This is a genomic window from Sphingomonas trueperi, assembly GCF_040545965.1.
Classification (GTDB): Bacteria; Pseudomonadota; Alphaproteobacteria; order Sphingomonadales; family Sphingomonadaceae; genus Sphingomonas; species Sphingomonas trueperi_C.
The window spans coordinates 661974-772352 of record NZ_JBEPMV010000003.1 but is presented as its reverse complement, the minus strand read 5'-3'; the positions used below and the strand labels follow the sequence as shown (position 1 = coordinate 772352).

Annotated in this window: 110 protein-coding genes and 1 tRNA gene (2 of these 111 running past the window's edge); 67 read left to right on the top strand and 44 right to left on the bottom strand. The window is 67.9% G+C overall.

All coding sequences use genetic code 11. The annotated features are described in order from the left end of the window. Positions 1-572, top strand: partial view of a lectin OAA family protein gene (locus tag ABIC35_RS11535; RefSeq protein WP_121073793.1) — the 3' portion only. 250 nt of this gene lie to the left of the window's left edge; 572 of the gene's 822 nt are visible here — the last part of the coding sequence; its start codon lies beyond the left edge, outside the window; it ends in the stop codon at positions 570-572. 164 nt (positions 573-736) lie between these two features. Here ABIC35_RS11535 and lpdA read toward each other — a convergent pair whose 3' ends face one another. The 4 genes from lpdA to ABIC35_RS11515 all read right to left on the bottom strand — a co-directional run bounded on the left by lpdA (position 737) and on the right by ABIC35_RS11515 (position 4167). Beyond that, positions 737-2134, bottom strand: a complete 1398-nt coding sequence (gene lpdA / locus ABIC35_RS11530) for a dihydrolipoyl dehydrogenase (protein WP_121073796.1) — start codon at positions 2132-2134, stop codon at positions 737-739. A 102-nt stretch (positions 2135-2236) separates the two neighbouring features. Further along, a complete protein-coding gene (locus ABIC35_RS11525) occupies positions 2237-2632 on the bottom strand; it encodes an acyl-CoA thioesterase (protein ID WP_121073799.1) in 396 nt (131 codons plus the stop codon). Continuing rightward, on the bottom strand, positions 2625-2852 hold the full coding sequence (locus ABIC35_RS11520) for a hypothetical protein (RefSeq protein WP_121073802.1): 228 nt from the start codon (positions 2850-2852) through the stop codon (positions 2625-2627). Before ABIC35_RS11520 ends, ABIC35_RS11525 begins: the two co-directional genes overlap by 8 nt. A gap of 13 nt (positions 2853-2865) precedes the next feature. Continuing rightward, entirely contained in the window at positions 2866-4167 is a 1302-nt protein-coding gene (locus tag ABIC35_RS11515) for a pyruvate dehydrogenase complex dihydrolipoamide acetyltransferase (RefSeq protein WP_121073805.1), read from the bottom strand. A gap of 130 nt (positions 4168-4297) precedes the next feature. Between ABIC35_RS11515 and ABIC35_RS11510 the strand changes: the two genes are divergently transcribed. The 10 genes from ABIC35_RS11510 to ABIC35_RS11465 all read left to right on the top strand — a co-directional run bounded on the left by ABIC35_RS11510 (position 4298) and on the right by ABIC35_RS11465 (position 15570). Beyond that, complete coding sequence (locus ABIC35_RS11510) at positions 4298-4753, top strand: universal stress protein (protein WP_121073808.1); 456 nt, start codon at positions 4298-4300, stop codon at positions 4751-4753. Between the two features lie 40 nt (positions 4754-4793). Then, positions 4794-6095 carry a M28 family metallopeptidase gene (locus tag ABIC35_RS11505; protein ID WP_121073811.1) on the top strand — a complete coding sequence of 434 codons (1302 nt, stop codon included), beginning with the start codon at positions 4794-4796 and terminating at the stop codon, positions 6093-6095. Between the two features lie 68 nt (positions 6096-6163). Then, positions 6164-6886: a response regulator gene (locus ABIC35_RS11500; protein ID WP_121073814.1), complete on the top strand. Its 723-nt coding sequence runs from the start codon at positions 6164-6166 to the stop codon at positions 6884-6886. Next, positions 6883-8217, top strand: a complete 1335-nt coding sequence (locus ABIC35_RS11495; protein WP_121073817.1) for an ATP-binding protein — start codon at positions 6883-6885, stop codon at positions 8215-8217. Before ABIC35_RS11500 ends, ABIC35_RS11495 begins: the two co-directional genes overlap by 4 nt. 109 nt (positions 8218-8326) lie before the next feature. After that, positions 8327-9424: a Gfo/Idh/MocA family protein gene (locus tag ABIC35_RS11490; protein WP_121073820.1), complete on the top strand. Its 1098-nt coding sequence runs from the start codon at positions 8327-8329 to the stop codon at positions 9422-9424. Between the two features lie 11 nt (positions 9425-9435). Next, positions 9436-11670 (top strand): glycoside hydrolase family 3 N-terminal domain-containing protein, encoded by a 2235-nt coding sequence (locus ABIC35_RS11485; protein ID WP_121079127.1) that lies wholly within the window; start codon positions 9436-9438, stop codon positions 11668-11670. After that, positions 11670-13013 (top strand): GntT/GntP/DsdX family permease, encoded by a 1344-nt coding sequence (locus tag ABIC35_RS11480; RefSeq protein ID WP_121073823.1) that lies wholly within the window; start codon positions 11670-11672, stop codon positions 13011-13013. Before ABIC35_RS11485 ends, ABIC35_RS11480 begins: the two co-directional genes overlap by 1 nt. Before the next feature lie 11 nt (positions 13014-13024). Further along, positions 13025-14077, top strand: coding sequence for an SMP-30/gluconolactonase/LRE family protein (locus tag ABIC35_RS11475; RefSeq protein WP_121073826.1), 1053 nt, complete (start codon positions 13025-13027; stop codon positions 14075-14077). 30 nt (positions 14078-14107) lie between these two features. After that, positions 14108-14842, top strand: coding sequence for an NUDIX hydrolase (locus tag ABIC35_RS11470; RefSeq protein WP_121073829.1), 735 nt, complete (start codon positions 14108-14110; stop codon positions 14840-14842). Further along, positions 14839-15570, top strand: a complete 732-nt coding sequence (locus ABIC35_RS11465) for an extensin family protein (RefSeq protein ID WP_121073832.1) — start codon at positions 14839-14841, stop codon at positions 15568-15570. The genes ABIC35_RS11470 and ABIC35_RS11465 overlap by 4 nt, the downstream gene beginning before the upstream one ends. A gap of 6 nt (positions 15571-15576) precedes the next feature. Here ABIC35_RS11465 and ABIC35_RS11460 read toward each other — a convergent pair whose 3' ends face one another. After that, positions 15577-16128 carry a hypothetical protein gene (locus ABIC35_RS11460; RefSeq protein ID WP_121073835.1) on the bottom strand — a complete coding sequence of 184 codons (552 nt, stop codon included), beginning with the start codon at positions 16126-16128 and terminating at the stop codon, positions 15577-15579. Between the two features lie 465 nt (positions 16129-16593). Between ABIC35_RS11460 and ABIC35_RS11455 the strand changes: the two genes are divergently transcribed. Beyond that, on the top strand, positions 16594-17079 hold the full coding sequence (locus ABIC35_RS11455) for a CHAP domain-containing protein (RefSeq protein ID WP_354278441.1): 486 nt from the start codon (positions 16594-16596) through the stop codon (positions 17077-17079). Here ABIC35_RS11455 and msrB read toward each other — a convergent pair whose 3' ends face one another. Beyond that, entirely contained in the window at positions 17080-17571 is a 492-nt protein-coding gene (msrB, locus tag ABIC35_RS11450) for a peptide-methionine (R)-S-oxide reductase MsrB (protein WP_121073841.1), read from the bottom strand. Positions 17572-17798: 227 nt separating this feature from the next. Between msrB and ABIC35_RS11445 the strand changes: the two genes are divergently transcribed. Genes ABIC35_RS11445 through ABIC35_RS11435 form a run of 3 tightly spaced genes read left to right on the top strand, consistent with a single transcriptional unit; the run spans position 17799 to position 20312 of the window. Further along, positions 17799-19043, top strand: coding sequence for a DUF3419 family protein (locus ABIC35_RS11445; RefSeq protein ID WP_121073844.1), 1245 nt, complete (start codon positions 17799-17801; stop codon positions 19041-19043). Continuing rightward, positions 19040-19705, top strand: a complete 666-nt coding sequence (locus ABIC35_RS11440) for a class I SAM-dependent methyltransferase (RefSeq protein WP_121073847.1) — start codon at positions 19040-19042, stop codon at positions 19703-19705. Before ABIC35_RS11445 ends, ABIC35_RS11440 begins: the two co-directional genes overlap by 4 nt. A gap of 43 nt (positions 19706-19748) precedes the next feature. Next, on the top strand, positions 19749-20312 hold the full coding sequence (locus tag ABIC35_RS11435; protein WP_121073850.1) for a Uma2 family endonuclease: 564 nt from the start codon (positions 19749-19751) through the stop codon (positions 20310-20312). Positions 20313-20318: 6 nt separating this feature from the next. Here the strand turns inward: ABIC35_RS11435 and hemA are convergent, their stop codons facing one another. Continuing rightward, on the bottom strand, positions 20319-21563 hold the full coding sequence (hemA, locus tag ABIC35_RS11430; protein ID WP_121073853.1) for a 5-aminolevulinate synthase: 1245 nt from the start codon (positions 21561-21563) through the stop codon (positions 20319-20321). 294 nt (positions 21564-21857) lie between these two features. On the opposite strand from hemA, the gene ABIC35_RS11425 reads away from it, so the two are divergent. After that, positions 21858-22028, top strand: coding sequence for a hypothetical protein (locus ABIC35_RS11425; protein WP_183049304.1), 171 nt, complete (start codon positions 21858-21860; stop codon positions 22026-22028). A 3-nt stretch (positions 22029-22031) separates the two neighbouring features. On the opposite strand, the gene murI is transcribed toward ABIC35_RS11425, so the two are convergent. Further along, positions 22032-22829, bottom strand: coding sequence for a glutamate racemase (murI, locus tag ABIC35_RS11420; protein ID WP_121079129.1), 798 nt, complete (start codon positions 22827-22829; stop codon positions 22032-22034). Positions 22830-22969: 140 nt separating this feature from the next. Between murI and plsY the strand changes: the two genes are divergently transcribed. After that, the gene (plsY, locus tag ABIC35_RS11415) at positions 22970-23554 is read left to right on the top strand and encodes a glycerol-3-phosphate 1-O-acyltransferase PlsY (RefSeq protein ID WP_121073856.1); all 585 of its coding nucleotides are present in this window, start codon (positions 22970-22972) and stop codon (positions 23552-23554) included. Continuing rightward, complete coding sequence (dprA, locus tag ABIC35_RS11410) at positions 23547-24626, top strand: DNA-processing protein DprA (protein ID WP_121073859.1); 1080 nt, start codon at positions 23547-23549, stop codon at positions 24624-24626. Before plsY ends, dprA begins: the two co-directional genes overlap by 8 nt. 4 nt (positions 24627-24630) lie before the next feature. Here the strand turns inward: dprA and ABIC35_RS11405 are convergent, their stop codons facing one another. After that, a complete protein-coding gene (locus tag ABIC35_RS11405; protein WP_121073862.1) occupies positions 24631-26016 on the bottom strand; it encodes a hypothetical protein in 1386 nt (461 codons plus the stop codon). Between the two features lie 189 nt (positions 26017-26205). On the opposite strand from ABIC35_RS11405, the gene ABIC35_RS11400 reads away from it, so the two are divergent. The 13 genes from ABIC35_RS11400 (at position 26206) to ABIC35_RS11340 (ending at position 37804) form a co-directional block, all read left to right on the top strand. After that, positions 26206-26814: an outer membrane protein gene (locus ABIC35_RS11400; RefSeq protein ID WP_121073865.1), complete on the top strand. Its 609-nt coding sequence runs from the start codon at positions 26206-26208 to the stop codon at positions 26812-26814. Between the two features lie 132 nt (positions 26815-26946). Continuing rightward, a complete protein-coding gene (gene yghU / locus ABIC35_RS11395) occupies positions 26947-27846 on the top strand; it encodes a glutathione-dependent disulfide-bond oxidoreductase (protein WP_121079131.1) in 900 nt (299 codons plus the stop codon). Positions 27847-27967: 121 nt separating this feature from the next. Then, positions 27968-30565 (top strand): type I DNA topoisomerase, encoded by a 2598-nt coding sequence (topA, locus tag ABIC35_RS11390; protein ID WP_121073868.1) that lies wholly within the window; start codon positions 27968-27970, stop codon positions 30563-30565. A 165-nt stretch (positions 30566-30730) separates the two neighbouring features. Beyond that, on the top strand, positions 30731-31495 hold the full coding sequence (locus ABIC35_RS11385) for an exonuclease domain-containing protein (RefSeq protein WP_121073871.1): 765 nt from the start codon (positions 30731-30733) through the stop codon (positions 31493-31495). Between the two features lie 282 nt (positions 31496-31777). Beyond that, positions 31778-32230: a YbgC/FadM family acyl-CoA thioesterase gene (locus tag ABIC35_RS11380; RefSeq protein WP_121073874.1), complete on the top strand. Its 453-nt coding sequence runs from the start codon at positions 31778-31780 to the stop codon at positions 32228-32230. A 6-nt stretch (positions 32231-32236) separates the two neighbouring features. Beyond that, a complete protein-coding gene (tolQ, locus tag ABIC35_RS11375; protein ID WP_093298119.1) occupies positions 32237-32923 on the top strand; it encodes a protein TolQ in 687 nt (228 codons plus the stop codon). Positions 32924-32927: 4 nt separating this feature from the next. Beyond that, on the top strand, positions 32928-33368 hold the full coding sequence (gene tolR / locus ABIC35_RS11370) for a protein TolR (RefSeq protein WP_121073877.1): 441 nt from the start codon (positions 32928-32930) through the stop codon (positions 33366-33368). A 13-nt stretch (positions 33369-33381) separates the two neighbouring features. Then, positions 33382-34314, top strand: coding sequence for a cell envelope biogenesis protein TolA (locus ABIC35_RS11365; protein ID WP_121079133.1), 933 nt, complete (start codon positions 33382-33384; stop codon positions 34312-34314). A 10-nt stretch (positions 34315-34324) separates the two neighbouring features. Further along, positions 34325-35722: a Tol-Pal system beta propeller repeat protein TolB gene (tolB, locus tag ABIC35_RS11360; protein WP_354278440.1), complete on the top strand. Its 1398-nt coding sequence runs from the start codon at positions 34325-34327 to the stop codon at positions 35720-35722. 65 nt (positions 35723-35787) lie between these two features. After that, positions 35788-36300 (top strand): peptidoglycan-associated lipoprotein Pal, encoded by a 513-nt coding sequence (gene pal, locus ABIC35_RS11355; RefSeq protein WP_121073880.1) that lies wholly within the window; start codon positions 35788-35790, stop codon positions 36298-36300. 131 nt (positions 36301-36431) lie between these two features. Then, positions 36432-37337 carry an SPFH domain-containing protein gene (locus ABIC35_RS11350; protein WP_121073884.1) on the top strand — a complete coding sequence of 302 codons (906 nt, stop codon included), beginning with the start codon at positions 36432-36434 and terminating at the stop codon, positions 37335-37337. A gap of 9 nt (positions 37338-37346) precedes the next feature. Then, a complete protein-coding gene (locus ABIC35_RS11345) occupies positions 37347-37565 on the top strand; it encodes a toxin-antitoxin system HicB family antitoxin (protein ID WP_121073887.1) in 219 nt (72 codons plus the stop codon). Further along, positions 37562-37804, top strand: a complete 243-nt coding sequence (locus ABIC35_RS11340) for a hypothetical protein (RefSeq protein ID WP_121073890.1) — start codon at positions 37562-37564, stop codon at positions 37802-37804. The genes ABIC35_RS11345 and ABIC35_RS11340 overlap by 4 nt, the downstream gene beginning before the upstream one ends. Before the next feature lie 3 nt (positions 37805-37807). On the opposite strand, the gene ABIC35_RS11335 is transcribed toward ABIC35_RS11340, so the two are convergent. After that, positions 37808-38251 carry a hypothetical protein gene (locus ABIC35_RS11335; protein WP_121073893.1) on the bottom strand — a complete coding sequence of 148 codons (444 nt, stop codon included), beginning with the start codon at positions 38249-38251 and terminating at the stop codon, positions 37808-37810. A gap of 166 nt (positions 38252-38417) precedes the next feature. Between ABIC35_RS11335 and ruvA the strand changes: the two genes are divergently transcribed. Next, the gene (ruvA, locus tag ABIC35_RS11330) at positions 38418-39014 is read left to right on the top strand and encodes a Holliday junction branch migration protein RuvA (RefSeq protein ID WP_121073896.1); all 597 of its coding nucleotides are present in this window, start codon (positions 38418-38420) and stop codon (positions 39012-39014) included. 9 nt (positions 39015-39023) lie between these two features. Beyond that, positions 39024-39581: a DUF4337 domain-containing protein gene (locus tag ABIC35_RS11325; RefSeq protein WP_121073899.1), complete on the top strand. Its 558-nt coding sequence runs from the start codon at positions 39024-39026 to the stop codon at positions 39579-39581. 14 nt (positions 39582-39595) lie between these two features. Here the strand turns inward: ABIC35_RS11325 and ABIC35_RS11320 are convergent, their stop codons facing one another. Further along, positions 39596-40486 carry a 2-hydroxyacid dehydrogenase gene (locus tag ABIC35_RS11320; RefSeq protein ID WP_121073902.1) on the bottom strand — a complete coding sequence of 297 codons (891 nt, stop codon included), beginning with the start codon at positions 40484-40486 and terminating at the stop codon, positions 39596-39598. Positions 40487-40575: 89 nt separating this feature from the next. On the opposite strand from ABIC35_RS11320, the gene ruvB reads away from it, so the two are divergent. Beyond that, entirely contained in the window at positions 40576-41598 is a 1023-nt protein-coding gene (gene ruvB, locus ABIC35_RS11315) for a Holliday junction branch migration DNA helicase RuvB (RefSeq protein ID WP_121073905.1), read from the top strand. Here ruvB and thiL read toward each other — a convergent pair. Genes thiL through hisG form a run of 4 tightly spaced genes read right to left on the bottom strand, consistent with a single transcriptional unit; the run spans position 41595 to position 44930 of the window. Then, complete coding sequence (thiL, locus tag ABIC35_RS11310; protein ID WP_121073908.1) at positions 41595-42494, bottom strand: thiamine-phosphate kinase; 900 nt, start codon at positions 42492-42494, stop codon at positions 41595-41597. The two genes, ruvB and thiL, sit on opposite strands and share 4 nt — an antisense overlap. Before the next feature lie 28 nt (positions 42495-42522). Next, a complete protein-coding gene (gene nusB / locus ABIC35_RS11305) occupies positions 42523-42984 on the bottom strand; it encodes a transcription antitermination factor NusB (protein ID WP_121073911.1) in 462 nt (153 codons plus the stop codon). Between the two features lie 12 nt (positions 42985-42996). Next, positions 42997-44283: a histidinol dehydrogenase gene (gene hisD / locus ABIC35_RS11300; protein ID WP_121073914.1), complete on the bottom strand. Its 1287-nt coding sequence runs from the start codon at positions 44281-44283 to the stop codon at positions 42997-42999. Beyond that, positions 44280-44930, bottom strand: a complete 651-nt coding sequence (hisG, locus tag ABIC35_RS11295; RefSeq protein ID WP_064310984.1) for an ATP phosphoribosyltransferase — start codon at positions 44928-44930, stop codon at positions 44280-44282. The genes hisD and hisG overlap by 4 nt, the downstream gene beginning before the upstream one ends. Before the next feature lie 60 nt (positions 44931-44990). On the opposite strand from hisG, the gene ABIC35_RS11290 reads away from it, so the two are divergent. After that, on the top strand, positions 44991-46073 hold the full coding sequence (locus tag ABIC35_RS11290; protein ID WP_121073917.1) for a DUF2332 domain-containing protein: 1083 nt from the start codon (positions 44991-44993) through the stop codon (positions 46071-46073). 236 nt (positions 46074-46309) lie between these two features. Further along, entirely contained in the window at positions 46310-49114 is a 2805-nt protein-coding gene (locus ABIC35_RS11285; RefSeq protein WP_121073920.1) for a TonB-dependent receptor, read from the top strand. 55 nt (positions 49115-49169) lie between these two features. On the opposite strand, the gene ABIC35_RS11280 is transcribed toward ABIC35_RS11285, so the two are convergent. Beyond that, entirely contained in the window at positions 49170-50069 is a 900-nt protein-coding gene (locus tag ABIC35_RS11280; RefSeq protein ID WP_121073923.1) for an alpha/beta fold hydrolase, read from the bottom strand. A gap of 101 nt (positions 50070-50170) precedes the next feature. Then, positions 50171-51070: a pirin family protein gene (locus ABIC35_RS11275; RefSeq protein ID WP_121073926.1), complete on the bottom strand. Its 900-nt coding sequence runs from the start codon at positions 51068-51070 to the stop codon at positions 50171-50173. A gap of 192 nt (positions 51071-51262) precedes the next feature. On the opposite strand from ABIC35_RS11275, the gene ABIC35_RS11270 reads away from it, so the two are divergent. The 5 genes from ABIC35_RS11270 to ABIC35_RS11250 all read left to right on the top strand — a co-directional run bounded on the left by ABIC35_RS11270 (position 51263) and on the right by ABIC35_RS11250 (position 55588). Next, entirely contained in the window at positions 51263-51907 is a 645-nt protein-coding gene (locus ABIC35_RS11270; protein ID WP_121073929.1) for a PepSY-associated TM helix domain-containing protein, read from the top strand. A gap of 10 nt (positions 51908-51917) precedes the next feature. Further along, complete coding sequence (locus ABIC35_RS11265) at positions 51918-52442, top strand: DUF2271 domain-containing protein (protein ID WP_121073932.1); 525 nt, start codon at positions 51918-51920, stop codon at positions 52440-52442. Between the two features lie 18 nt (positions 52443-52460). Continuing rightward, on the top strand, positions 52461-53348 hold the full coding sequence (locus tag ABIC35_RS11260) for a DUF4198 domain-containing protein (RefSeq protein WP_121073935.1): 888 nt from the start codon (positions 52461-52463) through the stop codon (positions 53346-53348). A gap of 98 nt (positions 53349-53446) precedes the next feature. After that, the gene (locus ABIC35_RS11255; RefSeq protein WP_121073938.1) at positions 53447-54340 is read left to right on the top strand and encodes an FAD:protein FMN transferase; all 894 of its coding nucleotides are present in this window, start codon (positions 53447-53449) and stop codon (positions 54338-54340) included. A gap of 369 nt (positions 54341-54709) precedes the next feature. Beyond that, complete coding sequence (locus ABIC35_RS11250) at positions 54710-55588, top strand: SPFH domain-containing protein (protein WP_183049305.1); 879 nt, start codon at positions 54710-54712, stop codon at positions 55586-55588. Positions 55589-55713: 125 nt separating this feature from the next. On the opposite strand, the gene ABIC35_RS11245 is transcribed toward ABIC35_RS11250, so the two are convergent. The 4 genes from ABIC35_RS11245 to ABIC35_RS11230 form a co-directional block, all read right to left on the bottom strand. Further along, entirely contained in the window at positions 55714-56016 is a 303-nt protein-coding gene (locus ABIC35_RS11245; protein WP_354278439.1) for a hypothetical protein, read from the bottom strand. 81 nt (positions 56017-56097) lie between these two features. Continuing rightward, positions 56098-57528: an efflux transporter outer membrane subunit gene (locus tag ABIC35_RS11240; RefSeq protein WP_121073941.1), complete on the bottom strand. Its 1431-nt coding sequence runs from the start codon at positions 57526-57528 to the stop codon at positions 56098-56100. Positions 57529-57533: 5 nt separating this feature from the next. Further along, a complete protein-coding gene (locus ABIC35_RS11235; RefSeq protein ID WP_121073944.1) occupies positions 57534-60710 on the bottom strand; it encodes an efflux RND transporter permease subunit in 3177 nt (1058 codons plus the stop codon). Positions 60711-60716: 6 nt separating this feature from the next. Then, a complete protein-coding gene (locus ABIC35_RS11230; protein ID WP_121073947.1) occupies positions 60717-61916 on the bottom strand; it encodes an efflux RND transporter periplasmic adaptor subunit in 1200 nt (399 codons plus the stop codon). 63 nt (positions 61917-61979) lie between these two features. Between ABIC35_RS11230 and ABIC35_RS11225 the strand changes: the two genes are divergently transcribed. From ABIC35_RS11225 to ABIC35_RS11210, 4 genes are read left to right on the top strand one after another with little or no spacing between them, the layout of a single operon-like run. Then, positions 61980-62651, top strand: coding sequence for a TetR/AcrR family transcriptional regulator (locus tag ABIC35_RS11225; RefSeq protein WP_354278438.1), 672 nt, complete (start codon positions 61980-61982; stop codon positions 62649-62651). 46 nt (positions 62652-62697) lie between these two features. Then, entirely contained in the window at positions 62698-63462 is a 765-nt protein-coding gene (locus ABIC35_RS11220; RefSeq protein WP_121073950.1) for a (Fe-S)-binding protein, read from the top strand. After that, on the top strand, positions 63459-64850 hold the full coding sequence (locus ABIC35_RS11215; protein WP_121073954.1) for a lactate utilization protein B: 1392 nt from the start codon (positions 63459-63461) through the stop codon (positions 64848-64850). The genes ABIC35_RS11220 and ABIC35_RS11215 overlap by 4 nt, the downstream gene beginning before the upstream one ends. After that, positions 64847-65467, top strand: coding sequence for a LutC/YkgG family protein (locus ABIC35_RS11210; protein WP_121073957.1), 621 nt, complete (start codon positions 64847-64849; stop codon positions 65465-65467). The genes ABIC35_RS11215 and ABIC35_RS11210 overlap by 4 nt, the downstream gene beginning before the upstream one ends. Before the next feature lie 120 nt (positions 65468-65587). Here the strand turns inward: ABIC35_RS11210 and fucP are convergent, their stop codons facing one another. The 4 genes from fucP to ABIC35_RS11190 are packed head-to-tail and all read right to left on the bottom strand — an operon-like array spanning position 65588 to position 69693. Continuing rightward, the gene (fucP, locus tag ABIC35_RS11205; protein ID WP_121073960.1) at positions 65588-66868 is read right to left on the bottom strand and encodes an L-fucose:H+ symporter permease; all 1281 of its coding nucleotides are present in this window, start codon (positions 66866-66868) and stop codon (positions 65588-65590) included. A gap of 34 nt (positions 66869-66902) precedes the next feature. Further along, positions 66903-67670, bottom strand: coding sequence for an SDR family oxidoreductase (locus ABIC35_RS11200; protein ID WP_121073961.1), 768 nt, complete (start codon positions 67668-67670; stop codon positions 66903-66905). After that, positions 67667-68953, bottom strand: a complete 1287-nt coding sequence (locus tag ABIC35_RS11195; RefSeq protein WP_121073964.1) for an L-fuconate dehydratase — start codon at positions 68951-68953, stop codon at positions 67667-67669. The genes ABIC35_RS11200 and ABIC35_RS11195 overlap by 4 nt, the downstream gene beginning before the upstream one ends. Next, entirely contained in the window at positions 68953-69693 is a 741-nt protein-coding gene (locus tag ABIC35_RS11190; protein ID WP_121073967.1) for an SDR family oxidoreductase, read from the bottom strand. The genes ABIC35_RS11195 and ABIC35_RS11190 overlap by 1 nt, the downstream gene beginning before the upstream one ends. A 122-nt stretch (positions 69694-69815) precedes the next feature. On the opposite strand from ABIC35_RS11190, the gene ABIC35_RS11185 reads away from it, so the two are divergent. After that, on the top strand, positions 69816-70667 hold the full coding sequence (locus tag ABIC35_RS11185; protein ID WP_121073970.1) for an IclR family transcriptional regulator: 852 nt from the start codon (positions 69816-69818) through the stop codon (positions 70665-70667). An 11-nt stretch (positions 70668-70678) separates the two neighbouring features. Here ABIC35_RS11185 and ABIC35_RS11180 read toward each other — a convergent pair whose 3' ends face one another. Continuing rightward, positions 70679-70810 carry a hypothetical protein gene (locus tag ABIC35_RS11180; protein WP_354278437.1) on the bottom strand — a complete coding sequence of 44 codons (132 nt, stop codon included), beginning with the start codon at positions 70808-70810 and terminating at the stop codon, positions 70679-70681. Positions 70811-70868: 58 nt separating this feature from the next. Then, positions 70869-71798: an alpha/beta hydrolase gene (locus ABIC35_RS11175; RefSeq protein WP_183049476.1), complete on the bottom strand. Its 930-nt coding sequence runs from the start codon at positions 71796-71798 to the stop codon at positions 70869-70871. 217 nt (positions 71799-72015) lie between these two features. On the opposite strand from ABIC35_RS11175, the gene ABIC35_RS11170 reads away from it, so the two are divergent. Both ABIC35_RS11170 and ABIC35_RS11165 read left to right on the top strand, forming a co-directional pair. Then, positions 72016-74940, top strand: a complete 2925-nt coding sequence (locus ABIC35_RS11170) for a glycoside hydrolase family 31 protein (RefSeq protein WP_354278436.1) — start codon at positions 72016-72018, stop codon at positions 74938-74940. A gap of 2 nt (positions 74941-74942) precedes the next feature. Next, positions 74943-76553, top strand: coding sequence for an alpha-L-fucosidase (locus tag ABIC35_RS11165; protein WP_121073973.1), 1611 nt, complete (start codon positions 74943-74945; stop codon positions 76551-76553). Between the two features lie 95 nt (positions 76554-76648). On the opposite strand, the gene ABIC35_RS11160 is transcribed toward ABIC35_RS11165, so the two are convergent. Beyond that, positions 76649-81871, bottom strand: a complete 5223-nt coding sequence (locus ABIC35_RS11160; RefSeq protein WP_183049306.1) for an Ig-like domain-containing protein — start codon at positions 81869-81871, stop codon at positions 76649-76651. A gap of 859 nt (positions 81872-82730) precedes the next feature. Between ABIC35_RS11160 and ABIC35_RS11155 the strand changes: the two genes are divergently transcribed. Further along, positions 82731-83450, top strand: coding sequence for a phage tail protein (locus ABIC35_RS11155; protein ID WP_121073979.1), 720 nt, complete (start codon positions 82731-82733; stop codon positions 83448-83450). A gap of 62 nt (positions 83451-83512) precedes the next feature. Here the strand turns inward: ABIC35_RS11155 and ABIC35_RS11150 are convergent, their stop codons facing one another. Beyond that, positions 83513-83800, bottom strand: a complete 288-nt coding sequence (locus ABIC35_RS11150) for a DUF6916 family protein (RefSeq protein WP_121073982.1) — start codon at positions 83798-83800, stop codon at positions 83513-83515. A 110-nt stretch (positions 83801-83910) separates the two neighbouring features. Between ABIC35_RS11150 and ABIC35_RS11145 the strand changes: the two genes are divergently transcribed. Then, positions 83911-84480 carry a GNAT family N-acetyltransferase gene (locus tag ABIC35_RS11145; protein ID WP_121073985.1) on the top strand — a complete coding sequence of 190 codons (570 nt, stop codon included), beginning with the start codon at positions 83911-83913 and terminating at the stop codon, positions 84478-84480. Here the strand turns inward: ABIC35_RS11145 and ABIC35_RS11140 are convergent. Beyond that, complete coding sequence (locus tag ABIC35_RS11140) at positions 84463-85077, bottom strand: aspartyl/asparaginyl beta-hydroxylase domain-containing protein (RefSeq protein ID WP_220667331.1); 615 nt, start codon at positions 85075-85077, stop codon at positions 84463-84465. The genes ABIC35_RS11145 and ABIC35_RS11140 overlap by 18 nt on opposite strands. A 56-nt stretch (positions 85078-85133) precedes the next feature. Between ABIC35_RS11140 and ABIC35_RS11135 the strand changes: the two genes are divergently transcribed. Further along, positions 85134-86282, top strand: coding sequence for an aspartyl beta-hydroxylase (locus ABIC35_RS11135; protein ID WP_183049307.1), 1149 nt, complete (start codon positions 85134-85136; stop codon positions 86280-86282). A 120-nt stretch (positions 86283-86402) separates the two neighbouring features. Here ABIC35_RS11135 and ABIC35_RS11130 read toward each other — a convergent pair. Next, positions 86403-86477 (bottom strand) — tRNA-Thr (locus tag ABIC35_RS11130). Positions 86478-86578: 101 nt separating this feature from the next. On the opposite strand from ABIC35_RS11130, the gene ABIC35_RS11125 reads away from it, so the two are divergent. Next, positions 86579-86716 carry a hypothetical protein gene (locus tag ABIC35_RS11125; protein WP_183049308.1) on the top strand — a complete coding sequence of 46 codons (138 nt, stop codon included), beginning with the start codon at positions 86579-86581 and terminating at the stop codon, positions 86714-86716. 34 nt (positions 86717-86750) lie between these two features. Here the strand turns inward: ABIC35_RS11125 and ABIC35_RS11120 are convergent, their stop codons facing one another. Beyond that, positions 86751-88547, bottom strand: a complete 1797-nt coding sequence (locus ABIC35_RS11120) for an aminopeptidase P family protein (protein WP_121073994.1) — start codon at positions 88545-88547, stop codon at positions 86751-86753. Between the two features lie 116 nt (positions 88548-88663). Continuing rightward, on the bottom strand, positions 88664-88990 hold the full coding sequence (locus ABIC35_RS11115) for a hypothetical protein (RefSeq protein ID WP_121073997.1): 327 nt from the start codon (positions 88988-88990) through the stop codon (positions 88664-88666). Positions 88991-89084: 94 nt separating this feature from the next. Between ABIC35_RS11115 and ABIC35_RS11110 the strand changes: the two genes are divergently transcribed. Then, entirely contained in the window at positions 89085-89819 is a 735-nt protein-coding gene (locus tag ABIC35_RS11110; protein WP_354278435.1) for an energy transducer TonB, read from the top strand. A 61-nt stretch (positions 89820-89880) separates the two neighbouring features. On the opposite strand, the gene ABIC35_RS11105 is transcribed toward ABIC35_RS11110, so the two are convergent. Next, positions 89881-90174 carry a 4a-hydroxytetrahydrobiopterin dehydratase gene (locus ABIC35_RS11105; protein WP_121074003.1) on the bottom strand — a complete coding sequence of 98 codons (294 nt, stop codon included), beginning with the start codon at positions 90172-90174 and terminating at the stop codon, positions 89881-89883. 49 nt (positions 90175-90223) lie between these two features. Here ABIC35_RS11105 and ABIC35_RS11100 point away from each other — a divergent pair, with 49 nt between their 5' ends. From ABIC35_RS11100 to ABIC35_RS11090, 3 genes are read left to right on the top strand one after another with little or no spacing between them, the layout of a single operon-like run. After that, on the top strand, positions 90224-90628 hold the full coding sequence (locus tag ABIC35_RS11100; protein ID WP_183049309.1) for a metallopeptidase family protein: 405 nt from the start codon (positions 90224-90226) through the stop codon (positions 90626-90628). Continuing rightward, on the top strand, positions 90625-91194 hold the full coding sequence (ccmA, locus tag ABIC35_RS11095; protein ID WP_121074010.1) for a heme ABC exporter ATP-binding protein CcmA: 570 nt from the start codon (positions 90625-90627) through the stop codon (positions 91192-91194). The genes ABIC35_RS11100 and ccmA overlap by 4 nt, the downstream gene beginning before the upstream one ends. Continuing rightward, positions 91191-91826 carry a heme exporter protein CcmB gene (locus ABIC35_RS11090; RefSeq protein ID WP_121074013.1) on the top strand — a complete coding sequence of 212 codons (636 nt, stop codon included), beginning with the start codon at positions 91191-91193 and terminating at the stop codon, positions 91824-91826. Before ccmA ends, ABIC35_RS11090 begins: the two co-directional genes overlap by 4 nt. A 35-nt stretch (positions 91827-91861) precedes the next feature. Here the strand turns inward: ABIC35_RS11090 and pyk are convergent, their stop codons facing one another. Then, the gene (pyk, locus tag ABIC35_RS11085; RefSeq protein ID WP_121074016.1) at positions 91862-93331 is read right to left on the bottom strand and encodes a pyruvate kinase; all 1470 of its coding nucleotides are present in this window, start codon (positions 93329-93331) and stop codon (positions 91862-91864) included. 72 nt (positions 93332-93403) lie between these two features. On the opposite strand from pyk, the gene ABIC35_RS11080 reads away from it, so the two are divergent. The 6 genes from ABIC35_RS11080 (at position 93404) to ruvC (ending at position 97579) form a co-directional block, all read left to right on the top strand. After that, a complete protein-coding gene (locus ABIC35_RS11080) occupies positions 93404-93778 on the top strand; it encodes a DUF1244 domain-containing protein (RefSeq protein WP_121074018.1) in 375 nt (124 codons plus the stop codon). Positions 93779-93805: 27 nt separating this feature from the next. Then, positions 93806-95131 (top strand): metal-dependent hydrolase family protein, encoded by a 1326-nt coding sequence (locus ABIC35_RS11075; RefSeq protein WP_121074021.1) that lies wholly within the window; start codon positions 93806-93808, stop codon positions 95129-95131. A 394-nt stretch (positions 95132-95525) separates the two neighbouring features. After that, positions 95526-95762 (top strand): DUF2312 domain-containing protein, encoded by a 237-nt coding sequence (locus tag ABIC35_RS11070; protein WP_010543233.1) that lies wholly within the window; start codon positions 95526-95528, stop codon positions 95760-95762. Between the two features lie 83 nt (positions 95763-95845). Further along, on the top strand, positions 95846-96589 hold the full coding sequence (locus ABIC35_RS11065; protein ID WP_066720190.1) for a YebC/PmpR family DNA-binding transcriptional regulator: 744 nt from the start codon (positions 95846-95848) through the stop codon (positions 96587-96589). Positions 96590-96692: 103 nt separating this feature from the next. Next, the gene (locus tag ABIC35_RS11060) at positions 96693-97094 is read left to right on the top strand and encodes an endonuclease domain-containing protein (protein ID WP_121074024.1); all 402 of its coding nucleotides are present in this window, start codon (positions 96693-96695) and stop codon (positions 97092-97094) included. Then, positions 97091-97579: a crossover junction endodeoxyribonuclease RuvC gene (ruvC, locus tag ABIC35_RS11055; protein ID WP_121074027.1), complete on the top strand. Its 489-nt coding sequence runs from the start codon at positions 97091-97093 to the stop codon at positions 97577-97579. Before ABIC35_RS11060 ends, ruvC begins: the two co-directional genes overlap by 4 nt. Positions 97580-97779: 200 nt before the next feature. Here ruvC and sdhA read toward each other — a convergent pair whose 3' ends face one another. From sdhA to sdhC, 3 genes are read right to left on the bottom strand one after another with little or no spacing between them, the layout of a single operon-like run. After that, positions 97780-99582 carry a succinate dehydrogenase flavoprotein subunit gene (sdhA, locus tag ABIC35_RS11050; protein WP_121074030.1) on the bottom strand — a complete coding sequence of 601 codons (1803 nt, stop codon included), beginning with the start codon at positions 99580-99582 and terminating at the stop codon, positions 97780-97782. After that, positions 99582-99974, bottom strand: coding sequence for a succinate dehydrogenase, hydrophobic membrane anchor protein (gene sdhD, locus ABIC35_RS11045; protein WP_121074034.1), 393 nt, complete (start codon positions 99972-99974; stop codon positions 99582-99584). Before sdhD ends, sdhA begins: the two co-directional genes overlap by 1 nt. Then, entirely contained in the window at positions 99967-100389 is a 423-nt protein-coding gene (gene sdhC, locus ABIC35_RS11040; protein ID WP_121074037.1) for a succinate dehydrogenase, cytochrome b556 subunit, read from the bottom strand. Before sdhC ends, sdhD begins: the two co-directional genes overlap by 8 nt. A gap of 254 nt (positions 100390-100643) precedes the next feature. On the opposite strand from sdhC, the gene ABIC35_RS11035 reads away from it, so the two are divergent. From ABIC35_RS11035 to ABIC35_RS11015, 5 genes are read left to right on the top strand one after another with little or no spacing between them, the layout of a single operon-like run. After that, entirely contained in the window at positions 100644-101969 is a 1326-nt protein-coding gene (locus tag ABIC35_RS11035) for a methyl-accepting chemotaxis protein (protein ID WP_183049477.1), read from the top strand. Between the two features lie 10 nt (positions 101970-101979). Then, positions 101980-103335, top strand: coding sequence for a methyl-accepting chemotaxis protein (locus ABIC35_RS11030; RefSeq protein ID WP_121074040.1), 1356 nt, complete (start codon positions 101980-101982; stop codon positions 103333-103335). Positions 103336-103393: 58 nt separating this feature from the next. Continuing rightward, positions 103394-104083 (top strand): DUF2490 domain-containing protein, encoded by a 690-nt coding sequence (locus ABIC35_RS11025; protein WP_121074043.1) that lies wholly within the window; start codon positions 103394-103396, stop codon positions 104081-104083. A gap of 50 nt (positions 104084-104133) precedes the next feature. Next, entirely contained in the window at positions 104134-104838 is a 705-nt protein-coding gene (locus ABIC35_RS11020; protein ID WP_121074046.1) for an SDR family NAD(P)-dependent oxidoreductase, read from the top strand. After that, complete coding sequence (locus tag ABIC35_RS11015) at positions 104828-105769, top strand: 50S ribosomal protein L11 methyltransferase (RefSeq protein WP_121074049.1); 942 nt, start codon at positions 104828-104830, stop codon at positions 105767-105769. The genes ABIC35_RS11020 and ABIC35_RS11015 overlap by 11 nt, the downstream gene beginning before the upstream one ends. A gap of 139 nt (positions 105770-105908) precedes the next feature. Here ABIC35_RS11015 and ABIC35_RS11010 read toward each other — a convergent pair whose 3' ends face one another. The 6 genes from ABIC35_RS11010 to coaD all read right to left on the bottom strand — a co-directional run. After that, positions 105909-106574, bottom strand: coding sequence for an HAD hydrolase-like protein (locus ABIC35_RS11010; RefSeq protein ID WP_121074052.1), 666 nt, complete (start codon positions 106572-106574; stop codon positions 105909-105911). Next, positions 106567-107544 (bottom strand): cation diffusion facilitator family transporter, encoded by a 978-nt coding sequence (locus tag ABIC35_RS11005; RefSeq protein WP_121074055.1) that lies wholly within the window; start codon positions 107542-107544, stop codon positions 106567-106569. Before ABIC35_RS11005 ends, ABIC35_RS11010 begins: the two co-directional genes overlap by 8 nt. 152 nt (positions 107545-107696) lie before the next feature. Beyond that, complete coding sequence (locus tag ABIC35_RS11000; protein ID WP_121074058.1) at positions 107697-108191, bottom strand: EF-hand domain-containing protein; 495 nt, start codon at positions 108189-108191, stop codon at positions 107697-107699. A 10-nt stretch (positions 108192-108201) separates the two neighbouring features. Beyond that, positions 108202-109233, bottom strand: a complete 1032-nt coding sequence (gene queA, locus ABIC35_RS10995; RefSeq protein ID WP_121074061.1) for a tRNA preQ1(34) S-adenosylmethionine ribosyltransferase-isomerase QueA — start codon at positions 109231-109233, stop codon at positions 108202-108204. Positions 109234-109246: 13 nt separating this feature from the next. Next, the gene (locus ABIC35_RS10990) at positions 109247-110038 is read right to left on the bottom strand and encodes a peptidylprolyl isomerase (RefSeq protein ID WP_354278434.1); all 792 of its coding nucleotides are present in this window, start codon (positions 110036-110038) and stop codon (positions 109247-109249) included. An 85-nt stretch (positions 110039-110123) separates the two neighbouring features. Beyond that, on the bottom strand, positions 110124-110379 hold the 3' portion of the coding sequence (coaD, locus tag ABIC35_RS10985; protein WP_121074064.1) for a pantetheine-phosphate adenylyltransferase. The gene runs 254 nt beyond the window's last position; 256 of the gene's 510 nt are visible here — the last part of the coding sequence; its start codon lies off the right edge, out of view; it ends in the stop codon at positions 110124-110126.

The window sequence follows — 110379 nt, the reverse complement described above, 5'->3', positions numbered from 1 at the left end:
GGCACGATGCCGGCCTGTTCCTGCTCGGCGCGCGCAACGGCCAGAATGCGGTCGCCTTCGATCTCCATTCCAATGACCAGGGGCAGACGCTCACCGGCACGATGCGCTATCAGGGCGAAGGCGATATCGGGGTGAAAGCGGCCGTGTCCGACGGCGTCGCCTATGACGCGCAGAACCAGTGGGGCGGCGACCAGGCGCCGTTGCATCCCGGTGGTCTATGGGTGCTCGGCTGCCGGCCGGACCAGCCGGTCGTCGCGATCGACGTGTCGAGCGGCGACGCCGGCAAGACGCTGGCGGGCTCGATCACCTACAAGGGCGAGGGGCCGATCGGCTTCCGCGGCACGCTGATCATGGCCAACACGTACAGCGTGGTGAACCAATGGGGCGGCAACGACCAGCCCTGGCATCCGGGCGGCACCTGGGTGCTGGGCTGCCGCACCAACCAGGGCGTCGTGGCGATCAACGCCAAGGGCAGCGGCGCCGAGCTCGACGGCACGATGACCTATCAAGGCGAAGGCCCGATCGGGCTGGAACTCGAGCGCGCGTCCCAGCAGGCGCTCGCCGAGGCTTGAGGGCTCAGCCCGGCTACGATGTCGGGCTTGTCTCGATGTGTTCCCCCGCATCGAGGCCAGCAGGGCGGCGCGACGGCGCGGCCTGAAACGGCTCCGGCCCGGTGAGTGCCCGGGCCGGAGCTTGTTTTTTGAAGGCGGGCGGCGCGGGGTGCGCCGCCGCCGGATCAGATGTGGAGTGCCTTGCCGTAGGCGCCGAGCACGGCCTCGTGCATCGTCTCGCTGATCGTCGGGTGCGGGAACACCGTTTCCATCAGCTCGGCCTCGGTCAGCTCGCCGGTCTTGCCGATCGTGTAGCCCTGAATCATCTCGGTCACTTCCGCGCCGATCATGTGCGCACCGAGCAGTTCGCCGGTCTTGGCGTCGAACACGGTCTTCACGAAGCCTTCCGGCTCGCCCAGCGCGATCGCCTTGCCGTTGCCGATGAACGGGAAGTTGCCGACCTTGACCTCGTAGCCCGCTTCCTTGGCCTTGGCCTCGGTGAGGCCGACGCTGGCGATCTGCGGGTGGCAATAGGTGCAGCCCGGGATGTTGCGCGGGTCCATCGCGTGCGGGTGGCCGCCGTTGATCGCCTCCACCGCGATCACGCCCTCATGGCTGGCCTTGTGCGCGAGCCAGGGCGGCGCGGTGACGTCGCCGATCGCCCACAGCCCGTCGACATTGGTGCGGCAGGCACCGTCGGTGACGATATGGCCGCGCTCGGTCTTCACGCCCAGCGTCTCCAAGCCGATGTTCTCGGTGTTCGGCACGATGCCGATCGCGACGATGACGTGGCTGAATTCCTCGACGGTGACCTTACCGTCCTTGTCCTTGATCGACGCCTTCACGCCCGTTGCAGTCACGTCGAGCTTGTCGACGCCGGTCTGGGTGAGGATGGTCATCCCCTGCTTCTTGAACGCCTTTTCCAGGTGTGCGGAGACGTCCTTGTCTTCCACCGGCACGATCCGGTCGAGCATTTCGACGATCGTAACCTTGGCGCCCATGTCGTTGTAGAAGCTGGCGAACTCCACGCCGATCGCGCCCGAGCCGATGACCAGCAGCTTGGTCGGCATCTCGGTCGGCGTCATCGCGTGGCGATAGGTCCAGATGCGCTTGCCGTCGGCCTTGGCGAAGGGCAGGTCGCGGGCGCGGGCGCCGGTCGCGACGATGATGTTCTTCGCTTCCAGGTCGGTCTTCTTGCCGTCGGCCGCGGTGACGGTCAGCTTGCCCTTCGCGGTGAGCACGCCGGTGCCCATGTGCACGGCGATCTTGTTCTTCTTCATCAGGTGCGTGACGCCCTGATTGAGCTGCTTGGCGACGCCGCGCGAGCGCTTCACCACCGCGTCCAGATCGGCGCTGATCTGGTTGGCGATCAGGCCGTAATCCTTGGCGTGCTGCATATAGTGGAAGATTTCCGCCGAGCGCAGCAGCGCCTTGGTGGGGATGCAGCCCCAGTTGAGGCAGATGCCGCCGAGCAACTCGCGCTCGACAATGGCGGTCTTCAGGCCCAGCTGGGCCGCCCGGATCGCCGCGACATAGCCGCCGGGGCCCGAGCCGAGAACGATGACGTCGTAGGATTCAGCCAAGACTTGCTTCCTTCTGCTCCCTTCCCATCGGCAGGGGAGGGCTGGGGAGTACATAATGCGGAGCCGGCGAATTGCATGCGCCGCCCGGTCTCCGCGGGTGCGTTACGCGATCTGTTCCACCGGCCGCGGGCGCTTTTCGGAGTCGATCGCGACGAACACGAAATGTGCCTGGGTGACGAGGCAGCTTTCCTCGACATGCCGGCCGCGGCGCCAGGCCTGGACCTCGATGGTCATCGAGGTGCGGCCGACCTTGACCAGCTCGGCATAGACGGACACCTCGTCGCCCACCGCGACGGGGGAGTGGAACTTCATCCCCTCCACCGCCACCGTGACCGCACGACCGCGGGAATAGCGCGAGGCGAACAGCCCCGCCGCCATGTCCATCTGGCTCATCAGCCAGCCGCCGAAGATGTCGCCATAGGGATTGGTATCCGCCGGCATCGTCGTCACCCGGATCGCCGGCTGGCGGTCGGGCGGGCCGCCCTGTTGATCAATCATCGCGAGCAGCCTCCTTGTGTCCGTTCAGCCTGGCACGATCCTCGGCATAGGCGCGCCGCAACGGCCCGATGCCCATCGCCACCACCGCCACCATCGCGACATAGGCGACCAGCCAGATGTCGTGGGTGGCGCGGCGGTAGGACCAGGCGGCGAGCGACGCGATGATCCACGCCGCGATCAAGCCCGCGACGATGTGGAGCACCTCGATGAGAACGCGCACCGCCCGGCTCCGATCAGGCGATCATGCCCATCGGGGCTTCGACGAGTTCCTTGAAGACCTTCATCATCTCGGCCCCGTCGGCACCGTCGATGGCGCGGTGGTCGAAGCTGCCCGTGGCGCTCATCACCGTCGCCACGCCGAGCGCGTCGTCGACGATGTACGGGCGCTTCTCGCCCGCGCCGATCGCCATGATCATGCCCTGCGGCGGGTTGATCACCGCTTCGAACTGCTTGATGCCGTACATGCCCATGTTGGACAGGCTGGCGGTGCCGCCCTGATATTCCTGCGGCTGCAGCTTGCCCTCGCGGGCGCGGGCGGCGAGGTCCTTCATCTCGGTCGCGATCGCCGAGACGCTCTTGTTCGCCGCATCCTTGACGATCGGGGTGATCAGGCCGGTCGGGGTCGACACCGCCACCGACACGTCGGCGCGGCTGTACTTGATCAACTTGTCGCCGGTGAAGGTGACGTTGCACTTCGGGGTGCGCGCCAACGCGACGCCGAGCGCCTTGATCAGCAGATCGTTGACGGACAGCTTCACGCCGCGCGCTTCGAGCGCCTTGTTGAGCTCACCGCGCAGCTTGAGCAGCGCGTCGAGGCGGATGTCGACCGTGAGATAGATGTGCGGGACGGTCTGCTTCGACTCGGTGAGGCGACGCGCGATCGTCTTTCGGATGTTCGAGAGCTTCTCTTCCTCGTGCGGGATCGAGTCGTCGAACCAGACCGCCTTGGTCTCGGCGGGTGCGGCGGCCGGAGCAGCCGTCGGGGCGGGGGCCGCGGCAGCGGCGGCCGGTGCGGCAGCCGGGGCCGCGCCGGGCTTGGCGCCTTCGACGTCGGCCTTGACGATGCGGCCGTTCGGGCCCGAGCCGCTCACGCCGGCGAGGTCGACGCCCTTGTCGGCAGCGATGCGGCGCGCGAGCGGGCTCGCCTTGACGCGCGAACCCGAGGCGGCGGCCGGCTGGGCCGGTGCCGGGGTCGGCGTGGGAGCAGGTGCGCTGGCAGCCGGAGTCGGCGCCGGAGCAGGCGCAGGGGTCGGGCTCGGCGCGGGGGCGGCGGTGGCGGACGACACGTCCTCGCCTTCGCCGGCCATCACCGCGATCACGGTACCGACCTTCACATTATCGGTCCCTTCGGCGATCATGATCTTCCCGATCACGCCTTCGTCGACCGCTTCGAATTCCATCGTCGCCTTGTCGGTTTCGATCTCGGCAAGCAGGTCGCCGGATTTCACCGTGTCGCCTTCCTTGACGAGCCACTTGGCAAGCGTGCCTTCCTCCATGGTGGGAGAAAGTGCCGGCATCTTGATTTCGATTCCCATGAAGGTTCCCGTCGTTGGTCCTGGGGGTGGCTGGCCCCTCCTTTGCCGCCGCAGTCCCTAGGGTCAAGCCCCGCTCTTGCGCTGCGGCCCGCACCGGTCCACGTAACGCAGGATTGCAAGGAAGGCCCCCATGCGCACCTATCTGGTGGTGATCGACGATTCGCCCGAGGCCGAAATCGCGCTGCGCTTCGCCGCCCGGCGCGCCAGCAAGACCGACGGAAACGTAGAAATCCTGGCGCTGATCCCGCCTGCCGAGTTCGTCCAATGGGGCGGCGTGATGGCCACGATCGAGGAGGAAGCGCGCGAACGCGCCGAGGCGCTGGTGATGCGCGCGGCGGGTACGTTGTTCAGCGAATCCGGCCTGACGCCGTCGATCACGGTGCGAGAAGGCGATGGGCCGAAGGTGGTGCGCGAGATGCTCGCGGCCAATGGCGACATCGCCGCGCTGGTGCTCGGCGCCGCGCCGAGCGGGCCGCCGGGCAAGCTGGTCGCGCACTTCACCGGTGCGGATTCGGGCAAGCTCACCGTGCCGGTGATGATCATCCCCGGCTCGCTCGACATGGATGCGATCGACCGGCTGAGCTGAGTCGATTGACCGGCGCGGCCGGGCACGTCAGCATAAGCCCATGCGCATCCTTGCTCTTTTGCCGCTCGCCCTGCTCGCCACGCCCGCCTTCGCGCAGGATCGCCCCGATCCGCAGCGGCTGAAGGCCACCGTCGAAAAGCTGGTAAGCTTCGGGACGCGCCACACGCTTTCCGACCCCGACAATCCGACGCGCGGCATCGGCGCGGCGCGGCGCTGGTTCGGCGGCGAACTCACGAAGATCGGTGCGGCCTGCGGCGGGTGCATCGAGACCAGCGAGGTCGCGCGCGAGTTCAAGGGGCCGCGGGCGCCAAACGGGGTGCGCATCGTCGACGTGCTCGGCATCCAGCGCGGCAGCGAGCCGGGTCGCGTGGTCATCGTGATGGGCCATATCGACAGTCGCGTCACCGACGTGATGAACGCAACCGCCGACGCCCCCGGCGCCAATGACGATGCTTCGGGCGTGGCGCTGGTGCTGGAATCGGCGCGCCTGCTCTCCAAGCACAAGTTCAAGGCGACCATCGTCTATGCCGCGCTCTCGGGCGAGGAGCAGGGGCTCTACGGCGGGCAGCTGCTGGCGGAGACGGCCAAGGAACGCGGCTGGACCGTCTCGGCGGTGCTCAACAACGATATCGTCGGCAACACGATCGGCCAGGACGGGCGCCGCGCGGCGGACCGCGTCCGCGTCTTCTCTGAAGGCGCGCGCGACTCCGAAACCGTGGCGGAGGGAAAGGCGCGGCGTGCCGATGGCGGCGAGGATGATGGCCCCAGCCGCGCGCTCGCCAAGGCGATCCGCGGTGTCGCGGCGGCGGACGGGGCGGGGCTCAAGGTGCTGATGGTACGGCGTCCGGATCGGTTCGGCCGGGGCGGCGACCATTCGCCCTTCCTGACACTGGGCTATCCGGCGGTGCGCTTCTCGGTGGGCGTCGAGAATTACGACGCGCAGCACCAGGATCTGCGCTCGGAAGGCGGCAAGGTCTATGGCGACACGGTCGACCGGATGGACTTCCCCTATCTGGCGAAGGTGACCGCGCTCAACGTCGCGACGCTGCGCCGCCTGGCCAGCGCCCCCGCCGCGCCCGAGCCGGTGATCCTCAGCGGCGCTCTCGCCACCGACACCACGGTGAAATGGCCGGCCGTCGCCGGTGCAGCCAAGTATCGCGTCTATTGGCGCTCCGCGGACAGCGACGCCTGGACCAACCATGTCGATGTCGCGGGCGACAAGACCGAGACGGTGCTGAAGTCCATCATCGTCGACGACAGCTTCGTCGGCGTCGCGGCGGTGGCAGCCGACGGGGCGGAGAGCCTGGTCAGCTTCGGCGCGCGGCCGGTGCGCGAACGTTGAACCTTCGGTCGCAAGGGTTCATAGGGGCGGCCAGCGGGGGCCAATTTGTTGAAGAGTCGAGTTTGAGTATGGCAACCCATCCCGCTTCCGACGATCCCGCCACGCTGCTCGTGGTCGACGACGACCGTGACATCCGCCTTCTCCTCGCCAACAGCCTCGGCGCGCGCGGCTACCGCGTCGAGACGGCGTCAAGCGCGCGCGACATGGACGTGATCCTCGAGAAGATGCCGGTCGACGTCGTGATCCTCGACGTGATGATGCCGGGCGAGGACGGGCTTTCCGCCTGCCGCCGCATCGCCACCGCCGACGGCCCCGACGTGATCCTGCTGAGCGCGCTCGGCGAGGAGCAGGACCGCATCCTCGGGCTCGAGGTCGGCGCCGGCCATTATCTCCCCAAGCCGTGCAGCCCGCGTGAGATCCTCGCGACCGTGCGCGCGGCGCTCCGCAAGCGCGGCACCACCGCGGCGCCGCCGGCGGGCGACGTCTACACCTTCGAGGGCTGGCGGATCGACCTGGGCAGCCACGAGCTGTTCGATCCGGACGGCGTGCTGGTCGGCCTCACCGACGGCGAGTTCGCGGTGCTGCGGGTGTTCATCGAGCGTCCGCGCCGGGTACTGACCCGCGAGGCGCTGCTCGCCGCGGCGCGCGGTCCGGATTCGGATGCTTACGACCGCGCGATCGACGTGCAGGTCAGCCGCTTGCGCCGCAAGCTGCGCTCGGGGGCGGACGAGATCATCCGCACCGTGCGCAACGAAGGCTATCTGTTCGTCCCCCGCGTGACGCGCGCATGAGCAAGACGGCGGCGGCATCCCGTTCGCCGCTGTTCCTGCGCATCTTCGTGCGGATGCTGGCGTGCGTCGCGGTGGTGCAGCTGCTCAATTTCGGGCTGCTGTTCGCGATCCAGACACCCAATCCGAAGCTGCATACCGTCGGCCAGATCGCGCAGGCGATGCGCAATCCCGCCGCGGCGCCGGATGGCTTCGAAGTGCTTCGGTCGCCCGCGGTGGAGCGTCAGCCCTGGAACCCGCGCGCCGAGCGGACCGAAGTCGCGTTGGCGACCGCGCTTGGCGTGCCCAGCGAGAATGTGATCCTGCGCTTCCCCGTCGGCTTCTTGCAGCGGCCGCAGGTCTATAACCGCGCAGGTCTGCCGCCCGCACCGGCGCCAGCCAGCGCGGCGGCGGCGCAGGACGTGGTGGTCACAGGAAGATTCGAGGCGTCGATGAAGCTGCCAGACGGCGGCTGGCGGACGGTAACGCCGGGCGAAGGGCTGGAGCCCTGGCGGCTGTTCGTCATCGCCTGGCTGGTCTTGTCGGCACTCGCGGCGGCGGTATTCGCCTGGGCGATGGCGCAGCGCTTCGCCCGCCCGATCGGCGCCTTTGCCCGTGCGGCCGAGCGGCTCGGCCGCGATCCGCGCGCGCCGCCGATCGAGCTCGATGGCCCGGCCGAGATCGCCGAGGCGGCGCGCGCCTTCAACGACATGCAGGCGCGGCTCAACCGCTATGTCGACGATCGCGCGACGATGATCGCGGCGGTCGCGCACGATCTGCGCACCCCGTTGATGCGACTGGGGCTGCGCGTCGAGGATGCCGATCCGGGCATCCGCGCCGCGTGCGAAGGTGATATCCGCGAGATGCAGGCGATGATCTCGGCGGTGATGGCCTATGTCCGCGACAGCAGCCGCATCGGCGTGCGCCGCCCGCTCGACCTGCGCTCGCTGGCCGAGACGGTCGTCGACGACGCCGCCGATCGTGGCGCCGACGTCAGCCTGGAACTGGGCGATCCGGTGGTGATCGAGGCGGACCCGGTCGCGCTCAAGGCGATGCTGGCCAATCTCGTCGGCAATGCAGTCAAATATGCCGGCGGGGCCGAGCTGGTGCTGTCGGCGCGCGACCATGAAGCGGTGATCGCGGTGCGCGATCGAGGTCCGGGAATCCCGGACGAAGACATGGAGCGCGTGTTCGATCCCTTCTTCCGCGGCGAGCGCTCGCGCAACCGCGACACCGGCGGCATGGGGCTGGGGCTGGCCAGCGCGCGGGCGACGGCGCGAGCGCATGGCGGCGACATCACGCTGCATCGGCGCAGCGGCGGCGGGCTGTGCGCCACCGTCACGCTTCCGCTTTGATTTCAGCCGCTTCCATCTACGACCCCGAGACGCTGGTCCGTCCCTCCCATTGTTGATACCGCTGTCGGTCGCGCGGCACCAAACGCCGCCGGGGACGAGGAGGAGGATCATGGGAACGCGACGCGACGTGCTCGGCGGGATCGGCGCCGGGGTCTTGGCCAGTGCACTCGGCGGATCGGCGGCGCAGGCCGCACCCAAGCGCAAGCTCGGCTATGCGATCGTCGGTCTGGGCTATTACGCCACCAAGCAGATCATGCCCAACCTCAAGGACTGCGAGTTCGCCGAACTCAAGGCGCTGGTCAGCGGCACCCCGGCCAAGCTGGAGAAGTACGGCGCCGAATACGGCATCCCCAAGACCCATCAGTACAGCTACGAGACCTACGACCGGATCCGCGACAATCCGGACATCGACATCGTTTATGTCGTGCTGCCCAACTCTATGCACGCCGAATACACGATCCGCGCGCACCAGGCCGGCAAGCATGTGATGTGCGAGAAGCCGATGGCGGTCTCGGTCGCCGAATGCCAGGCGATGATCGCGGCCGCGAAGAAGGCCGGCAAGAAGCTGATGATCGGCTATCGCTGCCATTTCGAGCCGTACAACCTCAAGGCGATCGAGACGGTGAAGTCCGGCGCACTCGGCAAGCCGACGCTGATCTTCGCCGAGCACGGCTTCTACGCGGGCCCCAACCAGTGGCGGCTCGACAAGGCGCTGTCCGGCGGCGGATCGATGATGGACATCGGCATCTACAGCCTCAACGCTGCCCGCTATCTGTCCGGCGAAGAGCCGGTCGAGGTCACCGCGATGGAATATACCGATCGCAGCGATCCGCGCTTCAAGACGGTGGAAGACCGGATCGACTGGCAGTTCCGCTTCCCCAGCGGGCTGATCGCCGATTGCGTGTCGAGCTACAGCTCGAACCACAACCATTACCGCGTCACCGGCCGGAAGGGTTGGGTCGAGCTGGAGCCCGCCACCAATTACGAGGGGCAGGAGATGTGGACCCGGCTCGACGGCAAGCGCGAGCAGGTGGTGCTGCCCAAGCCGGCCAAGAACCAGTTCGTCCGCCAGCTCGACCATCTGCCCGAATGCATCATGAGCGGGCGCGAGCCTATCGTCTCGGGCGAGGAAGGGCTGCGCGACATGCGGCTGATCGAGGCGATCTATCGCGCCGCCCGCGAACATCGCGCCATCACCCTTGCATGAAGAACGGACGCATGAATCGACGTGACGTACTGGCGGCGGGCGCGATGCTCGCCGCTTCTGCATGGACCCCGCTCGCCCGGGCCGCCCGACCGCTGGCCGCCGACCACCGCGCCCGCATCCAGGCGCTGCTCGGCCAGATGACGCTCGCCGAGAAGGTCGGGCAGATGAACCAGATCGCGGGCGGGCGGCAGAAGTCGCTCAACTCCAAGCTCGATGCGGCGATGCTCGATCGGGTGCGCAAGGGCGAGATGGGCTCGTTCCTGCACGTCGCGGGTGCCGAGCCGCTGCGCGACCTGCAGCGCGTCGCGGTGGAGGAATCCCGGCTCAAGATCCCGCTCCTGTTCGCGATGGACGTGATCCATGGCTATCGCACCATCCTGCCGGTGCCGCTGGCGCTGGCGGCAAGCTGGGATCCCAAGGTAGCCGAGCAGGCCGCGCGGATCGCGGCGGAAGAGGCCTGGGCGGCGGGGCTGCACTGGACCTTCACCCCGATGGTCGACGTCGCGCGCGATCCGCGCTGGGGCCGCGTGGTCGAGGGCGCGGGCGAGGACGCCTATCTCGGCAGCCGCATCGCCGAGGCGCAGGTCGTCGGCTTCCAGGGTGCCGATCTCGGCAAGGGCATGCGGATGATGGCCTGCGCCAAGCATTTCGTCGGCTATGGCGCGGCCGAGGGCGGTCGCGATTACGACAGCGCCGAGGTCGGGCCGAGGACGCTCAACGAAGTCTATCTGCCGCCCTTTCATGCCGCGGCGCGCGCGGGGGCGGGCAGCTTCATGACCGCGTTCAACGCGCTCGACGGCGTGCCGATGACCGCCAATGCCGATCTGGTGCGCGGCTTCCTGCGCGCCCAGTGGCACTATCAGGGGCTGGTGGTGAGCGACTGGAATGCGATCCGCGAGCTGGTCAACCACGGCATCGCCGCCGATGCGCGTGAAGCCGCGGTGCTGGCGCTCAAGGCCGGCGTCGACATGGACATGGCGAGCGGCAGCTACGCGACGTACCTCGCCGAAGCCGCGACGGCGGACGCGTCGCTGTTGCCGTTCATCGACGAAGCGGTGGGCCGCATCCTCGCCGCCAAGGCGCGGCTGGGACTGTTCGACGATCCCTATGGCTTCGGCGATCCGGCGCGTGACAAGGCGCCGCTGCGGCGGACCGAGGCGCGCGATTTCGCCAAGCGCTCGGTGGTGCTGCTGCGCAACGAAGGCGCGGTGCTGCCGCTCAAGCCGGGCGCCAAGCTCGCGCTGATCGGCGCACTGGCGGACGATGCTTCCTCGGCGATCGGGTCTTGGCGCGCACGGGGCCAGGCGACCGACGCGGTGACGCTCAAGGCGGCGCTGGCGGGTGCCGACTATCAGCCGGGCACCGATGTGGCGGCGGCGGTCGAAGCGGCCGAACGGGCGGACATCGTGCTGGTCGCGCTCGGCGAGGATTTCAATCGCACCGGCGAAGCGCGCAGCTATGCCGAGATCGGCCTGCCCGATGGCCAGGCGGCGCTGCTGGAGGCGCTGAAGGCGACCGGCAAGCCGATCGTCGTGATCCTGATGGGCGGCCGCCCGCTGGCGCTCGGACGCGAACTAGCCGGGGTGCCTGCTGTGCTGCAGACTTGGCTGCTCGGCATCGAAAGCGGCCCGGCGATTGCCGAGATCCTCACCGGCAAGGCTGCCCCCGGCGGTCGCCTGCCGATCGGCATGCCGCGTCGGACCGGCCAGTCGCCGCAGAGCTATGCGCATCTGCCCACCGGCCGCCCGGCCAACCCGGACCTCGCGGTGGACAGCGCGCGCTATCACGACACGGACATCGGCCCGCTCTTCGCCTTCGGCCATGGCCTCACCTATGGCGAGATCGCCTATGGCCCGCTGTCGCTGAGTGCCGAGACGCTTACGCCCGGCGGTAAGATCACCGCCTCGGTGCAGGTCACCAATCGCGGCGCGATGGCGGTGGAGGAAGTGGTCCAGCTCTACGCCAACGATCCCGTCGCCTCGGTCTCGCGACCGGTGGCGGAACTGCGCGGCTTTGCCCGTGTACCGCTCAAACCGGGCCAGAGCCGCACCGTCCGCTTCACCCTGAGCCCTGAGCAGTTCGCCTTCTGGCGCGACGGCAAGTGGATCGTCGAGGCGGGCGACATCCGGCTGATGGCCGGCGCCTCCTCGGCCGACCTCAAGAGCGAAGCCAGGTTCCGCATCACCGCGGCTGCCGAAGGGCGGGTGCCTGCCGCGTCGCTTGCCACCAAGGTGGAGGTCGCGTGATGGGCGAGCCCTGGCATACTTTGCTCATCGTCGCGGGCAGCATCGCGACCGTCATCCTTCTCGTGCTGCGCCTCAAGCTCCAGCCCTTCGTCGCGCTGCTGCTGGTGGCGTTGGCGACGGGTCTGGTCTTCGGCAACGATCCGCAGGCGGTGATTGCGGCGATCAAGAAGGGCACGGGCGAGGCGCTAGGCTCGGTCGCGGTGGTGATCGGGCTCGGCGCAGTGCTGGGGGGCATGCTCGAAGCCTCGGGCGGCGTGCAGGCGATCGCGCGGCGGCTGCTCGATCTGTTCGGGGAGAAGCGCGTCCCCTGGGCGCTGACCGCGATCGGCATCATCATCGGCGTGCCGTTGTTCTTCGACGTCGCCTTCATCATCCTCGCGCCTTTGCTCACCACGCTGGCGGTGCGGGCGGAGCGGCGCGTCACCTATTTCGCGCTGCCGCTGCTCGCCGGCCTGATGACGATGCACGCGCTGCTGCCGCCGCATCCGGGACCCGTCGCGGTGGCCGAGCTGCTCCACACCGATTACGGACGAATGGCGCTGTACGGCCTGATCTGCGGCATCCCCTCGGCGATCCTCGCCGGGCCGGTGTTCGCCAAGCTGGCACATGGCGCGCCCGGCTATGGCGCGATCGGGGCACCGCCGATGCTCGACGAGGGTGCGCCGCAGACGGGTGCGGTCGGCTTCGGCCCGGCGCTTGCCGCGATGCTGCTGCCGCTGGCACTGATCCTGATCGGCACGGTGGCGAGCGAGGCGATGGCGCCGGGGCTGGCGCGCTCGACGCTCGTCTTCCTCGGCCACCCCTTTACCGCGCTGATCCTCGCGGTGCTGGGCGCGATGGCGTGGCTGCGTTTCAAGGCGGGGGCGGGGTTCGAAACCCTCTCCAGGATCAGCACCCGCGCACTGGAGCCGGCGGGGCTGATGGTGCTGATCATCGGCGCTGGTGCGGCGTACAAGGAAGTACTGATCGACTCGGGCGCGGGCAAGCAGATCACCATGGCGGTGCAGGCGGCGCAGGTCTCGATTCCTGTCTTCGCCTTCCTGCTCTCCGCCTTCGTCCGCGTGGCGCAGGGGTCGGCGACGGTGTCGATGGTTACCGCGGCGGGGCTCGCCGCGCCGTTGATCACCGCGGCCGGGCTGGGGCCCGACCGCATCGCGCTGGTCACCGTCGCGATCGGCGCGGGGGCGACCGTGGCGAGCCATGTCAACGACACCGGCTTCTGGCTGGTGAAGCAATATCTCGGCCTCACCGAAGCGCAGACCTTTCGCAGCTGGACCATCGGTGCCACCATCGCGGGGCTGACCAGTTTCGCCATGGCGCTGCTGCTATGGCCGTTCGTCTGAGGGGGATTTCGATGCTCGCCACCACCCGCCGCACCCTGCTGGGCGGCCTTGCCGCGCTGCCGCTGCTGCCGGGCATCGCCCGCGCGGCGGGGGCGGGGACGATCACCCGGCTCGACCCCGAACTCGACACGCTGCTCGATATCGAGTCGCCGCTCGAGGTGATTTCCAGCGGCATCCAATGGGCCGAGGGGCCGGTGTGGATCCGCGACGGCGCGGTGACCGGCGGCGCGGCGGGCGGCGCGAGCGCCTTCGATCGCAGCTATCTGCTCTTCTCCGATCCGCCGGCGAACATCGCCTATCGCTGGGACGGCAAGGAAACCCAGCCGTTCCTCGTGCCCTCGGGCCTCGCCGGGCCGATCCCCAAGGGTGTGCGCGAGGCGGGATCCAACGGCATGATCCAGGGCCGCAGGGGCGAGCTGCTGATGGCCGACAGCGGCACCCGCGCCATCGCGGCGGTCGATCTGGAGACCAAGGAAAAAACGATCCTGGCCGGCAAGTACCAGGGCAAGCGCTTCAACAGCTGCAACGACCTGGTGCAGGCGAAGAACGGCGCGATCTATTTTACCGACCCGCCCTATGGCTTCACCGAGGGCGACCAGTCGCCGCTCAAGGAACTGCCGTTCAACGGCGTGTATCGGCTCGACACCAACGGCACGGTGCATCTGATCGAGTCGAAGCTGACTCGGCCCAACGGCATCGGCCTCTCGCCCGATCAGCGGACGCTCTACGTCTCGGTCTCGGACGATGCGGCGCTGTTCACCTGGGCGTACAGCCTTGGCGAGGACGGTCTGGCGACCGGGCGCAAGCTGTTCCTCGACCACCGCGCCGGCGCGGCCCAGGGTCTGCAGGGGCATCCGGACGGGATGAAGGTTGCGGCAAGCGGGCATCTCTATGCCAGCGGGCCCGGCGGCATCCATGTCGTGGCGCCGGACGGGCGGCGGCTGGGGCTGATCTCGACCGGCAAGAAGGCGGCCAACTGCTGCTTCGGCGAGGATGGGAAGACGCTGTTCATCACCTCCAGCGACCAGGTGTTCCGCCTGCGCCTGCGCGCCTCCGGCTGGTAAGCCGCGGACACCCGACGTAGAGCCGGGGCGATGTCGACCTCCGAAGCCATCCCCGCCGCCACCGTGATCGTGATGCGCGAGGTGGCGGGCGGGCCGCCCGAACTGCTGATGGTCGAGCGTTCGCGGGCGATGGCGTTTGCCGGCGGCGCGCTGGTATTTCCCGGCGGCCGGATCGATCCGGGCGATCATCTCCTGACCGACAGCCATGAAGACGCCGCTGCCCGAGTCGCGGCGATCCGCGAGACGATTGAAGAGGCTGGGCTGGCGCTGGGGTTAACCTGCGACTCCGCCACGCTCGCCACGCTGCGCGCGGCGCTGCATCGGGGCGAGCCCTTCGCGCAGCTGCTGTCCGAGGCGGGTCTGACGCTGGATCTCGACGCGCTGGTGCCGTTCGCGCGCTGGCTCCCCTACGGCCTGCCGCATCGCGTGTTCGATACCCACTTCTACCTCGCCCGCGCGCCCGAGGGGGCCGCGCCGCAGGTCGATGGCAGCGAGAATGTCCGCTTGTGCTGGATCACCGCGCAGGGCGCGCTGGATCTGGCCGATCGTGGCGAGGCGATGGTGATCTATCCTACCCGGCGTAACCTGGAACGGCTGGCGCTGTTCGACGGTTTCGACTCGGCGATGGCCCATGCCCGGAGCTTCCCGATCGAGCCGATCACCCCCTTCGTCGAGTCGCGGGACGGCGTCGACTGGCTGTGCATCCCCGAGGGGCTCGGCTATCCCGTCACCGCCGAACGCATGGACCGCGCGGTGCGGGCGTGAAGGCCCTGAAGCAGACGATATGGCTGCTGATCGTCATCGCGCTGATCGCGGGGGGCGCGCTGCTGTTGCTGATGTGGACGCGCAGCCGCCCGCAGGACGTGCCTTGGACCCCGCTCGACCTGTCGCAGCCGATCGGTGCCTTCACCGGGCGCAAGCTGGCGGGTCTGGGGAGCGATGATGGGCAGTGTCGCGCGCTGCTCACCCAGGCGGGCGTCCGCTACGAGAAATTGGCGCCGGTCCAGCGGCAGGGCGAATGCGGCTATGCCAATGGCGTGCGCTTCACGCAGGGCGGGTCGCGCTCGATTTCCTTCAGCCCGGCATCGCTCGGCACGGCCTGCCCGGTCGCGGCGGGGCTGGCGCTGTGGGAGTGGGATATCGTCCAGCCCGAGGCGCAGAAGCATTTCGGCACGCGCGTCGTGCGGATCGAGCATTTCGGCAGCTATTCGTGTCGCCGCATGTATGGTCGCACCACCGGGGACTGGAGCGAGCACGCCAAGGCCAATGCGGTCGACATCGCCGCGTTCATCCTCGCCGATGGGCGGCGGGTGAGCGTGCTGAATGACTGGAAGGGGGAAGGGGACAAGCCGGCCTTCCTGCGCGCGGTGCGCGACGGCGCCTGTCGGCTGTTCGCGACGGTGCTGTCGCCCGACTACAACACGGCCCACCGCGACCACCTCCATCTCGACCAGGCTGCACGCGGCGAGATGGGGTGGCGGGCCTGCCGCTGAGTGAACTCAGTTCGGCAGGGCGTTGGTGTCGATCTTCTCGACCCATTGCGGGAAGAAGCTCGGCTGCCGGTTCGACCAGCCCGAGGCGGTCGCCGCGGCTTCGCTGATCGACTGGAGCAGCTTGCGGCGCAGGTCCGGGTGGAGATGCGGCAGCGCCGAGGCCGAGCAGAAGGCCGCAGGCAGCCACGGCCGCACTTCCGCGCCGAGCAGCCGCTCGTAGAGGAAGCGATAGGAGGAGAAGCTGGTCAGCCGGCCCTGGCCGAGGTCGAATGCCGAGAGCGTCACCAGCGGCGCCATGAACGGCTCGATCCCATTGAGATCGCTGTCGTTCGGCATCATTGCGCGAATGTCCTTGAGGCGCTCGTAGATGCGCGCCTGGGCGCGGATGCTGGCGGCTTCGACCACGTCGCGCGACCAGCGCGAAAGGGCGTCGTCGCGCTCCAGGCCCACGTCGAGCGACCGACGCACATAGCGCTGGGTGCCGGCGGCGAAGCCCGCGAATTCCTTCATCTCTGCCAGCGTCATCGCGCCTTCGGCCGGTTTTGCTCGTGCAGCCATTGTACGTCTCCCGCTCGGTTCCTTTTGGCCCGTGGGATGGATCATGCTCCGCACTGGTTAACGCAGAGCTTAATGACCCCCTCCGTATCCCCACGAGCATTGGACGCTAAAATGCGCTGCGATGCAACATTGGTTTGCGACGAAGCGATGACACTAAGGGAACATCCTTAGGTCTATGAAATCGGGCCGTATTTTCCCTTATGGCCTTGTCCGTATCTCATATCGGGCAATCGGTTGCGCGCCGCGCGGCAAGACGGTTTTGGCGTTGGTTCCCGCCGTTCAGAAACGGTTCAGCGCACCTCGTCGGCGCATTCCAACGGTTCGTCGGATCGGCGAACCGCAGGGGTGTACTGCCGTCCTATAGTTTGGGTACCAACCCTCAACCACTTCCTTTCCTGACCGGGGGGTCCAAAGATGTTCACTCGTTTCGCAGCGCGTTTTGCGCTGATGGCGGCGTGCGCCCTGATGACTGTCGTTCCCGCTCAGGCGAAGGGCACTTTCTGGCAGTGCGTCACGTTCGCCCGCCAGGCTTCGGGCGTCGAGCTTCGCGGCAACGCTTGGACCTGGTGGGACCAGGCCGCCGGCCATTACCAGCGCGGCGAGACCCCCAAGGTCGGCGCGGTCATGTCGTTCCAGCGCACCGCCCGCATGCCGATGGGCCATGTCGCAATGGTGTCGCAGATTGTCGGCCCGCGCGAAGTGCTGCTCACCCACGCCAACTGGTCGACCCCCGGCGCCGTCGAGCACGACGTTCGCGCGGTGGACGTCTCGGCCGCCGGCGACTGGAGCGAAGTGCGCGTGTGGTATGGTCGCACCGGCAGCCTCGGCCTCTCGGCCTACCCGGTCAACGGCTTCATCTATCCGGACGCGGCACCGGCGAGCGACTGGGCGAATGTCCAGGTCGCCGCGCTCAGCCTGCCGACCCTGACCCAGATCGCCTCGATCAACTGATCAGGCGCGCGGCGTGAAGCGCAGCGCCACCCCGTTCATGCAATAGCGTTTGCCGGTCGGCTTCGGCCCGTCATCGAAGACATGGCCGAGATGGCTGCCGCAGCGGCGGCACAGCACTTCGGTGCGCTCCATCCCCAGGCTGCGATCGCTCCGCGTCACCACCGCATTGGCGAGCGGCTGATAGAAGCTGGGCCAGCCGGTGCCGCTGTCGAACTTGGTCGCGGAATCGAACAGGGGCAGCGCGCAGCCGGCACAGCCGAACACGCCCTTGCGATGTTCCTTGTTGAGCGGGCTGGTGAAGGGATATTCGGTCCCGCCGTTTCGCAGCACGTTATAGGCCGCCGGGCTCAGCTTCTTCTTCCATTCGGCATCGCTCAGCTTGAACGGGAAGTTCGGCAGCGGCGCGGCGGGGGCGCTGCTGCACGCGAACAGCGGCAGGGCAATGGCGCTTGCGCCGGCGGCGGCGAGCAACTGGCGGCGATCGATCGGCATGGCGAACCTCTTGGGATGATGATCTCGATATAGGTTCGGTCCGCGCGGCCGAAAGGTTGCAGCCCCTTCGGCACTTTCTTTCCGCCGCCTCGCTGCGGCAACTCGCATGGTGAAGGATTGATTTCCCGGGGCCGCTGTCACAAGGCTGCAAAGCTTTTGTCACAGGGGGTGTGGGGAGCTTGTTCGGCGGGGCGCCGGGCGGGCTGGTTCGCCGGGAGTTGTTTCGAATGTCATCTATCGCCAAGGCGCCGAAGAACGATGCGGTTCGCGGTGCGGTGCATCGCCACGAACATCTCTCGAAGGAAGGCATCCTCGAGCGCGCCTTCACCTTCGCGTTTCGGGGCCTGGTCTATGCCCAGATCTGGGAAGACCCGGTGATCGACATGGAAGCGCTGCAGATCACGCCCGAAAGCCATATCGTCACGATCGCCTCGGGCGGCTGCAACGTCTTTTCCTACCTGACGGCGAACCCGGCGAAGATCACCGCGGTGGACCTCAACCCGGCGCATATCGCGCTCAACAAGCTCAAGCAGCAGGCGGCGCTGCGGCTGCCGGACTATGAGGCGTTCCACCGCTTCTTCGGTCTGGCCAACCGGCCGGAGAATATCGGCGCGTACAAGACGTACCTCCGCGGTGCGCTCGACGACACCTCGCGGGCCTATTGGGAAGGTCGTGCGCCGAACGGCGTGCGCCGGATCAACGGGTTCAAGACCGGCTTCTACCGCCAGGGCCTGCTCGGCCGATTGATCGGCTTCGTCCACTGGCTGGCACACCGCTACGGCATCGATCCCAAGGAAATCCTCGCCGCGAAGAATATCGAGGAGCAGCGCCACATCTTCGAGACGCGCTTCGCGCCGTTCTTCGACAAGAAGCTGCTGCGCTGGATGGTCGACCAGCCCGCCGCGCTGTTCGGCTTCGGTATCCCGCCGGCGCAGTATGACCTGCTCAAGGTCGACGACCAGGAAGGCATCACCGGCGCGCTGCGCAGCCGCCTGCGCAAGCTCGCCTGCGACTTCGACCTGAAGGACAATTTTTACGCCTGGCAGGCGTTCGGTCGCGGATACGGCGAGCATGAAGGCGCGCCGCTGCCGCCCTATCTCGAGCGCAAGAACTACGAGCTGGTGCGCGACCGTGCCGACCGCGTCGAGATCCGCCACACCAACTATGCCGATTATCTGGAATCGATGCCGGCCCAGTCGCTCGATCGCTACATCCTGCTCGACGCGCAGGACTGGATGACCGACGAGCAGCTGACCCGGATCTGGACCGAGATTACCCGTACCGCCAAGCCCGGCGCGCGCGTGCTCTATCGCACGGCCGCCGTGCCGGACGTGGTCCGTGGCCACATCCCCGACGAGCTGATGAACCAGTGGCAATATGAGGACCAGGCCAAGCTCGACGACTGGACGCGCCGCGACCGCTCGTCGGTCTATGGCGCGACCCATGTCTGGACGCTGAAGCCGCACGCATGAGCGGGCAGGCAGGGGCGGCCGATCAAAAGGGGCTGATGGATGCGACCTATGCACTCCATCGCCACTTCTACGATCTCACGCGCAAATTCTATCTGCTCGGCCGCGACCGGCTGATCCGCGAACTGGCGCCGCCGCCGGGCGGCACGGTGCTGGAAGTCGGCTGCGGCACCGCGCGCAACCTGATCGTCGCGGCCAAGCGCTGGCCCAATGCGCGCTTCCACGGCTTCGACATCAGCGAGGCGATGCTGGATACCGCGCGCAAGTCGGTGGCGAAGCACGGGCTCTCGGACAAGATTACCCTGGCGCAGGGCGATGCCGGGTCGTTCGACGTTCAGGCGCTGTTCGGGCTTACCCAAGTTGACCGCGTGTTCATGAGCTACACGCTCTCGATGATGCCGCCGTGGAAGGAAGCGATCGCGCTTGGCGCCAAGGCGCTGGCGCCGGGCGGCAGCCTGCACATCGTCGACTTCGGCCAGTATGAGCGCCTGCCCGGCTTCGCCAAGCGCTTCCACTTCAAGGAGCTCAACGCCTTCCACGTTTACCCTCGTGCCGACCTGCGCGCGGTGGTGGAGGCCATCGCGGCCGAGCAGGAGCTGACGGCATCGTTCCGGTCGTCGTTGCGCGGCTACACGTGGAGCGCGGGGCTCAAGCGGCCCGCCTGAGCGCTATCGCCTCGGAAGTACCTGCCGTGCTACACTGCACGACATGAACCAGCAGGTCCGCCTCGCATCCAACAAGGAGTGGGCGTCGCCGTTCACGGCGGACGATTTCCTGCACATGCTCGAACTGGGGGCGTTCGAGGATATGCGGGCGGAACTGGTCCGGGGGGAAATCGAAAAGATGATGCCGGCCGACTGGTCGCATGGCGAGCTGAACGCGCGCCTGATCGGCTTGCTTTTCCCCCTCGTGCAGGCTGCGGGGACGAAAGCAGGCGCGGATGTTGTCATTCGCATCGATGCGCATACGGTCCGTGCTTTCGATATCGCTGTTCTGCGCCCTGGCGCGCTGCCGCAAAAGGCGCTGCGCGGCGAGGAAGTGCTGTTTGCGATCGAAGTGGCGGAGACGACGCAGAAGCGCGACCTCGGCGAAAAGCGCGAGGAATATGGCGCGGCTGGCATTCCGGCGTATTGGGTTGTCGACAGCGTCGCGCGGGTGACCCACTGCTTCGTGCTGGACGCTAGCGGCACCGCCTATGGCGAGGCCAGGATCGTGCCGTTCGGTGAACCGATGGACGTGCCTGGCCTCGGCGGCCAGATCACCCTCGACTGACGGCGCTCAAGCCGCCAGCCGAAGCTCCAGCCGGCCCCAGATCTCGACCAGCGCATCCACCAGCTCGCGCATCATCGCCTCGTCGTGCGACGGGCCGGGGGTGAAGCGCAAGCGCTCGGTACCGCGCGGCACCGTCGGGTAGTTGATCGGCTGCACATACACGCCGTACTCGGCGAGCAGCACGTCGCTGATCTTCTTGGCCTTGACCGGATCGCCCACCATCAGCGGCACGATGTGGGTGGTGGAGGGCAGCACCGGCAGCCCGGCGTCGTTCATCAGTTGCTTGAGCATCGCCGCGGCGGCCTGCTGGCCCTCGCGCTCGACGCTGGAGCTCTTCAGGTGCCGCACGCTCGCCAGCGCGCCGGCGACCAGTACCGGCGACAGCGAGGTGGTGAAGATGAAGCCCGGCGCATAGCTGCGGATGACGTCGATGATCACCTGGTCGGCAGCGATATAGCCGCCCATCACGCCGAACGCCTTGCCCAGCGTGCCTTCGATGATCGTCAGCCGGTCCGCGAGGCCCTCACGATCCGCGATGCCGCCGCCGCGCGGTCCGTACATGCCGACGGCATGGACCTCGTCGAGATAGGTCAGCGCATTGTACTTGTCGGCCAGGTCGCAGATCTCGGCGATAGGCGCGATGTCCGCGTCCATCGAATAGACGCTCTCGAACGCGATCAGCTTCGGCACCGAGGGATCGTCGGCGGCGAGCAGTTCTTCGAGATGGGCGACGTCATTGTGGCGCCATACCCGCTTCTCGCAGCCGGAATTGCGGATGCCGGCGATCATCGAGGCGTGGTTGAGCTCGTCCGAATAGATGATGCAGCCCGGCATCACCTTGGCCAGCGTCGCCAGCGTCGCTTCGTTGGAGACATAGCCCGAGGTGAACAGCAGCGCGTTCTCCTTGCCGTGCAGGTCGGCCAGCTCGCGCTCGAGATCGATGTGGTAGTGGGTGTTGCCGCCGATGTTGCGCGTGCCGCCGGAGCCTGCGCCGACATCATGCAGCGCCTCTTCCATCGCTGCGATCACCTTGGGGTGCTGCCCCATCGCCAGGTAATCGTTCGAGCACCACACCGTAATCGGCTTCGGCCCGTTATGCCCGGCGAAGCAGCGCGCATTGGGGAACATCCCCTTGTTGCGCAGGATGTCGATAAAGACCCGGTAGCGCCCCTCAGCGTGGAGGCGGTCGATGGCCTGGGTGAAGACCCGCGTATAGTCGATCGCGGGCGCGGAGGCGTCTTGGCGCTGCATGGAAAATCTCTCTACGCCTTAATTTTCAGCAATTCTAGCACGTGAACCACCGTATAGGATCAGGATTGCTCCCAGTGCATGGCCGGAGGGCATGCGCGCGGGAGATAGGGGTTGTCCGCCGCGTCTGCAGCATCGGGGCGATGAAGAATATTGCGGTCGGTAGTCGATGATTGCGCAAGATCAGGGATCTGCAGCTTCGCTTGTGGTAAACAAAGGGTATCGCGGACGACTCGGGGCGCCAGCAGGTCCGCGGCTGAGAGACGCTGAGCTCCCGCCTGGCATGGAGAGCGGCCCATGGCGAAGAACGATATCGAATATTTTGAACGGCGTGCCCGGCAGGAGCGTGAGCGCGCGGGCAAGTGCGATGATAGCAGTGCGCGACGCGTCCACCAGGAAATGGCGGACCGCTACACCGCCAAGATCGCCGTGCGCGATCCGCAGGCAGTGCTCGGCGACTTCGCCTGAGCCCTACAGCGTCTCGATGCGGCTGAGCCCGTAGCGGGCCAGCGTCGGGGCTAGCGCATCTGCACGATGGTCGCGCGCGGTAAACACGGCGCGGCCGGGGGGAAGGTCGGCGGGCCAGCTTTGCTCGCGCGTGAGATAGGCGACTCGGCGCGCGATGCCGGGAGCGCCATCCACGAACTGCACGCCCGCCGGCGCTACCGCGCGCATCTCGGGCTCCAGCAGCGGGAAGTGCGTGCAGGCATTGACGATCACATCGATGCGGTCGCCACCGGGCTGGTGGAACAGGCCGTCGAGTTCGTTGGCGATGACCTCGGGCGCAATCGTCTCGCCTGCAAGCTTGGCCTCGGCCAGCTCGACGAGCGCCGCCGAGCCGTGGCGCAGCACCGCGCAGTCCCCCGCGAAGCGCGCGGCGAGATCGTCGACATAGGGTTGGCGTACCGTCGCCGCGGTGCCCAGCACGCCGATTGTCCGGGTGCGGCTGGTCTCTGCCGCGGGCTTGATCGCCGGCACGGTGCCGACGATCGGCAGGTCGAGCGCGGCGCGGACATGCTGGAGCGCGATCGTCGAGGCGGTGTTGCAGGCGATCACGATCAGCCGCGGATCATAGCGCTCCGCCAGCCGTCCAAGCAGCGCCGGCACCCGCGCGGCAATCTCCGCCTCGCTCTTGGTGCCGTAAGGAAAGCCCGCCGAATCGGCGACATAGACCAAAGGTGCCTGGGGCAGCAGCGCAGTGGTGGGGCCGAGCACCGACAAGCCGCCGACGCCAGAATCGAAGAAGAGTATGGGACGACGATCGGCCATGCCCCGGCCATGGCCGAGGCAGCACGCCAGCGTCAACATCGCGCCCGTCTGCACGCTGATGCAGATCATTGCGTTTGGGTAAGGGATGCGGCTACACGGAGGAACGAAAGGGGGCCGCATTGCCCACGGAAGTTCCATGGATGGCCCCGGCCGGGGCCTTGTTGCTCGGTTATCTGCTCGGTTCGATCCCATTCGGGGTGCTGCTTACGCGCGCCGCGGGGGCGGGAGACCTGCGCCAGATCGGATCGGGCAATATCGGCGCGACCAACGTGCTGCGTACCGGCCGCAAGGGTCTGGCGGCGGCGACGCTGCTGCTCGACATGGCCAAGGGCGCAGTGGCGGTGCTGCTCGCCGCGGCCTTCCTGCCCGGTACCGCCGCGCTGGCGGCAACGGCGGCGTTCATCGGCCATTGCTATCCCGTCTGGCTCAAGTTCCGCGGCGGCAAGGGCGTGGCGACGCTGATGGGCGTGGTGCTCGCGCTCTACTGGCCCTCCGGCCTCGTCTATGCCGCCGTGTGGCTCGGCCTGCTCGCGACGGTGCGGATCTCCTCGGTCTCGGGGATGGCGGCGGCGGTCAGCGCGCCGGTGAGCGCTGCCTTTTTCGGCCGGCTCGACCTGGTGCTGATGCTGCTCGCGCTGGCGCTGATCGTGCTGTGGAAGCACCGCGAGAATATCGATCGGCTGCTCAGCGGCGCCGAACCCAGGGTCGGCAGCAAGCGTGGCTGACGGGCGGGAGCCGCGGCTGAGGCTGCTGCGCTCCGCCAATGTCGGTCCCGTCACCTATGCCCAACTGATCGCCCGCTTCGGCGCGGCCGAGGCGGCGCTGGATGCGCTGCCGATGCTCGCCGCGCGCGGCGGCGGGCGGGCGCCGCAGATCGCCGATGCCGGCGCGGTGCGGCGCGAGATCGCCGCGGTCGAGCGGCTCGGCGCGCGCTATCTATTCCTCGACGATCCCGCTTATCCGCCGCTGCTCGCCGAGCTGGACAATGCGCCGCCCGCGCTGATCGTGCGCGGCAACATGACGCTGCTGGAGCGACCATGCGTCGCGATGGTCGGCGCGCGCAACGCCTCGGCTGCCGCATGCCGCTTCGCCCGCCAGCTCGCCATCGGGCTGGTCGAGCAGGGCGCCACGGTGGTCTCGGGTCTGGCGCGCGGCATCGACACCGCCGCGCACCAGGGGGCGCTCGCCGGCGGCACGGTGGGCGTGATCGCCAGCGGTATCGATATCGTCTTCCCGCCGGAGAATGCCGAGCTGCAGGAGCGGGTCGCGCGCCAGGGCCTGCTCGTCACCGAACAGCCGCCGGGTACCGAGCCGCTTGCGCGCTTCTTCCCCGCGCGCAACCGCATCATCGCCGGACTGTCGCTGGGTACTGTGGTGGTGGAAGCCGCGCCGCGCTCGGGCAGCCTGATCACTGCGCGGATTGCGGCGGAGGCGGGGCGCGAGGTGATGGCGGTGCCCGGCTCGCCGCTCGATCCGCGCGCGCAGGGGTGCAATCTGCTGATTCGCGAGGGTGCGATCCTGGTGCAGTCGGCCGACGACATCTGGGAACAGGTCCGGCCGATCGACTCGCGGGTGGTGCGGGCGCCGGGCGATCGCTTCGGCGCAGCGCCCCCGGAGGATGCGAGCGATGCCGATCGACGGCGCGTGGCGGGGCTGCTTGGCCCGGTGCCCGTCGGCGTCGACGAGCTGATCCGGCAGTCGGGCTGTGCGCCTGCAGTGGTGCAGACGGTGCTGCTCGAACTGGAGCTGGCGGGCCGGCTGGAGCGACACGCTGGCGCGCGGGTGTCGCTGCGCTAGCCGCTCAGCGCAGCCCGAAGGCCTGGAGATAATAAGCGCCGACGCCATCGCCGATCAGCAACTGGCCGGGCCCCAGCCGCCCGACCAGATACGCGGCGCCGACCAGCAGCGAGGCCAACACCGATATGGTCGCCAGGACCGCTGTCCAGCGCGGACCCGGCGCCGCTCCCCCGTGGCCGGCCACGATCAGCCCCGAAAAGGCGAGGAACTCGAACAGCGGGTAGAAATCGAGTCGGTAGCGGAAGTTCATGCTCACCGCGCACAGCATCAGCCCGGCGGGAATGGCGAGGCCGAGCGCCACGGCGATGCCTCGGACCCGGTCGACGCTCGCATGGCGAGCCCAGCCGAGGATCGCCAATGCGCCCAGCGTCAGCAGCAGCGGATCGGTCAGCAGGAAGCTGCTCGGCGGCAGCTCGGCCGCATCGATCCACTTCGCGCGCGTTGCCTCCAACAATAGCTGCCCATCGGCACCGCGCAGCACCCAGACCGGCGCGAAATAATAGATTAGTCCGAAGGGGACGCGGCGGAGATTGAACAGGCCCTGTTCGGCCATCCGCACCATGCGGTCCGGATACCATTCGTTATAGTTGTAGTGGTGGTAGTCGGCGAAGGTGAAGGGATTGCCCCAGCGCCCGATATTTACCCCGGCGGTCATCAGCCCCAGCAGCGCCAGCAGCAGCATCGGCAGAACGGCGGTGGCGAGCCAGCCGCGCAGATCCGCGCGGCTTCGCACCGCTTCGATTAGCAGCACGCCGCCGAACGCAGCGACCAGTCCGATGCCGAGCGAAACGCGGGTCAGCATCGCCAGCCCGGCGGCGAGGGCCATCACCAGCAACGCCTCGCGGCCGAGCCCGCGCAGCTGGGCATGGATTGCGGCGGCCACGAACAGGGCGCCCCACAGCGCCGCCCACAGGCACACCTCCTGGTAGAGGCTGAACCGCAGGAAGCAGGTCTGCGCGCCGGACAGCACCAGCACCACCACCATCGCCCGGTCCAGCCAGGCGGGGAGGGCGGGCAGTTCGCGCCGGATCAGCCGCAGCGTCCACAGCTTGGTGGCCACCATCCCCGCGAGTGCGATCAGGCACGATCCGATCGTGAAGTCGAGATACCGCCAGCCGGGAAACAGCGTCATCGGCAGGCGCAGCAGCGCCGGGAAGATCCCCCAATAGGCCATGACCTGGTCGCCGATGGTAAACCCCTCGCGGCCGACAAGCCGAGGATCAACGTCGAACCGCCCGCGGAGCAGATGGTCGAGCATCGAGTTGAAGGTGAGCTCGAGCGGATGCACCTCGCGCGGCACCAGCGCCAGCGCGTAGCAAGCGAGCACCGCCCCCAAGACGAACAGCAGCGGGCGAACCAGGTGGCGAAAGGAAAACGGGCCGGCGGGCATGCCACGGCTTTGCCGCGTCCGACCGCTGGCGGCAAGCGCACGTGGCGCGACGCTACGGCGCCGACGCATCTTCAACCTGTTGCATCTTTGTCACGGTTGCACCCCTTTTCCGCCGCGTCGCGGAAACCTTTTGCCGGTGGAGGGTTTCGGCGGAGGCAAAAACCCCTCCAATCCAAGGGAAGTATTCGTATGCGTTCAGCGTTCATCGTCGCCATCGCGGCACTCGGTTTCACCGCAACGGCCGCTCAGGCCCAGGACACCGCCACCAGCAGCAACGGCACCAGCTTCCGCGGCATCCGCATCGAAGCCAACGCCGGCGGCGACCGGTTCCAGTCGCAGGGCAACCATAACGACAAGTTCGGCTATGGCGGCACCATCGGCTTCGACGGCCAGATCGGCGATCGCATCGTGATCGGCGCCGAGGGCAGCTACTGGCGCGCCAATGAGTGGAACGAGAATTGCTCGGCCGCGAGCGGCGGCACCGTCTGCCACAAGTCGTTCGACGAATATGGCGCGGCCGTGCGCGCGGGCGTGCTCGCCACCCCGCAGCTGCTGATCTTCGCCAAGGGCGGCTATGTCAGCAACGAGCAGCGCAAGCGCCTCGATACGCCGACGGGCGGCTATTACGATCACTTCCGCACCGACGGCTACCAGGTCGGCGGCGGCGTCGAATATTCGTTCACCGGCGAAGAGACGCGCATGCCGGTCTATGCGAACGTCCAGTATGTCCGTTCGCAGTATAACGACCACACCGCGCGTCAGCGCGTGATGGCCGGCGTCGGCATCCGCTTCCGCTAATCGGCGCGAGCACTGCGGCAAGGGGCCGGGCGTGGCGATAAGCTGCGCCCGGCCCTTTGTCGTGCGTGGGTCTGGCAAGTCGCCGCTCGCGTCCTACATGCCGCCGGCAAGATCCTCCGAGGAGACATGAGCATGGCCGACGCCCCCGATCCCGCGAACAACCTTCCCGCCGGCTATGTCCCGCCCCAGGTGTGGGAATGGGCGCCGGGCAATGGTGGTCAGTTCGCCAACATCAACCGGCCCACCTCCGGTGCGACGCACGAGAAGGAACTGCCGGTCGGCAAGCACCCGATCCAGCTCTATTCGCTCGGCACGCCCAACGGGCAGAAGGTGACGATCCTGCTCGAGGAACTGCTCGCCGCGGGCCATGCCGGCGCCGAGTATGACGCGTGGAAGATCAACATCGGCGACGGTGACCAGTTCGGCAGCGGCTTCGTCGCGATCAACCCCAACTCGAAGATCCCGGCGATGGTCGACCATTCGATCAGCCCCGCGCTACCGATCTTCGAGAGCGGCGCGATGATGCTCCACCTTGCCGAGAAGTTCGGCGCGTTCCTGCCCACCGACACTGCCAAGCGCGCGCAGACGCTCAGCTGGCTGATGTGGCAGATGGGCTCGGCGCCGTTCCTGGGCGGCGGCTTCGGCCATTTCTTCGCCTATGCGCCGATCAAGATCCAGTACGCCATCGATCGCTATGCCATGGAGGCCAAGCGCCAGCTCCATGTGCTCGACACGCATCTGGCGAACAACCGCTACATGGTGGGCGACGAGTACACCATCGCCGACATGGCGATCTTCCCCTGGTACGGCGCGGTGCTCCGCGGCGAGACCTATGCAGGGGCCGACGTGTTCCTGAACGCCCAGGAATATCCGAACCTGCTGCGCTGGGCCGCCGAGACCGCCGAGCGCGAGCCGGTGCGCCGCGGGCGGCTGGTCAATCGCGGCACCGGGCCGGAGGATCAGCGCGTCCCAGAACGCCACGACGCCAAGGACATCGACGTGGTGCTGGAGCGGATGCGGGCCACCGCCTGATCGCACGCTAGCCCCTCCCGGTCGCGGGAGGGGCGTTAGCGCTTCGAACGAGCGGCTTGACGCGCCGCAGCGTCGCCCCCCACCTTACACGCGTACACGTAGGGATCGGTCTAACCACTTCATGCAGCTTGTCATCGTCGAGTCGCCCGCCAAGGCGAAAACCATCGAGAAGTATCTCGGCAAGGATTATCGCGTCCTCGCCAGCTATGGCCATGTCCGCGATCTGCCCGCCCGCGACGGGTCGGTGAACCCCGACGAATCGTTCGCGATGGAGTGGGAGACCTATGCGGATAAGTCGAAGCAGCTCAAGGCGATCGCCGACGAGGCGAAGAAGGCCGACCGCCTGATCCTCGCGACCGACCCTGACCGCGAAGGCGAGGCGATCAGCTGGCACGTGCAGGAAGTGCTGCGCAACAAGAAGGCGCTCCCCAAGGAAGTCGAGCGCGTCACCTTCAATGCGATCACCAAGCCCGCGATCCTTGAGGCGATGCAGCGCCCGCGCGAGCTCGATACCGATCTGATCGACGCGTACCGCGCCCGCCGCGCGCTGGACTATCTCGTCGGCTTCACGCTGTCGCCGGTGCTGTGGCGCAAGCTGCCCGGCGCCAAGTCGGCGGGCCGCGTCCAGTCGGTGGCGCTGCGGCTGATCGTCGGGCGCGAGCGCGAGATCGAAAGCTTCGTCGCGCAGGAATATTGGTCGGTCATCGCCGAGATGGAATCGGATGGCACGCCGTTCCAGGCCCGTCTCGTCAAGTGGAAGGGCGAGAAGCTCGACCGCCTGTCGATCGGCGACCAGGGCAGCGCAGAGGCGGCCAAGAAGGCGGTCGAGGAAGGCCGCTTCACCGTCGTCGCGGTCGAGACCAAGCCGGCGATGCGCAACCCGCCGCCGCCCTTCACGACGTCCACGCTGCAGCAGGAAGCCGCACGCAAGCTCGGCTTCTCGGCCAGCCACACGATGCGGATCGCGCAGGCGCTCTACGAGGACGGCGCGATCACGTACATGCGTACCGACGGCGTCCAGATGGACCCCTCGGCGATCCAGGCGGCGCGCAAGGCGGTGGCTGATCGCTACGACGGGTCGTACGTGCCCGACAAGCCGCGCCAGTATCAGACCAAGGCGAAGAACGCCCAGGAAGCGCACGAGGCAATCCGCCCGACGGATTTCGGCAAGGACCGCGCCGGCTCGGGCGACCATGCCAAGCTGTACGACCTGATCTGGAAGCGCGCGCTCGCCAGCCAGATGGCGTCGGCCCGCATGGAGCGGACCACCGTCGATCTCGCGGATGGCACCGGCCAGCACGGCCTGCGCGCCACCGGCCAGGTGGTGCTGTTCCCCGGCTATCTCGCGCTCTACGAAGAGGGCAAGGACGACGAGGGCGACGAGGACAGCCGCCGCCTGCCGCGCATGAGCGAGGGCGCCTCGCCGGCCAAGAAGGCGGTCAACGCCGAGCAGCACTTCACCCAGCCGCCGCCGCGCTTCTCCGAAGCCTCGCTGGTCAAGCGGCTGGAGGAGCTCGGCATCGGCCGGCCTTCGACCTATGCCTCGATCATCCAGGTGCTCAAGGACCGCGCCTATGTGCGGGTGGAGAAGAACCGCTTCTTCGCCGAGGAGAGCGGCCGCCTGCTGACCGCGTTCCTCGAACGCTTTTTCGAAAAGTATGTCTCGTTCGACTTCACCGCCGAGCTGGAGGAGGAGCTGGACGACGTGTCCGGCGGCCGTGCGGCGTGGCAGGCGGTGCTGGAGGCCTTCTGGCGCGACTTCAAGCCGCGCACCACCGAGGTGATGGAGCAGAAGCCCTCCGACATTACCGCGGCGCTCGACCAGTTCCTGGAGCCGTATCTGTTCCCCGCCAAGGCGGACGGCAGCGATCCGCGGCTGTGCCCGAATTGCGGCGTCGGCAAGCTGGCGCTGCGTGGCGGCCGGTTCGGTGCGTTCGTGGCGTGCTCCAACTATCCCGAGTGCAAGTACACGCGTCGCTTCGGCCAGCCGGGCGGCGAGGGGAGCGAGGACACGGGGCCGGAGGTGCTGGGCCAGGACCCCGAAACGGGGCTCAATGTCGAGCGCAAGTCGGGCCGGTTCGGGCCCTATATCCAGCTCGGTGAGGGCAAGGATGCGGCGCGGGCGTCGATCCCGAAGGACGTCGATCTCGATCTCGAATGGGCGCTCAAGCTGCTCAAGCTGCCGCGCACCATCGGCAACCATCCGGAGACGGGCAACCCGATCACCGCCTCGATCGGCCGCTATGGGCCCTATCTGGCGCATGACGGGAAATATGCGCGGCTGCAGTCGACCGCAGAGGTGTTCGAGACCGGCATGAACGCGGCGGTGGTCAAGCTGGCCGAGGCGGCGGCGGGCGGTGGTCGCCCGGCGCGCGGGGCGGCACGCGAGCCGCTCAAGGTGTTCGGCAAGCATCCGCGTACCGACGCCGAGATCAAGCTGATGGAAGGCCGCTACGGCGCCTATCTCACCGATGGCGAAACCAACGCGACCCTGCCCAAGACGATCGACAAGGACGCGCTGACCCTGGAGGAAGCCGCCCAGCTGATCGACGCCAAGGCGGCGCAGGGGCCTGCCAAGGGCAAGGCGAAGAAGAAGGCGCCGGCGAAGAAAGCAGCGGCCAAGAAGCCCGCGGCCAAGGCTGCGGCGGGCGAGAAGGCCACGGCGGCCAAGAAGCCTGCCGCCAAGAAGGCGCCGGCGAAGAAGAAGGCGGCGGAGTAACAACCGATCTTAAGCCCCTCCTCCTTGGAGGAGGGGTTGGGGGTGGAGGGATTCCAGAACCTCTGTTGGTCTCGGTGAGACACTGCCCCACCCCCAACCCCTCCCCTGAAGGGGAGGGGCTAGGATTTGCTGGCATTTCCCCCAGAAAACCCCCACATCGCGCGCATGGCTCCGCCACCACCTTCGATCATCCGCGTCATTGACCTTGAGACCACCGGCGACAAACCGCCCCTCCATGCCGTCTGCGAGATCGGCTGGCAGGACGTAGCGCTCGGCGCTGACGGCCGCTGGGAACTGCAGGGCGAGGGCGGCAACCGCCTCGTCAATCCCGGCCGCGGCATCCCGCCGCTGACCATGGCGATCCACCATATCCGCGACGAGGACGTGGCCGACGCGCCCTATTGGCACGACGTCGCGCGTCCCATCCTCGATCCTTGGCCGCGCCGCGTTGCGCTCGCCGCGCACCGCGCGAGCTTTGAGGAGCAGTTCTGCACGCCCGCGCTCACGCGCGGTGCGGACTGGATCTGTACCTGGAAATGCGCGCTGCGGCTGTGGCCGGACAGCCCGGGCTTCTCCAACCAGATGCTGCGCTACTGGCGCCGGCCCGAGGGGATGGAGCATGAACGCGGCTTGCCCGCGCACCGCGCCTTTCCGGATGCCTATGTCACCGCCTTCCACCTGCGCGACATGCTCAACCAGGCGAGCGTCGCGCAGCTGATCGAATGGTCCAGCCAGCCCGGCCTCTTGCCGCGCGTTCGCTACGGCCCCGATCGCGGCAAGGAGTGGAGCGAGATCTCCGAGGACTCGCTCGAGGGCTTCCTCACCGATCGCGACGAGGATGTGCGCTTCACCGCCGAGACCGAGCTTTCGCGCCGACGGGGCGGGGCCCCGGTCGGGCGCGGCGGCTCCACGCAGCGGCTGCTGTTCTAACGCCGCTTAAGCCCCTCCCCTCAGGCGCATCAGGTCGGCGCTGCCCCCGGCAGCGCCTGAACAGCGCGGGGCGCTGTTCACCTAATGCGGGGTTGGGGTGGGGCCGTGTCTCACCGAGACCAACCTCTGGTCTGGAATCCCTCCACCCCCAAACCCCTCCTCCCAGGAGGAGGGGCTTAAGTAGGCTACATCGCTCCGCCCTGAACCAGCCCCCCCCTCCTACGAAAGGATAACCCCCTTTGGGGTTCCTCTCCGGAGACGCCTCCGCTAGGAGGCCAATTCATGACCACCACCCCCGAAGCCCCGGCCGGTCGTATCGTCGACGGCACGCACCAGTTCGCGCTCCGCGTCTATTTCGAGGACACCGATTTCACGGGTGTCGTCTACCATGCCAATTATCTGCGCTACATGGAGCGCGCCCGGTCCGACCTGCTCGACTGCATGGGGATCGACCAGCGCGCCGTGTTCGAGGCGGGCGGGGGCGCCTATGCGGTCGCGGGGATCGACATTCGCTATCGTTCGCCGGCGAAACTTGGGGACACGCTGGTGGTTGTCAGCAGACTGACCCGATTGCGCGCCGCCGTCGTGGATATTCAGCAACGAGTCATGCGGGGCGAAACCATAGTCACCGAGGCGACCGTCGAGGTCGCCTTTGTCGGCCCGGGCGGTCGTCCGCGCCGCCAGCCGGCCGAGTGGCTTGCCGCGTTCGAACCGCTCGTGTGGAAGGAGAGTTAAGCGTCCATGCCGTCCGTCTCAACCGGTGCCGTCCTGTCGCCGATCCATCTGTTCCTGGAAGCCGACATCGTCGTGAAGCTGGTCATGATCGGCCTGCTGCTCGCCAGCCTGTGGACCTGGACGATCATCGTCGGCTTCGCGCTGAAGGTCAGCGGGCTGCGCAAGGAGATGCAGCGCTTCGAGACCGAATATCGCGAGGCCGATGACTTCGACGAATTCCACCGCCGCGCCGCCGGCCGCGACCAGCCAATCGCGCGGGTGTTCGCCGCCGGGGTCAGCGAATGGCGCCGCTCGACCGCGGGCAAGACGATCGACCGCGAAGGCACGCGCGAGCGCCTCGCCACCGCGATGGGGGCGACCGTCGCGATGGAGATCGACCGGCTGTCGGATCGCCTGAACTTCCTCGCCACGGTGGGCTCGGTCGCCCCGTTCGTAGGCCTGTTCGGCACCGTCTGGGGCATCATGCGCAGCTTCACCGGCATTGCCGCCGCGCAGAGCTCGTCGCTCGCCGTCGTGGCACCTGGCATTGCCGAGGCGCTGTTCGCCACCGCGATCGGCCTGTTCGCCGCCATCCCGGCGGTGATTGCGTACAACCGCTACAGCCATGCCGTGAACCGCGTCGAGGCGCGGCTCAATCGCTTCGCCGACGGCTTCCACGCGACGCTGAGCCGTCGCCTGGAGATGGAGGGCTAAGCCGATGGCCATGCACCTCCCCTCCGGCAAGGGCCGCGGCCGCCGCACGCCGATGGCCGAGATCAACGTCACCCCGCTGGTCGACGTGATGCTGGTGCTGCTGATCATCTTCATGGTCACCGCGCCGCTGCTGACCGCCGGCGTGCAGGTGAACCTGCCCGAGAGCCGCGCCAAGGCGCTGGACCAGGAGCAGAAGCCGGTCCAGATCTCCATCGACGACAAGGGCCAGGTGTTCCTCGACAACGACGCGGTGAGCGATGCCGAGCTGCCCGCCAGGCTGGAGGCGATCGCGGCGAAGAAGGGCCCTGACGGCAAGCCTGCAGCTATTTACCTGCGCGGCGATACTGCGCTCGGCTATGGCAAGGTGATGCGGGTGATGGGCGAGCTCAACCAGGCCGGCCTCAACAAGGTGTCGCTGCTCACCGAACCGAGCGACCAGCGCTGAAGTGAGCGAGACCATGGACCGTAGCGAGCGGATCGGGCTCGGCGTATCCATCGCGGCGCATGCCGCGGTGTTCGCCGCGCTCGCGCTCAGCTTCGCGAAGACGCCGCCGCAGGAGCCGCCCAAGGCGATTCCGATCGACATCTCGCTCGCCGACAAGGTGGGGCTGGAGAGCAGCGCGCCGGTGCCGAGCCAGGAAGAGCTAGCCGCGAAGAAGTCGCCGGTAGAGGCGCCGGTCGAGCCCGAGGCCGCGCCGCCGCCTTCCCCGGAACCGCAGCCGCAACCGAAGCCGCAACCCGCGCCGCCACAGCCGCAGCCGGCCCCGCAGCCCAAGCCGCAGCCGCCGCAGCCCAAGCCGGCACCGGCGGAGAAGCCGCAGCCCAAATCCAAGCCGGCGCCTGTCGAGAAGCCGCAGCCGGCCAAGCCTGCACAGCCCGCTAAGCCGGCAGCGCCATCCAAGGCCGCGCCTGTCAAGCCGAGCAACGCCCCGTCGCAGAGCGCCGCGACGGGCAGCGCACGCCGCCCGGTGAAGCCGACCGGCAACCTGGCGGGGCTCGATCTCGGCCGCTCGAACAACAAGACCGCCAGCACGTCGCTGCAGAACCCCGGCAGCAAGGCTTCGGCCGAAGACGTGGCGAGCTTCCGGGGCGTGATCGCCCGGCAGATCCAGCCCTGCGCCAACCGCCAGGTCACCCCCGGGCCCGGTGCCGAGCGTATCCGCGTGCTGCTGCGGGTGAACTTCAATCCGGATGGTTCGCTGGCGGGCGATCCGGACATTACCGGCGTACAGGGGAACGATGCGACCAATGGTCGGTATGTGGAGCGGGTGAAGGATCTGGCGATCGCCACCTTCAAGGGCTGCACGCCGATCCATGGGCTGCCCGCCAATCTCTACGCCGTGCCGAGCGGCTGGAAGAGCCTGGCGTTCAGCTACAAGCTGCCTGGATGAGGATGAAGCGATGAAACTGAAGATTGCGGCCCTTGCGACGGTCTGCCTCGCGGCCACCGCGCACGCCCAGACGACCCCGCCGCCGCCGATCGCCAACAGCCCCGAGGCGCAGGCCCAGGCCGTGCAGCCGGCGCAGCAGGGCGGCGCACAGCCGGTGATCGATATCGTCGGCGGCATCTCCGCGCCGATGCCGATCGCGATCCCCGCGATGCCGACCTCGGCCGTGGTCGATACGCCCGCCGGCTCGACCGACGTGTTGGGCCAGAAGCTCGCCGACATCATCACCAACGATCTGCGCGGCTCGGGGCTGTTCACGCCGGTGCCGCCGGCGCAGCTGCGCACCGTCGCCTTTCCGGAAGTGACCGCGCCTGCCTATGACTATTGGGGCGGTACCGGCGCGCAGTCGCTGGTGCAGGGCTATGTCCGCGCCAACTCGAACGGCACGCTGACGGTCGGCTGCTATCTGTACGACGTTTCGTCGAAGGTGGAGCTGATCCGCCAGGGCTTCGTCGTCTCGCCGGGCGAATGGCGCCGCGCGGGCCATAAGTGCGCCGACGCGATCTATGCGCGGCTCACCGGCGAGGGCCCCTATTTCGACACCCAGGTCGTCTATATCGCCGAAAGCGGTCCCAAGAACCGCCGCCGCAAGCAGCTCGCGATCATGGACCAGGACGGGGCGAACCACCGCTTCCTCACCAACGGCCAGTCGATCGTACTGACCCCGCGCCTGAGCCCCAAGCTCAACGCGATCCTCTATATGAGCTTCGAGCGCGATCGCCCTTCGATCCATATCTACGACCTGGGCTCGCGGCAGGACCGCACCCTGGTTGCCAACGTCGCGCTCAACTTCGCGCCGCACTGGTCGCCCGATGCGCGCTGGGTGGTGTTCTCGATGGCGGTCGGCGGCAATACCGACATCTACCGTGTGCCCGCCAGCGGCGGCACCCCGCAGCGGCTGACCACCTCGCCGGGCATTGACACCGGCGGCAGCTATTCGCCCGACGGCTCCAAGATCGTGTTCGAAAGCGATCGCGGCGGCACCCAGCAGCTCTACGTGATGAATGCGGACGGCTCCAACCAGCACCGTATCAGCTTCGGCGGCGGGCGCTATGCGGCGCCGGCGTGGAGCCCGCGCGGCGACCAGATCGCCTTCACCCGCATGGGCGGCGGCGCGTTCCGCATCGGCGTGATGAACCCCTCGGGCGGCGGCGAGCAGCTGCTCACCAACAGCTGGGGCGACGAGGGCCCGAGCTGGGCGCCCAATGGCCGCGTCATCATCTTCTTCCGATCTGCGCAAGGATCGGGCCGTCCGGACCTGTGGACGGTGGACCTCACCGGCCGCGCGACGCGAAAAGTGCCGACGCCGCTCGACGGCTCGGATCCAAATTGGGGCGCCGTGCGTCCCTGACACCGAGTAGAAACTCTAGCGTAACGAATGCGCGGCATGCGCGACACCCGTAAAAGGAGGATTTCATGACCAAGCTCGTCCCCAGCCTGATGCTCGGCGTTGCGCTCGTCGCCACCGCGGCCTGCTCGAAGAAGCCGCCGAAGGAGCTGCCGCCCGCGCCGACCGAGACCCCGGCGCCGAGCCAGCCCTATGGCAATGGCGAGACCACGCAGGCGACGCCGCTCTCCGAGCAGTTCCGCCGCGAAGTGACGAGCGACACGATCCACTTCGGCCTCGACCAGTATGACGTCGACCAGCAGTCGCGCACTATCCTCGACAGCCAGGCAAAGTGGCTGGTCGCGCACCCGAACGTGCGCATCACCCTGGAAGGGCACTGCGACGAGCGCGGCACCCGCGAATACAACCTCGCGCTGGGCGACCGTCGCGCCAACGCCGCGAAGAACTATCTCGCGGCGCAGGGCGTCTCGGCCGATCGCATCACCACGATCAGCTACGGCAAGGAGCGTCCGATCGCGATGGGTTCGGACGAAGCCGCCTGGGCGCAGAACCGCCGCGCGGTGACGCTCGTCCTGAACTGAGTTCTGGCCTAAACGCCGAAGATCGAGGCCGCCGGGGGACATGCTCCGGCGGCCTTTTTCGTGTCCGCCGAATCCGCTTGTCCGGCCCCCTGATTCGATATAAATATGATATCATAATTCAGGAGGGAAAAATGACGGACGTACGGAGCACCGCACCCGCATTGCGCCAGAGCGCCGAATCGGTGGCGCATACGACGAGCGGCTACGGCATGTTGTTGGTCGCGGTGGCGGCGCTGGCCTTGGGCGGGCTGGCCTTCACGCAGATCGATCGGCTGCCGGACTGGATGGTGGTCGCCTGGATCGTGCTCGCGGCGCTTGTCTTCCTCTTCGTGCTGTGCGGCTTCTACCTGCTCCAGCCCAACCAGGCGGCGGCGATCCTGCTGTTCGGCGACTATCGCGGCACCGATCGCACCACCGGCCTGCGCTGGTCCTGGCCCTGGCTGATCAAGACCAAGGTCTCGGTCCGCGCCAACAACATGATCTCGGACAAGATCAAGGTGAACGATCTGCGCGGCAACCCGATCGAGATGGCGGCGCAGGTGGTGTGGCGGGTGACCGACACCGCCCAGGCGCTGTTCGACGTCGACGACTACAAGGCGTTCGTGAACGTCCAGATCGAGGCGGCGGTGCGGACCATCGGCTCGCGCTATCCCTATGACGATTTCGAGCATCAGGAAGTCACCCTGCGCGGCAACCATGATCAGGTCGGCGGCGAGCTCCGCGCCGAGCTGATCGCGCGGCTGGCGGTGGCGGGCATCACCGTCGACGAATGCGGCTTCACCCATCTAGCCTATGCGCAGGAGATCGCCGGCGCTATGCTGCGGCGCCAGCAGGCCCAGGCGGTGGTCGCGGCGCGCAAGGCGCTGGTCGAAGGTGCGGTGGGCATGGTCGAGATGGCGCTCGACCAGCTTTCGGCCAAGAATGTCGTCGAGCTCGACGACGAGCGCCGCGCGGCGATGGTCTCCAACCTGATGGTGGTGCTGTGCGGCGAGCGCGACACCCAGCCGGTGGTGAATGCCGGTTCGCTCTATCAGTAAGGCCGTGGCGTGAGCGTCCCCCCGCAGAAAAAGGCCTTCCCGCTCCGCCTCGATCCCGCGCTCTACGCCGCGATCGAGCGGAGCGCGGCGACCGACCTGCGCAGCGTCAACGCGCAGGTGGAATGCCTGCTGCGCGAGGCACTGGCGCGGCGGGGGGTGAAGCTGGCGGATCCGGTGCGGCCCAAGCGCGGCCGCCCGCCCAGGCAGGTGGAAGGAGACGAGCAATGACCGAGGATTGCGTACGCCCGGGCTTCTGGTTCAAGCCCAAGGCATTCGGCTATGGCGCCACGCCGGTGACGTGGCAGGGCTGGCTGGTCGTGGCGCTGTTCGTGCTGCTGACGGGGCTGATCGTGCGCCTCGCGATGCCGCGGCACCCGCTGTTCCTCGCGCTGCTCGCGCCGCTCACGCTGGCGCTGATCTGGATCAGCTGGGCGAAGACCGACGGCGACTGGCGCTGGCGGTCCTGAGCGTTAGGCCGCGATGGCGAAGGGGGGTCCTTCGCCATCGTCATTCGCAGCCGGCCGCGCGGGGCGACGGGTACGCCGTGCGCGGGGCAGGCGACGGCTGAAGCGCGCCGCGATCCAGTGGCGCAGGCCCTGCACGCGCAGCGTGGTGAACACCGCCACGGCGGTCACCGCCACGTCAAGCAGCGTGCCGAGTTCGAGCATGCTGGCGCCGGCAACGATATCCGGCCCGAACATGCCCAGGAACAACCGGCTCTCGGCCTCCATCAGCCACAGGATAGCGGCGGCGCCGGCGAGCAACACCAGCACCAGCAGCATGTCGCCGCGCGACCAGCGGTTGCACCAGCGGGCAGGGGCTTCGACCAATAGCCGCCGCAGCGTCCGGCCGATCGGCGTCCCGTCCGCCACCAGCAAGGCAAACCAGAACAGCAGCAGCGTCACCTGGATCATCGTGAAGTCCCCCCGTCGATTGCGGTGAGTTGGGGATCGGCGGCGGGATTGCCAGACGCTCGCGCGGAAAATCGCTTCCTCCGCTTCGCTGTTCCGCTTATGTACCCGCCATGCTGCGCTTCCCCGCTTCCATGCCGCCGCGCTCCGCTCGTTCGGAGCCCCGCCTATGATCGCCCATCTTCGCGGCGCACTGGCGTCCAGCGGCGCCGATCATGCGGTGATCGACGTGAACGGCGTCGGCTATCTGGTCGGCGCCTCGGCCAAGACCCTCGACAAGCTGGGTGCGGTGGGCGAGCAGGTCACCATCCATACCGAGATGCTGGTCAGCGAAGATTCGATCCGGCTGATGGGCTTCGCCACTGCCGACGAGCGCGACTGGTTCAAGCTGCTCACCAGCGTGCAGGGGGTGGGGGCCAAGGTGGCTCTGGCGATCCTCTCGATTCTCGCGCCTGAGGAACTGCGTACCGCCGTCGCGCGCGCCGACTCCGCGACGATCGCACGGTCGAACGGGGTGGGGCCGAAGCTCGCCCAGCGCATCGTCAACGAACTGAAGGACAAGGCCGGCGGCCTCGCGCTCGGCGGGGTGGGGGCTACGGCGGCGCCGAGCGGCGGCGCGGCGTCCGATGCGGTGTCGGCGATGCTCAATCTCGGCTTCAAGCCTGCGGAAGCCAGCGCAGCGGTCAACGCCGCCAGCGACGAGCTTGGCCCGGCAGCAACGCTCGACGCGCTGGTCCGCCTCGCGCTGCGCAAGGCGGCGAAGTAGGAGCCGGCCATGGAAATCGAAGTCTCCGCCGAAGCCAAGGACAAGCGCCTCAACCGCCGTGTGGCGATCACCGTGGTGGTGCTGTCGGTCGCAACCGGCCTGTGCAACATCAAGGACGGCAATATTGTCCAGGCGATGCAGCAGGCGCAGTCGGGTTCGGTCGACCTGTGGAACGAGTATCAGGCGACCAAGACCAAGCAGCATCTGGCGGAAACCAGCCGGGCGCAGATCGCGGCGATCGCGAGCGATCCGGCCAAGGTGGCGCCGGTCCTGAAGGGGCTCGACGCCGATATTGCCAAGTACAAGGTCGAGGCGCCCAAGCTTGCCGAGCAGGCCAAGGCACAGGCGGCGCTGTATGACGCGCTCAATGTGCATGACGACCAATTCGATGCCAGCGACGCGGCGATCGCCACGGCGATTTCGGTCGCGGCGGTTTCCGCGCTCGCCGAGAGCAGCTGGTTGCTGGTCGTCGCCTGGGTGTTCGGCGCCTTCGGCCTGTTCATGGGGCTGTGTGGCTTTGCCGGCTGGGGCTTCCATCCCGATGTGCTGAGCACGCTGCTGGGATGAGGGGCAGGGCGCCCCTAGAGCAGCGGCGTGGGCAGCGGCTCGCCGGCGAAATGGGCGTCGAGATTGGCGAGCACCAGCGCCGCCATCGCCGCACGCGTCTCCGCCGTCGCGCTGCCCTGGTGGGGGGCGAGCACGACCTGATCCATCGATCGCAGCGCCTCGGGCACGTGCGGCTCGTCGGCGAACACGTCGAGCCCGGCGCCGGCGATGGTGTGTGCCCAGAGCGCGGTGACCAGCGCGGCCTCGTCGACCAGGCTGCCCCGCGCGACATTGACCAGCACACCTGCGGGGCCGAGCTTGTCCAGCACGGCGGCGTCGACGACGTGTGCCGTCGCCGCGGTGCCGGGCGCCGCCAGAATCAGCACGTCGCTCTCCTCCGCCAGGCTGGCGATGTCGGGCACATAGCGCCAGGGCACCGGTTTCGCGCTGCGGGCGGTGTAGAGAACCTCGCGCGCGAAGGGTGCGGCGCGGGCGGCAATCGCGGCGCCGATCTTGCCCATCCCGAAAATCCCGATCCTTCGGCCACTCGCATGGCGGCCGAGCGGCGCCTTCCAACAGCCGCGGCGCACCAGCGCATCATTGGCGGCGATCCGGCGCTGCACCGCCAGCATCAGCCCGATGGCGAGATCGGCGACGTCGTCGGTCAGCACGTCGGGGGTGGTCGACACCCGCACGCCGCGGGCGCGCAGCGCATCGAGATCGAGCCCGTCATAGCCGACGCCGTTGATCGCGACGATTTCCAGCGCGGGCAGCCGATCGAGCATCGCGGCGCCGAGCTGCAATTGTCCCCCGCCGACGATCGCGCGGGTGGTCGCGGGCGGAGTTCCCTCGTGCAGCGTGAAGCGTCGCGCGAGTTCGGCGCGGAGCGAGTCGGAAATGGCGGTTGCCACGTACAGATCGACCATGTGCGCCTAGATGCGCGCTTCGCCGCGGCTTTGCCAGTCCAGCCAATCGACCGGCGCGCGTGCGGCGGCTACAATGTGATTTTCTTGCCATGACCGACACCGATCGCCTCCTCACCGCCGGCCGCCGCCCCGAAGACGTCGACGCTGCGCTGCGCCCCAAGTCGCTCGACGAGTTCGTCGGGCAGAAGGCCGCGCGCGAGAATCTGCGCGTGTTCATCGATGCCGCCAAGGCGCGCGGCGACGCGCTGGACCATGTGCTGTTCTTCGGCCCGCCGGGTCTCGGCAAGACCACGCTCGCCCAGATCATCGCGCGCGAGATGGGGGTGGGGTTCCGCTCGACCTCGGGGCCGGTGATCGTCAAGTCGGGCGATCTCGCCGCGCTGCTCACCAATCTCGAAGACGGCGACGTGCTGTTCATCGACGAGATCCACCGCCTCAATCCGGCGGTGGAAGAGGTACTCTACCCTGCGATGGAGGACCGCGCGCTCGACCTGATGATCGGCGAGGGGCCCTCGGCGCGGAGCGTGCGGATCGATCTGCCGCGCTTCACGCTGGTGGGGGCCACCACCCGGCAGGGGCTGCTGACGACCCCCTTGCGCGATCGCTTCGGCATTCCGGTGCGGCTGCAATTCTACACGGTGGACGAGCTCGAGCGGGTGGTGACCCGCGCGGCCGGGCTGCTCGGGCTCGACATCGCCGCGGATGGCGCGCGCGAGGTGGCGCGGCGCTCGCGGGGCACACCGCGTATCGCCGGACGCCTGCTGCGCCGGGTGCGCGACTTCGCCAATGTGTTCGGCGAGGCGGTGGTGCATGCCAAGGTGGCCGATGCGGCGCTCAATCGGCTGGAAGTGGACGGGCTGGGGCTCGACGCGATGGACCGGCGCTATCTGATGATGATCGCTGACGTCTATCGCGGCGGCCCGGTGGGGGTGGAGACGCTCGCGGCGGGGCTCAGCGAGCCGCGCGACACCGTCGAGGAAGTGATCGAGCCCTATCTGATCCAGCTCGGCCTGATCGCGCGGACCGCGCGCGGCCGGTGCCTGAACGGACCGGGGTGGAAGCATCTCGGGCTCAACCCGCCGGCGGGATCGCAGGACGGGCTGTTCGACTAGGTCCCGTGTTCGAAGCCCAGCCGGCCAGGCAGCGGGATCGGCGTGCCGGCGTCGTGGAGCGTCAGGCCTTCGCCATCGCTGAACACGCCCAGGCAGGTCGCCGCCACCGGGAGCGGTCCCGGGGGTGCCGCGAACAGCAGCTCGTAATCGTCGCCCGCCGTCGCTGCGGTGAGGCGCGCCTCGCGGTCGCCGCCGCGCACCGCCTGATAGTCCGCCGAAAGCGGCACCGCGGCGAGGTCGATCGTCACCGCGAGCCCGCTGGCCTCGGCCATGCGCGCGGCATCGATCAGCAGCCCGTCGGACACGTCCATCATCGCATGCACGCCGGAGGCGAGCGCCTGTCCCTCTTCCAGTCGCGGCGTCGGGCGACGATAGCGCGCGAGCAGCGTCGCCGGTCCTTCCCCTGACAGCGCCACTTCCAGCCCCGCGCCGCCGTCACCGATCGTCCCGGTCACGTAGAGCAGGTCGCCGGGCTGCGCGCCGCTTCGCGCCGGCGCATGGACCGAGCGCCCGAGTGCCGTCAGCGACAGCGTCCGCGGCACGCCTGCGGGCGCCTTCACCGTATCGCCGCCGATCAGCGGGCAGGCAAAGGTAGCCAGCGCGGCGTCTAGCCCTGCCAGGAACGACGAATCCCAGGCGTCGTCACCCGCAAGAGGATAGCCGAGGAGCACACCCTCCGGCACCGCGCCCTTGGCGGCGAGATCGGACAGGTTCACCGCCACCAGCTTCCAGGCGACATCCTCCGCCGGATCGTCCGGCAGATAATGGACGCCCTCCACCAGCACGTCATGGGTGAGGACGAGGTCGCCGAGCACGGCCGCATCGTCGCGCAGCCCGCGCGCTCCGGCATGGAGCGGCAGGTGGCGCAGATAGGCAAGGAACGCCGCCTCGTTCATCCCGCCCGGCACGGGGCAGGCGCGCGCGTCAACCGCGCGCGTCCTTAGCGATCGCGTCCAGGATGCCGTTCACGAAGCCCTTTTCACGGCGATCGTAAAAGGCGTCGGTGACATCCAGATATTCGCTGATGACGGCCGCGGTCGGCACGTCGGCGCGGGCGAGCAGCTCATAGGTGCCGGCGCGCAGGATCTGGCGCATCGGCTTGTCGAGCCGCTCCAGCGTCCAGCCCGTGCTCAGCTTGGCCGCGATGATGCCGTCGATCTCCTCGCGGCGGGCATCTGCGCCACTGACGATGTCGTCGAAGAACGCGATGTCGGCATCGGCATATTCGACGTCCTCGATGATCGCGCCGAGCCGGTGCTGGTGGAACTCGTGCAGCAGCGCGGGGATCGAGGTGCCCTCCATCTCGCGCTGGTAGAGTGCCTGGACGGCACCGAGGCGCGCGGCGGCGCGGGCCTTGGAACGGGAGCGTGCTTGCGGACTGGCCATATTCTTACTCTATCACTTTAAACGGATCGCGACCGACTTTGCGTGCGCGGGCAGACCTTCGGCTTCTGCGAGCGCGACCGCGGCGGGGCCGATCGCGGCGAGCCCGGACGGATCCAGGCTCAGGAACGAGGTGCGCTTCATGAAATCGAGCACGGAGAGGCCCGATGCGAAGCGCGCGCGCCGCCCGGTGGGCAGCACATGGTTGGGGCCGGCGACATAATCGCCGACGGCTTCCGGCGTGTAGCGGCCGAGGAACACGGAGCCGGCATGGCGGACCATGTCGAACAGCGGCTCGGCGTCGTCGCAGGCGAGCTCGAGATGCTCGGGCGCGAGGCGATCGACCAGCGGCATTGCCGTCGGTAGGTCGGGCACGAGGATGATCGCGCCGTTCGCGTCCCAGCTGGTGCGCGCGGTGGCACCCGTCGCCAGCGTGGCGATCTGCGCGTCGACGGCGGCCGCTACCTTGTCGGCGAAGGCGGCATCGTCGGTGAACAGGATCGACTGGCTGGTGGGGTCGTGCTCGGCCTGGCTGAGCAGGTCGGCGGCGATCCAGTCGGGATCGTTCTTGCCGTCCGCCACCACCACGATCTCGGACGGACCCGCGACCATGTCGATGCCGACCACGCCATAGAGCTGGCGCTTGGCCTCGGCCACCCAGGCATTGCCGGGGCCGGTGACGACGTCGACCGGGGCGATCGTCTCGGTGCCATAGGCGAGCGCTGCCACCGCCTGGGCACCGCCGACGCGGTACAGCTCGTCCACGCCCGCGACATGCGCGGCGGCGAGGACCAGCGGGTTCACTTCGCCATTGGGCGTGGGCGTGACCATCACGAGGCGACGCACCCCCGCGGCCTTGGCCGGAATGGCGTTCATCAGCACCGAGCTGGGATAGGCCGCACGGCCGCCGGGGACGTAGACGCCCGCCGCATCGACCGGCGTCCAGCGCGCGCCGAGGCGGATGCCCTGCGCGTCGGTTTCGTCGCGATCCTCGGGGCGCTGCTTGGAATGGTAGACCGCGATCCGCTCGGCGGCGAGTTCGAGTGCATCGCGCAATTCGGGGGTGAGCCCCTCATAGGCGGCGAGGCAGTCGGCGCGATCGATCGTCCAGCCCGAGCGATCGAGATCATGCTTGTCGAACAGCCGGGTCAGGTCGCGCAGCGCGACATCGCCTTCGTCGCGGACGCGCTTGATGATGTGGGTGACGTTGCGCGCGACATCGTCGTCCGCCTCGCGACGGGCGTTGACCAGCGCAGTGAAGGCCTCGGCGAAGCCAGCGTCGGTGGAGTTCAGGCGGATCATGCCACGGCCTTTCGGAAGCCGTCGACCAGCGGCACGACTTCGCTCGCGCGCGTCTTGAACGCGGCGCGGTTGACGATCAGGCGGCTGGTCACCTCGGCAATCACTTCCACCTCGACCAGGCCGTTCTCCTTCAGAGTGCGGCCCGAGGAGACGAGGTCGACGATGCGCGGGGCGAGGCCCAGCACCGGCGCCAGCTCCATCGCGCCGTTGAGCTTCACGCATTCGGCCTGCACGCCGCGCGCCTCGAAATGGGCGCGGGTGATGTGGGGGTATTTGGTCGCGACGCGGACATGGCTCCAGCCGCGCGGATCGTCCTGCTCGGCGAGCGCCACCGGCTCGGCGACCGAGATCCGGCAATGGCCGATGCCCAGATCCACCGGCGCATAGAGTTCCGAATAGTCGAACTCGGCCAGCACGTCGGAGCCGACAATGCCCAGATGCGCGGCGCCATGCGCGACGAAGGTCGCCACGTCGAAGGCGCGCACCCGGATCAGGTCGATCGCGGGATTGTTGGTCGCGAAACGCAGCGCGCGCGAGTTCTTATCGGAAAAGGCCGCTTCGGGCACGATGCCGACCGCCGCCAGCAAGGGCAGCGCCTCTTCGAGAATCCGGCCTTTCGGCACGGCAAGGATCAACGGCTCGGTCATGGGTGCGGGGGCTTTACTTGGGGGCGGCCATGGGCGCAACACGCGCCAAAGGGGAAGCGCATGGCGTCCGAAGCAGAGAACCGCAAGAGTTTTGCCATCCAGGCCGGCTATTGCGCGGCGATGGATGCGCCGATCACCGCGCGCATCTGTACCGCGCTGGGGCAGGGCATCACCCCGGGCAGCGAGACCGGGCGGCGGGTGCTCGACTGGCCGGGCGAGCCGGTGGCCGATGCGCTGGTGCTGCGGCTGGTCGGCGGGCTGCATGCGCTCCACCGGCGCGGCGTACCCGAGCTGCGCCGCATCTTCACCGGCGAGGAGACTGATCTCGGCCGGATCGGCGCGGCGCTCGATGCGGTGCTCTCGGCCTATGACCTGCCGCTGATGCCCTGGCTCTACGGCCCGCCGCAGACCAACGAGGCGGCGCGCTCGAACGGGCTGATGATGGGCCTGCTGCATCTGGCGGCGCGCTACGGCCCGCGCTTCGAGCTGCTCGAGATCGGATCGAGTGCCGGGCTGAACCTGATGCTGGGGCGCTACCGCTTCGATCTGGGCGGGGTGGTCGTCGGCCCGGCCGAGTCGCCGCTGGTGCTGCAGCCCGAATGGCGGGGCAGACCGCCGCCCGCGGCACCGGTGGAGATCGTCTCCGCCCGCGGCGTCGACATCGCCCCGCTCGACCTGAACGACGATCGCGATGCCGATCGGCTTCAGGCCTATGTCTGGGTCGATGCGGTGGAGCGGCAGGCGCGGCTGGACACCGCGATCGCGATGCTCCGCGCCGACGCGGTGCAACTGGAGCGGGGCGACGCCGCCGACTGGCTCGAAGCCCGCCTTGCCGAGCCGCAGCCGGCGGGCGTCACCCGGGTGCTGATGCATTCGGTCGTCTGGCAATATCTGCGGCCCGAAGCGCAGGCGCGCATCGCCGCGAGGATGGAGGCGGCCGGCGCCGCGGCGACACCCCAACGCCCGCTCGGCTGGGTGATGATGGAGCCCAACCGCGATCTCGCGGCACAGGAGGTGCGGGTGCGCGGCTGGCCCGGCGACACGCCGATGGAGCTGGTCGCGCGGACCCATGCGCATGGCGCCTGGGTGGAAGGGCTCGCCCCGCCGTTCGACTCCACGCCCTATGTGATGCGCGTGGCCTGACGGCCGCGCCCACGGTCTTCCGAATCGCCGCTCCCTGGCTGCGTCGCTGCCGCGGCCGCAACTGCTTGCGGCTGCAAGTCTTTCACCCTTGGCAGCGAAATTTCATCCACGCATCATTGACAGCCTTTTCTTTTTGTCAGACTTAAAAGCCCGAAGCCGCGCGGGTCGCGGTGGTGTCTGTCCGCTGCAGTGATCGGGAAAACCCGAGCCGGCGGACGTCAAAAGGGGAGGACGACATGACTCGCAAACCGATTCTGTTGATGGGCGTGGCCCTGGCGGCGTTGGCCGGCGCCGCACCGGCTTGGGCACAATCGACGACAACCCCCGGCGAAACGCCGCAAACGCCCAGCGCGCAGAGCAATGCGACCGAGGAAGAGATCCTCGTTACCGGCATCCGCGCCAGCCTGGCCTCGGCACGCGAGTTCAAGCGCAACTCGGATTCGATTCTCGACGCGATCGTCGCCGAGGATATCGGTAAGTTGCCGGACAATAACGCTTCCGAGAGCCTCGCGCGCCTGCCGGGCGTGCAGGTCAGCCGCTATGCGGACGAAGCCTCGGGCATCCTGATCCGCGGCCTGCCGGACGTCGGCACCTCGTTCAACGGGCGCGAGATCTTCACCGCCGAGAATCGCACCGTGCAGGTGCATGATTTCCCGGCGGGCGCGCTGGCAGCGCTGGAAGTGTACAAGTCGGCGACCGCCGATCTGATCGAGCCGGGCCTGGCCGGGCTGGTCAACGTCCGCTCGCGCCGCCCGTTCGACTTCAAGGGGCTGGAGATCGCCGGGGCGATCCGCGCCTCGTACAACGACCAGTCGAAGAAGACGAACCCCAACGGCAACCTGCTGATCAGCGATCGCTGGGAGACGCCGATCGGCGAAATGGGCGCGCTGGTGAACGTCGCGTACAACCGCTTCTATTTCAACAACGCGATCCGCTACACCAATGGCGGCGTCGATCCAGTGGCGAACAGCAAGGCGACGCTGCCCGCGGGCGAGGCGGCCGATTTCCGCCTGCCGTACAGCGTCGGCCTCTATTATCCGCGCGGGCTGCGCGAGCGGCCGTCGGTCAACGGCTCGCTCCAGTGGAAGCCGGCGCACAACCTCGAAATCTATGCCGACGGCCTGTGGCAGGCGTTCCGCAACCAGGGCTCGACCGAGAGTTTCGACGTGTCGCTGCTCCGCGCGGCGCCGAAGAAGGCGGACGGCGTCGAGGTGCCGCCGAACCTGTTCAACATCGTTCGCGTGCCCGGCGAGCCCAACAAGCTGGTCAGCGTGAGCAAGACCGGCGGCTATCCGGCGGAGACCTTCCGTTCGACCACGCGCGATTACACCAACACCTATCAGGCCGCCGCGGGCTTCATCTGGACCACCGGCCGCGCGGTTATTTCAGGCGACTTCGCCTATACCTTCTCGGAATATGGCAACAACGAAGCCAGCCTGGACGGGCAGACCGCCGCTGCGCCGCCGGTCAACGTGATCTTCGAGAAGGACAAGTCCTCCTGGTTCGATCTCGGCAATTACGACATGACCAACCCCGCCAATTATGTGTGGCGCGGCTTCTACCAGAAGGAATATTATGTCAGCGGCGCCGGGCTCCAGTGGCGTGGCGACGTCGCGCTCGACACCGAGATTAGCTGGCTGCCCAAGATCAAGTTCGGCCTGCGCGCGACCGACCGCGACGCCAAGCGCCGCCAGGGCAGCCGCTATGCCTATACACCGACGCTGAACATCCCGCTTGCCAGCCTGCCGACCGGCAATCTGGAGCAGGTGCAGGACGGCTTCCGCGGCAGCGGCCCGCCGTTCCGCAACTGGCTGATGCCCTCCTATGACGCGATCCAGAGCAATGCCGAGGCGCTGCGCCAGCTCTCCTACGCCTCGTTGCAGAAGATCGTCGCCGCCAACCCCAACGACCAGGGCTACAAGGACGCGCTGCAGCAGTTCAGCACCCAGTCGATCCCGATGGACCCCTATGGCGGATTCTACGCCAAGGAATCGAGCTATGCCGCCTATGCCTCGGCCGGCTATGCCTTCGACGTGGGCATTCCGATCGACGGCAGCGTCGGCGTGCGCATCGTCAACACCGATGGCCGCTATGTCGGCACCTCGAAGGTGACGGCGGTGGACGGCACCGTCTCGGCGGTGACCGACACCAACCGGCAGAACTATGTCGACGTGCTGCCGAGCTTCGGGCTGCGCGCCAAGCTGGCGCAGGGGCTGCAGGCGCGGCTGGGCTTCACCATCACGCGCACCCGGCCCGGCTTCGGCCAGCTCAATCCGGCGTTCAGCCTCAATCGCAACACCGACACCAATTCGGGCGGCAACAACGCGCGCTATGCTTTCTTCGGCTCTGGCGGCAATCCGGACCTGAAGCCGCTGACCTCAAAGAATTACGATGCCACGATCGAATATTATTTCGGGCGCAACGGGGCGGTGAGCGGCGCGGTGTTCTACCGCGATCTCAAGGGCTTCATCAGCAACTACACGCGGGATGTGAATGACCCGGTCTATGGCCTGATTCAGGTCAGCCGTCCGGAGAATGCCGGCACCGGCAAGATCAAGGGCTTCGAGCTTTCGGCGCAAAGCTTCTTCGACTTCCTGCCCGGTTGGCTCAGCGGGTTCGGCGCGCAGGCGAACCTCACCTATGTCGACGCCAAGAACCAGCTGCCGGCGACGCTGGGCAGCGCGCAGCCAATGGTGTCGCTCACCGGCCTGTCGAAATGGTCGTACAACCTCAGCGGCTTCTACGAGCGCGACAAGATCTCGCTGCGCATGTCGTACAATTATCGCAGCTCGTATATCGACTTCTACAGCCGCAACTCGAACGACCAGCAATATACCGGCCAGAGCGTCCGGCCGATCTCGCGGCTGGATTTCTCGGCCTCCTATACGCCGATCGAGAACATCACGCTAACGGCCGAGGTAAACAACATCCTCGCGCAGCCGTTCAGCAACTATCGCTACTTCAACGAGACGCAGTACTACCCGATCGATACGCGCTACGAAGGACGCTACTACAGCGCCGGCGTGCGTTTCCGCTTCTGAAACACGGGCTTCCGGTTCCTTCCCCCCTGCGCCCGGCTCTGCCGGGCGTTTTTTTTTAGATCGGGCGGGCGGCGAGCCATTCAAGCATTGCGCCGGTCACCTCCTCCGGCTTCTCCCAAGGCGCGAAATGGCCGCCGTCGCGGATCTGGACGATGCGATAGTCGGGGATCAGCGTCTCCAGCCCGTCGAGCAGGCAGGGCAGCAGCCCACGATCGCGCATGCCCCAGATCACCAGCGTCGGCTGCGGCTGCAGCGGGAAGGGGCCGTCGATCCAGCTCGGCCGCGGCGGATCCTCGCCCATCGCCGGCACCACGATCTGGGTCGCGCGATACCAGTTGAGCATCGCGGTAAGCGCGCCGGGCTGGCTCCATTGCTCGAGATAGATCGCCTGTTCCTCGGGCGGCACCGTCACCTGGAGATGCTCGCCGAACAGCGAGAGCAGGAACTGCTCGAGCCCGGTCTTGTCCGGTGCGCGGTCGAGCTCGGTCTCGCGGAAGAATCGGATATACTGGCTGGCGCGGCGCTGGCCGGGATCGTCGAACAGCTTGCGCTGGAAGACCTGCGGGTGCGGCGCGTTGATGATGACCAATCGCACGACCCGCTTGGGCTCGCGCAGCGCCGCCATCCACGCAATGGCGCCGCCCCAGTCATGCCCGACCAGCGTGAAGCGTTCGACGCCCAGCGCATCGGCGAGCGCGAACACGTCGGCGGCGATCTTGTCGGCGCTATAGGCCTCGACACCCTCGGGCTTGGACGAGTTGGCATAGCCGCGCTGATCGGGTGCGATGACGAAATGATGTTCGGCCAGCGCAGGAATCTGGTGCCGCCAGGTACGGTGTGATTCGGGGAAACCATGCAGCAGGATCACGGGCGGGTTGGCGGGGTCCCCCGCCAGCGCGACATTGAGCGTAACGCCCGTCGCCAGCGGCAGGCTCGTCTGTCGAATTGCAGTCACACGGCTCTCCCTGTTCCCGAACGGCACCGCCTCCGTGCCGTCCAGTCTCTGCCCGACACCCTAGATGCGCCGGTTGGGCGAAAGCCGCAAGTAAAGGAAAACTAGGGGTAACTTACCGTCTTAGGAACCTCGGGGATGGGGATGAATTCCTTGTCGTCATTGGGCACCTTGGGGAAGGCGCCGGCCTTCCAGTCTTCCTTGGCCTGGTTGATTCGATCGCGGTTCGAGCTGACGAAATTCCACCAGACGTGTCGCGGCGTCTTGAACGCCTCGCCGCCGCAGAACATCACCCGCGCACCGCGTTCGGAACGCAGCGTCGCGCGAATGCCGGGGCGCAGCAGATACAGCGTCATCGGCAGCAGCGGCATGCCGTCGAGGCTGGCGTCGCCCATCGCGACATAAAGCGCGCGCTCGTCCGCTACCGCATCGATCGGGATGCTGGCACCGCCATCGAGGACGATGTCGCCATAGATGGTCTGGGCATAGGTGGTGGTCGGCGCCGAAGCACCCCACAGCTCGCCCATGATCACCCGGGCGCGGGCGCCGTGCGCCTCGACGATCGGCAGCTCGGCCGCGGCGACATGCTCGAAGGCGGGGTCCATTTCCTCCACCGCGTCCGGCAGCGCGAGCCAGGTCTGGATGCCGGAGAGCTCCGGCCCCTTCTCCCGCTCGGCGGAGGGCGAGCGTTCCGAATGGACGATGCCGTGGCCGGCGGTCATCAGGTTCACCGCACCGGGCTCGATCGTGGCGTGGGTGCCGAGCGAGTCGCGATGGTCAAGCGCGCCGGCGAACAGATAGGTGACGGTGGCGAGGTTGATGTGCGGGTGCGGGCGCACGTCGATCCCGGTGCCGACGTCGAGGATAGCCGGGCCCATCTGGTCGAAGAAGATGAACGGTCCCACCATGGTGCGCGGCCGCGAGGGGAGGGTGCGATGCACCTTGAAGCCGCCCAGGTCGTGCGTGGTCGGCTCGATCGTCTGGATCACCAGGTCGTCGCGCATCGTTCGTCTCCGTGTTTGCTGATGCCGGGATAGCCGCTCGCGGCGGCGAGGCCCAGCCCAACCAGCGGATAGGATCGAGAACACAGCGTTTCCGATGGGGCCGGTACAGCTTGTTACAACTCGATCGTTGTAAATGCGAATCGTTCGCGTTATCGCATCGATCCGACCCTAGCCGAGATACCCGACCGCCCGATGCACGCCCCGTCTCCTTCCGTCGCGCCCCGCAAGCGCAGCCGCAAGAGCTTCTGGCTCAAGCAGCTCCACACCTGGCACTGGATGAGCTCGGCGATCAGCCTGATCGGGCTGCTGCTGTTCGCGATCACCGGCTTCACGCTCAACCATGCCGCGGACATCGAAGGCGCGCCGCAGACGGTGGACCGCGCCGCACAGCTGCCGGCGGCGCTGCTCCCGCTGGTAAGGCCTGACGACAAGCCCGATGCCAAGCGGCCGCTGCCCCCGCCGGTGGCGGGCTGGCTGCGCGCCAATCTGAAGATGCCGGCCGAGGGCGTCGCCGAATGGTCGGCCGACGAGATCTACCTCGCCCAGCCACGCCCGGGCGGCGACGGCTGGATCGCCATCGAGCGCGAGACCGGCAAGGTGACGAGCGAGATCAGTTCGCGCGGCTGGATCGCCTATCTCAACGATCTCCATAAGGGCCGCAACGCCGGCACCGCGTGGAAATGGTTCATCGACGTCTTCGCCTTTGCCTGCCTGGTTTTCACGCTGACCGGGCTGGTGCTGCTGTGGATGCACTCCAGGCATCGCAAGAGCACCTGGCCGCTCGTCGCCGCCGGCCTCGCCATTCCTGCGCTGATCGCGCTGTTCCTGATTCACTAAAGGGGGTTTCATGCAGTTTCGCCTGACCGGACTCGCCACCGCCGCGCTTGGCGCCGGCGCACTGCTGCCGAACGCGGCGGCGGCGCAGACGATGGATTTGTCGATCGAGCTGCCGCGCATCCGCGTTGCCGAATATCACAAGCCCTATGTGGCGGTGTGGCTGGAGAAGGAGGGGCAGCCGGCCCGCACCCTCTCCGTCTGGTACGATGTCGACAAGCGCGGCGGGGAGGGCACCAAGTGGCTGCACGACGTGCGGCAATGGTGGCGTGCCTCGGGCCGCACGATGAGCTTCCCTGCCGACGGCATCAGCGGCGCCACCCGCGCGCCGGGCGTGCAGAAGCAGCGCCTCGTCGCCGGCAAGGGCGGCGTGCCCGCGCTGACGCCGGGCCAGTACACGCTGGTTGTGGAAGCCGCGCGCGAAGTCGGCGGCCGCGAGGTCGTGCGCCTGCCCTTCGCCTGGAACGGCAGCAGCGCCACCGCCGCTGCCAAGGGCGCCAGCGAGCTCGGCGCCGTTTCGTTCACGCTCAAGCGCTAATCCGGGGGGATCGATATCATGAAGTTCCGCAAGCCGCTTTTCGCTCTCGCCGCCGTCACCGCGCTCGCCGCGCCGGCCGCGGTCGCCCACCGCATGTGGTTGTTGCCGTCGTCGACGGTCGTCTCGGGTGCCGACAACTGGGTGACCGTCGATGCCGCGGTGTCGAACGACCTCTTCTATTTCGACCATCGCCCGATGGGTGCGATCCCGACCATCACCCAGCCCGACGGCACCGAGGGCAAGGCCGAGCATCACAATGTCGGCCAGTTCCGCGCGACCTTCGACGTGCACCTCACCCAGCAGGGCACCTACCGGATCGCGGTGGTGAACCAGGGCGTGTTCGGCCGCTACACGCTGAACGGCGAGACCAAGATGCTGCCGCGCGGCACCACCAAGGCGCAACTCGCCACCGCGATCCCGGCGGGCGCCACCGACGTGCAGACCAGCGAGATGGTCGCTCGCAACGAGATCTTCGTCACCCAGGGCGCACCCACCAACACCGTGTTCAAGCCGACCGGCGCGGGCATCGAGCTGGTGCCGGTAACGCACCCCAACGACCTCGTCGCCAATGAACCCGCGACGTTCCAGTTCCTGCTCGACGGCAAGCCCGCCTCTGGCCTGTACGTCACCACCATCCTGGGTGGTGGCCGCTACCGCGCGGCGCCCAAGCAGATGGAGCAGCGCACCGATGCTGCGGGCAAGGTGACGATCAAGTGGCCGGAAGCAGGCATGTACTGGATCAACGTGACGCCCAACGCGCCTCGCCCCGAGGGTGAAGGTGAGGGGCCGCGTCCCCAGGCACAGGCGGGGGCGCCGCGTCCCGAGGGTGGACCGCAGGGCATGCGGGGCGTTCCCTCCGGCCGCCGGGTCAGCTACACGACCACGCTGGAGGTACTGGCACCCTGATCGCCGACGCACGTATTGCAGTTCCCGAAAGCCTGTCGCCGGCGGCGTTCCACCGGCGGCGATCGGCTGCGCCCGTCGCCACCTTTGGCGGTGCGACGATGGGCACCACCTGGCGGCTGGTCGTCGTCGATCCGCCCGAGGACATCCGCGACACCGTCGAGGCGGTGCTGATGCGGATGATCGCCGAGTTCAGCCATTGGGAGCCGGGCTCGCGCGTCGGCCGGTTCAACCGCGGCATGCTCGGCTATTGGCAGCCCTTGTCGCCCGAGGCGGCGCGCGTGCTCGAGGCAGCGTTGTTGGTCCACGCGGCGAGCGGCGGTGCATTCGATCCGGCTTCGGGCGTCCTCGCCGACCTTTGGGGCTTCGGCCCCGCCGGCGCGCGCGACGACGTGCCCAGCGCCTATGCGATCGGCGAAGCGAAGAACATGTCCGGCGCCCGCCACCTCGAGTTCGACCGCGAGCAATGCCGCATTCGCCGGCGCGAGGCGGTGCAGATCGACCTTTCCGGCATCGCCAAGGGCTTTGCAGTGGATGCCGTGGCCGAGCGACTGGTCGCGTTGGGCATCGAGGATTTCCTGATCGAGATCGGCGGCGAATTGCGCGGCGAGGGAATCAAGCCCGACGGCCAGCCCTGGTGGGTCGAGCTGGAACCGGTGCCGGACAGCACGCTCGCCCCGGTACGCGTGGCACTGCACGGCCTGTCGGTAGCGACCTCGGGCGATTATCGCCGCTTCTTCGAGCAGGGCGGGCGCCGCTATGCGCACAGCATCGATCCGCGCACCGGATGGCCGATCGACAACCAGGTCGTCTCGATTTCGGTGCTGCACCGCGAGGCGATGCTGGCGGATGCCTGGGCCACTGCCCTGACCGTGATGGGGCTCGCAGGCATGGCGCTCGCCGAGCAGCAGGGGCTGGCGGCGCATATGGTGACACGCGAAGGCGAGGCGTTCTCCGAGCGGATCTCGGCCAGGCTGCAGGCGATGCTGGGCTGAGCCCAGCGCCTCGAAAAATCGGAAATACACCTTCCGGATTCGCTTGCGCACCGCAACAAAAGGCGTAGATTCGTCTTCACATTCGGTGCTGCACAAGGAGCAGGGATTAGCGACGTTTTGGCTTGAGCTGTAGGATTGTGGGATTGCCGGTCTTGTCGGCATCTGTTCCGCGATTTGGCTGTTGCTGTGTCGTCCTGCCTGCGCAACCGAAGCCTTTCGGCCGCGCATCCCGCCCGACCTCCACCTGACCATCGACCAACGGTCCGATCAGTTCGGCCGCGCGTATCCACGCGTGGGCGACATTGGGGTCGCCCCCGCCCGAACGTGGCGCGGGAGGACGCTTCTCCTCCATCTTCATGGACTCGAGAAATGGCATATCAACCGGGGAATTTCGGTGGTGGCTTTGGCTGGTTCCGGCTGCTGGGGCGCAGCTGGGTTTGGATCACGATCGCAGTGGCGGCTGCCATCTTCGGCCTGAGCAGCTTCGCGCGGGTCGAGCCGGGGCAGGTGGGTATCCGCGTCAACAACATCGCGGGCGGCGTCCGGCCGGAGTCGTTGCCGGTCGGCTGGTACGTGGCGCTGCCGGGCACGCATATCTACCAATATCCGGTGTTCACCCGTACCTATACCTGGACGGCGTCGCATACCGAGCAGAGCACGATCGACGAGGCCTTCAGCTTCCAGGACAAGAACGGCCTGTCGCTGCGGGCGGATGTGGGTGTTTCCTACCATGTCGATCCGGCGCACGCGTCGATCCTGTTCCAGCGCTACCGCACCGACATGGACGACATCATCGCGGGGCCGCTGCGCAACGCGATCCGGAACGCCATCGTCGAGCGCGCGGCGCAGCTAGGCGTCGAGGAGATCTATGGCACCCACAAGGCCGAGCTGATCGCGACGGCCACCAAGCGGGTGCAGGCCTTCTTCGCCCCGGTGGGGCTGCAGGTCGAGCAGATCTACTGGGCGGGCAACATCGTCGTACCCGAGGCGGTGCTCAACCAGATCAACGCCAAGATCGCCAACGAACAGCAGGCGCTGGCGGCGAAGGCGAATGTGGAGACTGCCAAGGCCGATGCCGAGGCGCGCATCGCCAAGGCCGCGGGCGACGCCAAGGCGATCCAGGTCGAGGCCGAGGCGATCCGCACCAACCCGGAGATCGTCACCCTCCGCGCGGTGGAAAAATGGAACGGCCAGCTGCCCACCTATATGGGCGGCGCGGGACCGATGCCCTTCCTGGGCGTAAAGTAAGTCGAAGCGCTTCGGCGCGATGCCGGCGCTCCGCCACTAGCTGGTGGCCGGGGCGCCGGTCGCTATATGGTACCGTCTGGCTCGCGCGCCGACAGACGCACGATTGGGCGGCACGGATCGGCGGCTCAGCTCACCCGGCGGAGGTGCTTGCCGCCATAGCGCTGGCCCAGATAGTCGGCGAGGCGCTGGATATAGTTACGCGCATTCGCCGCCTTGTCCGGGCAGCAGGGCAGGGGGTTCTTGCTCACGCCGGCGGCGCGGCGCTCGACCTTCTGGCAGAGCAGCTCGAGGTCCTGGCGCGACAGCAGGTTCTTTTCCCGCATCACGCACAACAGGCCCTCGAGGATGATCATGCTTTCATCGGCGGCCTGCACCGGCAGCTGCGGCAGAGCCTCGTCCTGGTTCGGGTGCACTTCGTTCAGCGACACGACACCTCTCCTTCTCTCTAGGATCCAGAGAGTATGCCGATTTTCGCAGGTGGCAAGCGCCTTAGTCGAGCCCGCCGCCCCTTAGTCGAGCCCGCCGCCCAGGGTCCTGTACAGGGTCACCAGATTGCTCGCGCGGGTGAGGCGCGTGGTGACCAGGCTCTGCTCGGCGGCATAGGCGCTGCGCTGCGAGTCGAGCACGGTAAGGAACGAGTCGACCCCCGCCCGGTAGCGTGCGTCGGACAGCCGCGCCGCGACTTCCGCCGCATTGGCGCGTGCGCTCTGCGCGCGCAGCTGCTCGTCGATCGTGCCGCGCTGCGCGAGCGCATCGGCGACTTCGCGGAAGGCAGTCTGGATCGTCTTCTGGTAGGTCGCCACCGCCGCGTCGCGCGAGGCCTTGGAATAGTCGAGGTTCGCCTGGTTCTTGCCGAAGTTGAAGATGTTGAGCGACGCGGTGGGCGAGACGACATAGGTGTCGGTGTTCGACCCGAACAGCTTGCCGATCGTCGAGGCTATCGAGCCCACCGTGGCGGTGAGCGAGATGCTCGGGAAGAAGGCGGCGCGGGCCGCACCGATATTGGCGTTCTGCGCGATCAGCTGGTGCTCGGCCTGGAGCACGTCCGGGCGGCGCAGCAGCACTTCCGACGGCACGTTGCCCGGCAGCGCGTCGATCGTCGCCTTGGCGTCGCCCAGCGACTCCGGCAGCAGCTCGGGCGCAACGGTGGCGCCGGTGAGCAGCTGGAGCGCGTTGACGTCCTGCGCGATCCGGGTCTGCGCGGTCGCGACGTCATTGCGGGCGGATTCGTAGCTCGTCTCGGCCTGGCGCGATTCGAGCTCCGAGGCGGTGCCGATGCGGAACTGGGCGCGGGTCAGGTCTAGCGACTGCTGGAACGCCTTGAGCGTGTTCTGCGCGATGGCGAGCTGCTCGCGGTCCGAGGCAAGCGTGAGCCACGCGCTGGCGATCTCGCCGATCAGCGAGACGCGGGTGGCGCGCTGCGCCTCGCTGCTGGCGAAATACTGCTCCTGCGCGGCGCGGCTGAGGTTCCGCACCCGGCCGAACAGATCGAGCTCGAACGAGGTGACGCCGCCGGTCACGCTGAAGTTCTGGACGTCCTGCACGCCCGCACCGCCCAGCGCCCCGCCGGCGCTCGCCGCGAACTGTGCGGTGTTGGTGTAGGTGCCGGTACCGCTGACACCGATCGCGGGGAACAGGTCCGCCCGCTGCGCGCGGTACTGCGCCCGTGCCTGCAGCACGTTGGCGGCGGCGAGGCGCAGGTCCTGGTTATTGTCCAGGCCCAACTGGATCACCTTGCGCAGGCGATCGTCGACGAAGAAGTCGCGCCAGCCGACCTTGCTGATGTCCGGCGCATCGGTGGCGGCGGCCGGGTAGACGCCGCCCTGGGGCAACGCCGCCGGTACCGCCGGCTCGGGCCGGCTGTACTTGGGCGCGAGATTACAGGCCGAGAGCGCAGTGCTCGCGGCCAGCGCGAGGAGCAGGGGGAAGCGATTGGTCACGGCCGTCAGGCTCCCTGGGGCGCCGAAGCGCCGCCGTCATGGGTGGTTGCGGGGGGCGTCTCGCCCTTGTTGCGGCGGCGATCGAACAGACCGCGCACCACCACGAAGAACATCGGCACGAAGAAGATCGCCAGCACCGTCGCGGAGAGCATGCCGCCCACCACCGCACGGCCGATCGCATTCTGGCCGCCGGCGCCCGCGCCGGTGGAGATCGCCAGCGGCAGCACGCCGAAGATGAAGGCGAGGCTGGTCATCAGGATCGGTCGCAAACGGAGCTTGGCGGATTCGATCGCCGCGTCGAAGGCGCTCATGCCCTCGCGCATCCGCTCCTCGGCGAACTCCACGATCAGGATCGCGTTCTTCGCCGACACGCCGATCGTGGTGATCAGGCCGACCTGCAGGTAGATGTCGTTGTTGAGCCCGGTGAGCCACGCCGCGAGCAGCGCGCCGAGCACGCCGAGCGGCACCACCAGGATCACCGAGATCGGCACCGACCAGCTCTCGTACAGCGCGGCGAGGCAGAGGAACACGATCAGCAGCGACAGCGCATAGAGTGCCGGTGCCTGGCCGCCCGACAGGCGTTCCTCATAGGAGAGGCCCGTCCATTCGAGCTGGGTGCCCGGAGGCAGCTTGGCGTGGATCGCCTCCATCGCGGCCATCGCGTCGCCGGTCGAGGTGCCGGGGGCGGGCGAGCCGAGGATTTCCATCGAAGGCAGGCCGTTATAGCGGGTGAGCTGCACCGGCGCCTGCGCCCAGCTGAGCGTCGAGAAGGCGGTGAACGGCGTCATCGTGCCGGTGGGGCCGCGGACGAACAGGTTGGCGATATCCTCCGGCGTCAGACGGTACGGAGCATCGGCCTGAACATAGACGCGCTTCACGCGGCCGCGATCGATGAAGTCGTTGACGTACGCGCCGCCCCAGGCGGTGGCGATGGTGCTGTTGACCGAGGACAGGTCGAGCCCGAGCGCCTTGGCCTTGTCCTGGTCGATATCGACCTTGAGCTGCGGCGCGTCGTCGAGCGCGTTGGGGCGCACGCCGACCAGGCGCTTGTCCTGCATCGCCATGCCGAGCATCATGTTGCGCGCCTGGAGCAGGCGTTCATGGCCGATGCCGCCGGTATCGACGAGCTGGAGGTCGAAGCCGGTCGCGTTGCCGAGCTCCTGCACCGCCGGCGGGGTGATCGCGAAGATCAGGCCGTCGCGATATTGCGAGAACACGCCCATCGCGCGGCCGACGATCGAGCCCGCGGCATTCTTGCGGCCGGGACGTTCGGACCAGTCGTTGAGCGGCATGAAGGCGAGGCCGCTATTCTGGCCGGCACCGGCAAAGCTGAAGCCGTTGATCGTGAACACGCCCTTCACATTGCCCGCTTCCTCCTTGAGGAAATGGTCGCGGATCAGGTCGAGCCCCTTGTCGGTACGCGCCGAGGTGGCGCCCGCCGGCCCCTGGACAAGCGCGATCACGATGCCCTGGTCTTCTTCCGGAAGGAAGCCGCCGGGCAGGCGCAGGAACAGGAAGCTCATGCCGCCGATGATCAGCAGATAGATGAGGCCCGAGCGCTTCCAGCTGCGCGCGGTGCTCCGCACGCCCTTCTCATACTTGGCCTGGCCGCGATCGAACTTGTCGTTGAACCAGCGGAAGAAGCGCGCGAGCAGGCCGTTGCCCTGGGTCTTGCTCGGGTCATGCGGCTTGAGGATGGTGGCGCACAGCGCAGGCGTGAGCACCAGCGCCACGAACACCGAGAGGGCCATCGCCGAGACGATGGTGATCGAGAACTGGCGATAGATCACGCCGGTGGAGCCGCCGAAGAACGCCATCGGCAGGAACACCGCCGAGAGGACGAGGGCGATGCCGACCAGCGCGCTGGTGATCTCTTCCATCGACTTGCGCGCGGCGTCGATCGGGCTGAGATGCTCGGTGGTGATCAGGCGCTCGACATTCTCGACGACGACGATCGCGTCGTCGACGAGCAGACCGATCGCCAGCACCATGCCGAACAGGGTGAGCGTGTTGATCGAATAGCCGGCGATCGCCATCACCGCGAAGGTGCCGAGCAGCACCACCGGCACCGCGATCGTCGGGATCAGCGTGGCGCGGAAGTTCTGCAGGAACAGGAACATCACCAGGAAGACGAGCACCACCGCTTCGATCAGCGTGTGCACCACCTGCTCGACCGACAGGCGGACGAACGGCGTGGTGTCGTACGGGTAGATGACCTTGATGTCGGCCGGGAAGGTCTTGGCGATCTCGTTGACGCGCGCCTTGACCAGATCGACCGTGGTCAGCGCGTTGGCGCCGGGGGCGAGCTTGATGCCGATGCCGGCGCCGGGCTTGCCGTTCCACTTCGAATCGAAGCCATAGCTTTCCGCGCCGATCTCGACACGCGCGACGTCGCCGAGGCGCACCACCGAGGCATCGGTGCCGCTCTTCAGGCGGATCTGCGCGAACTCGTCGGGGGTGGTCAGCCGCGACTGGACCGACACCGTGGCGTTGAGCATCTGCTCCTTCGGCGCGGGGCGCGCGCCGAGCTGGCCGGCCGAGACCTGCGCGTTCTGCGCGCGGATCGCGGTGGTCACGTCGTCCATGGTGAGCGCATATTTGTTGAGCTTCACCGGATCGACCCAGATGCGCATCGCGTACTGCGAGCCGAATACCTGGGTGTCGCCGACGCCGTTCACGCGCGACAGCGGATCCTGCAGCTTGGAGACGGCATAGTCGGCGAGATCGGTGCCGCTATGGGTGCCGTTTTCCGAATAGAGGCCGATCACCACCAGGAAATTCTGGGTGGCCTTGGCGACCTGGATGCCCTGCTGCTGCACTTCCTGCGGCAGGAGCGGCGTGGCCGCCTGCAGCTTGTTCTGCACCTGCACCTGCGCGATGTCAGGATTGGTGCCCTGCTCGAAGGTCAGCGTGATCGTCACGGTGCCGGCCGACGAAGACGAGGACGAGAAGTAGCGAAGGTGGTCGATGCCCTTCAGCTGCTGCTCGATGATCTGCGTCGTCGTGTTTTCCAGCGTGCGCGCGTCGGCACCCGGATAGGTCGCGGTGATCGAGACCGCAGGCGGCGCGATCGCCGGGAACTGCGCGATCGGCAGGCTGCGGATCGCGAGGATGCCCGCCAGCATGATGATGATCGCGATGACCCAGGCGAAGATGGGCCGATCGATGAAATAGCGCGACATAAGGGCTTACTTCCCTTGGGCAGGCGCGGCGCCCGGCTGGCCCTGCGCGGGCTTGGCATTGGGATCCCAGGGCTTGGGCGTCACCGCCATGCCCGGGCGCAGCATCATCGCGCCCTCGACGATCACCTTGTCTCCGGGCTTGAGGCCGCTGGTGACGATCCAGCTGTCGCCGGCGGTGCGGCTGGTCTGGATCGGGCGCGGCTCGATCTTGTTCTCGGCGCCGACGATCAGCACGGTCGGGTTGCCGCGCTCGTCGCGGCTGACCGCGCGCTGCGGCACCAGCATCGCATTCTGCTGCGTGCCCTCGACGAGGTGGGCGCGGACGAACATGCCCGGCAGCAACAGCCCGTTGGGATTGGGGAACAGTGCGCGGATCACCTGGCTGCCGGTGGTCTCGTCGACGGTCACGTCGGCGAAGCGCATCGTGCCCTGCGGGCCGTACTTGCTGCCATCCTCCAGCGTCACCTGCACCTTGGCGTTGCCGTCGCGCGCCACCTGGCCGGCCATGATCGACTGGCGCAGCTTGAGGATGTCGGCGCTCGACTGCTGGATGTCGACATAGATCGGGTCGAGCCGCTGGATCGTGGTCAGCGCATTGGCCTGCGAGGCGGAGACCAGCGCGCCGGTGGTGAATACCGAACGGCCGATCTTGCCGCTGATCGGCGCGCGGATGGTGGTACGGGCGAGGTCGATCTCTGCGGTAGCGAGCGCGGCGCGCTGGGCTGCCACGTCGGCGCGGGCCTGGGCGGCGCTGGCGACGGCGTTCTCGGCTTCCTGCTTCGAAATCGCGTTGATCTTGACCAACTCGCCATAGCGGCGGGCGAGCGCCTCGCTGGTGGCGATCGTCGCCTGGGCGCGGGTCAGCGCCGCGCGGGCGCTGGCGACGGCGGCGCGATAGGGGGCGGGGTCGATCCGGTACAGCGGCTGGCCCTGGCGCACCATGTCGCCTTCGGTGAACAGCCGCTCGAGGATCAGGCCGTTGACCTGCGGGCGCACGTCCGAGCTCTCATAGGGGCTCAGCCGGCCGGGCAGCTCGCTGGTGAGCGGCACCGCCTGCTGCTGGACGACGACATAGGATACGGGGGGCGGCGCGGCCTGCTGTCCGCCTGCGCCGCCGGGTGCCCCGGCACCCTGCTGCTGGGACTGACCGCCACAGGCGGCGAGGACAAGCGCGAGAGCCGGCGCGGTGTGACGGAAAAAGGTCATGCGGAAGCCTGCCGTTATGTTATATGTGAGTGAACGATCGCTCACATTCGCCGCTACTGCGAAGTGAGGTACTCGGTCAAGACGGTTTCAAGGGTAACACGGATGGCAGAAGCCACGGAAGCAGGCGGGGTTCCGCACCGGGATAAGGCGCTGTTGCGGCGCGAAAAAATCGTGTCCGCAGCACGCAGGTTGTTCATAGCGAACGGTTTTCACGCAACGGGCGTGGCCCAGATCGCCAAGGAATCAGGCATTGCGGTAGGTCAAATTTATCGCGATTTTTCTTCCAAGGAGGCCATCGTCGCGCAGATCGTGCAGGCCGACTGCATGGATTTCCTCTCGCCCGAGTCGCTGTGCGCCGGCATCCAGAGCGGGGATCCCGAGTTCGTCTGGACCTGGCTGGGCGACTTCATCCGTCCCGAACCCGATGAATCGGACCCGCTGTTCGCCGAGATTGTCGCCGAGTCGGCGCGCAACGAGCGCATCGCCGCGATCTTCGAGGAAACGCGTGAGGACGTGCGCGGGACTATGCTTGCGGCACTGACCGCCCTAATTCCGGGCGACGCCTTTGCCGAGCGGCGCTGTGCGCTGAGCGACGTCATCACCGCGACCGCGCTGGGGCTGATGCAGCACCGCTTCCTCAGCCCCGCCGAGGATACCGATCGCGCCGCCGCGCTGGTGCTCAAGATGATCCGGCACGAGGTTGCCGCGATGCAGGCCGAGGCTGCGGCGGGCTGAGGCGCGGGCTGGTGACAGTGCGCGCGCCGATATGCGAAGGGACGGCATGAGCATGGCCCCTTCGCCCCGCGTCGCGCTGTTCGTCACCTGCCTGGTCGATGCGATGCGGCCCCGCGTGGGCTTCGCGGCGCTGCGCGCGCTCGCCGATGCCGGGTGCGAGGTAGTGGTGCCGGAGGCGCAGACCTGTTGCGGGCAGCCGGCGCTCAACTCGGGCGACCGCGCCACCGCAACCGACTTCGCGCGGCGCAACGTGGCGATGCTGGAATCGTACGCGGCGATCGTCGTACCCTCGGGCAGCTGCGCGGGCACGATTCGCTGCCATTATCCCGAACTGCTCGCCGACGATCCCGAATGGGCCGGGCGCGCCGAAGCGGTTGCCGCCAAGACCTGGGAGATACTCGCCTATCTCGATGCGCGCGGTTGGCGGCCGGAGGGCGTGGCGCTGCCGGCGACCGCCACCTATCATGACAGCTGCTCGGGTCTGCGCGAACTCGGCATCAAGGCGCAGCCGCGGCGGCTGCTCGGCGCGGTCGACGGGTTGGCGCTGGTGCCGCTGTCGGGCGAGGAGACCTGCTGCGGCTTCGGCGGCACCTTCTGTGTGAAATATCCGGCCATCTCCAATGCGATCGCCGACGAGAAGGCGGCGGCGGTGGAGGCTACGGGCGCGGGGCTGCTGCTCGCGGGCGATCTCGGCTGCCTGATGAACATGGCGGGCAAGCTCCACCGGCGCGGAGGGCAAGTGCGCGCCTTCCACACCATTGAGGTGCTGGCCGGCATGGCCGACGGCCCGGCGATCGGCGAAGCGCAATGAGCCGGGCATTCGACGCGCGGGTCGACGCCGCGCTCGCCGACCGCCAGCTCAAGATCGCGGTCGAGCGCACCGCCGGCACTGCCGAGGCCAAGCGGGGTGCAGCGATCGGCGCCTGGCCCAGCTTCGCGGCGGCGCGCGAGCGTGCGGCGGCCATCAAGGACCATGTGATCGCCAATCTGGGGTCCTATCTCGTCCAGTTCGAGGCGGCGGCGACCGCCTCGGGCGCGACGGTCCATTGGGCCGCGACCGCCGACGAGGCCTGCGCGATCGTGGTCGACATTTGCCGCAAGGCAGGCGCCAAGAGCGTCGCGCGCTCCAAGTCGATGCTCGGCGAGGAGATCGGCCTGCCGCACGCGCTGGAGGCGGCGGGGATTGGCCGGGTCGAGACCGATCTCGCCGAGCACATCATCCAGCTCGCCGGCGAGCGGCCCTCGCACATCATCTGGCCGGCGATGCACAAGACGCGCGAGCAGGTCTCCGAACTCTTCCACGCTCGCCACCGCGAACCGCATGTCGAGGAAAGCATCGTCGCGATGGCGGCGAGCGCGCGGCGGCAGCTGCGCGGAGAGATGCTGAGCGCCGATGTCGGCATTTCGGGCGCCAATTTCCTGATCGCCGATAGCGGGCAGGTGTGTACCGTCACCAACGAGGGCAATGCCGAACTCTCGCTGGTGCCGCCCCGCGTCCATATCGTGACCGCGGGGCTCGAGAAGCTGGTCCCCTCGATGGACCATGCGGTGCATCTGCTGCGGCTGCTCGCCCGCTCGGCGACCGGCGCGGCGCTGACGCAATATACCACCTTCTATGCCGGGCCGAAGCGGGCAGGGGACCGCGACGGGCCCGAGGAGATGCACATCGTGCTGGTCGACAATGGCCGCAGCGCGATGCGCGATGAGGGACTGGCGGAGATGCTCCGCTGCATCCGCTGCGGCGCATGCATGAACCACTGCGTGGTGTTCCGCCAGATCGGCGGCCATGCCTATGGCGGCACCTATCCAGGGCCGATGGGATCGGTGCTGACGCCCGCGCTCGACGGTCTGGCGGCGAGCCGCGACCTGCCGGGCGCCTGCACGATGAACGGCAAGTGTCAGGAGGTCTGCCCGGTCGCGATCCCCCTGCCGACATTGCTGCGCGGCTGGCGCGAGAAGAGTTGGCGCGAGGGGCTGGAGCCGGTGACGCTGCGCCAGGGGCTCGGGCTCTGGGCCTGGGCGGCGCGGCGGCCCTGGCTGTACCGCGCAGGCGTGCGCTGGGCGATCCGGGCGATGCGGCTGGCCGGGCGCGGCTGGATATCGAAGCTGCCGCTGGCCGGCGGCTGGACCGGCGGGCGCGACTTGCCTGCCCCCGCGGCGGAGAGCTTCATGGACCGCTATCGAAAGGGCGAACGATGAGCGCACGCGACGCGATCCTGGCGCGGCTGGGGCCGACGCGCGACCCGGCGGTGCTGGCGGCCGAGGCGGCGTGCCTGCTCGCGGGCGAGGAACGCGAGCGGCCGGCGGGGCCGGAGGATCTGGTGGCGCGCTTCCTGGCACAGCTCGCCCTGCCGAGCGTGGCGGCGACGCATGCCCGGATCGAGTCGCTCGCGGAACTGCCGGGGGCATTGGCGGACTATCTCGCGTCCGAGGGCGCGGCACCGGCGCTGTGGCTGCCGCCCGATGCGCGGGTGGCGGGGCTGGACTGGGTGAGGCTGACCCGGCTGGCGGACTGCCCGATCGATGACGGCACGGTGCTGGCCTTCGCGCGCGCCGGGGTGGCGGAGACGGGCTCGCTGGTGTTCGAGACTTCCCCGGAAGCGCCGATGCTCCCCCATTTCCTGGCGCTGCGGCACATCGTCGTGCTGGAAGTCGCCGGGCTGGTCCGCTGGCTGGAGGACGCCGCGCCCGGCGGGACGGTGCCGCGCGCACACTACTGGGTAACGGGCGTCAGCGGCACGACCGACATCGAAGGCACCTATGTCCGCGGCGCCCATGGCCCGCGGTTCCTGCACGTGGTGGTGGTCGGCTCTTAAGCCCCTCCTCCTTGGAGGAGGGGTTTGGGGGTGGAGGGATTCCAGAACGCAGGTTGGTCTCGGTGAGACACTGCCCCACCCCAACCCCTCCCCTGAAGGGGAGGGGCTTTTACCATTTTCTCAATGCCCCGCCACTGCGAACGCCACTTCCCCAGCCGCCCCCGTCGCGCGCGCCCCGAAGGCGAGCACCACCAGGAACGCCACCGCCGGCACCAGCAGCGCCAGGTTGATCCCCGCCAGGTCAGACAGATGCCCCATCGCCGCGGTCAGCACCGCGCCGCCGATGATCGCCATCACGATCAGCGAGGCGCCGATCTGCTTGAGCGGGCCCAGCCCGCCGATGCCGATCGCGAAGATCGTCGGGAACTGGATCGACATGAAGAAGCTCGCCGCCACCAGCGCGTAGAGCCCGGTCGTGCCGCCGACGAACACCGCCGCCACGGTCAGCGCGGCCGAGAGCCCCGAGAACACCACCAGCAGCTGCGGCGCCGAGACCTTGCCGAGCATCGCCGCGCCGACGAAGCGGCCGATGCCGAACAGCACCAGGCTGGCGAACAGATAGTCGGCCGCGCCCTGCTCGGTGAGGCCGGGCAGGTTCACCTGGGCGTAGCGGATCGTGTAGCTCCACAGCCCCACCTGCGCGCCGACGTAGAAGAACTGCGCCACCACCGCGAACAGCAGCGTCCGGTCGCGCAGCACGGTGCCGAGGGCCTTGCCCGTCGGCACCGCGGGGGCGTCGCCGTCGCGGCGGTTGTCCGGGAAGGCAATCAGCGCGGCGGCGATCGCGAAGGCGAGGACGACCAGGCCGATCACCAGATAGGGCGTCTGCACCGAGGCGAGTTCGCCGCGCAGCGTCGCGGTCCGCTGGGCGGCGGACATGGCGGCGAGTGCCTTGTCGTCCTGCGCGAAGCTCGAAAGGATGAAATATTTCCCCACCAGCACGCCGAAGATCGTGCCGAGCGGGTTGGCCGCCTGGGCGAAGTTCAGCCGGCGCGCGGCGCCTTCGGGGCTGCCGAGCTCGGCGATCAGCGGGCTGGCCGAGGTCTCGAGGAACGCGAGACCGCAGGCGATCACGAACAGCGCGGCGAGGAACCAGCGATATTCGCCGAAATGCGTCGCCGGATAGAAGAGCAGTGCGCCGATCGCGTACAGCGTCAGCCCCGTCACGATCGCCGCCTTGTAGCCTCGTCGCCGCGCGAGCATCGCCGCCGGCGTCGCGAGCAGGAAATAGCCCATGTAGAAGGCCTGCTGGACGAAGCTGGTCTCGAAATCGCTCAGCGTGAAGGCGCGGCGGAAATGCGCGATCAGGATGTCGTTGAGGTTGTTCGCCATTCCCCACAGGAAGAACAGCGAGACCGTCAGGATGATGGCTGGGGTGTAGCGTCCGGCCTTGCTGGCCATGGGTCCTCTCCTTGGTGCGACGCCCCTGTTGGGGTCATTCGATGGCGCGGTCCAGATGCGTGTAGCCGCCGTCGACGAACAGCCACTGGCCGGTGGTGTGGCTGGCCCGCTCGGAAAGCAGGAACAGCGCGGTGTCGGCGATCTCTTCCGGCGTGGTGAAGCGGTGGCCGAACGGCACCCGGCGCTCGATTTCCTCGCGCCGTGCGACGGGGTCGTCGAAGCTCTTCAGCCATTCGGCATAGGCAGGGGTCTCGACCTCGGCCGGCACGATCGCATTGACCCGGATGCCGTCGCCGCGCAGCGCCACTGCCCATTCGCGGGTCAGCGCCAGCACCGCGCCCTTGGCGGCGGCATAGGCGCTGGTACGGCCCTGGCCGGTGATCGAGGTCTTCGAGCCGATATTGACGATCGCGCCGTGTGCCGCCTTGAGGTGCGGAAGCGCGGCGCGGGCCATGCCGAAATAATGGACGAGGTTGATGTCGAGCGAGGCGCGGAATTGCGCCGGGGTCGCCTCGAAGCCGAGATTGTCGTTCAGCCCCGCATTGTTGACCAGCCCGTCGATCCGCCCGAAGCGCGCCGCCACCGCGTCGACCGCGGCGACTACGGCGTCGTCCTCGGCCAGCTCGCAGGGGTGGAACAGCCAGTCCTCGCCCAGCTGCGCGACCAGATTCGGCCGCGGCGGTTCGCGCGAGATGATGGCGGGCCGGGCGCCTTCGCGCGCCAGCCCGGCGGCAATGGCCGCGCCGATCCCCGACGAACCGCCGGTGACGATCACGACCTTGCCGGCGAGCCCCAGGTTCATGCGCCGAACCGATATTGGACGAGCGTCTCGGGCTTCATCTCGATCGAATAGCCGGGGCGCTGCGGCGGCATATAGGCCGCGTCCTTGATCACGCAGGGCTCGAGGAAATGTTCATGGAGATGATCCACATATTCGATGACCCTGCCGTCCATGGTGCCGGCAAAGCACAGATAGTCGATCATCGACAAGTGCTGGACGTATTCGCACAGCCCCACGCCGCCGGCATGCGGGCATACCGGCAGGCCGTAGCGCGCGGCGAGCAGCAGCACCGCCAGCGCCTCGTTCACCCCGCCGATGCGGCAGGCGTCGAGCTGAATCACGTCGACCGCGCCGACGCTCATGAACTGTTTGAACAGGATGCGGTTCTGGCACATCTCGCCGGTCGCGACCTGCACCTGGCCGATCCCATCGCGGATCGCCTTGTGGCCGAGCACGTCGTCGGGGCTGGTCGGCTCCTCGATGAACCAGGGCTTGGCGAAGGCAAGCGCGTTGACCCATTCGATCGCCTGGCCGACTTCCCAGACCTGGTTGGCATCGATCATCAGCTTGCGATCGGGGCCGAGCACCTCGCGGGCGATGCGGACGCGGCGGATATCATCCTCCAGGTCGCGACCGACCTTGAGCTTGACATGGTGGAAGCCTGCGTCGACCGCTTCCTGCGCGAGGCGCCGCAGTTTCTCGTCCGGATAGCCCAGCCAACCCGCAGACGTGGTGTAGCAGGGATAGCCGTTCGCCTCGAGCGTGGCGACGCGCTCTGCCTTGCCGGCGGCGCGCTCGGTGAGCAGGGTCAGCGCCTGCTCGGGCGTGATCGCGTCGGTGAGGTAGCGGAAGTCGATCGCGCGGACGAGTTGTTCGGGCGTCATGTCGGCGACCAGCTTCCACACCGGCTTGCCCTCGGCCTTGGCCCAGAGGTCCCAGATCGCGTTGACCACCGCGCCTGTGGCGAGGTGCATCGCGCCCTTGTCCGGGCCGATCCACCGCAACTGGCTGTCGCCGGTGAGGTGCCGCCACATGCGCGCGGGCTCCTCGGCGATCCAGGCGAGGTCGAGGCCGATCACCAGATGGCGCATCGCCTCGATCGCGGCGACGCAGATGTCGTTGCCGCGGCCGATCGTGAAGGTGAGGCCATGGCCTTCGAGGCCGGGGACGTCGGTTTCGAGGATGACATAGGCCGCCGAATAATCGGGGTCCGGGTTCATCGCGTCGGAGCCGTCGAGCGAGGCGCTGGTCGGGAAGCGCAGGTCGACCGTGCGCAGGCCGGTGATACGGGCGTGCATCGTCATCAGTTCACCCACCCGCCGTCGATCACATGCACTGCACCGGTGGTGAAGCTGGCCTCGTCGCTGGCGAGATAGCAGATCAGCGCCGCGATCTCGTCTTCCTGGCCGAGCCGACCCATCGGCTGGCGCGCGACGAAGGCGGCATGCGCTTCCTCGACTGCGATGCCCTGCTGCGCGGCCTGTTCGGCGACCCGCTGTCGGAGGCTGGGCGTGTCCACGGTGCCGGGGCAGACCGCATTGCAGCGGATGCCCTTGGCGACGAAATCTGCCGCGACGGACTTGGTCAGGCCGATCACCGCTGCCTTGGAGGCGCCATAGGCGTGGCGGTTGGGAATGCCCTTCACGCTCGATGCAATGGACGACATGTTGACGATCGCGCCGCTGCCCTTCGCCAGCATGCCGGGCAGGAAGGCGCGGATCATGCGGTGCATCGCATGGACGTTGAGGTCGAAGGACAGCATCCAGTCGGCATCGGTCCCGTCGAGGATCGACCCTGCCGCGACGAAACCGGCGATGTTGGCGAGCACGTCGACCTGGCCGATCGTCTCGGGAAGCGCGGCGATGGCGTCGGCATCGAGCAGATCGAGCACCACCGGCTCAATACCGTCGAGCGTCGCAAGCGCGGCAGCGTCGCGGTCGAGCGCGAACACCTTGGCGCCCTCATCGCGCAGCCGCAGCGCAGTCGCGCGGCCGATGCCGTGCCCTGCCGCGGTCACCAGCGCGGTCTTGTTGCCGAAACGCATCGCCTCCCCAACTCCTTCAGAACGTTTTCATAGGTCAAAATGACTTTCACATTCTTAGGCGCAAGCCGCGATTGTTCGCAAGTGGCATGACACCGCTCGTCGCATTGGCTAGCCTAGTCGCCATGACCGAGAATGCACCCGCCGCTTCGGCCGACAAATCGCCCGCTTATGCCGCCCCCGCGCTGGAGAAGGCGATCGACGTGATCGAACTGCTCGGCAGCGAGCCGCAGGGGCTGACGATCAGCGAGATCGCGCAGCGGCTGGGGCGATCGATCAGCGAGCTGTTCCGAATCATCGTCGTGCTCGATCGGCGGGGCTGGCTGCACAAGGATGGGGCCAGCGATCGCTACCGGGTGACCTATCGCGTGCTGGAAATCGCCCACCGCGCGACGCCGGCGCAGGAGCTCACCCATGTCGCCACGCCGCTGATGCACAGTCTGGCGGCGGCGACGGTGCAATCCTGCCATCTGGTGGTGGTCAACGGCACGCGCGGGTTGATCGTCGCGCGGCAGGAGAGCCCCGGCACTACCGGCTTCGCCGTGCGGCTCGGCACCGAAATCGACCTGCTGACCAGCTGTTCGGGCCATGTGCTGCTCTCGGCGATGGACGAAGAGCGGCGCGCGGCGCTGTATCCGAAGGGGCTGCCCAAGGGGCTGCTGGATCGGCTCGCCGAGGTTCGCGCCAAGGGCTATGAATCGATCCCCAGCGCGCGGATGGCGGGGGTGTCGGACATGAGCTGCCCGATCTTCGGCTTCGACGGCCATGTCGTCGCGGCGCTGACCATCCCGTTCCTCGCCGCGATCGACGATGCCCCGCATGTCTCGCAGGAAGAGGCGCTGGCGCTGCTGCGGAGCACGGCAACGGCGATCTCCTCGGCGCTCGGCTGGTTCGACCGGGGCGAGGCGCCGGTGGTGCCCAGCCTCTCGGTCGCCAGCCCGGTCCGCCGCCGCCGCGCCCGCACGATGGAGGTCTGAGGCGGCGGGCGTCAGCCCGGCGTGACGGCGTAATAGATGTTGTAGCCGACGAACACCGTCGCGATGATCGCCAATATGATCAGCGCGACGGCACCGAGCCCCTTACGGGCGCGCTTCTCGACGGGTTCGGTTCTCGGGTCCATGCAGCGCCTCCTCGTTGATTTGTAACGAAAAGACGCTTCGGCGCACGGATCGTTGCGCTCAGCCCGTCAGCAATCCCAGCCGCCGCGCATAGGCGGCGAACAAGGTCGGCCAGGCCGAGGCCGGCACCGTCTTCGGCAGGCGCACGCCGAAGCCGTGCCCGCCCTGGTCGAACGCATGCAGTTCGCCCGGGCGCTTGGCCGCGAGCATCGCCTGGTAGAGCGCGATGCTGTTCTCGATCGGCACCAGCCCGTCGTCGCTGGCATGGGTGAGGAAGATCGGCGGGGTGTCGGCGGTGACGCGCTTCTCCACCGAGGCGGCGTCGAGCGCCTTGGGATCGGCGCCGGGGCCGAACAGCTGGTCGCGCGAGCCGAGATGGGTGAAGGGCGCGCTCATGCTCACCACCGGGTAGATCAGTCCGGCCAGGTCGGGGCGGGCGGAGAGCTGGTCGGCGGCGTCGACGGGGGCGTAGACGCGCTCGGCATGGCGGGTCGCCAGGCTGCCGGCGAGGTGGCCGCCGGCGGAGAAGCCGATCACCAGCAGCTTCGCCGGATCGACGCCGTAGCGCTTGGCCGAAGCGCGGATCAGCCGCAGCCCGCGCTGGGCGTCGGCGAGCGGTACGGTCGCGCGGTTGGCCCAGCCATCGGTGGGGATGCGGTAGCGGAGGATGAAGGCGGTGATGCCCTGCGCATTGAGCCAGCGCGCCTGCTCCTCGCCCTCATTGTCGATGGCGAGGAAGCCATAGCCGCCGCCCGGCATGAGCATTATCGCGGTGCCGTTGGGGTTCGCCGCGCGGCGCACGGTGAGTGAGGGGCGCTCGATCCCGCGCAGCCAGCGATCGGGCGCGGCGGGATCCTTGGAGCGCTGCTCGGTGCTCGGTTTGGGCAGCGGGGAGGGCGCACCGGGGGGCGAGCCGGGCCAGAGCGGCAGCACCTCGTCCGCGTCCGCCGCGCCGGCGGGGAGCGCGGCGAGCGTCGCGGTGGCGGCCATGCCGGTGAGCATCGTTCGACGCGTCAGGTCTTCGAACACGGACTTCCTCTCCTTTGCGGCCCAGCAATCCCCGCTGAAAATCCAGCCCCCGCGGTGATTTGCTTCTGATTCTGGTAACGCTACCCTTGGTTGCAGAATCATCGGCGCCGCGCAACCGAGCCGAAAAGGGGCGCGCCGCGCTCTACGACCACGCCTGGGTGGACGCTGCCGGAGGGCGATGGCACTCGCGGCGCGGGCGCTGGGTGCCAACAAGACCAAGGGAGAGACGTGCATGAAGCGGGTGTGGATGGCGGCGCTGCTGGCGAGCAGTGCAATCGGCGTGGCGCAGGCGGCGCAGGAACAGGGCTACACCCGTAGCGATAGCGGTGTGGTCGTCACGCCCAGCGGCGGCAGTGTGGCAAAGGTGGAAGTGACGGTGCACGGCGACGGCATCTTCCATGTCGTGGCGCTGCCCAGGGGCGTCGATACCGGCACGCTCGCCCCCAGCCTGATGGCGCCCAACCCGCCCGCGCCCGGCGCCTTCGAGGTCAGCAGCGCCAACGGCCATGTTCTGGTCAATGCCAAGCGGGCCACCGCCGATGTTGAAATCGCGACGGGCCAGGTGCGCTTCACCGATGCCAAAGGGCGCGAATTGCTCGCCGAATCCGGCCAGGCTGCGTTCCGGCCGGTGACGGTGGAGGAGAAGCGCTTCGTCTCCGTCAGCCAGCAGTTCAACCGCGGCAGCGATGAGGGGCTGTACGGGCTCGGCCAGCACCAGAATGCGCAGATGAACTACAACGGCGAGGACGTCGAACTCGCCCAGCACAATATGGATATCGGCGTGCCCTTCCTCGTCTCGACGCGCAGCTACGGGCTGCTCTGGGACAATGCGAGCATCACCCGCTTCGGCAATCCCAAGCCCTATACGCCGGTGGGCGAGGGGATGAAGGTGACTAGCGACGGCAAGCCCGGCTGGAAGGCGGACTATTTCCTCGACGGCAAGCGGGCGGTCTCGCGCCAGGAAGCGACGATCGCCTACCAATATATCAAGGACCAGAAGAACTGGCCCGAGGCGGCCAAGGCGCGCACAGTCGCGGCGACCGGCGGGCAGAACACCGCGGGCAATGCGGTGCAGAAGCAGACGGTGGTGTGGACCGGCGACGTCCAGCCGGAGGTGACCGGCACCCACAAGTTCCAGCTCTACGGTTCGAGCTATTACAAGGTCTATGCCGACGGTAAGCTGGTGCTCGATCGCTGGCGGCAGAACTGGAACCCCTGGTACGCCAATTTCGACCTGCCGATGGTCCAGGGCAAGCCGGTCAGGATCCGTATCGAGTGGGAGCCGAACGCCGGCTATATGGCGCTGCTCCACAATGATCCGCTGCCCGCGCAGGACCGCCACTCGGTGTGGTTCACCAGCGAGGTGGGCCAGGCGAAGAACTACTGGTTCGTGTCTGCCGAGACGATGGACGGCGCGATCGCCGGCTATCGCCAGCTGACCGGCAAGGCCGAGATGATGCCCAAATGGGTCTATGGCTTCTGGCAGTCGCGCCAGCGCTACAACACCGCCGACGAAGTGACCGGGGTGGTGGACAAATATCGTTCGCGGAACATCCCGATCGACAATGTCGTGCTCGACTGGCGCTATTGGCGCGACGACGACTGGGGCAGCCACGCCTTCGATCCCACCCGCTTCCCCGATCCCAAGGCGATGATCGACAAGGTCCACGCCCAGCACGCGCAGTTCATGATCTCGGTCTGGCCGAAATTCTATCCGACGACCGAGAACTACAAGGAGCTGAACGCGGCGGGCGCGGCCTATCAGGGCAATCTGCGCCAGGGGAACAAGGACTGGGTCGGCCCCGGCTATGCCAACACCTTCTACGATCCCTATTCGGCCGAGGGACGGCGGATCTTCTGGAAACAGGTGCAGGCGAAGCTGGCCGTGCTCGGCACCGACGCCTGGTGGGCCGACGCCAGCGAGCCCGACATGCACTCCAACCTCTCGATCGAGGAGCGGATCGACACGATGGGGCCGACCGCGATCGGACCCGCCGCGCAATATTTCAACAGCTACCCGCTGATGAATGCGCGGGCGTTTTTCGAGGGGTGGCAGGGCTTCAAGCCCGATGTGCGGCCGTTCCTGCTCACCCGCTCGGGCTTTGGCGGACTGCAGCGCTATGGCGCCGCGGTCTGGTCGGGCGATGTCGCGACGCGCTGGTATGATCTGCGCGCGCAGATCTCGGCGGGGGTGAACACCGCCATGTCGGGCCTGCCCAACTGGACGCATGACATCGGCGGCTTCGCGGTCGAGCCGCGCTACGAGGCGAAGAACCCGACGCCCGAGGATCTGGCGGAGTGGCGCGAGCTCAACCTGCGCTGGTTCCAGTTCGGCGCGTTCAGCCCGCTGTTCCGCAGCCATGGCGAGGCGCCGTTCCGCGAGATATATCAGATTTCGCCCGAGGGCTCGCCGATGCGCGCGTCGATGGTCTGGTATGACCAGCTCCGCTACCGGCTGATGCCCTACATCTACACGCTCGGTGCCGATGCCTATTGGAAGGACGGCAGCATCATGCGCGGGCTGGTGATGGACTATCCGGCCGATACCAAGGCCCGGCGGATCGACGACCAGTATCTGTTCGGCGATGCCTTCCTCGTCGCGCCGGTGACCGAATACAAGGCGCGCAGCCGCACCGTCTACTTCCCCGGCACCGGCACCTGGTACGACTTCGCCACGGCCAAGACCTATCGCGGCGGCACCGTCGCGGGGATTGCTGCGCCCGCCGAGCGGATGCCGCTGTTCGTCCGCGCCGGCGCAATCGTGCCGATGGGGCCGGTGACGCAATATGTCGACCAGCAGCCGGACGCGCCGCTGACGATCACCGTCTATACCGGCGCCAACGGGGCCTTCTCGCTCTACGAGGATGACGGTCGCAGTGCGCAGTATAAAGCGGGCGCGTTCAGCCGTATTCCGCTGACCTGGGACGACAAGGCCGGCACGCTCACCATCGGCGCACGTGAAGGCAAGGGCTGGGCCGGCATGCCCGCGACGCGCAGCTTCCGGGTGAAATGGGTCAGTGCCGGCAAGCCTGTGACCGATGACAATAGCTTTGACGCTGAAGTGCGGTATCAAGGTGGTACTGTCGTGGTTCAGCGGAGGTAACAATGATCGGATCAGGGTGGCGGCGTCGCGGGGTGTTGGCGGGGCTCGCCGCCCTGCCGGCGGTGGCGCGGGCGCAGATGACGGCACAGGGGCCGGTACAGGGCAACTGGCCCTCGCTGGTGGCGAACTACCGCTACCCGGACTGGTTTCGCGACGCCAAGTTCGGGATCTGGTCGCACTGGGGCCCGCAATCGGTGCCCGAGCAGGGCGACTGGTACGGGCGGCACATGTATATCCAGGGCCATCCGGCCTCGGACTTCCATCGCAAGGCCTATGGCCATCCCGCCGATGTCGGCTTCATGGAGGTTCAGAACCGCTGGACCGCCGAGCGGTGGGATCCCGAGGCGCTGATGCGGCGCTATGTGAAGGCGGGCGCGAAATATTTCGTGTCGCTCGCCTGCCACCACGACAATCTTGATTGCTATGACAGCGCGCATCACGGCTGGAACAGCCTGCGCGTGGGACCGAAGCGCGACGTGGTCGGCGCCTGGGAGAAGGTGGCGCGCGCGCACGGGCTGCGCTTTGGCGTCTCCAACCATGCGGCGCATGCCTGGCACTGGTTCCAGACGGCCTATGGTTACGACCCCGAAGGCGCGCGCAAGGGCGAGCGCTACGATGCGTTCCGCCTGACCAAGGCGGACGGTGCGGGCAAATGGTGGGAGGGGCTCGATCCGCAGCTGCTCTACACCGGCAAGCACATCGTCGCGCCGGACGGCATCGACACGATGAAGGCGATGGGCAAGTGGCACGAGGATAACGATGGCCAGTGGGTCGAGCATGGCCCGGCCGGCGACGCCGCCTATGCGACCCGCTGGTTGCAGCGCCAGGTCGACCTCGTCACCAAATATCAGCCCGATCTCTGCTATTTCGACGATTACGAGCTGCCCTTCGGCCCCATCGGGCTGGCCGCGGCGGCCGATTACTACAACCGCTCGATCGCCAGGAGCGGCAAGATCGACGTGGTGCTCAACGCCAAGCAGCTGAAGCCCTATGCGCGTTTCGGGCTGGTCCAGGACGTCGAGCGCGGCTTCGCCGACCGGCTGTGGGACGAGCCTTGGCAGACCGACACCTGCCTCGGCGACTGGTTCTACAAGCGCAGCCTCTATACCGAGAAGCGCTACAAGTCGGCGGGCGACGTGCTCCAGCGGCTGGCCGACGTGATCTCGAAGAACGGCAATCTGCTGCTCTCAGTACCCCAGCGCGGCGACGGGTCGATCGATTCGGAGGAAGAGCGCATCCTCGACGATCTCGGCGCCTGGATGGCGGTCAACGGCGAGGCGGTGTTCGGCACCCGGCCGTGGCGCGTCTATGGCGAGGGACCGACCCAACTCGCCGCGGGCATGCAGAACGAGGATGGCTTTAAGGGCTTCACCGAACGGGACGTGCGTTTCACCACCAAGGGCGACGCGCTGTACCTGTTCTTCCTCAAGGCGCCGAGCGCGCCCGTGACGGTGCAGGCGCTGGGGCTGAAGGCGGGCCGGGTGGCGCGGGCGCGACTGCTGGGGGGTGGGGACGTGCCGTTCCGCCAGTCGCCTTCGGGGCTTACCGTAACGCTGCCCACAGGGCTGGGCACGGTGCCGGTGCTGCGGATTGACGGGCTTCGCAGGGGATAAGGAACCGGGGCGGTCGTGGTGACCGCCCCGGCCCCTCGGCCGTTCTTCCGGCGACGCGGCGTACCGACGCATCGTTCATCGATCGCTACGCCGCGTCAGAACTCCTTCCCGACCACGACGCGCAGCGTTCCTGCGGTTTCCTGCCCACCGCCGCGATACCCGCCCTCGAGATCGACCGTCCAGTTGCGCGGCAGTCCCATCCGCGTGCCCAGGGTGAGCTGGTACTGGTTGCGCGACCAGCCGAAGGTGCTGATGCTGTAGAGCGACTGGCCGGGAATGTCGGCATAGTCGAGCCGCTGCGCGGCCGCTTCCTGGAGCTCGTGGTTCCACTCGAAGCGCAGCCGCGGCGTCATCGTGACCTCGCCATAGCGGCGCTCCGTTTCGAGCCGCGCGCCGAGCGTGCCGGTCAGCGAATGGACGTCGCGATGGTCGAACCGCAGATCCATGCGTCCGGCGCCGCTCTCCACATAGCCGTCGAGATTGGCCCGGAGGAACTCCCCGCGCGCGTAGAGCGACCAGCGCAGCGGACCGCCCTCCCGATCGATCCCGAGCGCCAGCGCGCCGAGGGTGAAGTTGCCGTCGCGACTGCCGAGCGCGGTGGCGTTCGTCGTCTTCTCCAGCCGGCGCGTGGTGAAGCTCAGGTTGCCGAAGCCCACCATGCCGTCAATGAAGGCGCCCTCCACGGGCATCAGGCTGGCATAGGCTGCGACCAGTCGGCTTTGGCTGCGGACCCGTGCCTTGTCGCCGCTGATGCGGCTGACATCGTTGCTGTAGCCGCCGCCGATGCCGACGAGCACGCCTTCGGCCAACTTGATGTCGGCGCCTGTGCTGAGGCCGGACGTGGTCGCGGTGATCTTCGAACGATCGCTGGTCGCGTCCTGGGTGCCGATGTCGATGGCGCCGCCGGTCCACAGGGCCACGGAGCCCTTGCGGCGCGTGCCGTCACCACCATCGCCATCGTCGCTGCCCTGGGCGGTCGGACGCGCGGCAGGGGCCGTGCCGACCGACGAACCCGCGATCGCCGCCCGCCGCGGGTTCACGGGCGCCATGCCGAGGGCGCCGCCGCCGTTCATGGCCGAAGGCTGGGTACGGGCGACGGCACCCAGCGCGGGGTCTTCGCCCGACATGCGCATCCGCTCGGTGATCGCCGAGGCGTACGCATCGAAGGCGGAGTTGTCGCGCATCATCGGATGCTGGTCCCGCGAGGCGAGGCTGACGCCCATCTGCGGCTTGCTCGATCCACCGCCGTTATGCAGTTGCTCGGTGCGGCGCATGAAGTTCGCCACTTGCGTCCGCCCGAAGCGACGCGCCGCTTCGGCCTGTGCGTCGCTGAGCGCGCGCACATTGGGATCGAGCGTCGGATCGGGGCGCGCGGCGACCGTGACGGTAACCGTCGCCGGCGCGGACGTGCCGAAGGCATTGCTCAACGTATATTGGATGACGATCTTGCCGCCGAAGCGGGCCGCCGGAACGATGTCGAGGCGATAGGCCTGGGTCGCGCCCGAGCCGCTGGCGACCACTTGGGTGACCGCCGCGTCCGCCGGCGTCATGCCCACCACCGCCGCGCCGGTGAACGGGCCGTTGAGCGCACCGGCGGTCAGGTCGACCGACACGCGCTGTCCGTCGCCCGTCTCAGCCGTCTTGGGCAGCGCCTGCGGGACCGCGGCGACGACCTGGATGGTCACGGCGGCGGGTGCCGACCGCCCGCCTGGCCCGACCGCGACGAAGCTGAAGCTGTCTGGGCCGGAATAGTTCACGTTCGGCGTGTAGACCGCCGTAACCGTGGTCACCGCCAGCGGACGCACCCCGCCGCTCGGGGAGGCGGTGATGGTCCGCAGCGTCAGCGTGCCATGCGACGGCGGCGTCTGGATCTCGATCGACGTGAAGTTGCCGTTGACCAGCGAGGACAGGTCGATCTCCGTGTTGACGCCGGGCTGCGCAGCGGTGGCCGCGGGGACGGTGCTGTTGCCCGGTTCCGCAGCCGGCGGGGGCGGCGTCGCGACGGTGACGGTGACGGTCGCGGGCGTGGACGTGCCGCCTGGCCCGGTAGCCGTATAGGTAAAGCTGTCCGCCCCGAACGAGTCCTTCGTCGGAATATAGGTGATCACGCTGCCCGATACCGTGGCGGTACCGTGGGCCGGCGCGCTGGCAACGGCGATGCTGGTGTAGGCGCCTGTCACGGACGCGGCGAGATCGATCGGCGTGCCGGGGCTGTTATAGTCCACGGCCAGGCTGCGACCGGCTACGATCGGCACCGCCGGCGCGGCAACGGTAAGGCTCACCGTTGCCGGCGCCGAGGTCCCGCCCGGACCGGTGGCCGTGTAGGTGAAGCTGTCCGCGCCGGAATAGCCGGTGGCCGGCGTATAGGTGACCACATTGCCCGCCACGCTCGTCGTGCCGTGCGCAGGCGCGGTGGCGATCGCGATGCTGGTGTGCACGCCCGTGATCGAACTGCTGAGATCGATCGCGGTGCCGGTGCTGCCATTCGGTACCTCGATGCCGCTGCGATCGGCGACGGTCGGTGCCGCGGGCGTTGCAACCACGAGACCCACGGTCGCGGGAGTCGAGGTGCCGCCGGGGCCGGTGGCCGTATAGGTGAAGCTGTCCGCACCGTCATAGCCGGCAGCCGGGGTGTAGGTGACCACGTCGCCCGCCACGCTCGTCGTGCCGTGCGCGGGCGCGGTCGCCACGGTGATGCTGGTGTGGACGCCGGAGATCGACGTCGAGAGGTCGATCGCGGTGCCGGCGCTGTTGTACGGGATCGCAACGCCGCTGCGGTCCGCGGCGGTGGGCGCTGCGGGCGTGCTGACGGTGATGCTCACCGTCGCCTGGGCCGACGTGCCCCCCGCATTGGTGGCGGTATAGGTAAAGCTGTCGGCGCCAAAATAGCCGGCCGTCGGCGTGTACTCGATGGCGAGGCCGTTGACCGTGGCGGTGCCATGTGCCGGCGGCGTCGCCACGGCGACGCTGGTGGCGGCCGTCCCCGACAGGGCGAGCGTGATCGAATTCGCCGACGAATTATAGGCGACGGTGGCGTTGACCGCCCCGGCGACCGGCGGCGCACTCGCACCGACCGTGAAGTTGTAATTCTCCCCCACGCCATAGGGCGCGCCCGTACCCGTGGTCGTGTCCCGCGCGACGACGCTGAAGTTGAACGTGCCCGTCGCGGTCGGCGTACCCGACAAGGTGCCGTTGCTGGCGAGGGTCAACCCCGGCGGCAGCGTGCCGGCGTGCAGGGTGTAGGTATAGGGCGCGGTGCCGCCGCTCGCGACGAAGTTCCCGCTATAGGCCTGGCCGACCATCGCCGACAGGGTTGGGTTGGTGAGCACAAGCTCCGGCGTGCTGACGAACACCGTATAGGCGCGGCTGCCGCTATAGGGGGCGCCCGTGCCGGTCGATTGGTCGGTGGCGGTGACCGTGAAGTTGTACGCGTTGCTTGCCGTGGCGGTGCCGGACAGCACGCCGCTGGACGACAGAGTCCAGCCCGGCGGCAGCGCGCCGGCGGTGACCGCGAAGGTGTAGCTGCCATTGCCGCCCGACGCGGTCAGTGTCTGGCTGTAGGGCGCTGCCGCGCGCCCGTCCGGAAGGCTCGCCGGAGCGATCGTAACCGTCGCTGCGGCGACCGTCAGCGAATAGGCGCGGCTGCCGGTGAACGGCGCGCCTGCCCCGGTCGTGCTGTCCGTGGCGGTTGCCGTGAAGGTGAAGGTGCCGCCAGCACTTGGCGTGCCGGACAGCGTTCCGTTGCTGGCGAGGGTCAATCCTGCGGGCAAGGTACCGGCGGTGATCGAATAGATGTAGGGCGCGACGCCGCCGCTCGCCGTGAGCATCTGGCTGTACGCAATGCCGGCAGTCGCGCCGGTCAGCGAGGTGGGCGTCAAGGTGACGGTCGGCGCGCCGACGGTGATCGAATAGCTCTTCGAGACCGAATAGGGGCCGCCGCTGCCCGCCGAGGCGCTGTCGGTCGCGGTGATGGTGAAGTTGAACGTGCCGGTCTGGCTCGGCGTGCCCGCGACCGTGCTTCCCGAAAGCACCAGGCCCGTCGGCAGGGTGCCGGCCGTGACGGCATAGGTGTAAGGCGCGGTGCCGCTGCCCGCGGTGAAGCTTTGCGAATAGCTGGTGCCGGCAGTCGCGGCCGGAAGCGCCCCGGCCGCCGGCGACAGCGTCAGCGTCGGCGAAGCGATGACCAGCGACAGGCTGCCGGTCGCCTGGGTGAAGCCCGAGGGCAGCGAGCTGTCGGTCACGTTCGCGGTGAAGCTGAACGTGCCGCTTGCCGTCGGCGTGCCGGTGATCGTGCAGTTGGTGTTGAGCTGGGTGCCGGCAGGAAGCGCGCCCGAGGCGAGCGTGGTGCTGCAGCTATAGGGCGCGGTGCCGCCGGTGGTGACCACCTGCACGCCGCTGAGTGCCGTCCCGCGCGTGCCGCTGCCGGTCAGGCTGGCGGACAGCGTGGGATTGCTGACCGGCACCGTCACCGTGGCGGGCGAGGACGTGCCGCCACCGTTGCTGGCGGTGTAGGTGAAGCTGTCGTTTCCGCGATATCCGGCCGGGGCCGAATAGGTGACCAGCCCCGCACTGTTAATCGAGACGGTGCCGCCGTTGGCGGTCGTCGCCGATCCCACCGCGAAGCTGGTGGGGCTGTTCGTCACCTGCCCGGCAAGGCTGAAGGTCGCGCCCGTCGCGCCATAGGCGACCGCCGGCGCGGTGTAGGCCGATGCCACAGGGGTCGAGACATAGGTGAATTGGTCCGCTGCGCTGGTCGCGCTCGTGCCGCCGGCCGTGGTGACGCGCACGTCCACCGTGCCGGTGCCCGCCGGCGAGGTGGCGGTGATCCGCGTGGCGCTGTTGACGGTATAGGTCGCCGCGGTCGATCCGAACACCACGCTGGACGCACCGCTCAGATTCGTACCGGTGATCACGACGCTGGTGCCGCCCGCCGTCGATCCCGACGTGGGCGCGATCGAGGTTACCGTGGGGGTGGCCGCCACCACGGTGGAGTCGGATGCGGTTGCGGTATTCGCGGCGCCGCCACCCGACAGCTGGACCGAGGGGGTGAGCGGACTCGACGCATTACTCGCAAAATTGGCGGTCAACGTGATCGCCGGCCCGGAGCCCGCGCTGAAGGCGGTCGTCCGCGAGCACGATCCCGACTGGCCCGACCCGCTGCAGTTCCAGCCCGAGCCGGAGGCGCTCGAATAGGTCATGCCGCTCGGCAGCGTGAAGGCAGCGGTCAACGTTGCGCTGGTGGTCGCGCCACCCGAGACGCTGGGCGTGATCGTATAGGCAAGCGAGCCGCCCTGCACGGCATTGCCGCTGTGGGTCATCGTGACGCCGAGTGAAGTACCCGCTGAACAGCTTATGTTGATCTGGGCGCTTCTGGTAGTTCCGTCATGCACGGGATTGGTGTTGTTGCCGGTGATGTCGTAGCTCGACAGCCCCACATATAAGGTATCATTGGGGCCGCCGGTCCCGCTGAAGGTGAACGATCCGCTCCCGCTCGATGCGGTGGAGTCTGGTACCGCGTCCGCCGAAGAAACAAAGGTGGAACCATCGTTCCGCGTGTAGACTATGAAGACATGTGCACCTTGGGTGTTTCCCGACCAGGAATAGGTGACCGTCTCCCCGTTGACGAGGGGTTGGCTAGTGAAAACAAAGTCGGGATCCTGCTGGTCGCTGATCGTGTAGGTGCGACTAAAGGTGTTGATCTCATTGCAGCTGGCTGATGCTGCAAATGCGTGCGCCGGTGCGAAGACGAACAAGCCGCCTGCGATTGCGGCGCGAAGTTTCCGATGCGCCAGACAGGAAGGCCGCGCAGTCGTGCGTTGCGGTTCGACCGCATCATTGTGGCGCACGTCGTTGAAAACAGCAGCGGCAATCCGACCACAGGCGGACTGCACCTTCCCCAAGCCCCAAACCATGTACAAAGCCCCCAGCTGCCCCCTTAAGGGCACCATACTCTTATCGAAGATTCACTTTACCAGCAACAGGATACGCAGGAAGTGTGAATACCCTGTTATCGTCGTTGCATGTAACCTTATATAATCTGGCGAATTTGGCAAATATTCCGCGCTGCAGCGAGCGACCTTCCCTCTATGAGGGCACGATAGTGTCACCATACGGCGAAGGCTGATCGCTCCATCATCATCTTCTGATCGAATTTCCAGAATGCACTTGCGAATCGTCATGATCGCGTATCTAAAACCAAAAAACGGCGGACTCGTTTTGATACGATACCGTCATGATGATGGTTGGGGGGATGAAGCCTTGTCGGATCCATTTATTGGCCAGATCATGCACACCGGTTTCAGTTTCGCGCCGGCGGGCTGGGCATCTTGCAACGGCCAAATCATCGCCATAAGCCAGAATACTGCGTTGTTCGCGCTGCTGGGCACCACCTTCGGCGGCAATGGCGTAAGCACCTTCGCCTTGCCCAATGCGGCGGGCCGATCGTTTCTGGGGCTCGGACCAAGCACAGCCAGCGGCCAGACCTATGAGCCAGGCGAAGTCGGCGGCGCCGAAAACGAGACGCTGACCATCGCCAACATGCCGCAACACAATCACACCGCCACCTTCACTGGTGCAGCGGGGCAGACGACGGCCACCGGTTCGCTTCAGGCGTTCACCGGTCAAACCACCACCCAAGTCAACACGCCTGCGGATGGCTCCTTCCTGGCAAACTGCGCGAACGCTGGTCCTGCCGCGGTGAAAATCTACGTGCCTGCAGGCACCACCGGCACGCCGGTGAACCTGGGCGGCGTCAATATCACGGGCGGCAGCTTCACGCCCCAAGGGTCGGTCCAAGTCGGGGTGACGGGGAGCAGCATGCCGTTTTCGATCATGAGCCCGTTTCTTGCCGTACAGACCAACATCGCGCTGCGGGGCGTTTATCCTGCACGCAATTGATCCAACGGATCAAGCCTCCCCCGGGCGGCGGACACGCACAACCCGGGTCTTGATCGCGGCCCTCAGGAGAAAACGGCCTCGTAAAAGCGACGGTCGGAGGGTTGCAGCTGGGTCAGCAGGATAGCGTGCGGGCCGCCCTTTCCACAGTCGAGCTCATAGGTGCCGTCGATCAGGAAGACGTGGAGCGGCGATTCGAAGAACAGCGAAAAGGGTTCGCGAACATCGAAGCCGCGCAGCGCACTGCGCCGGTCGATACGCTCCAGCGTGATTTCCACGGGGTCCGGGAGCGTGGCCACCCGCACCTTGCGGCCGATCCAGGGCTCGAAGTCTTCCGGTGTCAGTAGATGCATCTATTATCCCCCTCCGCATGCCGCCTATTGTCGTTCGTGATCTATCCTGCCGTGAAGTATAGATTGTGTGAAGCGCGCGAACATCGGAATCTTGCATCAGAGATCTGCCTTTGACCTCTTCCGTACTCGGGCTTCGACCTTTTCCTCGTCCTCGGCGCCCGGCGGTCGATGCCAGTGCGTTGCAGGCCTTCGGGATCACGCTGCGCGCTGCATCCCTCGAAGACCTCCCGGACCTAGCTGGCTTATATGTGCAACTCCGCATGCCCGAGCTGTTGTTCCACCCCTGGTCCCAGGCGGAGAAGCGGGCCTTTGCCGAAGAGCAATTCCGGCTCCAGCATCATCATTTCGTTCGGCACTGTCCTCGTGCGGACTTCTGGCTCGTGCTGCGGGACGGTGCGCCGATCGGCCGCCTGTATCTCGATCGAAGCACGTCCGAATGGCGCATCGTCGACATCCTGCTCGCGGCCGCTTGGCGGGGCCAGGGACTAGGCACAAGGCTGATCACCTGGGTCCAGCAAAGCGCTGCTGCGGCCGGCGCAAGCGGCGTGGCGCTGACGGTAGCCGTCGGTAACCGACGCGCGCACGGGCTCTACGCGCGTTTGGGTTTCTGTGACGCGGGCGCAGGCGACGGCCTCCACCAACCCATGCGGTGGGATGCGGCCTCAGCCGCTTCCGCATAGTTGTGCGTCCAGCCAGGGGCTCATCTCCGCGTCGATTACCAGATGGACGCGCGCGTCGGTGCCGGCATTGTCGACCCGGTGGGGGTCGCTCAGCCGAAGATACCAGACTTCGCCGGGCGCCATCACCACGGGCTGGCGGTTGACCTCGAACCGCACCCGGGAGTTGGTCAGGATGGGGATGTGGAGCCGCACCAGCCCATCCTCCGCGCAGAGGCCGAGGTCGCTATGCTCGCGGATGCGCGATCCCGGCCCCAGCCGCATCAGCCGTACGGAGCGTAAGGTGCAGTCGAAGCGGGCAAGCACCTGTCGCAGATAGGGCGCGCGCTGCAAGTCCGGCGCATCGACAAAGTCGCGCGCGTCCGGCTGGGCTGCGATCTTGAGGATGGGGTGCTCGGCGCCGACGGGCGCACGGAGCGGCATAACGCCCCAGTCTCCGCTGTAATTTTGCGGCACGAAATGCTGCGTCCAGGCGCTGGCCTCGAGCGCGGCGAGATCGGCGCGGAGCTGCGCCGGATCGAAGCTCAGCGGCAAGCGCACGCGATCGGGATAGACGTAGCGCATTTCCGCTTGCACGCGACGATTGCCTCCCCCGCTCACGGCCTGCGCTCCTTGCAAAAGCGCCGCTGCGTGCGATCATGCGATGGGGGAGAAGGATGCGCAACGCATTGCAGGCCTTTCAAGCGGCAGTGATGGCTGCGCCTGAGCTGCAACGGCAGCTCGGGGCGTGCGAGCGCCACGAAATCTTCTGCGCGCGTGCGATGGCGGCAGCTGGTTCGTTGGGACTGACGCTGGCGCCGGATGCGCTGGCGCCCCGCGCTCGTGCAGCACCGGTCGAGCCAAGTTCGGCTTGGCCTCCACGCGAGTGGCTGCCGGTGCGGATCATCGAGTCGGATGTCGGGCCCCTGGTCGACTGGGCCTATTTCGGCGACGATGCGCTGGAGGACAGCTTCTTCGGCGATTCGATCCAGCGCGCGCTGTCGCGGCCGTTCAATCGTGTTTTCCGCCACGTCACCGGGCTCGACGATTTCATCGACAACGCGCCGACGGACGAAGCAGCGCCGCTACGCGGGCTCGTCTACCATATGTCACGCTGTGGCTCGACGCTGGTCGCGCAGATGCTGGGCGCGCTTCCTGCGACACTGTCCTTGTCCGAACCCGGACCCTTCGATGCGGCAGTGCGTCTCGCCATGGCCGGGAACGACCTGCGGGGCGCGCGCGGCGCCGCATTGCTTCGCGCGATGGTGGCGGCGCTGGCGCGCGCGCGGAACGGCGAAGGGCAATGCTTCATCAAATTGGATAGCTGGCACATCCTCGCATTTCCGCTGATCCAGGCTGCCCTGCCGCAGGTGCCATGGGTGTATCTGTTTCGAGACCCGGTCGAGGTGCTGGTTTCGCAGATGCGGATGCGCGGGTACCAGACCGTGCCTTCGCTGGTCCCGCCCGGGCTATACGGCATCGGAGACGATCTGCCCGGCCCCGAGGAGCTGTGCGCCCGGATCTTTGCCAAGCATCACGAGGCTGCGATCCGGGCGCTCGCCGGGTCGCTTGGCATGGCGATCGACTATGCGGACTTACCGGACGCGCTGGTCGATAGAATCGCCCCGCATTTCGGGCTCTCGCTGACGCAGGTCGAGAAGGCGGCGGTGGCGGACGCCAGTCGCAGGGACGCGAAGGCGCCGGAATGCCTATTTGCCCGTGACGGTGAACGGAAGAAAAGCCTGGCGAGTGACGCTGTACTGGCAGCGGTTCGGCGACATGTTAGCGAGCTTCACGCCGAGATCAGAGACGCAGCGCGCCGATGAAGCTCTGTTGAAACGGCATCGCGCTGGGCAGGGGGGGTACGACGAGGTAACCGATATCTCGAAGAACCTGGGGCCGTGACGGGCGCACCGCGGATGTCTAGGGATGAACGGGAGGGAAAATGGTGCTGCCGGCGAGGATTGAACTCGCGACCTCAGCCTTACCAAGGATGCGCTCTACCACTGAGCTACGGCAGCACTGTTTTCCAACCGCGGCGACCAGCGCCGTGCGGGAGGGGCCTATTTGCTTGGGGACCCGCGATTGTCAACCCGCATCATGCCGGTTTATCGCTTTTCGCATGAAGGATGTGGATAAGCAGGCCCGACTGGCCGAAAAACTGCGCGAAAACCTGCGGCGGCGGAAAGCACAGGCGCGCGGCGCGAAGGCGGAAGGCGCCAAGCAGGGGGCGGCAGCGCCCCCCGAATCGGAGGAGTGACACGATCCTCCCCGTTCGGGGGAGGATCTTTGGCTCACCCGATCGGCGCGCACTTGGCTTCGAGCCACGCCCGCTCGGCGCCCTCCAGCTGCGGGCCGACGATCGCCAGCACCTCGGCATGGTATGCGTCGAGCCAGACCTGCTCCTCTGGGCTGAGCAGTTCGGGCAGGATCAGGCTGCGCTCGATCGGTGCGAAGGTGAGCGTCTCGAACGCGAGCATTGGCTTGTCGCCGCCGGGGATCGTCCGCTCGACGATGTGGACGAGATTCTCGATGCGGATGCCGTACTCGCCGGCCTTGTAATAGCCCGGCTCGTTCGAAAGGAACATGCCCGCGCGCAGCGGCTCCAGCGCTTGGCCGCCCGGATAGGAGGGCGGCGCGATGCGCTGCGGGCCCTCGTGCACCGACAGATAGGCGCCGACGCCGTGGCCGGTGCCATGTGCAAAGTCGAGTCCCGCTTCCCACAGCGGCCGCCGGGCGAAGCCGTCGATCTGCGCGCCGGTGGTGCCGTCCGGGAAGATCGCGGTGGCGATGGCGATATGGCCCTTGAGCACGCGGGTGAAGCGGTCCTTCATTTTGTGGCTCGCCTCGCCCACCGGCATCACGCGGGTGACGTCGGTGGTGCCGTCGCCGTACTGGCCGCCCGAATCGATCAGGAACAGCTGGCCACGTTCGATCGGCAGGCTCGACTCATCGGTGACCTTGTAGTGCGGGATCGCGCCGTTCGGCCCGGTGGCGGAGATGGTGTCGAACGACAGGTCCTTGAGCCGGCCGGTTGCCTCGCGAAATTCGCGCAGCTTGTCCGCCGCCGACATCTCGGTGAGCCCGCCCTGCGGCGCGGTTTCCTCGAACCATTTGAGAAAGCGGCTGAGCGCGGCGCCGTCGCGCGCCTGCGCGGCCTTGTGCCCGGCAACCTCGGCGGGGTTCTTGATCGCCTTGGCGAGGATCACCGGATCGCGCAGCGCGACCACGGTGGCGCCGCCGGCTTCCAGCCCGTCGAAGATCGCCGAAACCGCCGTGCCCGGATCGGCGACCACGCGCTTGCCCGCGAAGCCGCCCAGCGCCGGTGCGAACGCGGCGCGATCCTGGATGCGCACCGCGTTGCCGAGATGCTGGCGCACCGCGTCGGTCACCTTTTCCGGTGCGACGAACAGGTCGGCGGTGCCATCGGCATGGATCACCGTATAGGCGAGCGCGACGGGCGTGTGAGTCACGTCGTCGCCACGGACGTTGAAGGTCCACGCAATCGAATCGAGTGCCGCGATCACCACTGCGTCGGCGCCCCGCGCCTGGAGCCAGTCGGCGATCTCGGCGCGCTTGGCGGCCGAGGACTTGCCCGCCAGCGCCTCGTCGAGCACCGCGAGCGGCGCGTCGGACGGGCTGGGCTGGTCGCCCCAGACCGCGTCGATCGGATTGCGGGTGACGGGGACGAGCGTCGCGCCCTTCTCTGCCAGTGCCTTGCGGGCTTCCTCGACCCAGGCGCGGGTGTGCAGCCAGGGATCATAGCCGATGCGGCCGCCATTCGGGGCATGCGCGCCCAGCCAGTCGGCGACGCTGGTCGCGGGTACGCCGACATAGTCCCACTGGTCGGCCGAAACCTGCTGGCGGACCTGGAGCGTATAACGCCCGTCGGTGAAGATCGCCGCTTCCTGCGGCAGCACCACGGCGGTGCCGGCCGAGCCCTGGAAGCCGGTGAGCCAGGCCAGCCGCTGGGCATAGGCGCCGACATATTCGGACATGTGCTCGTCGGTAAGCGGGACGACGAAGCCGTCGAGCGCGTCCTGCGCGAGTTGTGCGCGTAGCGCGTTCAGACGATCGGCATAGCTGGACATACGCATACTTCCTGCATCTTCGGGGGCGGCGCGGATCGCGTCGCGGGAATGGCCGGTTTCTGGCCGATGCAGGCAGCTTTGGAAAGGGGCGGGACCGGGCCCGCCCCTCCGGTCATTCAGCGACGGACGCGCACATAGTGGCAGCGGTCCTTCGCGGTGATCGTGCGGTCGATCGCGCGGCCGCCCAGTGCACCGGCGACACCGCCGGCCGCGGCGCCGAGTAGGCCGCCGCCGACGATCGACGGACCGGCAAGCGCACCGGCGACACCGCCTGCGATCAGGCCGGTATGGCCCTTCGACTTGCGGCAGCTCTTCACATAGCGATAGTTGCGGCTGGACTTCGACTTGCCTTCGTAGCGCGACTGGGCGCTGGCGGCGCTGATCGGCATCGCCACCGGCATGACCAGGGCAAAGGCGGCGAGCGCGGTGATTGTCTTACGCATATTCGGACCCCATCTTTCGGTTCGTGTTCGATGCGTATCAATGTGTCATGCCACATTTCGGTTGCATGAACCCGCAACGACCGGGGCAGATCCGGTGATTTCCGGAGGTTCCCGGGCGCGCGGCGCGGTGGCGGCGATTGCGGTGGAGGCGCTGCTGGCGGCGCTGCTGTTCGCCGGGCTGCGGGCGCAGACCGTGATCCGCGCCGATCCGGACGCGAACCTGCTGAGCTTCGACGTGCCGCCGCCCCCGCCACCGCCCGCGCCCGAACCGGCCAAGCGGCGCGCGGCCCCCAAGGCCGAGGGCGCGTCGGCACCGCCCAACCGCGTCTCCAAGGCGACCGAGGTTGTCGCACCGCCCCCGCCGGTGGTGCTCCAGCCGCCGCCGCTGGTGACTGCGCCTAAGCCGGCGACCGCCAGCGATTCCTCCTCCGGTGCCGCGCCCGTGGCGGGACCGGGGACGGGCGCGGGCGGGGAGGGCGACGGGACCGGCAGCGGCGGGCGCGGCAATGGCCCGGGCGGTGGGGGTGGGATGCCGCTCCGCTGGGTCGGCGGTCGGATCACCGATGCCGATTATCCGCGGGCTGCACTCAACGCCGGGGCGAGTGGCACGGTGGGGCTGCGCTTCGTGGTGGGCGTGAACGGGCGGGTGTCGAGCTGCACCGTCACAAGGAGCAGCGGCAATCGCGACCTCGACGAGACGACCTGCAAGCTGATCCAGAAGCGCTTCCGCTATGTGCCGAGCAAGGATGCGGCGGGGCGGCCTTATGCCGACACGGTGACCGGCGAGCATCGCTGGGATCTGTACGAGCGGCCGGATGGGGACGAATAGATTTCCGCTGCCCTCTAATCCCCCACCCGCAAGCGGGCGGGGGGGCGAAAGAGCTGTAAGCCTACCCTGCCACCAGCGCGTCGATCGCGGCCGCCAGCTGCAGGTCCCTGGTCGACAGCCCCCCGGCATCATGCGTGGTCAGCAGGATGTCGACCCTATTCCACACGTTCGACCATTCGGGATGGTGGTCCGCCTTCTCGGCGATCAACGCCACGCGGGTCATGAACGCGAACGCTTCGGTGAAATCGGCGAACAGGAAGCGGCGGGTGATCGCGTCGCGCCCCGGCTCGTAGTTCCAGGCCGGCAGGGCCGCGAGCGATTCCTCGCGCAGGCCGTCGGTCAAACGCGCTACCATGGTATCCCCTCCTTGCTCGTTCTCTGCCGCTCCGCCTATGCATTCGGCCATGCCGGAGCAAGCGCCAACCTTCGCCCCCGATGCGGCCCTGATCGAGCGCCTCGCCCGCGCCGCACTGGCCCGCATCCCCGCGCCGTTTCAGGCACATCTCGCCGACGTGGTGCTGCTGGTCGAGGAATTCGCCGACGAGGAGACGCTCGACGCGCTCGGCATCGACGATCCCTTTGCGCTCAGCGGCCTCTACCATGGTCGGCCGATCGGCGAGAAATCGGCGTTCGACAGCGGTGGCCTGCCCGATCGCATACACGTCTATCGACGCGCGATCCTCGACGAATGGATCGAAACCGGCGAATCGCTCGAGCGGCTGGTCCATCATGTCGTGATCCACGAGGTCGGACACCATTTCGGCCTGTCCGACGACGCCATGCACGCGCTCGAAGACGCCGCGGATTGAACCCGGGCCTCGCCTTTGACGACGTGACCTGCCTGCGCGGCGGGAGGATTCTGTTCGAGGGACTATCCTTCGCGCTCGCGCCCGGCGAGGCGGGGCTGGTGCTGGGGCCCAATGGCGTCGGCAAGTCGAGCCTGATCCGCATCGCCGCGGGGCTGCTCGCACCGCTGGGCGGGCGGGTGACGGGCGAGGGCGCGCGGGCGCTGCTCAGCGAAACCGCGGCGCTGGATGCCGAGCGGACGCTGGCGGGTGCGCTCGGTTTCTGGGCGGGGCTCGACGGGCGCGGGGACGCCGTCGTCGATGCGCTGGAAGCCGCGGGCTTGGCCGACATCGCCGATGTGCCGGTGCGGCTGCTCTCCACCGGCCAGCGACGGCGCGCGGCCTTCGCTCGGGTGCTGGCGAGCGGCGCGCCGGTCTGGCTGCTCGACGAGCCGGGCAACGGGCTCGATACCGCCTCGGTCGCGATGCTCGAGGCGCGGATCGCGGCGCACCGCGCGGGCGGCGGCATTGTGCTGGTCGCGACGCACCAGCCGATCGCGCTGCCGGACGCGAAGGAGATCGCGCTGTGATCGCCCTGGTAGGGCGCGAGTTGCGGCGGGCGTGGAGCAGCGGCGGGCTGGTGCTGCCGATCGCCTTCTTTCTGCTCGTTGCGATTCTGTTCCCCTTCGCGGTGGGACCCGACGGACGGCTGCTCGCGCGGATCGGCGGCGGGGTGATCTGGGCGGCGGCGCTGCTCGCCGCGCTGCTCCCGGTCGAGCGATTGGTGACGCCCGATGTGGAGAGCGGCGTGCTCGATCAGCTGGTGGTGCGCGGCTATTCGGATGCCGGCATCGCCGCGGCGAAGATGCTCGGGCACTGGCTGGGCTTCGGCCCCGCGTTGCTGCTGGCGACCTGTGTCGCGGCGGCGCTGCTGCATGTGCCCGGCACCTCGCTGGGGACGATCCTGCTGGGTCTTGCGATCGGTACGCCGGGACTGGCGGCGCTGGGCGTGGCGACGGCGGCGCTGGTGGCAGGCCTGCGCGGTGCGAGCGCGCTCGCGGGGCTGGTGATGCTGCCCTTCGCCGTGCCGCTGCTGATCTTCGGCGCGGGCGCCACCGGCGGCGAGCCCGGCGCGATCAAGCTGCTCGCGGCGATCAGCCTGGTGCTGGTCGCGGGTTGCCCCTTCGTTGCCGGTGCGGCGATGCGGATGGGGCGGGGATAATCCCCTCCCGCCGGAGCGGGAGGGGAGGATGGGGCTTAGTTGCCTTCCGGACCCGTGTAGCTGGTCAGCTCGTCGCCGAGCAGCGTCACCACGTGGAGCACGTTGGTCGAGCCCGGCGTCTTGAACGGCACGCCCGCGCAGACGATCACCCGGTCGCCCGCCTTGGCGAGGCCGTGACGCAGCGCCATGCGCTTTGCCTTGGCGACCATCTCCTCGAACGAGTCGACGTCGCGCGTCTGCACGGCATGGGTGCCCCACAGCAGGCCCAGGCGACGCGCGGTGTCGCGCTCCGGGGTCAGCACCAGGATCGGCACCAGCGGACGCTCGCGCGCAATGCGGCGCGCGGTCGAGCCCGAGCTGGTGAAGCAGATGATCGCCGAGGCCGAGACCGTCGCCGCGATGTTCTTCGCCGCTTCGGCCAGCGCGTCCGCGGTGGTCGGGTCGGGTTTGGTGACGGTGAAGTGGACGCGGTCGCCATGCGCCGGGTCCCGCTCCACCGCATCGGCGATCGAGTTCATCATCGACACCGATTCGATCGGCCACTTGCCCGCGGCGCTTTCGGCCGAGAGCATGATCGCATCGGCACCGTCATACACGGCGGTCGCCACGTCCGAGACTTCGGCGCGGGTGGGCGAGGGGCTCTCGATCATCGATTCGAGCATCTGCGTCGCGACGATCACCGGGCGGCCCAGGCGGCGGGCCGATTCGACGATGCGCTTCTGCAGCGGCGGCACGGTCTGCGGCGGCAGCTCGACGCCGAGATCGCCGCGCGCGACCATCACGCCGTCGCACTGCTCGAGGATCTCCTCGAGGCGCGCGATGGCCGAGGGCTTCTCGATCTTGGCGAGCAGCGCGGCCTTGCCGCCGATCAGCCGGCGGGCTTCCATCAGATCCTCGGGGCGCTGTACGAAGCTGAGCGCGATCCAGTCGGCACCCTGCTCCACCGCGAAGCTGAGGTCGCTGCGGTCCTTCTCGGTCAGCGCGGCGAGCGGCAGCACCATGTCGGGGACGTTGAGGCCCTTGTTGTTCGACAGCGCGCCGCCGACCTCGACGATCGTGGTCAGCCGGTCCGGGGCCACGTCGGTTACCCGCAGCACCAGCTTGCCGTCGTCGAGCAGCAGGCGCGCGTCGGCATGCGCGGCTTCGAAGATCTCGCGGTGCGGCAGCTCGACGCGGGTGGCGTCGCCCGGGGTGGGATCGCGGTCGAGCGTGAACTGGTGGCCGGTGACCAGCATCACCTTGCCCTCGGCGAACTTGCCGACGCGCAGCTTCGGGCCCTGGAGATCCGCCAGGATCGTGGTCGGGCGGCCGGTGGTGGCCTCCATGCCGCGGATCGCCTCGAACAGCGGAATCTTAGAGGCCTGGTCGCCATGGCTCATATTGATGCGGAACGCATCGGCGCCGGCGCGGAACAGCTTCTCGATCATTTCGGGGGACGCGCTGGCGGGTCCCAAAGTTGCCAGGACGCGCACCTTGCGCGAGCGGGGGGAGATCGCCTGTGTCATCGTTGTCTTCCTCGGCTTGTGCGTGCCCGCCTCTAGCCCCAAATGCGTTAACATCAACTACGGAGGTGCCGAATGGATGAACTTGATCGCCTGGACGACGCAACAGCGGCCAAAGCGTTCCGCCGGCTGGTGCGCCATCTGCGCCACCGTCACGATGCCCAGAACATTGATCTGATGGGGCTTTCGGGCTTTTGCAGGAACTGCCTGGGCGACTGGATCCATGAAGCCGATCCGAGCATCGCCAAGGCCGATGCCCGCCGAATCGTCTATGGGATGGAGCAATCCGACTGGAAGGCGAAGTATCAGAGCGAGGCCACGCCCGAGCAACTGGCCCGGATGGAAGAGAGCCTGAAGAAGAATGAGGGCCGCGACGCGGAACTCGACGAGGCGCTTGACGAGAGCTTCCCCGCCAGTGATCCTCCCAGCATGACTGACCCCCACGCCTGAGTTGGGGGCGACAGGGGGAGACGGGAAGTGAAGACGTTGTTGCTGGCCGCGCTGGCTTGTTCCGTGGCCGTTCCCGCCCTTGCCCAGTCTTCCTCCAAGGTCACCTATGTCCAGGCCGGGCGACTGCTCGACCGGCCCGGCCAGGCGCCGCGCGGCGCCAGCACGCTGATCCTGCGCGACGGCAAGGTCGCCGAGGTGCGCGACGGCTTCGTCGCGCCCGAGGCGGGGGCGACCCTGGTCGACCTGCGCGACAAGTTCGTCCTGCCGGGCCTGATCGACCTGCACGTCCACCTCTTCTCCGAGGGCGATCCGGTCAAGGAGCGGATGAACGCGCTCACTGAGGACGAGGCCGACGAATTCGTCATCGGCATCGAGGATGCGCGGCGCGATCTGGAAGCAGGCTTCACCACCGTGCGCGACCTCGGCAGCAATCCCCGCGCGATCCGCGCGCTGCGGGACGCCGTGGAGCGCGGCGCGATTGCGGGGCCGCGAATTGTCAATGCCGGGCGGATGATCTCGGTCTCGGGCGGGCATGGCGACGGCACCAACGGGCTCGCCGAGGAATTCGCCGCGGCGGTGGCGCACCGCCAGATCAACACCTGCGACGGCGCCGACGATTGCCGTCGTGCGGTACGCCAGCAGATCGGGCTCGGCGCGCAGGTGATCAAGTTCGCGGCGACCGGGGGCGTTCTTTCCAACGTCGCGGGTGGGCTGGGCAAGCAGATGTCCGACGAGGAAATGAAGGCGATCGTCGATACGGCGCATGCCTTTGGCCGCCGCGTTGCGGTCCACGCCCACGCCGCCGAGGGCGTGCGCGGTGCGGTGGAGTCGGGCGCCGATTCGATCGAGCATGGCAGCTTTCTCGACGACGCGACCATCGCCGCGATGAAGGCGCACGGCACTTGGCTGGTGCCGACGATGATCGCGCCGGTCACTGCGCTCGCCAATGCCCGCGCGGGCAAGCTGCCGCCTGCCACCATCCCGAAGGCCGAAGCGGCGGCGGCTGCCGCGGCGGCCAGCCATGCCAAGGCGATCAAGGCGGGGGTGAAGGTCGCGTTCGGCACCGATACCGGCGTGTCGCGCCACGGGGAGAACGCGAAGGAGTTCGCGCTGCTCGTTCGCGCCGGGCTCACCCCGGCGGGCGCGATTCGCGCGGCGACGCTGGATGCGGCGGATGCGCTCGGCCGCAAGGACCAGCTCGGCTCGCTCGAACCCGGCAAGGCGGCCGACCTCATCGCGGTGGCGGGCGATCCGCTGCAGGACGTTACCGTGCTGGAGCGTGTCGACACGGTCGTGCGCGCAGGCGTGGTGCACAAGCTGGGCGGCAAGCGGCAGGTCTTCCCGCAGGACTAGAGCGTGATGGCATGGTTTTGACCCGCCGTGACGGAGCCGATTTTGGCATGTGGCTAGGAGCGAGGAGGGAGCGGGGCTTAGCCCCCGTGACCGACGAGGGACGACGCCACGGGGCAAAATCGGCCCGCCGCTTCGCGGTTGCCCTGCGCCGTCCGCCGGACGTCGTCGCACCGCTTGCACGGGCCACCAGCCCGCGCTTCGCGGTGCTCCTAGCCGACGAACGGCGCAGGGCAATCACGGCGGGTCGAAACCATGTCATCACGCTCGAAGGTTGAGCGAAGGCGCCGGCTGGCGTACAGGGCCCGCCGGATTCCTTTCCCTTCGGACGATCCGACCTGCGCGACTCTCGCGCGGCGTGCCTCGTCCGATCCATGCTTCAGGAGCTAGAACACCCATGTCCGACAATATTTCCGCCGAGCAGCTCCGCCTCCTGATCGAGCGTGTCGAGCGTCTCGAAGAGGAGAAGAAGGGCATCGCCGACGACATCAAGGACGTCTATGCCGAAGCCAAGTCGACCGGCTTCGACGTGAAGACGATGCGCACCATCGTTCGCCTGCGGAAGATGGAAAAGCATCACCGCGAAGAGGCCGAGATGCTGCTCGAGACCTACAAGCAGGCGCTGGGCATCTGAGCCCCGCGATGGCGCTCGCCGGGCATCCGCGCTAAGGCGAGCGCTTTCCACCTCCTCCAAACCGCAGGCAGTTCGGGTTCACCATGGCAGGCCATTCCAAATTCAAGAACATCATGCACCGCAAGGGCGCGCAGGATAAGAAGCGCTCGGCGATGTTCTCCAAGCTCAGCCGCGAAATCACCGTGGCGGCAAAGATGGGTCTGGCGGACCCGGACATGAACCCCCGCCTGCGCGCCGCGATCAACGCCGCCAAGGCGCAGTCGATGCCCAAGGACAATATCCAGCGCGCGATCGACAAGGCGAGCAAGGGCGAAGGCGATAACTACGAAGAGATCCGCTACGAGGGCTTCGGCCCGGCGGGTGTCTCGCTGATCATCGAGGCGCTGACCGACAACCGCAACCGCACCGCCACCAACGTGCGCACCGCGGTATCGAAGAACGGCGGCAACCTCGGCACCGCCGGTTCGGTGAGTCATGGCTTCGACCGCCTGGGCCTGATTTCCTATCCCGCGAGCGCCGGCGACGCCGAGAAGGTGTTCGAGGCGGCGCTGGAAGCGGGTGCCGAAGACGTGACCAGCAGCGAGGACGGCCACGAGATCTGGACCGCGCAGGGCGACCTGCACGAAGTCGCCAAGGCGCTGGAGCCGGTGCTCGGCGAGTCCGAAGGCGCGAAGCTCGCCTGGCGGCCGCAGACGATGGTGACGGTGGGCGCGGACGATGCCGCGACGCTGTTCAAGCTGCTCGACGCGCTCGACGACGACGACGACGTCCAGACGGTGTGGGGGAATTACGAGATCCCCGACGACGTGATGGAGAAGCTGGGCTAAGCAACCTCTTAAGCCCCTCCCCTTCAGGGGAGGGGTTGGGGTGGGGGCTGACAGAGTAGCCAACTACGCGGCTTGTGGTGCATCCTGCCCTAGGAGGGCGGGAATGGTTACCGAAACCGAGCTACTCGCGCGAGAGCGCGAAATGCGGCGCAATCCGACCGAGTTGGAGAAGCGCCTGTGGCGCCACCTCTCCAACACGCAGCTTGGGCATAAATTCCGCCGACAGCAGGTCGTGTTTCCCTATATCTGCGACTTCTTCTGCCCTGCGAAAGGGCTGGTGGTTGAAGTCGACGGCGACACGCATGATCCAGCGTATGATGAGCGCCGCGATGCGTACCTTCTCAGCCAAGGATTTCTTGCCCTGCATTTCTCCAATCACGACGTGTTCGACAATCTCGACGGCGTCCTCGCGGTAATTGTCCAAGCACTCGAAACCCGTCCGGATCGCTGGTCCGTCAGCCCCCACCCCAACCCCTCCCCTAAAGGGGAGGGGCTTGAGCGATGATCATCCTTGGCCTCGATCCCGGCCTGGGGACTACCGGCTGGGGCCTGATCCGCGCCGAGGGCAACCGGCTCAGCCATCTCGGCCATGGCAAGCTCGTCACCGACACCAAGGCCACGCTGCCGCGCCGGCTCGCCCATCTCGACGCGATGCTCGCCGCCCTGATTACCGATCACGCGCCCGAGGCAGCCGCGGTCGAGGAAGTGTTCGTCAATTCCAACGCGCAGTCGACGCTGAAGCTTGGCCAGGCGCGCGGGGTGGTGCTGTGCGCCGCGGCGCGGGTAGGGATCGAGGTCGGCGAGTATAAGCCTAGCACGGTCAAGAAGTCCGTCGTCGGCGTCGGCAATGCCGACAAGGAGCAGGTCCATGCGATGGTCTCGCGGCTGCTGCCGGGGGTGAAGATCGTCGGCGCCGATGCGGCGGACGCGCTCGCGGTGGCGATCTGCCATGCGCATCATCTGGCGAGTGCGCGGTTCGGGGTTCGGTAGGGCTGCGGCCTTCACAACTTCGTCATCCCGGCGAAAGCCGGGATCCAGACGCCTCTCGCTACCAGCAAGAGCCATACCGTAGACCCCAATGGATGCCGGCTTTCGCCGGGATGACGGCTCGGGGCGACGTCGCGCACCAAAAACAAAAAGGCCGGAGCGTCGCCGCCCCGGCCTCTTCTAAAACCCATCCGCTCAGCGGATCAGTACACCCGCTTCTTCGGCTTGATGTAGTCGATCGCGTCGGTGAGCGTGTAGTCGTGGACCGGACGATAATCGATCGCGGTGGTGCCGCCCTTGCCGCCCCAGCCGTCGAACGTCGCGATGGTGTGCTTCATCCAGCCCGCGTCGTCGCGCTCGGGGAAGTCCTCGTGCATGTGTGCGCCGCGGCTTTCCTTGCGGTTGATCGCGCTGCGGATCGTCACCATCGCCTGGCCGAGCAGGTTGTCCAGCTCGAGCGTCTCGACGAGATCGGTGTTCCACACCAGCGAGCGATCGCTGACGTGCACGTCCTGAAGGCCCGCATAGACCTGGTCCATGTGCGCCACGCCCTCGGCCATCAGCTCCTCGGTGCGGAACACGGCGCAGTGGCGCTGCATCGTCTTCTGCATGTCGGCGCGCAGCTGCGCGGTGCGGGTGCCGCCATTGGCGTTGCGGAAGTGATCGAGGCGACCCAGCGCCAGCGCTTCCGAATCCTTCGGCAGCGGGTGGTGCGGGGTGTTCGGCTTGAGGATGTCGACGATCCGCTTGCCGGTCGCGCGACCGAACACCACGAGGTCGATCAGCGAGTTGGAGCCGAGGCGGTTGGCGCCGTGCACCGACACGCAGGCCGCTTCGCCGACTGCGAACAGGCCGGGGACCACCGCATCCGGATTGCCGTCCTTCAAATGGACGACTTCGCCGTGATAGTTGGTCGGGATGCCGCCCATATTGTAGTGGACGGTCGGGACCACCGGCAGCGGCTGGCGGGTGAGGTCGACGCCGGCGAAGACCTTGCCGGTCTCGGTGATGCCGGGCAGGCGCTCGGCCAGGATCTTGGGGTCGATATGGTTGAGGTGAAGGAAGATATGGTCCTTCTCCTTGCCCACGCCGCGGCCTTCGCGGATCTCCATCGCCATCGAGCGCGACACGACGTCGCGGCTGGCGAGATCCTTGGCGGACGGTGCATAGCGCTCCATGAAGCGCTCACCCTCGGAGTTGGTGAGATAGCCGCCTTCGCCGCGCGCACCCTCGGTGATCAGCACGCCCGCGCCGTAGATGCCGGTCGGGTGGAACTGGACGAACTCCATGTCCTGGAGCGGCAGGCCGGCGCGGAGCACCATCGCGTTGCCGTCGCCGGTGCAGGTGTGCGCCGAAGTGGCCGACTGGTAGACGCGGCCATAGCCGCCGGTCGCCAGCACCACTGCATGGCTGCGGAAGCGGTGGATCGAGCCGTCGTCCATGCACAGGGCGATCACGCCCCGGCACTCGCCGTCTTCCATGATCAGGTCGAGCGCGAAATATTCGATGAAGAAGTCCGCGTCGTACTTCAGGCTCTGCTGGTACAGCGTGTGCAGCATCGCGTGGCCGGTACGATCCGCCGCGGCGCAGGTGCGCTGCGCGGGCGGGCCTTCGCCCATGTTCTGCATCATGCCGCCGAACGGGCGCTGGTAGATCTTGCCCTCGTCGGTGCGGCTGAACGGCATGCCGGCATGCTCGAGCTCGTACACCGCAGCCGGGGCCTCGCGGGTCAGATACTCAATCGCGTCCTGATCGCCGAGCCAGTCGGAGCCCTTGACGGTGTCGTACATGTGCCAGGTCCAGTGGTCCGGACCCATGTTGCCGAGGCTGGCGGCGATGCCGCCCTGCGCCGCCACGGTGTGGCTGCGCGTCGGGAACACCTTGGTGATGCAGGCGGTCTTGAGGCCCGACTGCGCCACTTCCATCACCGCGCGGAGGCCGGAGCCGCCCGCGCCGACAACGACGGTGTCATAGATATGGTCGATGATCTTGTAGGCGGCGGGCATCAGGCAGCCACTCCGGTGGAGGTGAAGGCGATCTTCAGGATGGCGAAGATCGCGAGCACGCGGACGGTGATCGTGAAATATTCGAGCAGGACGATCAGCACGAAGCGCGTCTCGTTGTGCTGATAGTCCTCGATCACGACCTGCAGGCCGTGACGGAAGTGGAAGGTGACGCTGAGGACCAAAAGGATCAGCGGCACCGCGACCAGCGGCTGGCCGATCCAGGCCACCATCGTCGCATAGTCATAGGCGGGCAGCAGGGCGATCGAGACGATCAGCCACAGCACCAGCAGCAGGTTGGAGCCCGCCGAGACCTTGTGCTTCCACCATTCGCCCGCGCCTTCATGCGCCGAGCCGAGGCCGCGGACGCGACCGAGCTGGGTTCCGTTACCCATGCGCCTTCTCCAGAAGCACGACCCAGAAGATCGCGGTGGCGAGGATGCTGACCGCGAAGGTGGTGAGCGCGGTGCGCTTGTTCGCGCGCAGCTCGAAATTCGCGCCGGCGTCGAGGAACAGGTGGCGCACGCCCGAGGCCATGTGCTGGAAGAAGGACAGGCTCATCCCGATCCCGACGATATAGCCGAGGATGTTGAGCTTGCCGTTCGACAGCGTGAACACGTCGAGGAACGTCGCATAGGCATCGGGGCCATAGGCGAGCGCGACCAGCCACCAGACGAACAGCCCGGTGCCCACGGTCGCCATGCCGGAGCCGGTGGCGCGGTGGAGAATAGAGACCGCCATGTGCGGTCCCCAGGTATAGATGCCGAGATGCGGCGACAGCGGTCGTGCCGTGTTGCGGACGTTAGCCAACGATAAATCCTTTCGGTCGACGCGGGCTTCCTTAATCCCGCCAGACGAGGATGCAAGACGGATTGCCCTTAGGTTCAGCCGGGCGGTGGACGCAAGATGTTGCGGATCCGCCATCGCAAGCCCGCTCCTAACCGGCTCTTAACCACTGAAGCGACATAGCTTGGCCGGATGCGGCCGAAGCCCGGCCGCCGACCGGGGATGTGACGTAGGTGAGCGATTCGGTTTCCACCCAGGCGCTGGCGGCGGCCGGCACGATGAGCGCGCGGATCGATGTGGCGGCGCGGCTGCGCGTGTTCGACTTCGAAGGCTCCCTCCAGCAATCGAGTCGCGACTGCTGGGAGATCCTGGAGCCCGAGATTGAGGCGGTCTCGGCCGCCTATTGGCACCAATGGGTCCGCTGCTTCCCGGAGGAACGCGATTGGGCACCGTCCGACACTGCCAAGATGATCGACGTGGGCGTGGTGTTCCTGCGCAGCCGGTTCCTGGAGACGACCACCAAGACCTGGATCGAGTCGATCGAGCGCTCGGTTGCCGCCGCCTATGAGAAGGGCGTGCCGCCGATGGCGTTGCTGTCGATGATCAGCGCGAGCGACCGCGCGGCGCTGGAAGTGCTGATCCGCCGGGTGGGCGCCGCAGATCCGCGGCTGCCGGTGCTGGTCGACACGCTGATGCGCCTCTCAGCGCTCGAGGCCGACATCACCGTCGAGGTCTACAACATGTACCGCGAGCACGCCGCGCAGGTGGCGCGCGACCGGCTTGCCACCGAATTCCACAATTCGATCGGCGCGACCGTCGAGCAGGCCTCGCGCGGTGGCGAGGAACTGCGCGGCCAGGCGGTGCACACCTCCGCCTCGGCGCGCGGCATGCTGGGCAAGGCGAGCGAAGTCGCCGCGGCGGCAGAACAGTCGGCGGTGGCGATGCGCGAGGCGGCGATGACCGCGGCGGGGCTGATCCGCGCGATCGAGGATGCGCGTACCGAGGTCGAGGCGGCGGCGACGATCGCCACGCGGGCGAGCGGCCAGGCGAGCGACGCGGTGGGAATGAGCGAGATGCTCTCCGATCACGCCAAGTCGATCGAGTCCATTCTCGGCCTGATCCGCGACATTGCCGGGCAGACCAATTTGCTCGCGCTCAACGCGACGATCGAGGCTGCGCGGGCAGGGGATGCTGGTCGCGGTTTCGCGGTGGTGGCGCAGGAAGTGAAGAGCCTCGCCAGCCAGACCGCGCGCGCGACCGACGACATCGCCGCCAAGATTGCCGCGATCCAGTCGGCGACGCGCTCGACGGTGGAGACCAACGCCTCGATCCGCGCGACCGTGTCCGAAGTGCAGGAAAGCGCCAACCGCATCCGCAGCGCGATGGAAATTCAGGCGCAGACCGTCACGGCGATCACCGCGGCGGTCGACGAGACCGCGCTGGCCGCGGATTCGATGTCGGCGACCATCAGTGCGATCCGCGCCGATACCGAGGCGGTTGCCTCCGAGATCGACCGGGTCGGCCAGGGATTTGCGACGCTCGACGAACAGCTCGGCGCGCTGAAGGGCAGCGCCGGCGAGTTCGTCGCCAAAGTCGCCGCCTGAGGAGAGAGGCATGACGGCAGTACGGGAACCCGGGCAGTGGAGCGGCGGCGCGCGCTCGCTGCGCGAACACCAGCAGGAGTATGACTGGGACGGCACGCTGCTCGCCAGCTGTGCCGAGATCGCCGTGCTGCTCGACGACGCGCATGATGTGATCGCGCGGCGATCGCAGCAGCATCTTCTCCGCGGCCGGCTGAGTGGACAGATGCGTGCCGAGATCGAATCCGAGGCGCATGTCGCCGATGGCGCGCGGTACGATCGCATCAAGTTCGAGCAGCCGTTCAGCGAGGCGTGGGCGCAGATGGTCTGCGATTATGCCGCACGCACCTATTTGCTGGGCGTGCCGCTGCCAGTGCTGATCTCGCATTTCGCCTATGCGCACAGCCAGACGCTCGACGTGCTGCGGAGCAAGGTCGAGGGCGACCTGGACCGCTATGCCCGCCTCAGCGAAGCGGTACAGCGGCTGGCGATGGCCGAGGTGGACCTGATGGCCGCCCACCTCGGTGCGCGCGATGCCGAGTCGGTGCACGACGAACGCCGCGCGCGTTCGGATCAGTTTCGCGCGAGCATCGCCGAATCGATCGAAGGCGCGACGATGCTCGGCAACCGCATCCGGGTGCAGGCGCAGGGTGCGTCGAGCGCGGCGCGCGGTATGCTGGGCAAGGCGAGCGAAGTCGCCGCGGCGGCGGAACAGTCCGCGGTGGCGATGCGCGAGGCGGCGATGACCGCGGCTGGCCTGATCCGCGCGATCGAGGATGCGCGCACCGAGGTCGAAGCGGCGGCGGGCATCGCCACCCGCGCGTCCGGCCAGGCAAGCGAAGCGGTGGGGATGAGCGAGATGCTCTCCGACCATGCCAAGTCGATCGAATCGATCCTCGGCCTGATCCGCGATATTGCCGGGCAGACCAATTTGCTCGCGCTCAACGCGACGATTGAGGCGGCCCGGGCAGGGGATGCCGGTCGCGGCTTCGCGGTGGTGGCGCAGGAAGTGAAGAGCCTCGCCAGCCAGACCGCGCGCGCGACCGACGACATCGCCGCGAAGATCGCCGCAATTCAGTCGGCGACGCGTTCGACGGTGGAAACCAATGCCTCGATCCGGGCGACCGTCTCCGAAGTGCAGGAAAGCGCCAACCGCATTCGCACCGCGATGGAGGTCCAGGCGCAGACCGTCACCGCAATCACCGCGGCGGTGGACGAGACCGCGCTGGCGGCGGATTCGATGTCCGCCACGATCGGGGCGATCCGCGAGGACACCAAGAGCGTCACCAGCGAGATCGACACGCTTCAGCACGACGTGACCGAGGTCGACGACCGGCTGAACCAGCTGCGCGCGGCTGCGGAGGACTTCTCGACTTCGGTAGCAGCCTGATCTCGAGCAACACCGCGGCGGCTTGATCCGTTGCCCTTCTCCGTGGCATCGCCCGCAGATGTCACGTATCTTTCCTTGTGCTGCGCTTCTGTTGCTCGCCGGTGTCCTGCCTGCGCAAGCCCAGCAGGAGGACCGGCAGGCCTGGGAGCAGCTCAACGTCATCGTGCCGATGACCAAGCAGGTGCGCGTGACGCTGGAGCAGATCGCGCGCACCAGCGATCGCCAGGACGGCATCTACACCACCGAATATGGTGCGCTGCTCGGCTGGCAGATCGCCAAGGGTGTCGAGTTCGGCGTCGGCTATCGGCGGGTCGGATTTCACAGCGCCAATCTCGCGCCCGACGAGGACCGCGTTCGCCAGCAGATCGTGTTCAACCGCGGGCGCCTGGCCGGCCGCTTCCGGATCGACGAGCGGTTCAGCGCCGTCGGCAGCGGCATCGGCGTGCGGATCCGGCCGCTGCTGCGCTACAACCTCCCACTCGGACGGCCGCGGCTGGCGCTGTTCGCCAGCCATGAGAGCTTCCTGCTGCCCAACAGCACCAGCTGGGGCCAGCGCGCGGGCTATGAGCGGATGCGCAACCTGCTCGGCGTCGCGGTGCCGCTGGGCAAGGCGCTGAACGCGGATATCGGCTATCTCAACCAGTATCGCTTCGGGCGGGGCGGTGCGCGGCCGCAGATGGACCATGCGCTGAGCGTGCAGCTGACGGTCAATCTCGGCGCGCTCGGCGTGGCGGTACTCCACGACTGAGGTCTGCGTGCCGGGGTGACGCGCCCCCGCGCCCGCGCTAGGGCAGCCTCATGAAGACCCATATCCTCCTCACCGGCAGCAGCCGGGGCATCGGCGCGGCGACGGCTACGCTGCTCGGCGACGATGCGCGCGTGACGCTGGTCGGCCAGGGCACGCGCAGCGGCATCCCCGCCGACTTCACTGATCCCGCCGCGCCCCAGGCGCTCTGGCAGCAGGCGCTCGACGCGCTCGACGGCCGGATCGATGTGCTGATCAACAATGCCGGCATCTTCGAGGCCAATCCGCTCGACGCCGCGCATGACGACTGGGTCGAGGGCTGGGAGCGCACGATGCGCGTGAACCTCACCGCCTCGGCCGAGCTGTGCCGCCTCGCGGTGCGCCACTGGCAGGAACGCAAGAGCGGTGGCCGGATCGTCAACGTCGCCAGCCGCGCTGCCTATCGCGGCGACAGCCCGGCGCACTGGCATTATGCCGCGTCCAAGGCGGGCATGGTCGGCATGACCAAGTCGATCGCGCGCGGCTATGCGGGCGAGGGCATCCTCGCCTTCGCGATCTGCCCCGGCTTCACCATGACCGGGATGGCCGAGGACTATCTGGCCAGCCGCGGCGGCGACAAGCTGCTGGCGGATATCCCGCTCGGCCGCGTCGCCAGCCCGGAGGAAATCGCCGCCATCGCCAAGTTCTGTGCGCTCGACGCGCCCCCCTCGATGACCGGCGCGGTGCTCGACGCCAATGGAGCCAGCTATGTCCGCTGAGATCGACAGCTGGAAGGTCAGCCTGCCCTGCACCCGCGCCGAGGCCGAGGCGATCGACGCGGGCACGATCGAGATCGACGCGGTGCTGATGACTACCGAGACGGTGGAGGACGATGTCGAGCATTGGCGGCTCGACGCCTATATGGAGCACGAGCCCGATGCGGCGATGCTCGCGGCACTCAAGGCGCTGGTGCCGAGCGCGGCAGAGGTGGAGCCGGAGGTTGAAGCGCTGACCGCACAGGACTGGGTGACGCTCAGCCAGGAAGGGCTGGAACCGATCCGCGAGGGCCGCTTCGTCGTCCACACCAGCGCGCATCCGGTCGAGGCGCCGGAGGGCGGTCGCGCCTTCCTGATCGACGCGGGACGCGCGTTCGGCACCGGGCACCATGCGACCACCTCGGGCTGCCTAGCGATGCTCGACGGTCTTTCGGACAAGAATTTCGCGAACATCATCGATGTCGGCACGGGTACCGGTCTGCTGGCGTTCGCCGGCGCGCATCTCTGGCCCGAGGCCAAGGTGATGGCGACCGACATCGACCCTGCTGCGGTCGACGTGACGCGCGAGAATGCCGTGGCCAACGGGATCGAGGGCGTCGACCTGGTGGTTGCGGACGGCGCGCTGTCGGATGCGATCACCGCCAAGGCGCCCTACGACCTCGTCATCGCCAACATTCTGGCGGGGCCGTTGGTCTCGATGGCGCCCGAGCTCGCCGCCATTGCCGCGCCGCACGCGACGATCGTGCTGGCCGGGCTGCTGGAGACGCAGCGCGGACAGGTGGTGGAAGCCTTCGAGGGATGCGGCTGCACGCTGGAAGCGATCGACCGCCGCGGCGACTGGACGATCCTGCGGCTCGCCGCCGGGGCGACGCGCTACGTGCCGGTCACTCCGCCCGACCCCAAGGGCCGCGACGGCTGGGCGCTGGATATTTGAGCTGACCCTCCGCCCTGTTGTTCGTCATTCCGGCGAAAGCCGGAATCCATTGGCGCTCCGTTTCCGAAAAAGCCGAGCCGCACAGGCGAATGGATCCCGGCTTCCGCCGGGATGACGGCTTCAGGGGCGGTGGGCTCCCTCAGCCCCGGTGCTTGCTGACGTAACTTACGATGTCCTCGGGCGTGCGGAACACGGCGTCGGGGGACATGCCGGTCAGCAGATCCTCCGCGGCATAGCCCCACAGCACCGAACCCGCGCGCATGCCCACTTCGCGCGCGGCATCGACGTCGCGAGTCTCGTCGCCGATCGCCAGCGCGGCGTGGGGCTCGACGCCCATCTTGCGCAGCACGCGGCGGAACTTCGGGGCCTTGCCGAACAGCGACGAGCCGCAGGCGTAGTAATGAATCTTGGCGGCGTGGCGGGGCCCGAGGATCTTGCGCGCGTTCTCCTCGGAGTTGGAGGTGACCAGCGCCAGCTTCACGCCCATGTCGACGAGCCGTTCGAGCAGGTTGGGCGTGCCGGGGAACAGCTCGATCCGGTGCGCTTCGCGGCTCACCAGCTTGCGGACGTAGCGGGCGATCCACGGCATCTTCCACCGCGAGATGCCGAGAAAGTCGATCACTTCGCGCGAGCTCTTGCGGCGGAGCATCTCCACCTCGTCCGGCGCGATCTTGCGGAAGCGGAACCGCTCGGCGAGATCGTTGGCGACCGAGACGAACCAGTCGCCGCTGTCGGACAGCGTGCCGTCGAAATCGAAGATGACGAGGTCCAGCGGGCGGGCCGCTATGGCACTCGTATCAACCATGTCCGCTACCAGGTCCATGCATCCGGCACTCCGCCCCGTTGCCCAACTCTATCTGTACCGTACTGTGCTCGATCCGGAAATCGTGTGCGAGCCGGTGCTGAAGATTAATCAGAAATGCGTCACCTGGATGACCATCGGGGATGACGAGATGCGCGGTGAGCGCCGTCTCGGTCGTGCTCATCGGCCAGACATGGAGGTCATGGACGCGCGTGACGCCCGGCTGGGCGAGCAACGCCTGTTCCACCGCCTCCAGATCGATGCGAGCGGGCACCGCCTGCAGCGCCATGGTAAGCGATTCGCGCAGCAGCCCCCAGGTGCCGATAAGGATCACCACGACGACCACGAAGCTGATCGCCGGGTCGATCCAGCGCAGCCCGGTCCACCAGATCAGCGCGCCGGCGACCACCACCGCGGCGGATACCGCGGCGTCGGCGGCCATGTGGAGATAGGCACCGCGTACGTTGATGTCGTGCTCGCGGCCGCGAGCGAATAGCAGGGCGGTGCCGAGGTTCACGACGATACCCGCGCCCGCAACCAGCATCACCGGAATGGGAGCGACGGCGGGCGGATCGGCGAAGCGCTGCACCGTCTCGAGCAGGATCGCGCCGACGGCGATCAGCAGCAGCAGCGCATTGGCGAGCGCGGCGAGGATCGAGGAGGCGCCCAGGCCATAGGTGAAGCGCGGCGTTGCCGGCCGCTTGCCGAGCTCGGCGCCCACCCAGGCGATCAGCAGGCCGAGCACGTCGGAGAGGTTGTGGCCCGCATCGGCGAGCAGCGCCATCGAGTTGGTCCAGATCCCGGCGCCGCCCTCGATCACCACGAAGGCGATGTTGAGCGCGGTCCCGATCGCGAAGGCGCGGCCGAAATCGGCGGGCGCATGGCTGTGGCCGAGCCCGTGCGAGTGGCCGTGCCCGTGGCTATGGTCGTGTGAGTGGCCATGGTGATGGCCGTGCGCGTGATTTCCCGACATGTCGGGCGATCCTAGCGGGCCAGGCCCATGTGATGCTAGCGCATTGGGACGAAAGCACACCGTGCTCCTGCGAAAGCAGGAGCCGAGGGTAGGAGAGGACGCCGCTCGTGGACCTGGGCCCCTGCTTTCGGCGGGGGCACGGCAGTGCTAGCTCAGCGCCGCTTGCGCTTGCCGTCCATCGGGTTGAACGCGGGCGGGCGGATCGTCACCAGCTCGCTGCGCTCGATCACGCCATCCTTGTTCTTGTCGAAGCGACCCCAGATCTGCGCGAAGCGGTCCTGGAATTCGGCCCAGCTGACCTTGTTGTCGCCGTCGCGGTCCATCTCGAACGGGCTGGGCAGCGTGTTGCGATCGCCCATCCAGCGCAGCGACCAGTCCGAATAGGCGATATAGCCGAGGCTGCCGGTGTGACCGGTATCGGCGCTGTCGAAGCTGCGCTTGAGGCCGGCGTCGAACTCGGCGCGGGTGACGCGGGCGTCGCCGTCGCTGTCGAACCCGGCGATCAGCAGCGCCACCGGCTCGGCGATCACCGTCGCCTGGGGCTGCGCACCCGGCGCGTTGACCGTGATTGCGTCCGGCGCGGGCCGTTGCTGCGCAGCGGCGGGCAGGGCGGCGGTGCAGGCGGCGAGCAACAGGAACAGGCGCATCGAAATCCCTTCAGCGGGCCGGGAGCAAGAGGCTCGAATCCCCATAGCTGTAGAAGCGATAGCCGGTTTCGATCGCATGGGCATAGGCCGCCTGCATGCGATCCAGCCCCATCAGCGCAGAGACCAGCATGAACAGCGTCGAGCGCGGCAGATGGAAATTGGTCACCAGCCCGTCCACGCCCTTGAAGCGATAGCCCGGCGTGATGAAGATCGCGGTGTCCCCCTCGAAGGGCTGGATCACGCGATCCTCGTCTGCCGCGCTCTCCAGCAGGCGCAGGCTGGTGGTGCCCACCGCGATGATGCGGTTGCCCGCCGCGCGCACCGCATTCAGCCGCTCGGCCACCTCGGGGGTGATGCGCCCCCATTCGGCGTGCATCTTGTGGTCGGCGGTGTCCTCGGCCTTGACCGGCAGGAAGGTGCCTGCGCCGACATGCAAGGTCAGTGTGGTGTGGCCGATCCCGGCGGCCTCCAGCGAAGCCATCAGCTCGGGCGTGAAGTGCAGCGCGGCGGTGGGCGCGGCGACGGCGCCCGGCTCGGCCGCGAACATCGTCTGGTAATCGTTGGCGTCGCGCGCGTCGGTCGGGCGCTTGGAGGCGATATAGGGCGGCAGCGGCATGCGGCCGCAGCGCTCGAGTAGCAGCTCGACCGGCTCGTCACCCTGGAAGTCGAGCGCGAAGCTGCCGTCCTCGGCACGGTCCGAGGCGATGGCGATCGCATCGGGGCCGAAGTCGATCGCGTCGCCCTCGCGCAGCCGCTTGGCGTTGCGGATGAAGGCGCGCCAGCGGCGCGGCCCCTCGCGCTTGTGGAGCGTCGCGCCGATCCGCGCCTCGCCGCGCGTGCCCTCCAGCTGGGCGGGGATCACGCGGGTGTCGTTGAACACCAGGCAGTCGCCGGGGCGGAGCTGGGCGGCGAGATCGCGGACGATCGCGTCGCGCGTTTCCGCCCCGTCCAGTACCAGCAGGCGGGCCGAATCGCGCGGAGCAGCGGGGCGCAGCGCGATCCGTTCGTTCGGCAGTTCGAAATCGAAAAGGTCGACGTTCACGGTTGGCGGTCGATCACTTCTTCTTCGGTGCCGGCTTCTTCGCCGCAGGCGCGGGCTTGGCAGCGGCCGGGGCGCTCGGCCCCACCGGGATCAGCGTCGGGCCGGTCGCCGCCGGGGTGGCAGGCGCCAGCGGCTGATAGGCCGGGGGATTGTCCGATTCGATATAGGCGTGGATGATCACGGTCGGGTGCTGCGGCGGCTCGCCGCGCTCGATCTTGTCGACCCACTCCATGCCCGAGGTGACGCGGCCGAACACGGTATAGTCGTGGTCGAACGCCAGCTTGGGCTGCATCATGATGAAGAACTGGCTGTTCGCGCTGTTCTCCGCCTCGGCCTTTTGCTCGGCGGTGGCATTGTCCGGCGCGCCGCGGCGGGCGGCGGAGACGGTGCCGCGGACGTGCGGCAGCGAGCTGAACTCGGCGGGCACGTTGGGCAGGTCCGAATCGCCGGTGCCGTCGCCCTTGGGATCGCCGCCCTGGGCGATGTTGTAGGGGTCGTCGACCACGCGGTGGAAGGTCAGGCCGTCATAGAAATGCTTGCGGGTGAGCGTCTTGATCCGCTCGACCATCTTGGGCGCAACGTCCGGACGCAGCCGGATCAGCACGCGGCCGCCGGTCGACAGGTCCAGCACCCAGGTGTTCTCCGGGTCGGCGGGAACCAGCACGGCGGGGCGGGTGTTCACATCGGCATTGACGCCCTTGAACGGTTCGATGACGGGCTTCGGCTTGCCTCCGCCGCCCTGGGCCAGCGCCGGCACGGCGAACAGCGTGGCGGCCATGGCGGCCATCGTGGCTAGGAAACGCATCGAACTTCCCACTCGTTTTCTGGTGAATGCGCGGCTCTACCGCAATCGCCGGGCAGCGCAAAGCCCGGTGCGCGTCACGTTGATGTTAGTTGCTGCCCTTGCGGCCGAGCAACTCGACCCGGGCAGCGACATCGGCCTCGACGGTCTCCGTCACGAAGCGATGGATCGGGCCGCCGTACATCGCGATTTCCTTGACCAGCCGGCTGGCGATCGGCTGGAGCGAGACGTCGGCCATCAGGAAAACCGTCTCGATCCGGTCGTTGATCTGCTGGTTCATGCCGGCCATCTGATATTCGTATTCGAAATCGGCCACGGCGCGCAGGCCGCGGACGATCACGCTG

Excerpts from the sequence above, each read along its gene's own strand:
- ABIC35_RS11525 (WP_121073799.1), bottom strand. The coding sequence starts at position 2,632 with ATGATTGATCAACAGGGCGGCCCGCCCGACCGCCAGCCGGCGATCCGG.
- ABIC35_RS11515 (WP_121073805.1), bottom strand. The coding sequence starts at position 4,167 with ATGGGAATCGAAATCAAGATGCCGGCACTTTCTCCCACCATGGAGGAA.
- ABIC35_RS11510 (WP_121073808.1), top strand. The coding sequence starts at position 4,298 with ATGCGCACCTATCTGGTGGTGATCGACGATTCGCCCGAGGCCGAAATC.
- ABIC35_RS11505 (WP_121073811.1), top strand. The coding sequence starts at position 4,794 with ATGCGCATCCTTGCTCTTTTGCCGCTCGCCCTGCTCGCCACGCCCGCC.
- ABIC35_RS11500 (WP_121073814.1), top strand. The coding sequence starts at position 6,164 with ATGGCAACCCATCCCGCTTCCGACGATCCCGCCACGCTGCTCGTGGTC.
- ABIC35_RS11495 (WP_121073817.1), top strand. The coding sequence starts at position 6,883 with ATGAGCAAGACGGCGGCGGCATCCCGTTCGCCGCTGTTCCTGCGCATC.
- ABIC35_RS11490 (WP_121073820.1), top strand. The coding sequence starts at position 8,327 with ATGGGAACGCGACGCGACGTGCTCGGCGGGATCGGCGCCGGGGTCTTG.
- ABIC35_RS11485 (WP_121079127.1), top strand. The coding sequence starts at position 9,436 with ATGAATCGACGTGACGTACTGGCGGCGGGCGCGATGCTCGCCGCTTCT.
- ABIC35_RS11480 (WP_121073823.1), top strand. The coding sequence starts at position 11,670 with ATGGGCGAGCCCTGGCATACTTTGCTCATCGTCGCGGGCAGCATCGCG.
- ABIC35_RS11475 (WP_121073826.1), top strand. The coding sequence starts at position 13,025 with ATGCTCGCCACCACCCGCCGCACCCTGCTGGGCGGCCTTGCCGCGCTG.
- ABIC35_RS11470 (WP_121073829.1), top strand. The coding sequence starts at position 14,108 with ATGTCGACCTCCGAAGCCATCCCCGCCGCCACCGTGATCGTGATGCGC.
- ABIC35_RS11460 (WP_121073835.1), bottom strand. The coding sequence starts at position 16,128 with ATGGCTGCACGAGCAAAACCGGCCGAAGGCGCGATGACGCTGGCAGAG.
- ABIC35_RS11455 (WP_354278441.1), top strand. The coding sequence starts at position 16,594 with ATGACTGTCGTTCCCGCTCAGGCGAAGGGCACTTTCTGGCAGTGCGTC.
- msrB (WP_121073841.1), bottom strand. The coding sequence starts at position 17,571 with ATGCCGATCGATCGCCGCCAGTTGCTCGCCGCCGCCGGCGCAAGCGCC.
- ABIC35_RS11445 (WP_121073844.1), top strand. The coding sequence starts at position 17,799 with ATGTCATCTATCGCCAAGGCGCCGAAGAACGATGCGGTTCGCGGTGCG.
- ABIC35_RS11440 (WP_121073847.1), top strand. The coding sequence starts at position 19,040 with ATGAGCGGGCAGGCAGGGGCGGCCGATCAAAAGGGGCTGATGGATGCG.
- ABIC35_RS11435 (WP_121073850.1), top strand. The coding sequence starts at position 19,749 with ATGAACCAGCAGGTCCGCCTCGCATCCAACAAGGAGTGGGCGTCGCCG.
- hemA (WP_121073853.1), bottom strand. The coding sequence starts at position 21,563 with ATGCAGCGCCAAGACGCCTCCGCGCCCGCGATCGACTATACGCGGGTC.
- ABIC35_RS11425 (WP_183049304.1), top strand. The coding sequence starts at position 21,858 with ATGGCGAAGAACGATATCGAATATTTTGAACGGCGTGCCCGGCAGGAG.
- murI (WP_121079129.1), bottom strand. The coding sequence starts at position 22,829 with ATGGCCGATCGTCGTCCCATACTCTTCTTCGATTCTGGCGTCGGCGGC.
- plsY (WP_121073856.1), top strand. The coding sequence starts at position 22,970 with ATGGCCCCGGCCGGGGCCTTGTTGCTCGGTTATCTGCTCGGTTCGATC.
- ABIC35_RS11405 (WP_121073862.1), bottom strand. The coding sequence starts at position 26,016 with ATGCCCGCCGGCCCGTTTTCCTTTCGCCACCTGGTTCGCCCGCTGCTG.
- ABIC35_RS11400 (WP_121073865.1), top strand. The coding sequence starts at position 26,206 with ATGCGTTCAGCGTTCATCGTCGCCATCGCGGCACTCGGTTTCACCGCA.
- yghU (WP_121079131.1), top strand. The coding sequence starts at position 26,947 with ATGGCCGACGCCCCCGATCCCGCGAACAACCTTCCCGCCGGCTATGTC.
- topA (WP_121073868.1), top strand. The coding sequence starts at position 27,968 with ATGCAGCTTGTCATCGTCGAGTCGCCCGCCAAGGCGAAAACCATCGAG.
- ABIC35_RS11385 (WP_121073871.1), top strand. The coding sequence starts at position 30,731 with ATGGCTCCGCCACCACCTTCGATCATCCGCGTCATTGACCTTGAGACC.
- ABIC35_RS11380 (WP_121073874.1), top strand. The coding sequence starts at position 31,778 with ATGACCACCACCCCCGAAGCCCCGGCCGGTCGTATCGTCGACGGCACG.
- tolQ (WP_093298119.1), top strand. The coding sequence starts at position 32,237 with ATGCCGTCCGTCTCAACCGGTGCCGTCCTGTCGCCGATCCATCTGTTC.
- tolR (WP_121073877.1), top strand. The coding sequence starts at position 32,928 with ATGGCCATGCACCTCCCCTCCGGCAAGGGCCGCGGCCGCCGCACGCCG.
- ABIC35_RS11365 (WP_121079133.1), top strand. The coding sequence starts at position 33,382 with ATGGACCGTAGCGAGCGGATCGGGCTCGGCGTATCCATCGCGGCGCAT.
- tolB (WP_354278440.1), top strand. The coding sequence starts at position 34,325 with ATGAAACTGAAGATTGCGGCCCTTGCGACGGTCTGCCTCGCGGCCACC.
- pal (WP_121073880.1), top strand. The coding sequence starts at position 35,788 with ATGACCAAGCTCGTCCCCAGCCTGATGCTCGGCGTTGCGCTCGTCGCC.
- ABIC35_RS11350 (WP_121073884.1), top strand. The coding sequence starts at position 36,432 with ATGACGGACGTACGGAGCACCGCACCCGCATTGCGCCAGAGCGCCGAA.
- ABIC35_RS11340 (WP_121073890.1), top strand. The coding sequence starts at position 37,562 with ATGACCGAGGATTGCGTACGCCCGGGCTTCTGGTTCAAGCCCAAGGCA.
- ABIC35_RS11335 (WP_121073893.1), bottom strand. The coding sequence starts at position 38,251 with ATGATCCAGGTGACGCTGCTGCTGTTCTGGTTTGCCTTGCTGGTGGCG.
- ruvA (WP_121073896.1), top strand. The coding sequence starts at position 38,418 with ATGATCGCCCATCTTCGCGGCGCACTGGCGTCCAGCGGCGCCGATCAT.
- ABIC35_RS11325 (WP_121073899.1), top strand. The coding sequence starts at position 39,024 with ATGGAAATCGAAGTCTCCGCCGAAGCCAAGGACAAGCGCCTCAACCGC.
- ABIC35_RS11320 (WP_121073902.1), bottom strand. The coding sequence starts at position 40,486 with ATGGTCGATCTGTACGTGGCAACCGCCATTTCCGACTCGCTCCGCGCC.
- ruvB (WP_121073905.1), top strand. The coding sequence starts at position 40,576 with ATGACCGACACCGATCGCCTCCTCACCGCCGGCCGCCGCCCCGAAGAC.
- thiL (WP_121073908.1), bottom strand. The coding sequence starts at position 42,494 with ATGAACGAGGCGGCGTTCCTTGCCTATCTGCGCCACCTGCCGCTCCAT.
- nusB (WP_121073911.1), bottom strand. The coding sequence starts at position 42,984 with ATGGCCAGTCCGCAAGCACGCTCCCGTTCCAAGGCCCGCGCCGCCGCG.
- hisD (WP_121073914.1), bottom strand. The coding sequence starts at position 44,283 with ATGATCCGCCTGAACTCCACCGACGCTGGCTTCGCCGAGGCCTTCACT.
- hisG (WP_064310984.1), bottom strand. The coding sequence starts at position 44,930 with ATGACCGAGCCGTTGATCCTTGCCGTGCCGAAAGGCCGGATTCTCGAA.
- ABIC35_RS11290 (WP_121073917.1), top strand. The coding sequence starts at position 44,991 with ATGGCGTCCGAAGCAGAGAACCGCAAGAGTTTTGCCATCCAGGCCGGC.
- ABIC35_RS11285 (WP_121073920.1), top strand. The coding sequence starts at position 46,310 with ATGACTCGCAAACCGATTCTGTTGATGGGCGTGGCCCTGGCGGCGTTG.
- ABIC35_RS11275 (WP_121073926.1), bottom strand. The coding sequence starts at position 51,070 with ATGCGCGACGACCTGGTGATCCAGACGATCGAGCCGACCACGCACGAC.
- ABIC35_RS11270 (WP_121073929.1), top strand. The coding sequence starts at position 51,263 with ATGCACGCCCCGTCTCCTTCCGTCGCGCCCCGCAAGCGCAGCCGCAAG.
- ABIC35_RS11265 (WP_121073932.1), top strand. The coding sequence starts at position 51,918 with ATGCAGTTTCGCCTGACCGGACTCGCCACCGCCGCGCTTGGCGCCGGC.
- ABIC35_RS11260 (WP_121073935.1), top strand. The coding sequence starts at position 52,461 with ATGAAGTTCCGCAAGCCGCTTTTCGCTCTCGCCGCCGTCACCGCGCTC.
- ABIC35_RS11255 (WP_121073938.1), top strand. The coding sequence starts at position 53,447 with ATGGGCACCACCTGGCGGCTGGTCGTCGTCGATCCGCCCGAGGACATC.
- ABIC35_RS11250 (WP_183049305.1), top strand. The coding sequence starts at position 54,710 with ATGGCATATCAACCGGGGAATTTCGGTGGTGGCTTTGGCTGGTTCCGG.
- ABIC35_RS11235 (WP_121073944.1), bottom strand. The coding sequence starts at position 60,710 with ATGTCGCGCTATTTCATCGATCGGCCCATCTTCGCCTGGGTCATCGCG.
- ABIC35_RS11230 (WP_121073947.1), bottom strand. The coding sequence starts at position 61,916 with ATGACCTTTTTCCGTCACACCGCGCCGGCTCTCGCGCTTGTCCTCGCC.
- ABIC35_RS11220 (WP_121073950.1), top strand. The coding sequence starts at position 62,698 with ATGAGCATGGCCCCTTCGCCCCGCGTCGCGCTGTTCGTCACCTGCCTG.
- ABIC35_RS11215 (WP_121073954.1), top strand. The coding sequence starts at position 63,459 with ATGAGCCGGGCATTCGACGCGCGGGTCGACGCCGCGCTCGCCGACCGC.
- ABIC35_RS11210 (WP_121073957.1), top strand. The coding sequence starts at position 64,847 with ATGAGCGCACGCGACGCGATCCTGGCGCGGCTGGGGCCGACGCGCGAC.
- fucP (WP_121073960.1), bottom strand. The coding sequence starts at position 66,868 with ATGGCCAGCAAGGCCGGACGCTACACCCCAGCCATCATCCTGACGGTC.
- ABIC35_RS11200 (WP_121073961.1), bottom strand. The coding sequence starts at position 67,670 with ATGAACCTGGGGCTCGCCGGCAAGGTCGTGATCGTCACCGGCGGTTCG.
- ABIC35_RS11195 (WP_121073964.1), bottom strand. The coding sequence starts at position 68,953 with ATGACGATGCACGCCCGTATCACCGGCCTGCGCACGGTCGACCTGCGC.
- ABIC35_RS11190 (WP_121073967.1), bottom strand. The coding sequence starts at position 69,693 with ATGCGTTTCGGCAACAAGACCGCGCTGGTGACCGCGGCAGGGCACGGC.
- ABIC35_RS11185 (WP_121073970.1), top strand. The coding sequence starts at position 69,816 with ATGACCGAGAATGCACCCGCCGCTTCGGCCGACAAATCGCCCGCTTAT.
- ABIC35_RS11180 (WP_354278437.1), bottom strand. The coding sequence starts at position 70,810 with ATGGACCCGAGAACCGAACCCGTCGAGAAGCGCGCCCGTAAGGGGCTC.
- ABIC35_RS11175 (WP_183049476.1), bottom strand. The coding sequence starts at position 71,798 with ATGGCCGCCACCGCGACGCTCGCCGCGCTCCCCGCCGGCGCGGCGGAC.
- ABIC35_RS11170 (WP_354278436.1), top strand. The coding sequence starts at position 72,016 with ATGGCACTCGCGGCGCGGGCGCTGGGTGCCAACAAGACCAAGGGAGAG.
- ABIC35_RS11165 (WP_121073973.1), top strand. The coding sequence starts at position 74,943 with ATGATCGGATCAGGGTGGCGGCGTCGCGGGGTGTTGGCGGGGCTCGCC.
- ABIC35_RS11160 (WP_183049306.1), bottom strand. The coding sequence starts at position 81,871 with ATGACCCACAGCGGCAATGCCGTGCAGGGCGGCTCGCTTGCCTATACG.
- ABIC35_RS11155 (WP_121073979.1), top strand. The coding sequence starts at position 82,731 with ATGATCGCGTATCTAAAACCAAAAAACGGCGGACTCGTTTTGATACGA.
- ABIC35_RS11150 (WP_121073982.1), bottom strand. The coding sequence starts at position 83,800 with ATGCATCTACTGACACCGGAAGACTTCGAGCCCTGGATCGGCCGCAAG.
- ABIC35_RS11135 (WP_183049307.1), top strand. The coding sequence starts at position 85,134 with ATGCGCAACGCATTGCAGGCCTTTCAAGCGGCAGTGATGGCTGCGCCT.
- ABIC35_RS11125 (WP_183049308.1), top strand. The coding sequence starts at position 86,579 with ATGAAGGATGTGGATAAGCAGGCCCGACTGGCCGAAAAACTGCGCGAA.
- ABIC35_RS11120 (WP_121073994.1), bottom strand. The coding sequence starts at position 88,547 with ATGTCCAGCTATGCCGATCGTCTGAACGCGCTACGCGCACAACTCGCG.
- ABIC35_RS11115 (WP_121073997.1), bottom strand. The coding sequence starts at position 88,990 with ATGCGTAAGACAATCACCGCGCTCGCCGCCTTTGCCCTGGTCATGCCG.
- ABIC35_RS11105 (WP_121074003.1), bottom strand. The coding sequence starts at position 90,174 with ATGGTAGCGCGTTTGACCGACGGCCTGCGCGAGGAATCGCTCGCGGCC.
- ABIC35_RS11100 (WP_183049309.1), top strand. The coding sequence starts at position 90,224 with ATGCCGGAGCAAGCGCCAACCTTCGCCCCCGATGCGGCCCTGATCGAG.
- pyk (WP_121074016.1), bottom strand. The coding sequence starts at position 93,331 with ATGACACAGGCGATCTCCCCCCGCTCGCGCAAGGTGCGCGTCCTGGCA.
- ABIC35_RS11080 (WP_121074018.1), top strand. The coding sequence starts at position 93,404 with ATGGATGAACTTGATCGCCTGGACGACGCAACAGCGGCCAAAGCGTTC.
- ABIC35_RS11070 (WP_010543233.1), top strand. The coding sequence starts at position 95,526 with ATGTCCGACAATATTTCCGCCGAGCAGCTCCGCCTCCTGATCGAGCGT.
- ABIC35_RS11065 (WP_066720190.1), top strand. The coding sequence starts at position 95,846 with ATGGCAGGCCATTCCAAATTCAAGAACATCATGCACCGCAAGGGCGCG.
- ABIC35_RS11060 (WP_121074024.1), top strand. The coding sequence starts at position 96,693 with ATGGTTACCGAAACCGAGCTACTCGCGCGAGAGCGCGAAATGCGGCGC.
- ruvC (WP_121074027.1), top strand. The coding sequence starts at position 97,091 with ATGATCATCCTTGGCCTCGATCCCGGCCTGGGGACTACCGGCTGGGGC.
- sdhA (WP_121074030.1), bottom strand. The coding sequence starts at position 99,582 with ATGCCCGCCGCCTACAAGATCATCGACCATATCTATGACACCGTCGTT.
- sdhD (WP_121074034.1), bottom strand. The coding sequence starts at position 99,974 with ATGGGTAACGGAACCCAGCTCGGTCGCGTCCGCGGCCTCGGCTCGGCG.
- ABIC35_RS11035 (WP_183049477.1), top strand. The coding sequence starts at position 100,644 with ATGAGCGCGCGGATCGATGTGGCGGCGCGGCTGCGCGTGTTCGACTTC.
- ABIC35_RS11030 (WP_121074040.1), top strand. The coding sequence starts at position 101,980 with ATGACGGCAGTACGGGAACCCGGGCAGTGGAGCGGCGGCGCGCGCTCG.
- ABIC35_RS11025 (WP_121074043.1), top strand. The coding sequence starts at position 103,394 with ATGTCACGTATCTTTCCTTGTGCTGCGCTTCTGTTGCTCGCCGGTGTC.
- ABIC35_RS11020 (WP_121074046.1), top strand. The coding sequence starts at position 104,134 with ATGAAGACCCATATCCTCCTCACCGGCAGCAGCCGGGGCATCGGCGCG.
- ABIC35_RS11015 (WP_121074049.1), top strand. The coding sequence starts at position 104,828 with ATGTCCGCTGAGATCGACAGCTGGAAGGTCAGCCTGCCCTGCACCCGC.
- ABIC35_RS11010 (WP_121074052.1), bottom strand. The coding sequence starts at position 106,574 with ATGGTTGATACGAGTGCCATAGCGGCCCGCCCGCTGGACCTCGTCATC.
- ABIC35_RS11005 (WP_121074055.1), bottom strand. The coding sequence starts at position 107,544 with ATGTCGGGAAATCACGCGCACGGCCATCACCATGGCCACTCACACGAC.
- ABIC35_RS11000 (WP_121074058.1), bottom strand. The coding sequence starts at position 108,191 with ATGCGCCTGTTCCTGTTGCTCGCCGCCTGCACCGCCGCCCTGCCCGCC.
- ABIC35_RS10990 (WP_354278434.1), bottom strand. The coding sequence starts at position 110,038 with ATGCGTTTCCTAGCCACGATGGCCGCCATGGCCGCCACGCTGTTCGCC.